Here is a 113079-nt window from a genome sequence, read left to right as displayed (position 1 = left end):
GTTGCCGGCGGCATTGATGATCGCCACCTGGAAACCGATGTCCTTCTCCAGGAAGGCCTGGCGCCGGCTCACTACCTGCGAAAAGTCGTTGTAGCCGCCCTGCCATTCATCCCGCAGTTCCACCAGCGTGAGGTCGATCGAGCTGATGGAAGACTTCACTTCCTCGGCGAAGGCGCGTGCCAGGTTGTCGACCTGGGCGCCGCTCAGGGTGCGCGCCTGGTGGTTGAGCCGATGCAGGTCGAAAAGAAGAAAGGCCCACAGGATGGGCAATGTACAGGCCAGCAGCAGCAGCGTCTGCAGGAACAGGGGAAGACGCTGGAATGATGAAAACTTCATGAATGATCCGCAATCCGGTTCGACACCGCGGCGAGGCTAAGGGCGCCGCGCCGTTATTGTCCACCGTTCTGGTGAGAAATCCGGAATTCTTTACCAATTGCTCACTGATCGAGCGAAGGGATGGGAACAATCGTTTGATTTTCTCTAACCCAATGTTCTATTCAGCAATACGGCGTGGAAAGAAGTTGCGTCAAATCAACCAACTCACCGTCCGCCCATTGCAATATCTTCAACATAAGTACAGGGAGATTGTCATGAAGTCCATTGGGGAACTGGTTTGCATTTCGTTGATCGTGCTGTCGTTTGCCGCGATCCTGTATTCGGTACCGTTCTGACGGCTGCATGGCGGCATTGACCTTTTTGCCGCGTCAGATTCTGGCAATAAGGCTTGCGTCGCGTTGAACTGAGGCGCGGGCAAACATTCCAAGCATCTGTCGCATGTTGAGATTTTTTCAATCTTCTGAAGGATGCAGCCGACCCATGCCCGCCGACTCCCACCTGCATTCCCGTCCCAAATCCATTACCCATACAGCGCCGACCGGCCTGCAGGCGCTGCCCGATGCCAGTGGGCGCGACAGCTATCTGTATGTTCCGCATAGCTACCGGCCCGAGCGTCCCGCCCCGATGGCGCTGCTGCTGCATGGGGCCGGCGGCCATGCGCTGCACGGTTTGGACCTGCTGCGCGAGCATGCCGACGCCGCCGGGCTGATCCTTTTGGCGCCGGCGTCGCGCGACTCGACCTGGGACCTGATTGCCCGCCATTACTACGGCGCCGATGTGGAACTGATCGAACGCAGCCTGGCCATGGTCTTCGCCGACTATGCGATCGACACCGGCCGCCTCGCCGTTGGCGGCTTTTCCGATGGCGCTTCCTATGCGCTGTCGCTGGGCATGGACAACGGCGACCTGTTTTCCCACGTGATCGCCTTTTCGCCGGGTTTCATCCTGCCGCTGGCCAGCCGCGGCCTGCCGCATGTGTTCATTTCCCATGGCGATGCCGATGACGTGCTGCCAGTGGCGATCTGCAGCCGGCGCATCGTGCCGCGCCTGGAACAGGAAGGGTATCCGGTGACATATGTAGAGTTCGCGGGCGGACATGTGGTGCCGCCCGAAATCGCGCAGCGGGCGCTGGGCTGGTTTCTTGAGCAGGAAAGCCCCGGCCTGCCGCGCCGGTTCGCGACGGATTGAATGACAGGCGAAAATCGCGCCTTGCCGTACGCAACGACCGGTGGATCGGTGTAATGCCCCTTCGGGGTATTACACCTTACGCCATTCCAACCGGGTCACCTGCTACAGCGGCGCCAGCTCTTGTAGGGCGGAATACCCGAAGGGCATTCCGCCATGGCGGTTGAATAACGGACGAAGATCATGCCTTGCCGTGTGCGACGACCGGTGGATCGGTGTAATGCCCCTTCGGGGTATTACACCCTACGCCATTTCAACCGGGTCACCTGCTAGAGCGGCGCAAGTTCCAGCCGGGTCGCCGTGCCGCCCGATGATGCTTCGGCTCCACCCAGCGCCACCCGCTGCGCCGGCAGCGCCGCTTCTTCGAGCTGCCGCCGTACCGCGTCGCCGCGCGCCTGGCTCAACCGCGCCAGCGCATCCTGTAGCAGCGGCTGCGCGGCAATCACCTTGTCCAGCAATTGCCCATACCAGGCGTCGGCGGTCTGGTCGGCCGGCGGCTTGGGCAGCGGGCCGGGATAGCGTTCGGCATATAGGGAAGAAATGGCTTTCTGCGCAGCGACGCTGGCGGTGTCGATAGGACCGGGATCCTCACCCGGCGCCAGGCGCACACCCATGCGCGCCAGCAGCAGGCGTCGCGCCTCCACCGACCTCAGCGCTTGCGCATCCTGCCCGGCGTCGACTGCGGGATGCACCAGCAGCCGCACATTGGGCCGTTTCGCCAGGCCTTGTCCCAGCTTGGCCAGCTTCTGCTGCTCGGGCGGCGCCAGTTCCGCGCTGCCCGCCTCGAAGTCGATGGTGTCGAGCTTCTCGCCGCTGCCGCCAAACAGCGAGGCAAGCGCGCGAAACGGCGCGGTGACCACGCTGCGCAGCACATTGCCGATGGCGCGGCGCGCCACCGCGCCAAAGCTGAACTGCGGATTCTGCAGGTCGCCGGTGACAGGCACGCCGATATTGATCACGCCGTTCTCGTCTTCCAGCAGCGACAGCGCCAGCTTCAGCGGCAGGTCCATTGCGGTCGGGCTGTCGACCTTTTCACCCAGCTGCACCTTGTTGAGCACGAAGCGGTTGTCCCCCACCAGCCGGTTCTCCCTGACCTGGTAGCGCAGGTCCATCGACAGCGTGCCGGCGCTGACGCGATAGCCGGCAAAGCGCACCACGTAAGGCGTGAGCGCGGACAGGTCGACATTGCGGAAGTTCATGCGCACATCGGTGGCATAGGCGGGCTTGAACGGATTCATGCTGCCCTCGATGCGGGCATCGCCATAGTCGGCGATGGCGGCATTGAACTGCAGCCGGGCACGGCTGCCCGGCGCGCTGGACAGGCCGGTCATCACGCCCTGCAGATGGTGCATGCGGGTGCTGAACTGCGGCTGCTGGCTGAAGTCGGCAAAGGTGAGCACGCCGCGCTCGACCCGCAGCCGGGCGATGGACACCGGGAAGGCGTCGCCCTCCTGGCCCGGCGCGGCAGGCGCACTCCCGCCTTTGGCCGCGGCGGCCTGTCCGGCGGCTTCCGGCTTTCGCTTCAGCACGCGGGCCAGGTTCACGCTCTGGTCTTCGGCAATGATCAGCTCACCCACCGGGCCGGCGATGCGCAGCTGGCCAATCTCGAGCCGGTTCGGCGAAAGCGTCAGACGCATGTCGCTCGCGGCCACCGCATCCCAGGACATGAAATGCCGGCGCGGCGCGGTTTCCTCGATCGCCACCTTGTCCAGCGATGCGGTGCCGGTGTAGCTCAGCTTCGGGCCCTGCGCGTCGCCAAAGCGCAGCCGGCCGGCGCCGGACAGGGTGCCGCCGGTCAGCGCGAGCCGGGCCGCTTCGGTCAGGTAGGGTTGCAGCATCGCCAGCGGCAGGCCGGCGGCGCGGATGCCGAGGTCGCCGGCGCCGGTGGACAGGCCGATGCTTCCTTCCGCCTGCAGCGTGCCGCCGCCGCTGCGGCCCGATGCCTGCAGCCGCGCCGGGCCGGCAGCGCCGGTATCGAACTCGTTCATGGTGGCGGCGATGTCATCCACCCTGAACGCCAGCGGCGGTTCCTGGCGGGCATCGGCATAGGCCAGACTGAATTCGCGCAGGGCCAGCTTGCTGGCGGTGACCCGCCACGGTGCCGCGGCGGGCGCGTCACCGGGTCGCGTAGGCTTGGCGGACGTGGTTGGCTCGGCAGAGTTGGCTGGTTTAGCAGATTTGGTTGGCTCGGCAGGCTTGGTTGAGTCTGCAGGCTTGGTTGGCTTGGCAGACCTGGTGGGCTTTGCGGACTTGGCTGCGGACTTCCGATCCGGCTGGCGGGTCGTGTCAGTCACAGGTGCGGGCGTTGCCGGTCCGGTCCAGTTCAGGCTGCCATCCTTGTCGAAGCGCACCTGGGCGGCGCCACCGGCCAGCGCCAGGCTGCCGAGATCAAGGCGTCGCTCGGCCAGCCGCACTGTTGCGCCCCGGAGCTGCACATCGTCCGCATGCGCCAGTTCGCCAGCCTGGCGCGACTCGCTGATCACCAGCTTCTTCAGGCTTGCCGACAGGCCGTCGGCGCTGACATCCGGTCCGGACCCGGGCAAGGACAGGGTCAGCGTGTCGGCCGCGCTGCTGCCCTGGGCCAGGCTGTAGCGCGCGCCCGGACGTCCGGCTGCGCCGACGGCAACGCCGGCCGCATCCAGCCTGGCCGCCAGCATCTGCGCCGACAAGCCCGCCCTGTCGCCTTCCTTGCGGCGGGACTGGATCTGGCGCGAAGTCAGGCTGACGGCGCCGGTGCGCACTGTCTGGCCGGCAGCCTGTTGCGCCAGGCTGGCCATTGACAGCGCGGCGCTGTCGGCCTGCGCCTCCATCGAACCGCCTGAGAGGCGCAGCGCAAGCCGTTCCACTTTCAGCGATGGCGCGGTGGCATCGATGCTGCCGCCGGCCTGTTTCCATTGCAAACGGGGCACTGCGAACGCGGCGCCTTCCAGCGTCAGCGCGGTGGCGTCGCCCACGCTGGCCAGGAGTTGGCGCATGCCCAGGCTGGCCTCGGGCAACTGCAGGCGGTCGGCGCCGCTGGACAGGCTGGCCGCGCCCAGCGTCAGCGCGGGCTCGGTCAGGGTCAGTTGCATGCCGTGGGCCGCAGGCGACCACTTTGCCTGCGGCAAGGCCAGCCGGGCCGACGCCAGCGCAATGGCCTGGCGATCCACCATGGCGGCGAAGCCGGCCAGGGTCAGTTCGACCTGGTCCAGCGCCGCATGCAGCGCGCCCTCCCTGATGGCCGCGCTGTACTTGCCCGACAGGCCCAGCGTGCCTGCCACATCCCCCAGCGGCAGCCGGGTATGCAGCGCGCGCGCCAGGGTGCCCGCCTGCAGGCCGGCCAGGTCCAGGTTGCCATTCAGCGAGAACGGCTGCAGCCCGAGCGTGCCGCCGGCGCGCAGCACCTCGCCCGCCTCGCTGCGCGCCGACAGCTGCCAGCTGCCGCTGTCCGGCGACAGCGTGCCGATGTTCGTTGCCTCCAGCGTGATGGGGTTGATGCGGGCGATGAGCTGCTGTTCCAGGCGCTGGTCAGCCACGTCGACCCGGCCGTTCTTCACGCCCAGGCGCCGCACCAGCAGCCGTGCCGGCGCCTGTTCCGGCTTGGCGTCGGGCTGCTTCAGCGCCGCCAGCAGCGGCTGCAGGTTGAGCGTGCCGTCCTTGTCGAATTCGAGGCGCAGGCTGGGCTGCTCGAGCTGGATGTCGGTAAAGGTCCAGGCGCGGCGGAACAGGCTGGAAAATTCAAAGTCGGCGCGCAGCTTGTCGGCGGCCAGCAATGTGCCTTCGCGCACCGTGCGCAGGCTGACATCGCCCATTTCGAGCGTCAGTGTCAGCGGATTGAAATAGACATGCCCCAGGCTCAGCGTGGCGCCCAGCCGGCTCTGCGCCTGCTCGGGCAGCTGCCACTTGAGCAGCGCCGGCACGATGAACAGGCCGCCCGCCAGATAGGTCAGCGCCAGCGCCCCGACCGCCAGCACCGGCTTGCTGCCGGCAATGCTGGCCAGGCGTCCATGCTTGTTTTGCTGGGATTTCATTTTTTATTGTGTGACGAACATGCATCCGGCATCCGCACTCGACGGTGCGCAGAACCGGGATTGTAGACCGAATGGATGGCGGCATGGGGTTGGAAAAAGCCACGACAATCGATCGCAAGTGTCTGGAATCCCGGGCCAGGCCGGGTTAGCCGATGCGGTCTGCCATGGTCGTCACAGCACGCGGCTTGCCGTCCTGGATTGCACATCGAAAATGCGCCTGTCATCTCGATGGATGACGAGCATTTCCAGGCATGCTCCTTCCGCGCCGTCATTGACAGGCGTTGCCTGGATGCTGCCTGCCGCCAGCGAGCTGGCATCGGTGCTGCCACTCCGGCTGGTTTCGCTTCGATCGGCATCAGAACCTGCACTGAGCGCTGGCGCCGCCGGTGGCCGTAGTAGCACGACCCAATGTTAAAAACCCCTGACCGGCTGCGATGCCGGTCAGGGGTTTCAGTCGGACGCCTGCCTGGAAAATCGTTGCTTCAGAACGGAATATCGTCATCCATATCTGAAAAGTTCGGCGCCGGGCGCGGCGCAGGACGGCTGCCGCCGCCACCACCGCCACCGCCACTACCGCCACCGGCGTTCTGGCGTGCCGGCGGCGCGCTGCCATAGCCGCCGTCATCCATGCCGCCGCCGGCGCCTGCGCCGCCGCCCATGCCCTGGCGGCTGCCCAGCATCTGCATGGTGTCGGCGCGGATGTCGGTTGCGTATTTCTCGACGCCATCCTTGTCGGTGTACTTGCGGGTGCGCAGCGAGCCTTCGATATAGACCTGGCTGCCCTTCTTCAGGTACTGGCCGGCGATCTCGGCGAGCTTGCCGAAGAAGCTGATGCGGTGCCACTCGGTCTGTTCCTTCTTTTCACCGGTGGCCTTGTCCTTCCAGGTGTCGGTGGTTGCGACGGTGATCGACGTCATTGCGTCGCCGCTGGGCATGTAGCGGGTCTCCGGGTCGCGCCCGAGATTGCCAACGATGATGACCTTGTTGACCGAAGCCATGGATAACTCTCCTTAACTGTTTAGACGGCGGCTGGCTGCTGTTTCGGGCCGCGCCGCGGCAGGTTTTGCATATTGGACGCAATTATAAGCCACACCACGGTCAGCCCCGAGCCCAGAATGAAGACCGCGGAGCGGCTCGCATGCTGGGTCAGCCAGCCGCCGGCGGCGCCGCCGCAGAACAGGCCCAAAGCCTGCAAGGTGTTATAGACGCCCAGCGCGGCGCCGCGTCCGCCAGGCGGCGCCAGGCGCGATACCAGCGACGGCTGGCTCGCTTCCAGGATGTTGAAGGCGATGAAGAAGGCCAGCAGCAGGCCGACCAGGGCCGGCGCGCCCGGCGTGGCCTGCGACAGCGTGAACCACATGCCGGCCTGCACCACCAGCAGCAGCGCGATGGCGCCGATGAACACCTGCTTCATGCGACCCTGCTTCTCGCCGACGAATACCGGCGGCAGCATCAGCACGAAGGAAGCCAGCACCACCGGCAGATAGATCTTCCAGTGCGCCGACACCGGCAGATCCATGCTCTGCACCAGCGCCGCCGGCACCACCACGAACATCGCCATCTGCGTCAGGTGCAGTGCGAACACGCCGTAGTTGAGCCGCATCAGTTCCCGGTTCCTGAGCACTTCGGCAAAGCGCACCCGGCCCGGCGGCAGCGGCGCGGCGGACGGCACCACGTACAGCACCACCAGGATCGCCGCCACCGACATCAGGCCGATCAGCGCGAACATGCCGCTCATGCCGATGGCGCTGTAGAGCAGCGGTGCGGCCACCAGCGACAGCGCGAATGACAGGCCGATCGAGCCGCCCACCATGGCCATGGCCTTGGTCCGGTGCTCTTCGCGAGTGCTGTCGGCAATCAGCGCGGTGATGGCCGCCGAGATCGCGCCGGCGCCCTGGATCGCGCGGCCGACGATGACCCAGCCGATATGGCTGGCCATGGCCGCAACGAAGGAGCCGACCGCGAACAGCAACAGGCCGATGATGATGATGCGCTTCCTGCCATAACGGTCGGAGGCAATGCCAAACGGGATCTGCCCGAATGATTGCGTCAGGCCATACACGCCCAGCGCCAGGCCGATCAGGGTCGCATTGTCGCCGCCGGGCATGCTGCGGGCATGCACGGAAAACACCGGCAGGATCAGGAACAGGCCCAGCATGCGCAGCGCGAAGATGGCGGCCAGCGAGGCGCTGGCGCGGACTTCGGTGCGGCTCATGCGGCCGTCCTGCAAGGGAGGTTGACTGGATGACATGGATAGGGTTTTAGCGGCAGATACCGGGTAATACAGCGAACTTCAAAACCCGTTATAGTATCAGGTTGACCCGCTTGAACCCCGCTCCTGCCACGATAGATTGCACAACATTTCACAAGCAGCCGGGATACTAACGCTGAAAGTATTCATGGAAGAAATTCGCATTCGAGGCGCCCGTACGCACAACCTCAAGAACATCAACCTTGACCTGCCGCGCAACAAACTGATTGTCATTACCGGCCTGTCCGGTTCCGGAAAATCCTCACTGGCCTTCGACACCCTGTATGCCGAGGGCCAGCGCCGCTATGTGGAGTCGCTGTCGGCCTATGCCCGCCAGTTCCTGCAGCTGATGGAAAAGCCCGACGTCGACCTGATCGAAGGCCTGTCGCCGGCCATCTCCATCGAGCAGAAGGCCACCTCGCACAACCCGCGCTCGACGGTGGGCACCGTCACCGAAATCCACGACTACCTGCGCCTCCTGTATGCCCGCGTCGGCACGCCCTACTGCCCGCGCCATCCGGAGCGGGCGCTGGCGGCGCAGTCGGTGTCGCAGATGGTGGACGCCGTGCTGGCCATGCCGGAAGACACCAGGCTGATGATCCTGGCGCCGGTGGTGGCCAACCGCAAGGGCGAGCATCTCGAGCTGTTCGAGCACATGCAGGCACAGGGATTCGTGCGCTTTCGGGTGCAGTCCGGCACCGGCGGCGCGCATATCCATGACATCGACGACCTGCCCAAGCTGAAGAAAACCGAGAAGCACACCATCGACGTGGTGATCGACCGCATCAAGGTCAAGGCCGAGATCAAGCAGCGCCTGGCGGAAAGCTTCGAGACCGCGCTGCGCCTGGCCGACGGCCGGGCGATGGTGGTGGACATGGACACCGGCATCGAGAGCGTCTATTCCAACAAGTTCGCCTGCACCGACTGCGGCTACTCGCTGCAGGAACTGGAGCCGCGCCTGTTCTCCTTCAACAACCCGATGGGCGCCTGCCAGGAATGCGACGGCCTCGGCCATATCGAGTTCTTCGACCCGCGCCGCATCGTGGCCTTTCCCAACCTGTCGCTGGCCTCCGGCGCGGTCAAGGGCTGGGACCGGCGCAACCAGTTCTATTTCCAGATGCTGTCCAGCCTGGCGTCCCATTTCGAGTTCGACCTCGACGTGCCCTTCGAAGACCTGCCGCAGAAGGCGCAGGACGTGGTGCTGCACGGCTCGGGCCGGCAGACCGTGCCCTTCACCTACATCAACGAGCGCGGCCGCGCCGTGGTGCGCGAGCATACCTTCGAAGGCGTGGTCAACAACCTGCAGCGGCGCTATCGCGAGACCGACTCCATCGCCGTCAAGGAAGAGCTGGCCAAGTTCATCAACAAGAAGGAATGCCCGGCCTGCAACGGCGCCCGGCTGCGCGAGGAGGCGCGCCATGTGAAGGTCGGCAACGGCGCGCAGGAACGCGCCATCTATGAAGTTGCGGCCACGCCCTTGCGCGACACGCTGGCATTCTTTGAAAACCTGAAGCTCAAGGGCTCCAAGCGCGAGATCGCCGACCGCATCATCAAGGAAATCATTGCGCGCCTGACCTTCCTGAACAACGTCGGCCTGGACTACCTGTCGCTCGAACGCAGCGCCGACACCCTGTCGGGCGGCGAGGCGCAGCGCATCCGGCTGGCCTCGCAGATCGGCTCCGGCCTGACCGGCGTGATGTATGTGCTGGACGAGCCCTCGATCGGCCTGCACCAGCGCGACAACGACCGCCTGATCGAAACCCTGAAGCATCTGCGCGACATCGGCAACAGCGTGCTGGTGGTCGAGCATGATGAAGATGCGATCCGCTGCGCCGATTACATCGTCGACATGGGCCTGGGCGCGGGCGTGCATGGCGGCGACGTGATCGCCGAGGGCACGCTGGCGCAGATCCTGAAGAACAAGAAGTCCCTGACCGCGCAGTACCTCAACGGCACTTTCCAGATCAAGGTCCCGGAACAGCGCACCAGGCCCGACCCCAAGCGCCAGTTCATCATCACCGGCGCTACCGGCAACAACCTCAAGAACGTCACCTTCAAGGTGCCGGTGGGCCTGTTGACCTGCGTGACCGGCGTCTCCGGTTCGGGCAAGTCGACCCTGGTCAACGACACCCTGTACCACGCCGCCGCGCGCCACCTGTACGGCTCGCAGGCCGAACCGGCGCCGCACGACTCGATCTCCGGCATGGAGCACTTCGACAAGGTGATCTCGGTCGACCAGGCGCCGATCGGCCGCACGCCGCGCTCCAACCCGGCCACCTATACCGGCGTGTTCACGCCGATCCGCGACCTGTTCGCCACCGTGCCTACCGCCAAGGAGCGCGGCTACTCGGCCGGACGCTTCTCGTTCAACGTCAAGGGCGGGCGCTGCGAGTCCTGCCAGGGCGACGGCGTGCTGAAGGTGGAAATGCACTTCCTGCCGGACGTGTATGTGCCCTGCGATGTCTGCCACGGCAACCGCTACAACCGGGAAACCCTGGAAGTGCAGTACAAGGGCAAGAACATCACCGAGGTGCTGGGCATGACGGTGGAGGAAGCGCATGAATTCTTCAAGCCGGTGCCGGTCATTGCGCGCAAGCTGCAGACCCTGCTGGACGTCGGCCTGGGCTATATCCGCCTCGGCCAGAGCGCGACCACGCTGTCGGGCGGCGAGGCGCAGCGGGTCAAGCTGTCGCTGGAGCTGTCCAAGCGCGACACCGGCCGCACCCTCTACATCCTCGACGAGCCGACCACCGGCCTGCACTTCCATGACATCGACCTGCTCCTGAAGGTGATCCACCGCCTGCGCGACCAGGGCAATACCGTGGTCATCATCGAGCACAACCTCGACGTGATCAAGACCGCCGACTGGATCATCGATCTCGGTCCGGAAGGCGGCGCGGGCGGCGGCCAGATCATCGGCGCCGGCACGCCGGAGGATGTCGCCAAGACGCTGGCCAGCTTCACTGGCAAGTACCTTGCGCCGATGCTGAAGAAAAAGAATTAAGGCAATGGCGCTGCATCTGCGCATCGCCGGCCGGGTACAGGGCGTGGGCTACCGCGCCGCGTTCCTTCGGGAAGCCGGGAAGCGGGGCCTGTCAGGCTGGGTGCGCAACCGGCATGACGGCTCGGTGGAAGCCGTCGTCGACGGCGACGCCGGCGCGCTGGCGCAGATCGAGGCCTGGGCCCGCCAAGGTCCGGCCGGTGCCAGCGTGCAGCAGGTGCTTGCCACCCAATGCGATGCCGGCAGCTTGCGTGCCGGCGTCATGCAGATACGCCCCACCGCCTGAAGCAGGCTGCCCGCTCAGGCCAGTCCCAGCCACAATCCCAGCGGCACGAATCCCAGCGACGCCAGATTCCCCAGCAGCACGATGGATGCCACCTTGTCCGGCTCCTGCCTGTACTGCTCGGCAATCATGAAGCAGAACACCGCCGGCGGCAGCGAGGCGAACAGGTACATCTGGCCGCGCTGCATGTCCGTCAATGGCAGCGCCAGGTCCAGCAGGCCGGCGCTGATCAGGCCCGTCACAGGGCAGGCAATCGCGCCGATCAGGCCGATGTGCCAGCTGCGGAAATTCACATCCATCATGCGTACGCCCAGCGAGAACAGCATCAGCGGAATGCAGGCGTCGCCCAGCATCCTGAGCGCCGACAGCAGCGGCGCCGGCAGACTCAGCCTGAACACGGCGCACAGCATGCCGAAGATCATGGAGAGCATCATCGGGCTGGTCATGAACTTGAAGAAGGAACTGCGGCGGCCATGCCGCCCGGTCTCGATGATCTTGATACCGACCGAGAAGTACACCAGGTTGGCCGCCATGAACAGCGCCACCGCCGCCGACAGGCCGGCCGGCCCGAAAGCCAGCGCCGCCAGCGGCAGGCCCATGTTGCCGCAGTTGTTGTACATCATCGGCGGCACGAAGCTGCGCACGTCGTAGCCCAGGAGGCGCGCCAGCGGCCATGCGAGCAGGCCGGAACCCAGCGAGATCAGCACGCCGGCCAGGATCAGCACCAGGTTATGGCCGACATCGAAATCCTTGGCCGACAGCGCGGTAAACACCAGCAGCGGGCACAGCACTTCCATGCTGACCCGGTTGACCGCGCCCATGTCGGCGCGCACGCTGTCGCCGCGCAGCCGCGCGTAGCCATAGCCCACCGCGATGATCGCGAATACCGGCAGGATGATGCTGAGAATGCGTTGAAACATGTCCACTGTGGCTAATCCTTTTTCGGCATGCGCGCGGACATGGCGCAGGCCGCAGCAATGATGAATTGATTCTGAGAGGGCATACGCTCTTGTTCTTCTGTTGCTATGCCTTGAGCAGGCGCGCTTCTGCCAGCGCAATGGCTTCGGTCGCGCCGCGCAGCACCACGATGTCGCCGCCGTGGAACACCGTATCCGGCGTGACCTCGATGCGGCTCCTGCTGCGCCGGATGGCGGTGACTTCGGCGCCCATCTCGTTGAGCCCGAGCGCGGCCAGCGGCTTGCCGATCGCATGCGCATGCTCGGATAGCGCCACCGAATGCAGCCTCACATTCAGGTGCTCGGGATGGTCGGCCGCATCGTCGGCGCCGTGGAAATAGCCGCGCAGCGCCGCATAGCGCTGGCCGCGCACATCCTGCACCCGGTGCAGCACCCGGCGCAGCGGCACGCCCAGCATCAGGAGCGCATGGGAAGCCAGCATCAGGCTGCCCTCGATCGCTTCCGGCACCACTTCGGCCGCGCCGGCGGCGCGCAGCTTGTCAAGGTCGGTATCGTCATGGCTACGCACGATGACCGGCAGCTGCGGCGCCAGCTCATGCACATGGTGCAGCGTCTTCAATGCCGACGCCGTGCTGGCGTAGGTGATCACCATGGCCTCGGCCCGATGGATGCCGGCCGCCAGCAGGCTCTCGCGGCGCGTCGCATCGCCATACGACACGCTGGCGCCGGCCGCCTGCGCTTCCTGCACCCGCTCCGGATCGAGGTCGAGCGCGTGGTAGGCGATCTTCTCCTCCTCAAGCAGCTTGGCCAGGCTCTGTCCGCTGCGGCCGAAGCCGGCGATGATCACATGCTTCTGGGTCGACATGGTGCGGGTGGCGATGCGGGTCAGCGCCAGCGACTGCAGCATCCAGTCATTGGCCGAGAGCTTCAATACGATGGCGTCCGACTTGGCCAGGATCAGCGGCGTGATCAGCATCGACAGCACCATGGAGGCCAGGATCAGCTGCACCAGGAAGGGGTCGACCAGCTGCAGTCCGCCGGCCTGGTTGAGCAGCACGAAACCGAATTCGCCGGCCTGCGCCAGCGCCAGGCCGGTGCGCAGCGCAACGCCCGGCGAAGCGCCGAACAGCCGCGCCAGCGCCGCGATCAGCGCAAACTTCACCAGCACCGGCACCAGCAGCAGCAACAGCACCAGCCACCAGTTTTCCAGCACCAGCGGCACATTGAGCAGCATGCCAATGGTGATGAAGAACAGCCCCAGCAGCACGTCGCGGAAGGGCGCGATGTCTTCCTCCACCTGGTGCTTGTATTCAGTCTCGGAAATCAGCATGCCGGCAACGAAGGCGCCCAGCGCCAGCGACAGGCCGGCGCGCTCGGTGATCCAGGCAGCGCCCAGCGTGATCAACAGCAGGTTGAGCATGAACAGCTCCTGCGAACGGCGCTTGACCACGATCTGGAACCAGCCGCGCATGAGCTTCTGCCCAATCACCAGAAGCAGCACCAGCACCAGCACCGCCTTCAGCCCGGCCCACACCAGCGTTGGCAGCAGGTCGCGCGGATTGGCCAGCGCGGGCACCAGGATCAGGAGCGGCACCAGCGCCAGGTCCTGGAACAGCAGGATGCCGATGATGCGGCGCCCATGCTCGCTTTCCAGTTCCAGCCTTTCGGTGAGCATCTTGGAGACGATGGCGGTGGACGACATGGCCAGCGCACCGCCCAGCGCAAAGGCGGCCCGCCAGCTGATCTGCAGCAGCGGCGGCAATACCCAGGCCGACAGCCAGCCGAACAGCATGGTCACCGCGATGGTCAGCAGCACCTGCGCCATGCCCAGGCCAAACACCGTCCTGCGCATCGAGGAGAGCTTGGGCAGGGAAAATTCCAGGCCGATCGAAAACATCAGGAAGACCACCCCGAATTCCGCCAGGGTGTGGGTGGTGGCGTTTTCTTCGGCCAGCCCAAGCGCGTGCGGGCCGATCAGGATGCCCACGGCCAGGTAGCCCAGCATGGGAGGAAGATGGAGCATGCGGAAGCCGACCACGCCAAGGACGGCCGAGCCCAGCAGCAGCAAGGTAAGTTCGAGAGCAGAAAACATTGGGCAGGCGGACTTTCCGGTCGATTGATGAAAAACTGAAACGGCACATGAACATGTGCCGATGAGTGACCAATCAAATCACCGGGGTTTTGTTATTTCTGGCAGGTTTTTTGCTTTCGTAATTCGTTTATACTTCGGGCATGAGTGTAACCCATGAAAAAACATTGTCGAAGTCTTTCGACACGGCGCAGGCGGCACGCGCAACCGAAATGGCGCGTGAAACCCTGCAGATCGAAGCCGACGCCATCCTGGCCCTGAAGGACCGCATCACCTCCGACGACGGCAGTTTCGCGCAGGCGGTCGGCCTGCTGCTGGGCTGCAGCGGGCGGGTGGTGGTGTCGGGCATGGGCAAGTCCGGCCATATCGCCCGCAAGATTTCCGCCACGCTGGCCTCGACCGGCACCCCTTCCCTGTTCGTCCATCCGGCCGAGGCGGCGCATGGCGACCTGGGCATGGTGACCGAGAACGATGCCTTCATCGCCATTTCCAATTCCGGCGAAACCGCCGAACTGCTGGCCATCGTGCCCATCATCAAGCGCATGGGCGCCAAGCTCGTCGCCATGACCGGCAATGACGCCTCCAGCCTGGCGTTGCTGTCGAACGTGCACCTGAACACGGCGGTGGCCAAGGAAGCCTGCCCGCTGAATCTCGCGCCTACGGCCAGCACCACAGCCACGCTGGCGCTCGGCGATGCGCTGGCCGTGGCGCTGCTCGATGCGCGCGGCTTCAGGGAAGAGGATTTTGCCCGCTCCCATCCCGGCGGCGCGCTCGGGCGGCGGCTGCTGACCCATGTGCGCGATGTCATGCGCAGCGGCGACGCCGTGCCCAGGGTAACGCCGGAGGTGTCGCTCAACGCGGCGCTGCTGGAAATCAGCCGCAAGGGCATGGCCATGACCGCCGTGGTCGATCCGCAGGGACGGCCGATCGGCGTGTTCACCGACGGCGACCTGCGTCGCCTGATCGAGCAGGTGCAGGACTTCAGCAAGATCGTGATTGCCGACGTGATGCATGCCGGCCCGCGCAGCATCGGGCCCGACCAGCTGGCGGTAGAGGCGGTTGAAATGATGGAGCAGCATCGCATCAACCAGTTGCTCGTCACCGACAGTGACGGCATCCTAGTCGGCGCCCTGCACATCCATGACTTGACCCGCGCAAAGGTGATCTGATGCAGCAGTCAATCGAGGAAAGCATGGCGCGGGCACGCCGCATCCGGCTGATGGTGTTCGATGTCGATGGCGTGCTGACCGACGGCAGCCTGCATTTCGGCGCAGACGGCGAAATGATCAAGACCTTCAACGTGCTCGATGGACACGGCATCAAGCTGCTGCAACAGTCGGGCGTCATCACCGCCATCATCAGCGCGCGCCAGTCGGCGCTGGTGGCGCGGCGTGCGGCCGATCTCGGCATCACCCATGTCCAGCAGGGCGTGCATGACAAGCTGTCGGGCTTTCAGGCGCTGCTGGCCGAATGCGGCGTCGCGGCTGAAGCGAGCGGCTTCATCGGCGACGACGTGATCGACCTGCCGGTGCTGACCCGCGTGGGCTTTGCCGCCAGCGTGCCGAACGGCCACCCCGAAGTGCGCTCGCGGGTGCACTACGTCACCAATGCCGGCGGCGGCCGCGGCGCCGTGCGCGAACTGTGCGACTTCATCCTGCGCGCGCAGGGCAACTACGAGGCGGCGCTGGCGCCGTATCTGAGATGAAGCAGGATCGCCGCCGCTTCAGCATGGCGCCCATGCTGCTGCTGGCCACGCTGCTGGCGCTGGGCAGTTTCTGGCTGCTGCAGATCACGCGCGCGCCGGACAACAGCGCCGGCCCGGCGGCGGCGCGCACCGAACCCGATTACTACGTCGACAATTTCAATTTCGTGCGGCTGTCTGCCACCGGCGAGGCGCAGTACAACATTTCCGGCAAGCGCATGGTGCACAATCCGGCCGACGACACGCATACGATCGATTTGCCCGTCATTAACAGCCTTGCCCGCGAGAGGCCGCCAATGACAGCGCGCTCGGAGCGGGCTATCGTCGAACCGGGCGGCGTCAAGATTCACATGTACGACAATGTCAAGCTGGATCGCCCGAAAACGCCGCAGGCGGAAAATTTCCATCTGGAGTCCGACTACCTGATGGTATTGCCCGACGAAGACATCATGCGCACCGACAAGCCGGTGCGCCTTACCCTGGGCGGCTCGACGCTCAACGGCGCCGGCATGGTAGCCAACAATGCCACCGGCGAACTCAGCCTGGCCAGCCGGGTGCAGGCAACCCTGCCGCCGCGCCAGACCGCCATCCGCTGAAAGCGCGACTGGAAAATCAACAACGCATTACCTTAGAGAAGAGTGATGAAACAACTCCACGCATGGTTCATTCTGCTGATAGGCATGGCCGCGGCAGGCAGCTCGCTGGCTGAAAAGGCCGACATGACCAAGCCCACCAACATCGAGGCCAACCAGATGGCCTACGACGACGTCAAGCAGATCAACACCTTTACCGGCAATGTCGTGCTCACGCGCGGCACCCTGATCCTGAAGGCCGACCGCATGGTCGTCACCCAGGACCCGGCCGGCTACCAGTACGCCACGGTCTACGCCAAGCGCGGCGAGAAGGCCACCTTCCGGCAGAAACGCGATGGCGGCCCCAATCTCTGGATAGAAGGCGAAGCCGCCGACCGCATCGAGTACGACACCAAGACCGAGGTCGCGAAGTTCTACGTCAGCGCCAGGATTCGCCTGCTGGAAGGCGCCAGTCCGACCGACGAGGTCGAAGGCGAATTCATTTCCTACGACAGCAAGCAGGAGTTCTACTCGGTCAACAACACGCCCAGCAGCAACAGCAAGGCCGGCGCCGGCCGCATCAAGGCCATCATCCAGCCACGCAACGACACCAGGGCGCCTTGAGATGGAAAACAGCATCCTCAACGTGCAGGGCCTGCAGAAGAGTTATGGCGCGCGCCAGGTGGTGCGCGACGTCTCCCTGCATGTCGAAAGCGGCCAGGTGGTGGGACTGCTCGGCCCGAATGGCGCCGGCAAGACCACGTCGTTCTACATGATCGTCGGCCTGGTGCCCTCCGACGCCGGCACCATCGACGTGGACGGCGTCGACATCTCGCGCCTGCCTATCCACCGCCGCGCTGTGCTGGGCCTGTCCTACCTGCCGCAGGAAGCCTCGGTATTTCGCAAGCTCACCGTCGAGGAAAACATCCGCGCGGTGCTGGAGCTGCAGCGCTACGAGGGCAAGCCGCTGTCGAAGGAGCAGATCGCGAACCGGCTCAATGCCCTGCTCTCCGAACTGCAGATCGAAAAGCTGCGTGACAACCAGGCGATGTCGCTGTCCGGCGGTGAACGCAGGCGTGTAGAAATCGCGCGCGCCCTGGCCACCAGCCCGCGCTTCATCCTTCTGGACGAGCCCTTTGCCGGCGTCGATCCGATCGCCGTCATCGAAATCCAGCGCATCGTGCGTTTCCTCAAGGAGCGCAATATCGGCGTGCTTATAACGGACCACAATGTCCGCGAGACGCTGGGCATTTGCGACCATGCCTACATCATCAATCAGGGCGTGGTGCTGGCCAGCGGCCGCCCGGACGACATCATTGCCGACGAGTCGGTGCGCCGCGTCTATCTCGGCGAGCACTTCCGGATGTAAGAAAAGGCACAAATGAAACAGACACTTCAACTCCGCGTATCCCAGCATCTTGCGCTGACGCCGCAACTGCAGCAGTCGATCCGGCTGCTGCAGCTCTCAACGCTGGAACTGCATCAGGAACTGGAACAGATCCTGTCGGAGAATCCGCTGCTTGAACGTCTGGATGATCCGCTTGACCATTCGATCAGGCTGCTGGCCGACGGCTCCGTCAGCAGCGCACCCACCTCCACGCCAAGCAGCGACGCACCCGCTTCCGATGCCGCCCCTTCCGCGGAAGGCGAAGGCGGCTTCGAGGCCGGCGAAGGCGGCGGCGAAAGCAGCGATAGCGGCGCCGATGCCGACTGGAGTTTCGACGACGTTGCGCGGACGTCCAAGGCGCCGGAAGACGACGACGCCCGTCCCCAGATGGAAGCGCATGAGCTGACCCTGCGCGAGCATCTGCTGGAACAGATGCGCGTGACCGTCCAGAATCCGCGCGACCGCGCACTGGTTGAACTGGTCATCGATGCGCTGGATGACAACGGTTATCTGACCGAGCCGCTGGAGGAGATCCACGCGCGACTGCCGGAGGAACTGGAAGTCGAGATCGAGGAGCTGTCGATGGCGCTGAAGCTCTTGCAAAGCTTCGACCCGCCCGGCGTCGGCGCGCGCGACGCGTCGGAATGCCTGGCGCTGCAGATCAGGCGCATGCCCCGCGTTCCCATGGTGACGCGCCGCACCGCGCTGCAGATCGTCGAGAAGCACTTGCAGCTGTTTGCCCAGCGCGACTTCAACAAGTTGAAAAAATCCCTGGACTGCGACGAGGAGGACCTGCGCGAGGCCCAGGTAGTGATCCGGCAATGCAATCCGCATCCTGGGGCCATGTTCGCCAGCGACGCATCCGACTATGTCGTGCCCGACGTGATCGTCAAGCGCGGCAAGAACGGCTGGCAGGTGACACTGAATCACGAGGTGATGCCGCGCCTGCGCGTCAATGCGCTGTATGCCAACATCCTCAAGCAGAGCAAGGGCGAAGGCTCGATGAGTTCACAGCTGCAGGAAGCGAAATGGCTGATCAAGAACATGCGCCAGCGTTTCGATACCATCCTGCGCGTGGCCCAGGCGATTGTGGACCGCCAGCGCAATTTTTTCTCTCATGGCGCCGTGGCAATGCGACCTCTTGTGTTACGAGAAATAGCTGATACACTGGGTTTACACGAAAGCACCATCTCGCGTGTGACAACACAGAAATACATGCTCACGCCGCATGGCATGTTCGAGTTGAAGTACTTCTTTGGCAGCCATGTTGCAACCGATGCAGGCGGCGAAGCCTCATCGACTGCAATCCGGGCGTTGATCAAACAACTCATAGGAGCCGAAGACCCGAAGAATCCATTTTCCGATAGTCGCATCGCAGAAATGCTGGCGGAACAGGGTATGGTCGTGGCACGCCGTACCGTCGCAAAATATCGGGAAGCCCTGAAGATCCCTCCAGTCAACCTGCGCAAGTCCTTGTAGTTTTTTGCAGCATGTAACTCGCTGACATGTTTCATCTTCAGTGAAACCTCTGCCGGCCTTTCACAGGAGCGTAGTATGAATCTCACCATCAGTGGACATCATCTCGAAGTGACTCCCGCAATTCGTGAATACGTGCAAGGCAAGCTTGAGCGGATCAAGCGCCATTTCGACCATGTCATTGATATAGCGGTCATCTTGGCCGTTGATAATCTCCCTGAGAAAGAAAGGCGCCAGCGCGCCGAGATCACCCTGAGGCTACGGGGCAAGGATGTGCATGTGGCCAGCATTGCGCAGGACCTGTACGCCGCCATTGATACGCTGATCGACAAGCTCGATCGCCAGGTCTTGAAATACAAGACCAGGATCCAGGACCATCAGCATGCCGGCATCAAGCGCATGATCGAGGAAGATAGTGACGGCACCGCGGCGGCACCGGCTGCCTGAGCCACACAGCGCATTCCCGTAAAATGCATGAACGCAGGGCGCTCCAAGCGCCTTGCATAAAAAACCACAGTTCGAAAATACTGTTTATACATACAGTACTTGTGATACATTAACGCCATGTTCAACGTTTCTGCCCTGGAGAAGACGTCATGGCGCAATTCAATACTACCGCAAGCAATCCCCTTTACCTCGATCAGGCACCAGCCGGCTTCATGCTGCGCGTAGGCCGCCGAGAAATGCGGATCCGCCGCGAAGTGCGGAAAAATCAATACAGCGTCAATCCCATCATTGATTGCCGCCCTGGCGATGATCCCGGCCACCTGCAAATGCTGCTGTTCAATCGCTGGACTGTGGTTCTGGCCAAGGCAAGCGCAGCACATTAAATTTCTGCAGACCGGTATCCGCACGCTCGGAGGCCGGTTCACATCAGGCTGCGTTTCCTGAATGTTGCTAAACTATGCACCTTCATTAACGCGCCTGACAACGAAGCACAAGGGAATTTCCTGGAGACGGCCGGCACAGGTGGTCTGGCTTTAAGGATGGCAAAGGCATTTTTGTCAGGCGCTTTTGACCAGGCCAATATGAGCGGACACCTTACCGGCACAATAAGAAACCATATCGGTTTCATGACCCTTGATCGGGCCAAGGCATTGAATGCCTTATCGCTGGACATGATAAGAGCGCTCACTGCGCTTCTGCGTGAATGGCAAGCCAACGAGGATGTCTTCGCAGTCGTCATACGATCAAGCAGCCAACGGGCTTTCTGTGCGGGTGGCGACATCCGGTTCTTTCATGAAGTCGGCACGGCGGGTCCCGCTGGCGGCAGCGCATTGCTGGAAGATTTCTTCACCGAAGAATACGCACTGAATCACCTGATTCATCATTACAGCAAGCCATACATTGCGCTGATGGACGGGATTGTCATGGGCGGCGGCATGGGAATATCGCAAGGTAGCGCACAGAGCCAGTTACGCATCGTGACTGACAAGACCGCGATGGCGATGCCTGAAGTGCATATCGGTCTGTTCCCGGATGTAGGCGGCGGCTATTTCCTTTCCCGTCTGCCAGGCAAGCTGGGCGTGTGGCTGGGGCTGACTGGACAAACCATCGCCGCCGCCGATGCGCTCTACGCCGGACTGGCCGATCTCTTTCTTCCCTCGGCCGCACTGCCGGAACTGCTGACCATGCTTGAGACGGAGCCAATGGCAAGCGGCAAGCAGATTACGGAAAGAATAAGCCGCTTTGCAGCGCCCTATCGTTCCGAAGCCGATCCCGAGAACAGCATGCTGGCCCGGCAGCGGGCGGAAATCGACCGTCACTTCGCGCATGACAGCATCGCCGCCATCATGACTTCGCTTGCGGGCGATAACAGTGACTTTGCAGACAAGTCATTGAGCGCGATGCATCGCGGTTCTCCTTTGCTGCTGTGCGTGACGCTGGAGCAGTTGCGACGCGGTGCCACGCTGTCAGTGGCCGATTGCCTGCGCATGGAACGCGTGATGATCCGACGCTCGTTCGAAGGCACCGAAGTGCTGGAAGGCATACGGGCGCGGGTGATTGAAAAGGACAATGCGCCGCGCTGGATGCCAGCCAATGTGGCGGAAGTCAGCGCCGAGCAGGTCAGCGCCTATTTCGTGGAGGCCTGGCCTGATTACGCCCATCCGCTACGCGATCTAGCCTGATTGAATTACTTGCCCGCCGTGCCATCGCGCACGGCGGCTTCAGGTTTCCTCGATGGCAAACAGGCGCCTGTGTTCACGCATTGCATAACGGTCGGTCATGCCCGCTATGTAATCCGAGACGCTGCGTGCCTGCAAGGCAGTGTGCTGCGCTTCATCCACGCCAGCATCGCGCGCAAGCTGATAGGAAGGCGGGAGAAGCGCCGGTTCCTGCATGAAGATGCTGAACAGCTCCGTCACGACGCGACGCGCCTTGCTGGTCATGCGGTTGACCTGGTAATGCTGATACAGGTTCTTGCGGAGGAAGCGCTTGAGCAATAGCGCTTCGCTGCGCATGCTTTCTGAAAAGGCAATCAGGGGGCCGGCAATCCGGACTTCCTCGACGCTTTGCACACCGCTGGCGCGTATGCGCTCCCTGGATGTATCGATCAGATCGATGATCAATGCATTGATCATCCGGCGCACCGTTTCATTAATGGCGCGGCGTCCACCGATTCCTGGGAACGCAGCTTCCGCCTCGCGCTTGTGACGAGCGAAGAAATCGATGGTTTCCAGTTGTTCTACCGTCAACAGGCCCGAGCGCAGTCCGTCATCGATATCATGGTTGTTGTAGGCAATTTCGTCGGCCAGGTTGGCCAGTTGCGCTTCCAGCGTTGGCTGCTTCTTTTCCAGAAACCGCTTGCCGATGTCGCCAAGCTCCGCGGCATGCGCGGCAGTGCAATGCTTCAGGATTCCCTCGCGCGTTTCGAACATCAGGTTCAGCCCGTCGAAACCGCCATAACGCTGTTCGAGCATATCCACCACGCGCAGGCTTTGCAGATTGTGCTCGAATCCGCCGTAGTCCTTCATGCAGACATGCAATGCATCCTGGCCGGCATGGCCAAATGGCGTGTGACCAAGGTCGTGCGCCAGCGAGATCGCCTCCACCAGGTCTTCATTCAAACGCAGGTTGCGCGCAATCGAGCGGGCAATCTGCGCGACTTCGATGCTGTGCGTCAGCCGGGTCCGGAACAGGTCGCCCTCATGGTTGACGAAGACCTGGGTCTTGTATTCCAGCCGCCGGAAGGCGCCGCAATGCACGATGCGATCGCGGTCACGCTGGAATTCCGTGCGCGATGTGCTCGCAGGCTCAGCATACCGTCGCCCCTGGGAATGCGATGATGTCGCAGCATATGGGGCGAGGTAGGCTTCAAAGTCCATGATCAGCTTCTGGTACAGGCTTTCAGGGTTTCCAGCAACACTTCCTGCGGCACGGTCGTCATGATGGGCTTGCCGAGTGGCTTGAGCAGAATGAAGCGAATCTGCCCGCCTTCATTCTTCTTGTCGACCTGCATCAGCTCGAGCCAGCGCTCCGCGCCAAGGTCAGGCGCGACATCAGGCAAGCCTGCAGCCCGCACCAGTGCTGCGACCCGGTCCCGCGCGCTGGCATCGATGTAGCCCAGCCGATGGGACAAGTCTGCAGCCATCACCATGCCACAGCCCACCGCCTCGCCATGCAGCCATTCGCCATAACCCATGCCGGATTCGATCGCGTGGCCGAAGGTATGTCCGAAATTCAGGATGGCGCGCAGCCCGCCTTCGCGTTCGTCCTGGCGCACGACGTCCGCCTTGATCTCGCAAGACCGCCTGATTGCATAGGCCAGTGCAGCCGGGTCACGCGCCAGCAAGGCATCGATATGCGCTTCGATCCAGTCAAAAAATGCCGCATCGATGATTGCGCCATGCTTGATCACTTCGGCAAGGCCGGCGGACAGCTCCCTGGCGGGCAGCGTGTTGAGCGTGGACGTGTCGGCAATCACGGCCTGGGGCTGGTAGAACGCCCCTATCATGTTCTTGCCCAGCGGGTGATTGATGCCCGTCTTGCCGCCAACCGAGGAATCCACCTGGGCAAGCAGGGTTGTGGGCACCTGCACGAAAGGCACGCCGCGCATATAGGTTGCCGCCGCAAAGCCCGCCATGTCGCCGATGACGCCGCCGCCCAATGCGATGATGGTGGTCTTACGGTCGCACTGGTCGGCCAGCAAGCCATCGTAGATGCGCTGCAGGTTTTCCCAGGTCTTGTGCTCTTCGCCATCCGGCAGGACGATGCGTGTCACCTGCTTGCCAGCGGCTAGCAGCGACTGTTCGACCACCTCAAGGTAAATGGGAGCGACAACTGTATTGGTGACAACGGCAGCGCGCTTGCCGGCAACGGCATCCACGATACCGCTGCTGTGGGCCAGCAGGGACTGGCCGATCACAATCGGATAACTGCGCTCGCCCAGTTCGACATTCAGGGAAACGCTTTCGGTCGCGGAAACAGCCTGGTTCATGGCATCGGTACGGGACACAGGCGCACTGGCAAGCTCGCGTCTTGCTGCAAGACTATCCAGTTGCGCCACAATGGATTGGACCAGGTATTGTACGTTAGGGCGCCCGGTCTCGATCACGATGTCAGCTACTTCTCTGTAATAGGGTTCGCGCTGGATAGTCAGTTCTTCCAGGCGGCGACGCGGATCGGCTGTCTGCAGCAGCGGCCGATTCTTGTCGTGTCCGGTGCGTTGCAGGATGCTGTTGACACCGGCGCGCAGGTAGATGACCAGACCGCGCGACTTCAGGTATTCGCGACTTTGCGGATTGAGGATGCTGCCACCGCCGGTCGCCAGCACGATGCCATCGCAGGCAGTCAGGTCGCGGATCATGTCCGCTTCCCGCTGACGGAAGGATGCTTCGCCTTCGATTTCAAAAATCAGCGGAATCGACGCGCCGGTACGCGCTTCAATTTCGTGGTCGGAATCAAAGAAGCGTTTATTGAGTTTTTTTGCGAGCGCGCGGCCGACTGTCGTCTTGCCGGAACCCATCAGTCCTACCAGAAAGATGTTGCCCGTGCCCTCTTTCGGGATTACCACGGGCTTCGTGCAGTGCAGGACACTGCCTTCAGGAAATTCAATTCTCTTTTACCTCACGGCCAGTTTATCGCTGAGAACCTTGGGCGTCAGAAAGATCAGCAATTCGGTCTTGTCGGCCTTGCGTGCTGTTTGCCTGAACAGGTTCCCCATGACCGGTATGTCACCAAGCACCGGTACTTTGTTGATTGTATCGCGATCTTCCTGGATATAAATACCGCCGATTACGACCGTGCCGCCATTTTCGATTAACACCTGGGTCTTGACATGCTTGGTATCGATCGCCAAGCCGTTCGTGGTTTGCTGTCCGACGCTGTCCTTGTTGACGTCGACATCGAGAATCACATTGCCGTCAGGCGTGATTTGCGGAATGACTTCCAGCTTCAGGTTTGCCTTGCGGAACGAAAGCGCGGTGGCGCCACTGCTTGTAGCAGTCTGATAAGGCAACTCAGTGCCCTGCTCTATGGTGGCCTTGAGTTGGTCGGCGGTGATGACGCGCGGGCTGGACAGGACCTTGCCCTTGCCATCCGACTCGAGTGCGGACAATTCCAGGCTGATGAAGCGTGTCGCCGCGGAGTTGAACAGCGTCAGTGCGACGGAGCCTGCGGCGGCGCCATTGATGGCGGCTGCTGGCAGATTGACTGAATTCCCCTGTATGGGCGTCGGCACATTGGTGGTCAGTCCCTGCTGGCCGCCAATGTTGGCAGCGTTGTTCTGCACGCCAAAACCGAGCTTTGCACCGAGATTGCGGCTGAAGGTGTCGTTCGCTTCCACGATGCGCGCCTCGATCAGCACCTGCCGGCTGGCGATATCGGTCTTTTGCACCAGCTTGCGGATCTCTTCAACCTTGGAGCCGATATCGGTCACGAAAAGCTGGTTGGTCCTTGGATCGATGACGGCGCTGCCACGCTTGGACAGGATGGTGCGGCCGCTACCTCCGGCATTGTCCAGGATGCCCTTGAACGATTCAGCCTTCTGGTAATTGAGCTGGAAGGTCTCGGTGCGCAGCGGCTCCAGTTCAGCAATCTGCGAGCGCTGTTCCAGTTCCAGCTTTTCCTTGGTCAGCAGTTCATCCTTCGGCGCTATCCACAGCACATTGCCGTTCTTGCGCATGTCCAGGCCCTTGGCCTGCATCACGATGTCCAGCGCCTGGTCCCACGGCACGTCTTTCAGGCGCAATGTCAGGTTGCCGGCCACGGTGTCGCTGGTAATGATGTTCAGGCCCGTGAAATCGGCAATGACCTGCAGCACCGCACGCACTTCCACATTCTGGAAATTGAGCGACAGCTTCTCGCCGCGATATCCCTGATTGCCCTGGCTGAGCTTGTTCGCCTCTTCCTTCAGCGGACGCACCTCGACGACCAGCTGGGAGTCGCTTTGATAAGCGCTGTGTTCCCACAAGCCCTTGGGCTCGATCACCATCCGGACATTTTCGCCCTGGGCCGTTGCCGTCACGGTTTGCACCGGCGTGCCGAAGTCGCCGACATCCATGCGACGCCGCAGTACCTCTGGCAGGCTGGCCTTCATCAGGTCGACGACGATTTTCTGCCCTTGCTGCCGCACGTCCACGCCGACCTGGCTGGCTGGCAGATCGATCACGATCCTGCCCTCGCCCGCCACGCCACGGCGAAAATCGATGTCGCGTATCGCCGGCTTGCCTGCAATGGCGGCGCCCGGCGCAGCGGCCGGCACTGCCTGCACCACCGGCACGCCGGCGGCGTTGACCGCGCGTGCAACGCCGCCCGAGCCGTCGATGGTGACCGTGACGATATTGCCATCCACCGCCGTTGCATAATTCAACGGCCGGTTCAGGTTGAAGACCAGCCTGGAGCGGTCTCCCGCCTGGACGATATTGACGCTGCGTACGTCGCCCACGCCGATTTCCTGCATGGGCGTCTTGATCGTGCTGTTGGTGCCGGCGAAATCCAGCGCAATCCGGGCCGGGCTCGTGATTGAAAATCCGATGGGCGGCTTCTGTACCGGATTCTTCATTGCGACCTTGACGATCACATTGGAACCCTGCTGGTTGGCCGCAATGGACTCGATGGTGTTTTCCTGCGCGTGGCTGATGCCGAAAGCGCCGGCGATACAGACCGCAACACAGCCACGGACAAGGGCACGATAGTTTTGATTGATCATTTTTTGCTCTCCTGCAGCTCCAGCTTGGCTGTGCGCTCGACCCATTCGCCGGACGCGTCCTGTACGACTTCCTTCAGTTCCACTTCGCTGTCGGTAATCCTGGTGATCTGGCCCATGTTCTGGCCGATGTAATTGCCGACCCTGGCCTGGAATACGGTACGGTCTGCCTGTACCAGCACAAAACTCGCTCCTTGTTTCTGCAGCGTGCCTACCATTTTCAGGTTGTCCAGCGGGTAGGATTCCAGCGCTTCGCGCCGGCGATCGAGGTTCGGCTTGAAACCACCGCCCGTCCCGGCGGGCGGCAGCGCATTGATGAACTTGGCCGGGCTGTAGGGATCTGTTGCGGTTCTGCCGGCGTACGTGAAGGGAATGAACTTCTTCGGCTCGGCCAGTTTCGGCACCACCACCCGGGTTTGTCGGCGGGTCTCATCCATCCATTGCCTGACTTCGGCAATGCCCCCGTCGCCGCATGCGGCCAGCATGGAAGGCAGCAGGCAGCAGCAGAGCGCCCGCCCCATACGCAGTAGCGTCATTTCTTCGCTCCCTTCTTGGCATCCGCTTCGGCCTTGCGCTGCGCAGCCAGTTCTTCCTTGTCCAGATAGCGGAAGGTCTTGGCCACCGCTTCCATGCTCAGCAGGTTGTTGTCCTTGCCTGTGGCCAGGCTCAGATTGTTCAGGGTCACAATGCGCGGCAGGTTGGCGATGTCGCTGGTGAAGGCGGCGACATCGTGGTAACTGCCAGTGATCTTGATATCAATCGGCAGCTCGGCGTAGTAGTCCTTCACCACGACCTGCCCCGGCTTGAACAATTCAAACTGCAGGCCGCGTCCCAGGCCCGCCTGGTTGATGTCCGACAGCAGCGCATCCATTTCAGCCTTGCTGGGCAGCTGCTTTTCCAGCGTGGCGACATATTCGCCGACCTGTTCCTTCTGCTTTCTCAGCGCGTCGAGGTTGACCGCCTGCTGCACCTTGCTCTTGTAGGCCTCGCGCAGTTCCTGCTCGCGCCTTTCGCCCTGGCTAAGGTCCTCGAGCTGCGCATCCCAGTAAAAGAACCAGCCCAGCGCCAGTACTGCCAGCAGCACGCCGGCGCCACACAAGGCGCGCGGCAGCAGAGGCCATTGTCCGGGGTGGCGTCCGTTCAGGTTCTGGAACTGGGCCGCAATATCGAAACGTTTCATGGTTGCCATCTAATGTCCCCAGCTTTACGGACGATTGGAAGCAACGGATACCGGCACAACCGCCGGCGTGGCTTCCGTCCTTGGCGAGCGCTTGATCGCCACGTTCACCGTGAATTCGAATACCCGGCGCAGATCCTTGCCCTGCCCCGCCGTTGCGGCCCGGATCTCCACCAGTTCGGGCTGCTCCAGCCAGGGCGACACATTGCCCAGGTTGCGCAGCAGCGTGGAGACATGCTCGTTGGACTGCGCATGGCCATTGAGCGTGACCTTTTGTCCGGCCTGCTTGAATGCGCGCAGATAGATCCCATCCGGCACCTGCCTGACCAGTTCGTCCATCAGATACACCGGCTGGTTGCGGTCGCTCTGCAGGTCTTCCACCGCCTGCTGGCGCGCCTTCAGGGCCGCGATCTCCTGCTTCAGGGTGGCGATTTCCCTGATCTGCACGTCGAGCTTGGTGTTTTCCGCCTGGATGAATTCATTGCGCTCGTTCTGGACGGCGATGCGCGACGAAATCACGCCGCCCACGACGATCACCAGCAGGCTGCCCGCGAACATTGCCGCGACCAGCATGGCAACGAAGGCCGTCTTGCGCTCCTTGCGCCGGGCTTCCCGGTGGGGAAGCAGGTTGATTCTGACCATCAGTCAAACCTCCGCATGGCCAGTCCGCAGGCAACCAGATATGCCGGCGCTTCGGCGCGCAATTGTTTTTCACGAATCGACGAGCCCAGCTGCATGCCCTGGAAGGGGCTGACGACAGCGGTGGACACCTTGGTGCGGCTGGCAACGATATCCACCAGTCCGGGAATGCTCGCGCAGCCGCCAGCCAAATAGATCTGGTCGACGCGGGTATAAGGGGTGGAGGTATAGAAGAACTGAATGGCGCGGGTGACTTCGACCGCGGCGCTTTCCAGGAAAGGCTCCAGCAGTTCGCGCTCGTAGCCTTCCGGCAGTTCACCGGAACGCTTGCTGTGTTCCGCCTGCTCCGGCGTCATGCCGTAAGCGCGCGCGATTTCCTGGGTGAGCTGGTTGCCGCCAAACGGTTGCTCGCGTTCATACAGCGGCTGGCCGTCCAGCAGCACGGAAATATGGGTGACCTGCGCGCCGATCTGGAACAGCGCCACGATCTGTCCCTGTCCACCCTGAGGCAGCTGGCGCATCACGCGCTCCAGCGCTGCCCGCGCCGCGTAGGACTCGATATCCATGATCTTCGGTTTCAGGCCGGCGGCCTCGGCGACTGCTACCCGGTCCTCGACCTTTTCCTTGCGGGATGCCGCCAGCAGCACTTCGACATCTTCCAGGGAATTGGGCAGCGGGCCGATCACATCGAAATCAAGGCTGACTTCCTCGAGCGCGAAAGGAATGTACTGGCTGGCTTCGTTTTCCACCTGAAGCTCGAGCTCGTCTTCCGACAAGCCGCCCGGCAGCACGATTTTCTTGGTAATGACGGCTGCAGGCGGCATGCCCAGCACGGCGAGCTTGGCGCGCGTGCCGCTCTTGGCCCATACCTGCCTGACGGCTTCCGAGACTTGCTCGATGTTGTCGATATTGCCGTCAACGACTGCGCCGCGTGGCAACGGCTCGCTGGCATAACGCTCCAGCCGCAGCACGCCTTTGCCCACATCCGACAACTCCACCAGCTTGATGCTGGACGAACTGATGTCCAGTCCGATCAGGGGTGCGTTTTTCTTTTGCAATAAAGAGGTAAAGTCCATGGCCAGGAGCGTTTCTTTCCGAAAATTTTTCTGAGCGAACGCGAAATCCGTGCGCTTGTCTAACATTCGTTACACCAGCGAACATGTCAAAAAATCCTTTAAATACCGATATTTAGCGCATTCAAAGGGTGTCGGCAGATCGTAGCAACAAGAATCTCTGGATGTAAAGCAATTTCCGTAGGGTAACACTATTTGTCGTTGCCAAAACCCCACGCGAGGCTTGGGTATTGCCGGGAATAGTGATTTGCTGACCCCGATAGCTCCCGGAAGCAAGCTGCCGTTATAATGAGCACTTGCTGTTTCTCTCCGCCCCTTCTTTTCCTCCCCCCGCATGAACCATCCCAACACTTCCGGCTCCCCTTCCCGCAAGGCTCCGCCGCCCAAGCCACGCATGAATCTGTTTGCGCGCCTTGCCCTGGGCACCATGGGGTTGCTTGCAGGCCTTGCTGTTATCGGCGTTTTATTGCTGGGCTTTATGCTCGCGATGGCGTATCCGAATTTGCCTGAACTGAATACCCTCACTGATTACCGGCCCAAGATCCCGCTTCGCATCTTCACCGCCGATAACGTGATGATTGGCGAATTCGGTGAAGAGCGGCGCAATGTTGTCCGCTTCAAGGAAATTCCGGACGTGATGAAGCAGGCTGTGCTGGCAATTGAAGACGATCGTTTCTACGAACATGGCGGCGTCGATTACCTGGGCATCCTGCGCGCGGCGATACACAATTTGTCCGGCGGCGCGCGCCAGGGCGCGTCCACCATCACGCAGCAGGTGGCGCGCAATTTCTTCCTGTCGAGCGAGCAGACCCTCAAGCGCAAGCTGTATGAAGTTCTTCTGGCATGGAAGATCGAGCAGAACCTCAGCAAGGACCAGATCCTCGAGGTCTACATGAACCAGATCTACCTGGGACAGCGCGCCTATGGCTTTGCCTCTGCCGCGCAGGTCTACTTCGGCAAGAAGCTGTCCGACATCACCCTGGCCGAGGCCGCCATGCTGGCCGGCCTGCCCAAGGCGCCATCGGCCAACAACCCGGTGGTCAATCCAAAGCGGGCCAAGGCGCGCCAGCAGTACATCCTGCAGCGCATGCATGACCTGGGTTATATCAGCGACGAAGCCTATGCAGCGGCGAAATCGGAAGAGTTGCGGATCAAGTCGGAAACGACTGAATTCGGCATTCACGCCGAATACGTGGCCGAGATGACGCGCCAGCTGGTCTATGAGCAGTTTCGCGATGAAACCTATACCCGCGGCCTGAATGTGTTCACCACCATCACCAAGGCCGACCAGGATGCCGCCTACATCGCGCTGCGCCGCGGCGTGATGGATTACGAAAAGCGCCATGGCTATCGCGGCCCGGAAGGCTATATGGACATCCCCGCGGCACGCGAGGAAGCGGAAGACGCGATCGAGACCGAACTGGCGGACCACCCGGACAGCGACGACCTGATCGCGGCAGTGGTGCTGGACGCCAATCCCAAGACCCTGCGCGCGGTATTGGCCAATGGCGAGGAGATCACCATCACCGGGCCCGGGCTGGCGTTTGCCAGCAACCTGCTGAGCGACAAGGCGCCGCCCAACCGGCGCGTCAAGCGTGGCGCGATCATCCGCGTGATCCAGGAAGGCAAGGCATGGAGCATTACCCAGATGCCCGAGGTGGAATCGGCGTTCGTATCGGCCAGCACGGAAGATGGCGCGATTCGCGCACTGATCGGGGGCTTCGATTTCAGCCGCAACAAGTTCAATCATGTGACCCAGGCATGGCGCCAGCCAGGCTCGTCCTTCAAGCCCTTCATCTATTCGGCGTCGCTGGAAAAGGGCCTGTCGCCCGCCACCATCATCAATGACTCGCCGCTGACCTTCGATGCCGGCCAGACCGGCGGCCAGGCATGGGAGCCAAAGAACTATGACGGCAAGTATGAAGGCCCGATGACCATGCGCAAGGGCCTGACCAAGTCCAAGAACATGATCTCTATCCGCATCCTCAACCGCATCGGCGCCAAATATGGACAGGAATATGCGACCCGCTTCGGCTTTGACGCCGACAAGAACCCGGCCTATCTGACGCTGGCCCTGGGCGCGGGCGCCGTCACGCCCCTGCAGATGGCAGGCGCCTATGCGGTCTTCGCCAATGGTGGCTACAAGGTCAATCCTTACCTGATCTCCCGCATCACCGATGCCTCCGGCAAGGTGCTGTCGGAAGTGCAGCCGGACCGGGCCGGCGTCGAAGCCAATCGGGTGATCGATGCGCGCAATGCGTATGTGATGGACAGCATGCTGAAGGACGTCGTGAAGTACGGCACCGCCACCAAGGCGCTGGTGCTGAAGCGGCCCGACATCGCCGGCAAGACCGGCACCACCAACGATTCCATCGACGCCTGGTTTGCCGGCTATCAGTCCAAGCTGGTGGGCATTGCATGGATGGGCTTCGACCAGCCGCGTAACCTGGGCAACAAAGAAACCGGCGGCGGACTCGCCCTGCCGATCTGGATCAGCTACATGCAGAAGGCGTTAAAAAGCGTGCCGGTGGATGAGCGCACCATGCCGGATGGCCTGATCGCGGCAGGCGGCGAGTATTACTATGCCGAGTACCCGCCCGGCAGCGGCGTTGGCACGCTGGGCGTGGCCGGGCCAGGTACTGGCGCCGGCGCCGAGCCTGAAAAGACCCGGGACGAAGTCAAGAACGAACTGTTCTAAGCCCGCTCAGCCGGCATCCTTCAATGTCAACGGGATGCCGGCCTGCTCGCTGGCCATGCGCGACAGCGCTTCATAGAATTCGGAGCCGTCGCGGGTATTGATCCAGCGGTCATCGATGCGCCGGTAATGGAAGCCGCCGGAACGCGCCGCGATCCACATTTCCTTCATTGGCGCCTGGCTGTTGACGATGATCTTGGAGCCATTGTCGGCAAACTCGATCTGCAGCACATTGCCGCTGCGGCTGCATTCGATATCGACGTCGGTGTCTTCGGCGACCTGCTCGAATGCGCCTTCAATGTTGTCCAGCGTGGCCTCGGCCAGCGCCAGGAATTCTGAATCCGTCATGCTACACTCCGCTTAGTTTATTCACCCGTGATTCTAATCGTGAACTTCCCGTTTCACTTGCCTGGTTCCTGTGCCATTGCGCTGGCCGTGATGCTGGCCGGCTGCGGCCAGACCGGACCGTTGTACATGCCGGTCAAGCCAGCGCCGCGGCAGACCGGTCCGTCCAATACGGCACCGCCGCTGCCCGACACCGCAACACCGCCACAGCCCGTTACCCCCTGACTCCCTTTCACCATGCCGCATTTTTCCTATCGCGACGGCGAGTTCTGCGCCGAAGCCGTTTCACTGAAATCCATCGCCCAGCGTTTTGGCACGCCGACCTATGTCTACTCCAGGGCGGCACTGGTCGACAACTTTTCCGCCTATGCCCAGGCTTGCCGGCAGCATGCGCGCGGCGCCGACGCCGCCCTGGTCTGCTATTCGGTGAAGTCCAATTCCAATCTCGCGGTGCTCAGCCTGCTGGCATCGCAGGGATCGGGTTTCGATATCGTGTCGGGCGGCGAATTGCTGCGGGTGATCGCCGCAGGCGGCGATCCGCGCAAGGTGATTTTTTCCGGCGTCGGCAAGTCGCGCGAGGAAATGCGCCTGGCGCTGCAGCATGACATCCTCTGCTTCAACGTCGAATCCATTCCCGAACTGCACCGCCTGAACGAAGTCGCCGCCGCGATGGGCAAGAAGGCGCCGGTATCGCTGCGCGTCAATCCCAATGTGGATGCGAAGACCCATCCCTACATCTCGACCGGGCTGAAGGAAAACAAGTTCGGCGTGGCTTATGAGGATACGCTGTCGACCTATCAGGTCGCCGCCGGCCTGGACAACCTGGAGGTAGTTGGCATCGACTGCCATATCGGCTCGCAGCTGCTGGACGATGCGCCGCTGCTGGAGGCGCTGGACAAGGTGATCGAGCTGGCCGACCAGCTCGAGGCGCAGGGCATACCGCTGCATCATCTGGACATCGGCGGCGGCCTGGGCATTACCTATGATGAGGAGCAGCCAGTTGCGGTGGGCGATTACCTGGGCCGGCTGTTTGCGCGCATCAATGCCTGGCGCGACGAGAAGCATCAGGGCAGCCCGATCCAGGTGCTGTTCGAGCCAGGCCGGTCCATCGTTGGCAATGCCGGGGTGCTGGTCACCGAAGTGCAGTATCTGAAGCATGGCGCGAGCAAGAACTTCGCGATCGTCGATGCGGCAATGAACGACCTGATGCGTCCTGCGATGTATGAAGCCTGGCATGGCGTCAAGCAGGTCACGCAGCGCGCCCAGGAAGCAAGGATCTACGACGTGGTAGGCCCGGTGTGCGAATCGGGCGACTGGCTGGCACGTTCACGCTCGCTTGCCATCGAGAGCGGCGACCTGCTGGCCATCATGTCGGCCGGCGCTTATGGCATGACGATGGCATCGAACTACAACACCCGCGGACGCGCCGCCGAGGTCATGGTGGATGGCGACCAGGTGCACCTGGTGCGCAAGCGCGAGAATCCGGCCGACCTGTTCGCGCTGGAATCCCTGCTGCCCTGAGGCTGCGATGCCGGTTGCGCGCTGCAAGCGCGGCGTCAGCCGGCAGCCCGGGCACCCATGCCCTGCCCTTGCATGAACCGCCAGTACAGGCGCAGCAGCAGCAGGGCTGCCACGATCAGCCCGAACAGGATGGGCTGTGAAAAATCATTCTTGCCCGCCTTCATCCACCAGTAATGCAGTATGCCCAGCGGCGCGATCAGATAGACCAGCCGGTGCAGCCACTGCCAGCGCTTGCCGCCAAGGCGCTTGATCATTGCATTGGTGCTGGTTGCCGCCAGCGGGATCAGCAGCAGGAAAGCGCCGAAGCCCACAGTGATGAAGGGCCGCTTGACTACATCCTTGAGCATTTCCGCGATATCGAAGAAATGGTCGAACCAGAGGAAAGTCATGAAATGCAGCGACGCATAAAAGAAGGCGAACAGGCCCAGCATGCGGCGCAGGCGCACCAGCCAGTTCCAGCCGGTTAAGCGCCGCAAGGGCGTGACGGCCAGTGTGATGCAGAGGAAATACAGCGTCCAGTCGCCGGTGTTGCGGGTGATGAACTCGACCGGATTGGCGCCCAGCTGATCGGTCAAGGTGAAGATCACCAGCCGCAGGAACGGCACGCAGGCGGCGATGAACAGCACGCCTTTCAACAGCTTCAGCTGCCTTGCATCCAGGCTGGCAAGCATGGTTGCCATCAGAACTGCTTCTTCAGGTCCATGCCGGTATACAGGCTGGCCACCTCGTTATAGCCATTGAACATCAGCGTCTTGCGCTTCTTGGCAAACAAGCCGTCTTCCCCGATGCGCCGTTCGCTGGCCTGCGACCAGCGCGGATGGTCCACATCCGGATTGACGTTGGAGTAGAAGCCGTACTCCGATGGCGCCGATACATTCCATGCCGTTTTCGGCTGGCTGCTGGTGAAGCGGATCTTGACGATGGACTTGGCGGACTTGAAGCCATACTTCCACGGCACCACGATGCGCACCGGCGCGCCGTTCTGGTTCGGCAGCACTTCGCCATACATCCCCACGGCCAGCAGGGTCAGCGGATGATTGGCTTCATCCATGCGCAGGCCTTCCACGTAGGGCCATTTCAGCACCGGGCTGGACAGGCCGGGCATCTGCGCCTTGTCGGCCAGGGTGACGAACTCGACGAATTTCGCATTGCCGTTCGGCTCGACCCTTTTGATCAGCTCCGACAGGGAAAAGCCAACCCACGGCACGACCATCGACCAGCCTTCCACGCAGCGCAGACGGTAAATCCGCTCTTCCAGCGGGGCCAGCTTCATCAGGCCGTCGATGTCGAGGGTCATCGGCTTGTTGACCTCGCCTTCGATGGCAATGGTCCATGGCCGCGGCTTGAGCGATCCGGCATAGCGGGCCGGATCGCTCTTGTCGGTGCCGAATTCATAGAAGTTGTTGTAGGTCGTGGCGTCCTTATAGCTTGTGGGCTTGTCCATCACCACGAAGGCGGGATTGGGCTTGGCCGCGAGCTTCTGCGCGTTTTGCGCGAAGGCTTCGCGGGTCGCCATTTCCAGAAGGGCGCCGCCGGCGATGGTGCCGAGCGCAAGTTGCTGGACAAAGCGGCGCCGGGATTCGAAGACATGGCGGGGCGTGATTTCGGATGCGTACGGCAGGTCAATGCCGTTGGGGCCGCGTTTGATCAGCATGATGTTGCTCCAGAGTGCATGAATTAACTGGAGAACAGTACACCAAAACCGGCGCACGCGTTGTGCGCCGGCCTGTCTCGATCAGGGCTTACAGCTGGCCGTAGGAATGAAGGCCGGACAGGAACATGTTGACGCCCAGGAAGGCGAATGTGGTCACAAGCAAGCCGACCAATGACCACCAGGCGGCGATCTGTCCGCGCAGGCCTTTCATCAGGCGCATGTGCAGCCAGGCGGCGTAATTGAGCCAGACGATCAATGCCCAGGTTTCCTTCGGGTCCCAGGACCAGTAGCCGCCCCAGGCTTCAGCCGCCCACAGGCCGCCCAGAATGGTGGCGATGGTGAAGAAGGCAAAGCCGACGGCGATCGCCTTGTACATCACGTCGTCCAGCAGTTCCAGCGCCGGCAGGCGGTCGGCCAGGATGCCGTGGGACTTGCACAGATAGGCCGCGCCGACCATGGCCGCCAGCGCGAAGGTGCCGTAGCCGATGAAGTTGGCCGGCACGTGGATCTTCATCCACCAGCTCTGCAGTGCCGGCACCAGCGGCTGGATCTCGGCGGCGTCGCGGCTGACGGTGTACCACAGCAGGAAGCCGACCGCGGCGGAAATGATCAGCAGCACGAATGCGCCCAGCTGCCGCGTCGCATAACGCTGCTCGTAATAGAGATAGAACAGCGCGGTGATCATGCAGAACAGGATAAAGACTTCGTACAGGTTGGATACCGGGATATGGCCGACGTCGGCGCCGACCAGATACGACTCGTACCAGCGCACCAGCATGCCGGTAAAGCCCAGCACCACGGCGGCCCAGCACAGCTTGCTGCCAATGGCGCTGCCGAAATCGGACCGGGCGATCAGGCCGCCCCAGTAGAACAGCGTGGACAGGAAAAACAGCGTGCTCATCCAGAGGATGGCGGACTGACTCGACAGCATGTACTTCAGGAAAAACCGGGTATTGGCCATGTCCAGCGAGCCGGCATACATCCACACCGCCGACAACGACAGCACCGCCAGCAGGGCCATCAGCCACCGCACCGATTTCCATTGCCAGCCCAGCCAGGCGAAGGTAGGCGCGGAAAGGACGAGAATGCCCTTTTCATAGATGTCCATGTAGGCGCCGTAGCGGTTCAGCGCAAACAGCGCGCCGGCCACCAGCGCCAGTGCATACAGCCAGTCGATAGCGCCAAGGCGGCGAAACAGGCCTTGCGGCTGGGTATAGGCGACGCCTTGCGCGGTGCGTTGCTGCGTGAGTTCCATCTTTCTTCTCCGGTTGCGCCGGCTTGCGGCGCCACATTGATGCATTCGTCCTGCAGGCCGTCAGTATAGTGGATTGCTGACCGGACCAAAGCCTGTTAGCGCGCCCCTCGTGAGGGCTGCAGCAGGCGCTAGGCGGCCTGCCCATGCAGCAGGGCAGCCTTCAGCTTGTCGTATTCCCTGTCGAAATCCAGCGTGCGGCGCTGGGTGCTCATCGCCATCAGCGCATGGGCGCGGCCATCGCCTTCCGGTTTGATCCATACCCAGACGCGGCGTTCCCGGATGTAAAGCATCGCAAACACGCCCAATACCAGGAACAAGCAGCCCAGATAGACCACATTCTTGCCCGGCGACCGGGTGACCTGCAGGACCGATGCCTTGACCTCGTCGAACGAGGTCAGATTGAGGTAGACCGGGGAGCCATAGAAGAAGGCATCGGCATAGGCATTGGTTGCCAGCTGCAGGAAGCGGGCATGCTTGTCGTCCGCCTCCACTGCCTTCAGGCCATCCTTTTCACGCGCGGCCTGCCACAGGTCCCACAGGGTGCCGTTGAGGATCTTCATGAAGATGTCGGCCGCTTTTTCCTGGTCCGCCTGCGGAATGCGTTCCAGGAAACGGGCGACGGCGACGTAGCCGGCTTCCTTGTCATTGCCGGCGAAGATGTCCATGCCCTTCTGGGCAGACTCGATCAGTTGCCGGCGCACCGCATCGCTGCCGCCCGGCAAGGCACGTTGCGCATAGCGTTCGGCCGCCTGCAGCCGCATTGCCGGGCTTTGCAGGGCCGCCCGCAAGCGCATCCACTCCTCGACCGAATCATTGTCGTCGGCCGGGATGCGCAGATAGCGGAACTGGTCGTTCGGCGTATCGCGCACGCCGGTCAGGAAGACATAACTGCCGTCCACCAGCACGGGCTGCATGTAGTTGTGGAATTCACGGGCCTGGCCGGTCTTGTCGCGCAGCTTGTACTGCAGGCTGGGGCCGACATTCTTCAGATCCTTGGTATTGGCGCCCTTGCCCGCCGAGCCGAGCTGCTGCTGCAGTTCATCGGCCAGGCTCTTGCCCTTGGTGACGGCGCGCAGGTCCTGGCCGTTCTGCGCCATGTTTTCCACATTGAAGGGCCGGAAGCCGGACCATTCAATCGTGTATTCGGTGCTGCCGCCCTGGCTGCGGTTGGTCAGGGGCGTAGTGCCGCTGACTTCGCCGCTCAGGCTGAAGCTGTCCTTGCCCGCGCCTTTCATCGGGTAGCCAGTCACCTTGAGCTTGGTGCCGCCATCCTCGAAGCTGGACTGGTAGACCGCCAGGCCCTTGTAGATCAGCGGCTGGTTGACCTTGATGGTGGCGGGAAAGCTCTTGCCGGTTTCATTGTCGGTAACCTGGACTTCGCTGGCGAACAGCTTGGGCATGCCGGTGGAGTAGAAATCGATGATGAAGCGTTCCAGCTTGATGGTGAACGGCAGGTCCTGCAGCAGGACGCCGTTCTGGCGCGGGATGATGGCCGTGCTGCTGCTGCTGCCTTCCGGAATCAGGGTGTTGCCGCGGAATGTGGGGTTGGCCAGTCCCAGCCGGTGCTGCGCCGGAATCTCGGAAATCACGCCATTGCCCATGAAGGGCGTCTTGCCATACATCGATTCCTGGAAGCGGATCGGCAGGTCCGAATCGAGCAGGCCACCGACGCAGATGATCACGATGGCGCTGTGCGCAAAGATGTAACCCCATTTGTTGGCTGCGCCCTGCTTGGCAGTGATCAGCGTGGCCTGGTCCTTCTGCACGATCCTGACCTTGTAGCCATGCGCCGCAATGCGCTCGGCGCTCTGCTGCACCAGTTGCGCCTCGCCCTGCTGGCCGCGCCATTCCGCCTTGTGGTGAAAGTTGCGCAGCGACTGCTCGCGCACGTTCTCGCGCCAGCTGCGCATGTCTGCCAGCATGCGCGGCGCATTGCGGATGATGCACAGGGAAGTCGACATGACCAGGAAGGCCAGGATCAGCAAGAACCACCAAGCGGAATAGACGCTGTACAGGCCGAGCTTGCCGAATACATCGAACCAGAACGGGCCGAACTGATTGACGTAATTGGTCATCGGCTCGTTCTGCTTCATGACCGTGCCGATCACGGAAGCAATCGCCAGCACCGACAACAGGCTGATGGCGAAACGCATGGATGACAACAGCTCGACCACGCCTGCCAGCTTCTGGCGCTCGGTTTTCAACTGTATGCCTGCGGTGCTGGTGCTCATGGTTCTATCTCTGTGCGTTGCTGTTTCTACAAGGCTGTTTTACGAAAAAAAAGGGGCAGCCACGGCCGCCCCTTCTTTCGGTCTTGTTGTTCTTCTTGTCTGCTTATTTGAGGCCGGCGATGTAGTCCGAAACTGCTGCTATTTCCGCGTCAGACAGGCGGCTGGCGATCATGGTCATCTGCTGGCTGTTGTTGCGGGTGCCGCCACGGAAGGCGGTCAGCTGCGCGGCCGTGTATTCCTGATGCTGGCCAGCCAGCCTTGCGTAGGGCGCCGGGATGCCAGCGCCGTTGGCGCCATGGCAGCTTGCGCAGGCCGGCACGTTTTTATCGGCAATGCCACCGCGGTAAATCTTCTTGCCCAGGTCGATCGAGGCCTTGTTCTTGGCTGCGCCCGGCTTGCTTTCCTGCTTGTCCAGCCAGGCGGCGACATTGTGCATGTCTTCTTCAGTCAGCGCCTTGGCGATCGGCGTCATGATCGGATTGTTGCGCTCGGGCGTACGGAAATTGGTCAGTTGCTTGTAAGTGTAGGACTCGTGCTGCGCAGCCAGCTTCGGGTTCTGGACGATAGTGGAGTTACCAGCCGCGCCATGGCATGCAACGCATGCCGGGATGTTGCGGGAGGCATCGCCATTGGTGTAAATAGTTTCGCCCTTTGCGGGATCCACTTTCACGGCTTTGGCGCCTTCGGCAGCACCGGCCAGGGAGGATACTGCCAGCATTGCGATAAACAAGGATTTTGCAACTGGTAGAAACGCACGATTCATTCAGACACCCTGAGGCTTGATTTTAGATTCTTAACCGCCGTCCATCTGCCCTGCGCTGAATCTCATTGACTGGCACGACAGCATTTAACCGCCTATTGTACAATAGCTTTCCGGCTTTCGCCTTCCCAGCAGTATATTCTGTACAAACCATGTCCCAACTCTGGCAGGCACGTTTCTTCACCACCGTCAACCATCTGCGCGACCTTCCCGGTACGCAGGTTCCGGAAATTGCCTTCGCGGGCCGCTCCAATGCCGGCAAGTCCACCGCAATCAACGTACTGTGCAACCAGAAGAAGCTGGCATTCGCTTCCAAGACGCCGGGCCGCACGCAGCATATCAATTACTTTTCGATCGGTGGCGCCCATGTGGGCCAGCACCGCAAGGATGAAACCCGGGTCGACGAGATCCGCGGCCTGCTGGTGGACCTGCCTGGTTATGGCTATGCCGAAGTGTCGGGCGATGCCAAGCTGCACTGGCAGCGCCTGCTGGGCGACTATGTGCAGCGGCGCGAGCAGCTGGCTGCGCTGGTGCTGATCGTCGATTCGCGCCGTCCCTTCACCGACCTCGACCTGCAGATGCTGGAATGGTTTGCGCCAACCGGCAAGCCCATCCATTGCATCCTCAGCAAGGCGGACAAGCTCAACCGCAACGACGCCGCCAATGCGCTGCGCCAGGCCCGTACCCTGCTGGGCAGCTATGTGCAGGAAGACGGCAGCCCATGCCCGTTTACGGCCCAGCTGTTTTCCGCATTGAAGCGCACCGGACTGGAAGAAGCGACCGAACGCATCGAAATTCTGCTGGGCCTGAATCTCCCGCGACAGGATGAGAACGCGGATGCGCCGGGCAGCGAGGGTGCGCCCCAGGCTCAGGATGGCGAAAAGGCATAAAAAAACCCTGGAGAAAGGGGAGTATCTCCAGGGTAGTAACGCCTATCGTCAAGAACGAAAGGCCCCGCTCAGGGAGGAGAAGCGGGAGGTACTTGACGCACCTGTCGGTATGAGATGCATATTCCTGAAAAGTTTCAAATTTTTTTCCGCCCCTGATTTCCTTTCCTGAGAGAACAGCCATGGCCCAATTCCCTGCCCCGCCCCAGTTCCCTGCCATTCGCATGCGCCGCATGCGCAAGGATGCCTTTTCGCGGGCAATGATGCGCGAGAACGTGATCACCGCCGCCGACCTGATCTATCCCGTTTTTTTGCTGGACGGCAAGAACCAGTGCGAGAAGGTTTCATCGATGCCCGGCGTGGAGCGCATGTCCATCGATCACCTGCTGGGCGTGGCGGAGGAATGCGTGGCGCTTGGCATCCCGGTGATGGCGCTGTTCCCTGTGATTAATCCGTCCCTGAAGACGCCGGACGGCATCGAGGCGACCAATCCGAAGGGACTGGTGCCGCGCGCGGTGCGTGAGCTGAAGCAGCGCTTCCCGGAACTGGGCCTGCTGACCGACGTCGCGCTCGATCCGTACACCAGCCATGGCCAGGATGGCGTACTCAATGCCGAAGGCTATGTGCTGAACGATGAAACCACCGCCATCCTGGTGCGCCAGGCGCTGACCCAGGCCGAGGCCGGCGTGGATATCGTGGCGCCGTCCGACATGATGGACGGGCGCATCGGCGCCATCCGCAATGCGCTGGAATCGCATCACTACATCCACACCCGCATCATGGCCTACTCGGCCAAGTATGCATCGGCCTTCTATGGCCCGTTCCGCGATGCGGTCGGTTCCTCGGCCACGCTGGGCAAGGCCAACAAGTCCACCTACCAGATGGATCCGGCCAACAGCAACGAGGCGCTGCGCGAAGTGGCGCTGGACCTGGCCGAAGGCGCCGACATGGTGATGGTCAAGCCCGGCATGCCCTATCTGGATATCGTGCGCCGGGTGAAGGATGAATTCCGGGTGCCGACCTTTGCCTACCAGGTCAGCGGCGAATACGCGATGATCAAGGCGGCCGCGCAGAACGGCTGGCTGGACCACGACAAGACCATGATGGAATCCATGATGGCATTCAAGCGGGCCGGCGCGGATGGCATCCTGACCTACTTCGCGCTGGATGTCGCGCGCCGCCTCAAGCACAATCCCTGATCACGCCCGGAGCAGTCTGCCTGCATGGATCTCTTCCTGATTACCCACGCGCAGGTAAGCCGCCTGGACGAATTGCCGTCCATCCTTCCGTCGCAGGCCTTTCTCTGGCTCGATGCCAGCCATGAGGAAGTGGCGGCGGCGCCCGAAGAATGGCGGGCGGCGGTGGAGCGGGCAACCGGCGTTGCCGTCTACGATCCGCATCTGACCGATGCCGTCAATCTGCGGCATCCTTCCTATTTTGACGCAACCCAGGATTACGAAATGGTGGTGTTTCGCAAGCTGGCGCTCAATGGCGAGGCAGGCGGCACCGAAGTAGGCAAAACGCCGGGCGGCAACACCAGGATCGTCACCCGCCCGGTCACCTTCCTGGTGATGGACAATGCGCTGGTGACGGTGCGGGCGGAACATAGCCGCACCATCGAAGCGGCCCGTAGCCGTCTGCTCGAGTACCGGCCCAAGGCCAATGGCAGCAGCCACAGCGGCCGGCCGCCCTCCTCGCCGCGCGAGCTGATGCTGCGTCTGCTCAATGCGATGGTGGACCAGTATCTCGACCTGCGCGCACCGCTGTCGTTGCAGATCGACCGCTGGCAGCGGGCGCTGCTCAATACCCAGCGACCCTTCAATGACTGGATGGCGCTGCTGGATGCACGCATCGAACTGAGAAAGCTCGACCATCTCTGCGAAGAGCAGCATGACGCGCTGCAGGAACTGCGCGACCATTTCGTCGACACCTTCCACGGCCAGGACGACAGCCGGGCCAACGACCTGCTGCTGGTGCGCATCAATGATGTGATGGAGCACATCACCCGCGTGCTCAATCATGCGCGCCGGCTTGAATCATCGATCGAGTCGGCGGTGCAGATCCACTTCGCGGCCATGGCCCACCGCACCAGCGAGATCATGCGCACGCTCACCGTGATCACGGCGCTGTTCATGCCGCTGACGCTGGTCACCGGCATCTTCGGCATGAATTTCGAGGTCATGCCGCTGCTGAAGAACCGGGAAGGTTTCTGGATCACCATGGGCGCCATGGTGGTGATGGTGGGGGTGCTGCTGTTCTTCTTCCGTCGCAAGCGCTATATCGAGGAACGGGTCCGCGACTTCGTCAGGACGGACGTCCGCCCGAAATAAAAAGCGCCTCCGTACGGAGGCGCTTTTTATTGTTGCTTGTTACTTCTTACTTGCTGCTCATTGCTTGTCCGGCTGCGGCGTCAGGCGCAGATAGGGCTTGGGCGCGGTGTAGCCCTTCGGATATTTCTGCTTGATGACCGCCTCGTCCTGGATGCTCAGCGGAATGATGACGTCGTCGCCATCGCGCCAGTTGCCCGGCGTGGCCACCGTGTACTTGTCCGTCAGTTGCAGCGCATCGATGACGCGCAGCACCTCGTCGAAGTTGCGGCCGGTGCTCATCGGGTAGGTGATGATCAGGCGCACTTTCTTTTTCGGATCGATCACGAACAGCGAGCGCACCGTCATGGTTTCCGACTGTTCCGGATGGATCATGTCGTACAGCGTCGCCACGGTCTTGTCGGCGTCGGCGAGAATGGGGAAGCCCACCACGGTCTGCTGGGTTTCCTCGATGTCCTTGATCCAGTCCACATGCTTCTCGGCCGGGTCGACCGACAGTGCGATTGCCTTCACATTGCGCTTGTCGAATTCCGACTTCAGCTTCGCGGTCAGGCCCAGCTCGGTGGTGCAGACCGGCGTGAAGTCTGCCGGGTGGGAGAACAGCACGACCCACGAGTCACCAGCCCACTCATGGAAGCGGATGCGGCCTATCGAGGAATCCTGCTCGAAGTCCGGTGCGGTATCGCCTAAACGTAAGCTCATCTTGCTCTCCTTGCCTTGTTGTAGAAATGAAAACTATAGCGCCTGTACCAGCGCGGCTCCAACGATTTTTACCGATTATGCAAATTACCTGCGGTCAGGTCAGCGGTCGACCATGGCAAGCGAGCGCAGGAAACGGTCGGCATCCTGATAGCCGATGACCCGGCCTTGCGTCGTTTCCACGCCATCCTTGCCAAAGAGGATGATGCCCGGCGGGCCGAACAGCCGGAACCGCTTCAGCAGCGCACGGTCGTCGGCATTGTTGGCGGTAACGTCGGCCTGCAGCAGCACCATGCCTTCGAACTGCTGCCGCACCCGGGCGTCGGTGAAGGTCAGCTTTTCCATCTCCTTGCACGAGACGCACCAGTCGGCATAGAAGTCCAGCATCGCCGGCTTGCCCTGGGCTTTCGCCTGCGCCAATGCGGCGTCGAGTTCCGCAATCGACCTGACGCGCTCAAAGCGAGTGACATGATGGTCGCTCCCCAGATGCGCCAATGGCGCCAGCGGATCGCGCCCACCACTTGCCAGCCCCGCCAGTTGCACCGCGCCCAGCAGCATGAACAGCATGCCGGCAAGCTTGCTGCGCCAGCCCGCGCCGCGCGGGACGATCAGCCAGGCCCCATAGCCGATGCCAAGCGCAGCCCATCCAGCCATCTGCAGCCAGCCCGGCAACACGGGCGCCACCATCCACAACGCCACGGCCAGCATCAGCACGCCGAAGAACCGTTTCACCGCCTCCATCCAGGCGCCGGCACGCGGCAGCAAGGCGCCCGCCGACAGGCCGATGGCCAGCAGCGGAATGCTCATGCCGACCGCCATTGCAAACAGGGCGCTGCCGCCGACCACCACGTCGCGCGTCTGGCTGATGTAGAGCAAGGCTCCGGCCAGCGGCGCCGCCACGCAGGGACCGACGATCAGCGCCGACAGCGCGCCCATGACGAATACGCCGGCCAGCTTGCCTGCCGTCTGCTTCTCGGAAAGCTGGGTCAGGCGCGTCTGCACCATGGCCGGCATCTGCAATTGATAGACGCCGAACATGGACAGCGACAGCATCGCCATCAGCAGCGCGAAGGCAGACAGCACCCAGGGATTTTGCAGCGCGGCGGACAGCCCCTCGCCCAGCAGGCCGGCCGACACGCCCAGCAGGGTGTAGACAATCGCCATGCCCAGGCTGTAGGTCGCCGACAGCACGAAGCCGCGCAGGCGGGTCGCCTTCGCGCCCTCGCCGACGATGATGAAGGACAGGATCGGCACCATGGGCAAGACGCATGGCGTAAACGACAGCCCGAGTCCAAGCAGCAGGAACAGCGGCATGATGGCCAGCAGACGGCCACTGCGCAGCGATGATTCGATACGCCCCATCTCGGAATCCGTGGCTGGCGATGCCGTGGGAGCGGTGCTTGCACCCTGCGCATCCAGCCCGCGCGCCGCAGCCAGCAGGCCGCCGCCTCCGGTAGGCGACAGCCGGGCCTGGGAATCCATGGGTGTATAGCACAGGCCCTTGTCGGCACAGCCCTGGCTGGTGGCAACCAGCAGGAACGGCCCGGCCGCCTGCACCGGGATCGTGATGACCACCGTCTTTCTGTAGGTCTCGACATCCTTCTGGAACGTCTCGTCGAACTTGACCTTGCCTGGCGGGATCACCGGCTCGCCCAGGGTTGCGCCCTCGGCCCGGAAAGCGAAGCGCTCGCGGTACATGTAATAGCCTTCGGCAATCTGGTAGGTGACTTCGACCGTCCCCGGATCGAGCATCCGGCTGGCAAAGCGGAATGCCGCTTCCGGCTCCAGATAATCATCAGCGGCCCGCACAGCAGGCGCGAACAGGCTCAGCAGCATGGCAAGCAGACCGAGCCACACTGGCAGGCGATGGCGTAATACCGTGTCAAGCATGGATGTCTTTCCTGGTTTCCCGCGTGATCCAGTTCAGGTAAGGCTGCAGGCCGGCCTGCACCGGCACGGCAATCACCTCGGGTAGCGTGTAGGGATGCAACTGCCTGATTGCCTGTTCCAGCTCGTCGTAACGGTCGGCGCTGGTCTTGATGAATAGCGTGACTTCCTCTGCCTCCTCGACCTCGCCCTGCCAGCGGTACACCGATTGCACGCCCGGCACTAGATTCACGCAAGCCGCGAGCCGGCGCTCCACCAGTGCCCTGGCGAGACTGCGCGCGCTCGCGGCGTCGGCCATGTTGGTCAGCACGAGCATTGCCTGTTCCATATCGTTCCTCCTTCGGTCAGGCGCTTGCCTACTTCAGCAGGCGCTTGCGGGTCAGCATGGTGGCCAGGTAGAAGCCGCCGATGCAATAGACCAGCAGGATGGCCAGGTCAGCCACGGGCGTTGCCGGCCAGGTGCCCAGGATCAGCGGCCGCACCAGATTCACCGCCGCGCCCAGCGGCAGGAATTGCGATACCAGCTGCAGCCAGCCCGGCAACTGCGCCACCGGGTAATAGACGCCCGACAGAAAGATCATCGGCGTCAGCACCAGCGTGAAATAGTAGGTAAAGAAATCATAGCCCTGCGCAATCGCATTGAATACCAGGCCGAGCGAGGCGAAGGTCATGCCGATCAGGAACAGCAGCGGCAGCGTCAGCAGCGTATGCGGATGCAGGCCTATGCCGAGCAGGAACATCACGCACAGGATGGCAATGCCCGAGAACAGCGACTTGGTGGCGGCCCACAGCATCTCGGCCAGCACCACGTCGTCCAGCGCCAGTGGCGCATTGAGCAGCGCTTCCCAGGTCTTCTGCACATGCATGCGCGAGAAGGCCGAGTAAAGCGACTCGAACGAGGACGCCATCATCACCGACATGCAGATCGAGCCCGATGCCAGGAAGTGGATATAGGGAATGCCATTGATGGTCTGCAGCAGGCTGCCCAGCCCGTAGCCGAAGGCGATCAGGGTAATCAGCGGGTCGGCGATATTGCCCAGCACGCTGGCCACTGCCAGCTTTTTCCAGACCAGGAAATTGCGACGCCAGATCGGCAGGAAGCGCAGCGAGAATGCCGGCAGCGCATACAGTGCGGTGGTGCTCATCTCAGTCCCTCATTTCGCGGCCGGTCAGCTTCAGGAACAGGTCTTCCAGGTTGGCCGGACGATGGATATAGCGCACGCCGCTCACAGTGGCCAGGCTGTCGAGCAGCGGCTGCGCGTTATTGGTGTAGCAGAAAACAGTCTCGCCGCTGATTTCGAAGCGCTCCGACAGCCTGCGGCCCTGCGCGTCGCCCCAGGCGAGCGCATTCTCGCCGTAGGCTTCGATCACCTGGGCCTCGATATGCGCGGCAATCAGCTCGCGCGGACCGCCTTCGGCGATCATCCGGCCGTGGTCGATCACGGCCAGCCGGTCGCACAGGCGCTCCGCTTCATCCATGAAGTGGGTGGTCAGCAGGATGGTCTTGCCGTCGGCCAGCAGCGCCTTCAACCGCTCCCAGATCATGTGGCGGGCTTGCGGATCGAGACCGGTGGTGGGCTCGTCCATGAAGATCAGGTCGGGATCATTTACCAGCGCGCGCGCCAGCGTCAGCCGGCGCCGCATGCCGCCCGACAGCTCGCTGATGCGGGCATCCTTCTTCGCGGTGAGATTGGAAAATTCCAGCAGGCGCGGGATGCGGTCCAGGATCACCGCATCGGCAATGCCGAAGTAGCGGCCGAACACCAGCAGGTTCTCCGCAACGGTGAAATCGGGATCGAGGTTGTCCCCCTGCGGCACAACGCCCACCCGGAGGCGCGCCGCGCGGGCGTCGTCGGGCACCGGCCGGCCGACCAGCGTCACATAACCGCTGTCTGGCTCGGTCAGCCCCAGGCACAGGCGCAGGGTCGTGGTCTTGCCGGCGCCGTTCGGACCAAGCAGGCCATAGCATTCGCCGCGTCGCAGCGAGAAGGACAGGCCATCGATAATGGTATGGCGGGATGCTCCACTGCCATAGGACTTGTGAAGATCTTCAACGGAGAGGATGGCGGATGAACGCATGCAGATCAGATTTCCTTGATGCGGCAAGGTGCCGCTGACGATGTCGTTGCCATGACGGCCCTGCAAGCTCCGTAACGACAAAAGCCAGGCAGGTGCCTGGCTTTCGATTGTACAACGGCTGCGAGAAACGCCTTGCGGCGCTGTTTATTACTCGGCGCTGGTGTCTTCCACTGCTTCAGTGGTTTCGGGACGGTCCAGCAGCTCGATGAAGGCCATCGGCGCATTGTCGCCAACGCGGAAGCCCATCTTCAGGATGCGCAGGTAGCCGCCGTTGCGGTTTGCATAGCGCGGGCCCAGTTCGGCGAACAGCTTGACGACCATCTCGCGGTCGCGCAGGCGGGAAAATGCCAGGCGCTTGTTGGCCAGGGAATCGGTCTTGCCCAGGGTCAGGATAGGCTCGACGACGCGGCGCAGTTCCTTGGCTTTCGGCAGGGTGGTCTTGATGGCTTCATGACGCAGCAGCGAAACAGTCATGTTGCGCAGCATGGCCAGACGGTGGGAAGAGGTACGGTTCAGCTTGCGAAGGCCGTGACGATGACGCATGGTGATTCCTTTCGGTTTTGAGTTTGATTCCAGCTCTTCTATCGGCGCCATCAGGCGTCGCGGGCCGGTAAGCAGGGTTTAAAAATTCAAGAGTGCAGCATGATAGCCGAAGGCACGCAGTGCCTCCAGCTATTTCAGCCTGCGAATTACTTCTCGAGGCCGGCAGGCGGCCAGTTTTCCAGCTTCATGCCCAGGGTCAGGCCGCGCGAAGCAAGGACTTCCTTGATTTCGTTGAGCGACTTGCGGCCCAGGTTAGGCGTTTTCAGCAGTTCGTTCTCGCTGCGCTGGATCAGATCGCCGATGTAGTAAATGTTTTCGGCTTTCAGGCAGTTGGCGGAACGGACCGTCAGCTCCAGGTCGTCGACCGGACGCAGCAGGATCGGGTCGACCGACGGTGCGCGGGACGGCGCCTCGGCGGCGGCTTCGGTGCCTTCCAGGGCGGCGAACACATTGAGCTGATCCACCAGAACGCGGGCCGACTGGCGGATCGCTTCTTCCGGCGAGATCACGCCGTTGGTTTCGATGTTGATCACCAGCTTGTCCAGGTCGGTGCGCTGCTCGACGCGAGCGGACTCGACGGCATACGACACGCGGCGCACCGGCGAGAACGATGCATCCAGAATGATGCGGCCGATGGTCTTGTTGGTGTCTTCGGCCAGACGACGCACATTGCCCGGCACATAGCCGCGGCCCTTTTCGACCTTGATCTGCATGTCCAGCTTGCCACCGGCGGTCAGGTGAGCAATCACGTGATCAGGGTTCACCAGCTCGACGTCATGCGGCAGGTCGATGTCGGAAGCCAGTACGGCGCCTTCGCCTTCCTTCTTCAGGGTCAGGGTGACGTCGTCGCGATTATGCAGCTTGAAGACGACGCCCTTCAGGTTCAGCAGCATGTCGACCACGTCCTCCTGCACGCCATCCAGCGACGAATACTCGTGCACGACACCGGCGATGGTGACTTCGGTTGGCGCATAGCCGATCATCGAAGACAGCAGCACGCGACGCAGCGCATTGCCGAGCGTGTGGCCATAGCCGCGCTCAAACGGTTCCATGACGACTTTCGCATGGCCGGCGCCAAGTGCTTCTACTTCGATAATACGGGGTTTCAACAGGCTGTTTTGCATGGAATGTCCTTTTCAATACCCTCGGCTCATTACACCGATAAGGCTGATGGCATTACGAGAAAGCCCGCCACGAACGTGGCGGGCGCAAGGCTACTGCTACAACAATGATTGCAGTACTGCGCGGATTAACGGCTGTACAGTTCGACGATCAGCGATTCGTTGACGTCGCCAGCGATGTCGCTACGCTCCGGCAGCGACTTGAACGTGCCTTCCATCTTCTTGCTGTCGACCGCAACCCACGACGGCATGCCGATCTGCTCGGCCAGCGACAGGGCTTCGACGATACGGGTCTGCTTCTTGGCCTTCTCACGGACAGCGACGACGTCGCCCGGCTTGACCTGGTAGGAAGCGATGTTGACCACGGTACCGTTCACGGTGAACGCCTTGTGCGACACCAGCTGACGCGCTTCTGCGCGGGTCGAGCCGAAACCCATGCGGTAGACGACGTTGTCCAGGCGAGCTTCCAGCAGCTTCAGCAGGGTCTCACCGGTGTTGCCCTTGCGACGGTCGGCTTCGGCAAAGTAGCGGCGGAACTGACGCTCGAGAATGCCGTACATGCGCTTGACCTTCTGCTTTTCACGCAGCTGGTTGCCGTAGTCGGAGGTGCGAACACCCGAAGTCCGGCCATGCTGGCCAGGCTTGGAGTCCATCTTGCCCTTGGAATCTGCCGAGCGGCGTGCGCTCTTCAGGAACAGGTCGGTGCCTTCACGGCGGGACAGCTTTACTTTTGGTCCGATATAACGTGCCACGAGAATTTCCTTAGTTTTGACGCCCCGGGCTCATGGTTCAGTCCATGCGCCAGGCGCTAGTCCGGTCATGCCGCAACCGAACGGTGGTCTTAAGAAGAAAGCCCGCCTCGAATTTCTGGCGGGCAAACATAGTACTACGAATTGCCTGCTGCTACGAAAAGCGACTTAGATGCGACGACGCTTCGGCGGACGGCAGCCATTGTGCGGAACCGGGGTGACGTCCTGGATCTGGGTGATCTTGATGCCCAGGTTGTTCAGAGCGCGCACGGCGGATTCACGGCCAGGACCCGGGCCCTTGATGCGGACTTCCAGGTTCTTCACACCAAACTCCACTGCCACCTTGCCGGCTGCTTCAGCAGCAACCTGCGCTGCGAACGGGGTCGATTTACGCGAACCCTTGAAGCCTGCGCCGCCCGAGGTTGCCCACGACAATGCATTGCCCTGACGATCAGTGATCGTGATGATGGTGTTGTTGAAGGATGCGTGGATGTGCGCAATGCCTTCGGCAACGTTCTTTTTGACTTTCTTGCGCACGCGTGATGCGGCGGCGTTGTTTGGTGCTTTTGCCATAATGATTTCCTTGAATCCCGATGCTGCTGTGGATTATTTCTTCAGCGATTGTGCTGCCTTGCGCGGACCTTTGCGGGTACGTGCATTGGTACGGGTGCGCTGACCACGAACCGGCAAGCCCTTGCGATGACGCAGGCCGCGGTAGCAGCCCAGGTCCATCAGACGCTTGATGCTCATCGAGACTTCACGGCGCAGATCGCCTTCGACAACAAACTTGCCGATTTCGTCACGCAGCTTTTCCAGCTCGTTGTCATCCAGGTCCTTGACCTTTTTGTTGGTCGCCACGCCGGTTTTTTCGCAGATTTCTTCTGCACGGGGACGGCCGATGCCATAAATCGCAGTCAAGCCGATCACGGTGTGCTGATGGTTGGGGATATTGACCCCTGCAATACGTGCCATTCGTTATTCCTCGATCAATAACGTTAATTAACCTTGGCGCTGCTTGTGACGCGGTTCGATGCAGATAACACGAACAACGCCTTTGCGCTTGATGATCTTACAGTTGCGGCAGATCCGCTTGACTGATGCGAGCACTTTCATTTTTGCCCTCTCTCTTCCAGTTTCTTGGTTCGTTTGAATTACTTGGTACGGAACACGATACGTGCACGACTCAAATCATAAGGCGTCAATTCCACTGTCACCTTGTCACCCGGGAGGATGCGGATATAGTTCATCCGCATCTTTCCGGAAATATGTCCCAACACCACATGCCCGTTTTCCAACTTCACTCTAAACGTGGCATTCGGCAGATTCTCCAGAATCTCGCCCTGCATCTGAATAACGTCGTCTTTTGCCATGCGATCTGTTGTCAGCCTTCGGCGCTTCAGCGCGTCGGGATGCCGCCCTTGAAATTAGCCTTGCGAAGCAACGAATCATACTGCTGCGACATGACGTAGTTCTGTACCTGCGCCATGAAGTCCATCGTCACCACCACGATAATCAGCAGCGACGTTCCACCGAAGTAGAACGGCACCTTCCAGCGCGCTACCAGGAACTCAGGCAACAGGCACACCAGGGTGATGTACACGGCGCCAGCCAGGGTCAAACGCATCAGGATGCGATCGATGTAACGCGCAGTCTGTTCACCTGGACGAATGCCCGGCACGAAAGCGCCGCTCTTCTTCAGGTTGTCCGCGGTCTCCTTGCTGTTGAATACCAGAGCGGTATAGAAGAAGCAGAAGAACACGATCGCAGCTGCATACAGCAGCGCATGAATCGGCTCGCCCGGCGCCAGCGAAGCAGACAGGTCCTTCAGGAAGCGCACGAACGGATTCGTGGTCTCGCCTGTAGTGAACCAGCTGGTCAGCGTTGCCGGAAACAGGATGATCGACGATGCAAAGATCGGCGGAATCACGCCAGCCATATTCAGTTTCAGCGGCAGGTGGCTGCTCTGGCCGCCGTAAATCTTGTTGCCCACCTGGCGCTTGGCATAGTTCACCAGGATCTTGCGCTGACCGCGTTCAATGAACACGACCAGGAAGGTCACTGCGGCAACGATGATGCAGATCAGAATTGCGGAGATCGCGCTCATCGAACCGGTGCGAACCAGTTCAAACAGACCACCCAGCGCGCTCGGCAGACCCGCTGCGATGCCCGCGAAGATGATGATCGAAATACCGTTACCCAGGCCGCGCTCCGTGATCTGCTCGCCGAGCCACATCAGGAACATGGTGCCGGTGATCAGCGTCACAACCGTCGTGAAGCGGAATGCATAGCCGGGATCGATCACCAGGCCCGCCTGCCCTTCCAGCGCAACCGCAATGCCCAGCGCCTGGAAGGTGCCCAGCACCAGGGTGCCGTAACGGGTGTATTGCGTGATCTTGCGCCGTCCGGACTCACCTTCCTTCTTTATGGCTTCCAGTTGCGGAGACACCACGGTGAGCAACTGCATGATGATGGACGCCGAGATGTACGGCATGATCCCGAGCGCGAAAATCGTGAAGCGCGACAGCGCTCCGCCCGAGAACATGTTGAACATCCCCAGAATACCGCCCTGGTTCTGCTTGAAAAGCTGCGCCAACTGGGTCGGGTCGATGCCCGGCACCGGAATGTGCGCGCCAATGCGGTATACCACCAGAGCCGCAAGCAGGAACCACAGACGATTCCACGGAAACCCGCTTGCCGCGCCCTTGGCCAGTTGAGGAGTAGTCGCCAATTGGTACTCCGATCAGGATGCCGATTTAAGCAACGGAGCCGCCAGCGGCTTCGATTGCGGCTTTGGCGCCCTTGGTTGCAATCAGACCCTTCAGGCTGACTTTCTTGGTCAGTTCGCCGGAAGCGATCACGCGAACGACGCGAGCCATTTCGGAAACCACACCAGCTTGCTTGAGTGCCAGCAGGTCGACTTCACCGACCGGCAGCTTTTCCAGATCGGAAAGGCGCACTTCGGCTTTGTACGGGGTTGCCAGCGACTTGAAGCCACGCTTCGGCAGACGACGCTGCAGAGGCATCTGACCGCCTTCGAAGCCGACCTTGTGGAAGCCGCCCGAACGGGACTTCTGACCCTTGTGACCACGACCTGCGGTCTTGCCCAGACCCGAGCCGATGCCGCGGCCGACACGACGCTTTGCGTGCTTGGCGCCATCTGCCGGTTGAATGTTGTTCAGTTCCATGCTTTGCTCCGTGCGCAAGCCCGAGGGCTTACGACACCACTTTCACGAGATACGAAACCTTGTTGATCATGCCGCGCACTGCCGGCGTATCTTCAAGTTCACGAACGGAATTAATACCGCGCAGGCCCAGGCCGCGAACGGTGGCGCGATGCGACTCACGCGTGCCGATCAGACCCTTGACCAGTTGCACTTTGATAGTGTTTGCCATGTCGTTCACCTTAGCCCAGGATTTCTTCGACGGACTTGCCGCGCTTGGCAGCGATTTCCGACGGGGTGTTCATCTTCGACAGACCATTCAGCGTGGCGCGAACCATGTTGTAGGGGTTGGTCGAACCGTTGGACTTGGCCACCACGTTCGTCACGCCCATTACTTCAAAGATTGCGCGCATCGGGCCACCGGCGATCACGCCGGTACCGTCTTTTGCCGGGGACATCAGAACGGAGGAAGCGCCATGCTTGCCGGTCACGGTGTGCTGCAGCGTGCCGTTCTTCAAGGTGACCTTGATCATCTTGCGACGGGCTTCTTCCATTGCCTTCTGCACAGCCACTGGCACTTCCTTCGACTTGCCCTTGCCCATGCCGATACGGCCATCGCCGTCGCCTACCACCGCCAGCGCTGCGAAGCCCATGATACGGCCGCCCTTGACCACTTTGGTCACACGGTTGACCGCGATCATTTTCTCGCGCATGCCGTCATCCGGCTTGTCGCTTTGCATTTTCGATTGCATCTTTGCCATATCGATTCTTCCTTAGAACTTCAGACCGGCTTCGCGAGCGGCTTCTGCCACTGCCTTGACACGGCCGTGATAACGGAAACCGGAGCGGTCGAATGCAACTTCGGCGATACCGGCCTGCAGTGCCTTCTCGGCCACGCGCTTGCCAACCAGAGCCGCAGCAGCGGTGTTGCCGCCCTTGCCCGACTCGCCGGCCAGCTGCTGGCGCACTTCGGCTTCCAGCGTGGAGGCAGATGCCAGGATCTTGGCATCCGGACCAATGACCTGCGCATAGATATGCGAGTTGGTACGGTGCACTGCCAGGCGATTTACTTTCAGCTCGGCGATTTTCGCGCGAGTCTGACGTCCGCGACGCAGACGTGATTGTTTCTTGTCCATCGTCAGCCCCTGTTACTTCTTCTTGGTTTCTTTAATCACTACGCGCTCATCTGCGTAGCGAACGCCCTTGCCTTTGTAAGGCTCGGGAGGACGGTATGCGCGCACTTCGGCAGCGACCTGACCAACGCGCTGCTTGTCAGCGCCCTTGATCACGATTTCGGTCGGTGTCGCAGCGGTTGCAGTCACGCCTTCCGGCATCTGGTGCACGACCGGATGCGAGAAACCCAGCGACAGGTTCAGGCTATTGCCCTGAACTTGAGCACGGTAGCCCACGCCCACCAGGTTCAGCTTGCGCTCGAAACCCTTGGTGACGCCGACAACCATGTTGTTGACCAGCGCGCGCAGCGTGCCGGACATCGCGTTGGCTTCGCGGCTTTCGTTGGCGGCTTCGAAGTTCAGCGTGCCGTTGTCGTTGGTGATGCGAACCAGGTTGCCCTTGAGCTCCTGGGTCAGCGTGCCCAGCGGGCCCTTGACGGTGATTTGATCTGCGGCGATGGTCGCTTCCGCGCCCTGCGGCAGTGCTATGGGCATTTTACCTACACGAGACATGTTTCTTCTCCTTAGGCCACGTAGCAAATGATTTCGCCACCGACACCGGTTGCGCGCGCTTTGCGGTCCGTCATGACGCCCTTGGGGGTCGACACGATGGCCACACCGAGGCCGTTCATGACGCTGGGGATATCGTCCTTGCCCTTGTAGATACGCAGGCCAGGGCGGGATACCCGCTGCAGGCGCTCGATAACCGGGGCGCCGGCGTAATATTTCAAACCGATTTTCAGTTCTGCTTTGCCGTCTGCTTCCGCAACAGCAAAATCCTCAATGTAACCCTCGTCCTTCAGGACGTTGGCAATAGCAACCTTGACTTTGGACGACGGCATTACGACCGTGGTCTTCTTGACGCCTTGCGCATTGCGAATACGGGTCAGCATATCGGCGATAGGATCGCTCATACTCATTGCTTGTTCTCCTATTACCAGCTGGCTTTGGTCATGCCCGGGATTTCGCCACGCATGGCGATTTCACGGAGCTTGGTACGGGCGAGCCCGAACTTACGGAAGGTGCCACGTGGACGACCGGTGAGTGCGCAACGATTACGTTGGCGGGTCGGAGCCGAGTTACGTGGCAGCGCCTGCAATTTCAGGCGCGCTTCGTAGCGCTCTTCTTCCGACTTCGATTGGTCGTCAATGATTGCCTTCAGTTCAGCGCGCTTGCCGGCATATTTTGCCACCAGGTCGGCACGCTTCTTTTCACGGTTAATCAGTGAGAGTTTTGCCATGGCAACCTCAGTTTCTGAACGGGAATTTAAATGCGGCGAGAAGCGCTTTTGCTTCGTCGTCGGTCTTCGCAGTCGTGGTGATGCTGATGTTCATGCCACGCAGTGCGTCAATCTTGTCGTACTCGATCTCGGGGAAGATGATCTGCTCTTTCACACCGATGTTGTAGTTGCCACGACCGTCGAATGCACGACCGGACACGCCACGGAAGTCACGAACGCGCGGCAGCGCGACAGTGATGAAGCGATCCAGGAATTCGTACATGCGGGCGCCGCGCAGGGTCACCATGCAACCTATCGGATAGCCTTCGCGGATCTTGAAACCTGCAATTGCCTTGCGAGCCTTGGTTACCACTGGCTTCTGACCAGCGATCTTGGTCAGGTCGCCGACGGCGTGCTCGATGATCTTCTTGTCAGCCACGGCTTCGGACAGACCCATGTTCAGGGTGATCTTCAGCAAACGCGGCACTTCCATTGGCGACTTGTAACCGAATTTCTCGGTCAGCTCGCCAACGACTCTTTCTTTATATTGCTGTTGGAAACGTGCCATGATCTTTATGCCTTAACGACTTCGCCATTGGACTTGAAGGTACGGACTTTCTTGCCATCCACAACCTTGGAGCCTGCGCGATCTGCCTTGCCCGACGCTGCGTTGAACAACGCGACGTTGGACACGTGAATTGGCATCAGCTTGTCGACGATGCCGCCAGTGGTACCCGCCATCGGGTTCGGCTTGGTCGCCTTCTTGGCAACGTTTACGCCTTCCACAACAACGTAATCTGCGCTGACGCGCTGCGCGACGGTGCCGCGCTTGCCTTTGTCTTTACCGGTCAGGACGATGACTTCGTCGCCTTTTCGAATGTTGCTCATGTCGACTCCTTACAGAACTTCTGGTGCGAGGGAGACGATTTTCATGAAGCGCTCAGTGCGCAGCTCACGTGTAACCGGTCCAAAAATACGCGTACCAATCGGCTCCAGCTTTGCATTCAGCAACACCGCGGCGTTGCCATCGAACTTCACCAACGAGCCGTCCTGACGACGTACGCCTTTGGCGGTACGAACGACGACTGCGTTGTAGATCTCACCCTTTTTGACGCGGCCACGGGGCGTGGCTTCCTTGACGGTGACCTTGATGATGTCGCCGATGCTTGCATAGCGGCGCTTGGAACCACCCAGGACCTTGATGCACAAAACTTCGCGCGCGCCGGTATTGTCGGCTACTTCGAGCCGGCTTTCAGTTTGAATCATGATATTTTCTTTCCCAACTTTACCCGTTCATCCGCACAATGCGGAATTCACGGTCAGTCTTGGTCCCGTCAGCACTCTTTAAGCAAAAGGGCGCCGATTAGGTGGACGATTTCCAAAACTACTTGCTGTTCAATGCTACTGCAGAAAAGCGATTTCCCCGGGTAGAAAATCATTACCCGGGGAAGCCAAGCATTATGTCAGCTTGTCGCTGAATCTGCAATACCCAATTACACGATTTGTGCTGCTTGTACCACGCGGGTGACAGTCCAGGACTTGGTCTTGGAAATCGGACGACCTTCCTGGATTTCAACGACATCACCGGCCTTGACCTGGTTCGATTCGTCGTGCGCGTGATATTTCTTCGAGCGCTCGATGATCTTGCCGTACAGCGGGTGCTTCATCTGGCGCTTGATCAGCACCGTGACGCTCTTGTCCATCTTGTCAGAGACGACTTCGCCGATCAGCGTCCGCTTGGGAGTTTGTTTAACTTGGTCGTTCATTTGGTGGCGCCTTTCTGCTGGTTCAGTACAGTCTTGACACGTGCAATGTCGCGACGCACTTTCTTCAGCTGCGAAGTGTTGCTCAGCTGCTGCGTTGCGATCTGCATGCGCAGGCTGAACTGTGCCTTCAGCAGGTCGGTCAGCTCCTTGTTCAGGGCTGCCGTGTCTTTTCCGAGGAGTTCAGATGCTTTCATGTGTCACTCCGATTATTGGCCAACCTGGCGGACAACGAAAGTCGTCATCAGCGGCAGCTTGGCTGCGGCCAGGCGGAATGCCTCGCGCGCTAGGGATTCATCCACACCGTCCATCTCATACAGGACTTTGCCCGGCTGGATTTCGGCGACGTAGTATTCTGGGTTACCTTTACCGTTACCCATACGAACTTCAGCCGGCTTGTTCGAAATCGGCTTGTCCGGGAAGACACGGATCCAGATCCGGCCGCCACGCTTGATGTGACGGGTCATGGCACGACGCGCTGCTTCGATCTGACGCGCGGTGATGCGGCCACGGCCGACGGCCTTCAGGCCGAATTCACCGAACGACACGGCGGTGCCGCGCTCGTGAGAAATGCCCTTGTTGCGGCCTTTCTGCTCTTTACGATATTTTCTGCGTGCTGGTTGCAGCATGTTTATTCTCCTGCCTTGGTAGCGCGTACACGCTTGGCTGCGCCCGGAGCGCCAGGAGCAGCAGGTGCTGCTGCCTGACCTTCAGGACGGCGGCCGCGTGCCGGAGGACGTCCGGAGCCTGGCTTGCCATCGTCGCGACGCGGACCGCGGCGCTTCTTGTCGTCATCGGCCGGCGTCTCGATGGTCGGAGCTTCGCCGCTTGCGAGACGATCGCCCTTGTAGACCCACACCTTGATACCGATGATGCCGTAGGTGGTTTCCGCTTCGCCGAAGCCGTAGTCGATATCGGCGCGCAGGGTGTGCAGGGGCACACGGCCTTCACGGTACCACTCGGTACGGGCGATCTCGATGCCGTTCAGACGACCGGACGACATGATCTTGATGCCCTGGGCGCCCAGACGCATGGCGTTCTGCATTGCGCGCTTCATTGCACGGCGGAACATGATGCGCTTTTCGAGCTGCTGAGCGATCGAATCGGCGATCAGCTGCGCATCGGTTTCCGGCTTGCGGATTTCCTCGATGTTGACGTGCACGGGCACGCCCATCATCTTGGTCAGCGCCGACTTCAGCACTTCGATGTCTTCACCCTTCTTGCCGATGACAACGCCAGGACGCGAGCTGAAAATCGTGATGCGGGCGTTCTTGGCAGGACGCTCGATGACGATGCGGCCGACGGATGCGTTCTTCAGCTTCTTCTTCAGGTAAGCGCGTACTTTCAGGTCCTCGCCCAGCATGCTGGCGAAGTTGCTGTTGCCGGCATACCAGCGCGAGCCCCAGTTACGGCTCACTGCAAGACGGAAACCGGTTGGATGTATCTTCTGTCCCATCGCGACTCCTTAGTTACCGACAGTCACGAAAATGTGACAGGATTGTTTAGAGATACGATCGCCACGGCCCTTTGCACGTGCGGTGAAGCGCTTCAGTACGGAAGCCTTCTCGACGTAGATGGTCGTAACTTTCAGTTCGTCGATATCCGCGCCATCGTTGTGCTCGGCGTTCGCGATGGCGGACTCCAGAACCTTCTTGATGATCACAGCGCCCTTTTTGGGGCTGAACTGCAGGATATTGAGAGCCTGATCAACTTTTTTGCCGCGGATCAGATCGGCGACGAGGCGGCCTTTTTGGGCCGACAGGCGCACGCCACGGAGGATAGCTTTAGTTTCCATATCGGACCTATTTCTTAGCCTTCTTGTCAGCCGCATGCCCCTTGAACGTACGGGTCAGTGCGAATTCGCCGAGCTTGTGACCAACCATGTTCTCGGAAACGTACACCGGCACGTGCTGCTTGCCGTTGTGAACCGCAATGGTCAGACCGATGAAGTCCGGCATGATGGTCGAACGACGGGACCAGGTCTTGATGGGCTTCTTGTCCTTGGTCGCCTGGGCAGCCTCGACTTTTTTCACCAGGTGGGCGTCGCAAAACGGCCCTTTTTTCAATGAACGTGTCATGGTTTATCCTTATTTCTTGCCGCGGCGAGAGACGATCATCGAAGTCGTGCGCTTGTTGCGACGCGTCTTCTTGCCCTTGGTCTGTTGACCCCATGGCGATACCGGATGACGACCAGCTGCGGTACGGCCTTCACCACCACCGTGCGGGTGATCGATCGGGTTCATGACCACGCCACGAACCGTCGGACGGACACCGCGCCAGCGCATTGCACCGGCCTTGCCGATCTTGCGCAGGTTGTGCTCGCCGTTGCCGACTTCGCCAACCGTCGCGCGGCACTCGATGTGCACGCGACGCACTTCACCGGAACGCAGGCGAACCTGAGCGTAGGTGCCTTCGCGCGCCATCAGCACAACGCCGGCGCCGGCAGTACGCGCCATCTGCGCGCCCTTGCCTGGCAACATTTCGACGCAATGCATCGTGGTGCCGACCGGGATGTTACGCAGCGGCAGGCAGTTGCCCGACTTGATTGGCGCCTCGGCACCGTTCATCACGGTGTCGCCAACGGACATGCCCTTGGTAGCGATGATGTACTTGCGCTCGCCGTCGGCGTAGCACAGCAGTGCGATGTGCGCGCTGCGGTTCGGATCGTATTCAATACGCTCGACCTTCGCCGGGATGCCGTCCTTGTTACGACGGAAATCGACCACGCGATAGTGCTGCTTGTGGCCACCACCGATATGACGGGTGGTGATGTGACCGTTGTTGTTGCGACCAGCGGTCTTGGACTTCTTTTCGACCAGAGCGGCGAACGGACGACCCTTGTACAGGTCGGGCGTTACCACCTTGACCATACCGCGCCGTGCTGGCGAGGTTGGTTTCATTTTAACGAGAGCCATTATTTAGCCTCCTCGGTGAAATTGATTTCCTGACCGGGCTTCAGGCTGACGAAGGCGCGGCGGGTGTGGTTGCGACGGCCCATGAAACGGCCTGCGCGCTTTTGCTTGCCAGCGCGGTTTGCAACCTGAACCGATTCCACTTCGACCTTGAACAGCATCTCGACGGCGGCCTTGATCTCGAGCTTGTTGGCGTCAGGCGTGACCAGGAAAACGACTTGCTCGTTTTTCTCGGCGACGAAGGTGGCCTTCTCGGAAATGACCGGGGCCAGCAGTACCTTCAGCAGGCGCTCTTCGCTGTGTTTAACGTTGTTCATGCCAGCATCTCCTCAATCTTGGCCAGTGCGGCCTTGGTGATCAGGATCTTCTTGTAATGAACCAGCGACACCGGATCGGCGTGGCGCGGCTCGCAAACCAGCACGTGCGGCAGGTTACGCGATGCCAGCAGCAGGTTTTCATCAAGGTTGTCAGTGATCACCAGCACGGAGTCGAGCCCCATGCCCTTCAGCTTCTGCGCCAGCAGCTTGGTCTTGGGCGCATCAACCGACAGGTCTTCAATAATGGACAAACGATCTTCACGGGCCAGCTGGGACAGGATCGAGCAGATACCTGCGCGATACATCTTCTTGTTGACCTTGTGGGTGAAGTTTTCTTCCGGCGAATTCGGGAAGATGCGGCCGCCTCCACGCCACAGCGGCGAGGACGACATACCGGCACGAGCGCGGCCCGTACCCTTTTGACGCCACGGCTTCTTGGTGGTGTGCTTGACTTCTTCGCGATCCTTCTGCTTGCGGTTGCCGCTACGGGCATTGGCTTGGTAAGCCACCACGATCTGATGAATCAGCGCTTCGTTGTAGTCGCGACCGAAAATGGTGTCCGGCGCAGCAACGTTCGATGCAGCCTGGCCCTGGTCGTTCAGGAGCTTGAGTTCCATCGTTTATGCTCCCTTCTTAGCTTTGACTTTGACAGCCGGGAAAACCACGACCTGGCCGTTCTTGGCGCCAGGAACGGCACCCTTGACCAGCAGCAGCTGGCGCTCGGCGTCGATACGTGCGATTTCGAGGTTCTGGGTCGTCACGGTGACGTCGCCCATGTGACCGGTCATGCGCTTACCCGGGAAAACACGGCCCGGATCCTGCGCCATACCGATCGAACCCGGCACATTGTGCGAACGGGAGTTACCGTGGCTTGCACGACCCGACGCGAAGTTGTAGCGCTTGATGGTACCGGCATAGCCCTTACCGATGGAGGTGCCCTGCACGTCCACTTTCTGGCCAACTTCGAACAGGCTGACGGGCATGACATCGCCCACCTTCAGTTCGGCGATACGCTCTGCGCTGACGCGGAATTCCTTCAGGACGGTGCCAGCTTCGACGCCTGCCTTTGCGTAGTGACCGGCGGCTGCCTTGTTCACACGCGAAGCGCGACGCTGACCGAATGCGACTTGAACAGCGGTATAACCGTCTGTTTCAGGCGTTTTGATTTGAGTCACGCGGTTGTTGGACACGTCCAGCACGGTAACGGGAATGGTATCCCCGTCATCCGTGAAGATGCGCATCATGCCAACCTTGCGACCAACCAGGCCTTGGCCTTGATCTTGGTTCATTTTTTCTCCATTCCCACCTGCGATTGGGTGGGGCTGATGTTTGTACTACTTGGCTACCGACGCCGCAAAAAGCGACGCCGGCCTTAAACTAAGCCGGCAATTATAACGCGGGACTTTGCCCCATACAACAGAAAGTTGATGAAGTCAAAGCCCCGCGCGACAAAAAACGACTTATTGCAGCTTGATTTCGACGTCGACGCCAGCCGGCAGGTCGAGTTTCATCAGAGCGTCAACGGTCTTGTCGGTCGGATCGACGATGTCCATCAGACGAACGTGGGTACGGATTTCGAACTGGTCGCGCGAGGTCTTGTTGACGTGCGGCGAGCGCAGGATGTCGTAGCGCTGGATGCGGGTCGGCAGGGGAACCGGGCCCTTGACCACGGCGCCGGTGCGCTTGGCGGTGTCCACGATTTCCAGTGCGGACTGGTCGATCAGGCGATAGTCGAATGCCTTCAGGCGGATACGGATTTTCTGGTTCAGCTTGGTAACTGGGGTCGACATGGGAATTTTCCTTAAAAGAGCGAACCGCGGACGGCCTAACGTCCGCGGTGATGTTTAGTCAGATGACTTTTTGTACAACAATTAGTCCATGATCTTTGCAACAACGCCGGCGCCGACAGTACGGCCGCCTTCGCGGATTGCAAAACGCAGGCCTTCTTCCATCGCGATCGGGTTGATCAGCATCACGGTGATCGACACGTTGTCGCCAGGCATGACCATTTCCTTGTCCTTCGGCAGCTCGATCGAACCGGTCACGTCCGTGGTACGGAAATAGAACTGCGGACGATAGTTGTTGAAGAACGGGGTGTGGCGGCCGCCCTCGTCTTTCGACAGAACGTAGATCTCGCCGGTGAAGTGCTTGTGCGGCTTGATCGAACCCGGCTTGGCCAGCACCTGGCCACGCTCGACGTCTTCACGCTTGGTGCCGCGCAGCAGCACGCCAACGTTGTCGCCGGCCTGACCCTGGTCCAGCAGCTTGCGGAACATTTCCACGCCCGTGCAGGTGGTCTTCTGGGTGTCGCGGATGCCGACGATTTCGATCTCTTCGCCAACCTTGACAACGCCGCGCTCGACGCGACCGGTCACCACCGTGCCACGACCCGAGATCGAGAACACGTCTTCCACCGGCAGCAGGAACGCACCGTCAACGGCACGGTCAGGCGTCGGGATGTAGGTGTCCAGCGCTTCGGCCAGGGCCATGATCGACTGCTCGCCCAGCGGGCCCTTGTCGCCTTCCAGCGCCAGCTTGGCCGAACCCTTGATGATGGGCAGGTCGTCGCCAGGGAACTCGTACTTCGACAGCAGCTCGCGCACTTCCATTTCCACCAGTTCCAGCAGCTCTTCGTCGTCGACCATGTCGCACTTGTTGAGGTAGACGATGATGTACGGAACGCCAACCTGACGCGCCAGCAGGATGTGCTCGCGGGTTTGCGGCATCGGGCCGTCGGCCGCGGAGCAGACCAGGATTGCGCCGTCCATCTGTGCCGCGCCGGTGATCATGTTCTTCACGTAGTCGGCGTGGCCCGGGCAGTCAACGTGCGCGTAGTGGCGGTTGGCGGTTTCGTATTCGACGTGGGCGGTGTTGATGGTGATGCCGCGCGCCTTCTCTTCCGGCGCTGCGTCGATCTCGTCATATTTCTTTGCCTCGCCGCCGAACTTGGCCGACAGAACCGTTGCGATTGCCGCGGTCAGCGTGGTCTTGCCATGGTCGACGTGGCCGATGGTGCCCACGTTCACGTGCGGTTTGGTCCGCTCGAATTTACTCTTTGCCATTTGATTCTTCCTTCAAAAAGAACGATGTCTGTGACTGCAAAATTCCGGCCCCGTTCAGCGGGGCAGGAAAGCTTTTATTACTTGCTCTTGGCGCTGATGATTGCCTCGGTGACGTTCTTCGGCGCTTCGGCGTAGTGCTTGAATTCCATCGTGTAGGTTGCGCGACCCTGGGTTGCGGAACGCAGCGTGGTCGAGTAGCCAAACATTTCCGACAGCGGCACTTCCGCCTTGATGATCTTGCCGCCACCGCCGGCGATTTCATCCATGCCCTGCACCATGCCGCGGCGGGACGACAGGTCGCCCATCACGGTACCGGCGTAGTCTTCCGGCGTTTCCACTTCCACGGCCATCATCGGCTCGAGGATGACCGGGCTGGCCTTGCGGCAGGCTTCCTTGAATGCCATCGAACCGGCCATGCGGAATGCATTTTCGTTCGAGTCGACATCATGGTAGGAACCGAAGGTCAGCGTGACTTTCACGTCAACCACCGGGTAGCCGGCCATCACGCCGTTGTTCAGCGATTCGCGAACACCCTTCTCGACTGCCGGGATGAATTCGCGGGGAATCACGCCGCCCTTGATGGCGTCGATGAATTCGAAGCCCTTGCCCTGCTCCTGCGGCTCGACCGTCACCACTGCGTGGCCGTACTGGCCGCGACCACCGGACTGCTTGACGAACTTGCCTTCCACGTCGGACACCGACTTGCGGATGGTTTCGCGGTAGGCAACCTGCGGCTTGCCGACGGTTGCTTCGACGTTGAACTCACGACGCATACGGTCGACGATGATCTCCAGGTGCAGCTCGCCCATACCACCGATGATGGTCTGGCCCGACTCTTCGTCGGTACGCACGCGGAACGACGGATCTTCCTGCGCCAGGCGGTTCAGCGCCAGGCCCATTTTTTCCTGGTCGGCCTTGGTCTTCGGCTCGACAGCCTGCGAAATCACGGGCTCCGGGAACACCATGCGTTCCAGGGTGATCACGGATGCCGGGTCGCACAGGGTTTCGCCGGTGGTTGCATCCTTCAGGCCGACTGCAGCGGCGATGTCGCCGGCGCGGACTTCCTTGATCTCTTCACGCTGGTTGGCGTGCATCTGCAGAATACGACCCAGGCGCTCTTTCTTGTTCTTCACCGGGTTGAACACGGTGTCGCCCGACTTGATGGTGCCCGAGTAGACGCGGAAGAAGATCAGCTGGCCGACGAACGGGTCGGTCATGATCTTGAATGCCAGCGCCGAGAACTTCTCGTCGTCTTCCGCCTTGCGGGTAACCGGCTCGTCGTTTTCGTCCAGGCCGGAAACCGGCGGAATGTCCACAGGCGACGGCAGGTATTCGATCACGCCGTCCAGCATGGCCTGAACGCCCTTGTTCTTGAACGCGGTGCCGCACATCATCGGCACGATCTCGCCGGCGATGGTGCGCTGGCGCAGCGCGCCCTTGATCTCGGCTTCGGTCAGTTCGCCTTCCTCGAGATACTTGTTCATCAGTTCTTCGGTCGCTTCAGCGGCGGCTTCGACCATCTTTTCACGCCACTCGTTGGCCTGGTCAACCAGTTCGGCCGGGATGTCGCGGTATTCGAACTTCATGCCCTGGGAAGCGTCGTCCCAGTAGATGGCCTTCATCTTGACGAGGTCGACCACGCCCTGGAAGTTCTCTTCCGCGCCGATGGGGATCTGCAGCGGAATCGGGTTTGCCTTCAGGCGAGCGCGCATCTGGTCATAGACCTTGAAGAAGTTCGCGCCGGTACGGTCCATCTTGTTGACGAATGCCAGACGGGGCACCTTGTACTTGTTGGCCTGGCGCCATACGGTTTCAGACTGCGGCTGCACGCCGCCGACTGCGCAGTAGACCATGCAGGCGCCGTCGAGCACGCGCATCGAGCGTTCGACTTCGATGGTGAAGTCAACGTGGCCCGGGGTGTCGATGATGTTGATGTGGTGCTCTGGGAAGTTGTTGCCCATGCCCTTCCAGAAGCAGGTGGTGGCCGCGGAGGTGATGGTGATGCCGCGTTCCTGCTCCTGCTCCATCCAGTCCATGGTCGCTGCGCCGTCATGCACTTCGCCAATCTTGTGATTGACGCCGGTGTAGTACAGCACGCGTTCGGTGGTGGTCGTCTTGCCTGCGTCGATGTGAGCGGAAATGCCGATGTTGCGATAACGCTCAATGGGGGTCTTGCGAGCCATGATTGATCCTAAATCGTTTAATGAACAAAACCGGGCGCCATTAATTCAGTGAAAACTCATTGAAAAATGTGCCCGGCTTCGTACAGATTGCAGAGATGGAAACCCGCTGCGCGCAGCGCGGCTGCGGGCTATCCATATTCTTAGAAGCGGAAGTGCGAGAACGCCTTGTTCGCTTCAGCCATGCGATGGACTTCATCGCGCTTCTTCATCGCACCGCCACGGCCTTCGGCGGCTTCCATCAGTTCGCCACCCAGACGCTGCGGCATGGATTTTTCGCTGCGCTTCTTGGCAGCTTCGCGCAGCCAGCGCATGGACAGCGCGGCGCGACGCACCGGGCGCACTTCAACCGGCACCTGGTAGTTGGCACCGCCAACGCGACGGGACTTGACTTCGACCATCGGCTTGCAGTTGGACAGCGCGGCGGAGAACACTTCCAGCGGGTCCTTGCCCGACTTGCTCTGGATGTATTCGAAGGCGCCATAAATGATGTTTTCGGCAACCGACTTCTTGCCCGACAGCATCAGGGTGTTGACGAACTTGGCGACATCAACATTGCCGAATTTCGGATCCGGCAGGATTTCCCGTTTGGGGACTTCACGACGACGTGGCATTTCAATTCCTTTCGATCTTCAGTTGAGCTGCAGCGCGTTTTTTGCTGCCCGCCCGCGGCCAGCCATTCAGACTGACCACTTACTCGACCCATTGGGGGCCGATACCTGTTCCACCGGCTTGCGGCGGAAATTCGATTACTTCTTGCCAGCCTTGGCGCGCTTGGCGCCGTACTTCGAGCGGGCCTGCTTACGGTCCTTGACGCCCTGGGTATCCAGTGCACCGCGAACCATGTGGTAACGCACACCCGGCAAATCCTTTACACGGCCGCCGCGCAGCAGCACGACACTGTGCTCCTGCAGGTTGTGGCCTTCACCGCCGATGTACGAAATGACTTCGAAACCGTTGGTCAGACGCACCTTGGCAACCTTACGCAGCGCCGAGTTCGGCTTCTTCGGGGTCGTGGTGTACACGCGGGTGCAGACGCCGCGCTTTTGCGGGCTGTTTTCCAGCGCCGGCGATTTGCTCTTCACCGCGGCGGAAACGCGCGGGTGGCGAATCAGTTGATTGATGGTTGGCATCGTTTCAAATCCAACAAAATTACTGCATTAAAGACACAAACCCTGATAAACACCGGGTTCGAGGACGAAAACTTGGGAAACTTGCGCATGGACAGGACGTTCATGACGCGTTCGATTCAGCTGCAGGGCGTAAAGCGTGCCGTGGGCGGGATAGTGCAGACCAAAGAGCGCTTAAGCCAGGAAAGCTTAAATTCGAGAACTCGCGAGTATATGCTTGTCAAGAGGCTGGGTCAACTGTTCTTTGAACGGATGCGGGCCGGAAAACCGGGTTGCTTTACGGGATAATGGCGCACCTTCTTTTCCCGTCGCGTCATGCGCCTGCCTTTTACCCGTTCCGCGCTCTTCATTATTGCCAGTTATCTGCTGCTGTCGGCATTGCCCTTCCTCTCGGTCCTGCTTGGCGGGGCACTGACGACGCCTGCACTGGTTGTGGCGGGGACCTTGCTGAGCTGGCTGGCAATCTGGGCGCTCTTCGGGCGGCCTGCATTTTTCCATCCGCTGCTGCTCCCAGCCTTTCTGGCCTTGCCGGCGGAAGTCTATCTGCAGCTCTATTTTGGCCAGGGCATTTCCAGCCACCATCTTGGCGTGATCGCCGAGACGGGGCCGATGGAGGCGCTGGAGTTCCTGGGCCGTGGCATCTGGCTGCTGGCCGCGGTCTTTATGCTCGTGGTCGTCTGGTTCGCGCTGATCTGGCGGGCTGCGCTGCGGTGCGCCGACCTGGACTGGCGCGGTCCGTCGCGCCTCATCGTACTGGCCGTGCTTGGCTTGGGCGCGGCTGTCTGGCTCTACGGCGGGGCTGCAGTGTCAGTTTCCAGCCCGGCATTGCGCCATGCGTCAGCTGGCAAGCTGCGCGACCTGCCCGATTGGGCGCGGATTTCGGTCAATGTGCCCGTGCTTGCCAGCTCCTGGCCTTACGGGCTGGCGTTTCAGGCCTATGCCTTCTGGCGCGAGAGAGTCTATCTGCGGCAGCTGGCCGAACGCAGCGAGGCATTCCGGTTCCATGCCCGCCAGGATGCGGCTGACAAGGCGCCGCGCATCGTCGTGATGGTGCTGGGCGAGTCGTCGCGGGCCGACCGCTGGAGTCTCAACGGCTATGGCCGCCGCACCAATCCCCTGCTGGAGCAGGAGGGCAATCTGGTCAGCTTCAGCGACCTGGTCACGCCGGTATCGGCCACACGCCTGTCGGTGCCGGTGATCATGTCGCGCAAGCCGGCGACACAAAGCCTGCGCGCCGGGTTTTCGGAAAAATCCTTCCTGTCGGCCTATAAGGAAGCGGGTTACAAGACCTTCTGGCTTTCCAACCAGATGTCCTTCGGCGAATTCGATACGCCGGTGTCAGTCTTTGCCAAGGAGGCAGACGTGACCCGTTTCTTCAATTTGGGCGGATTCAGGAACGACTCCAGCCATGACGAGGTGCTGCTTGCCCCGCTGGGACAGGCGATGCGGGACCCGGCTGGGAAGAAGCTGATCGTGCTGCACACGCTGGGCAGCCATTGGAATTACAGCCAGCGCTATCCGCGCCAGTTCGATCGCTTCCAGCCCTCGCTGTTTGGCGTCGACAAGCCGGCCTATACGGACCTGAAGATCAAGGCCGAGATCGGCAACAGCTATGACAATGCGATTCTCTATACGGACTGGCTGCTCTCCCAAGTGATCGCGCGTCTGAAGGCGGCACAGATCGTCTCGGCATTCATGTATGTCGCCGACCATGGGCAGACACTCTACGATGGCAGTTGCAAGCTGGCTTTTCATGGCCACAATACCCAGTTCGAGTTTCATGTGCCGGGCCTGGTCTGGTATTCGGATGCCTATGGCGACGCGTATCCCGATAAGGTAATGCAGCTGCGGCGCCACCGGGACGCGCCGCTGTCGACCGAAAACGTGTTTCACTCGCTGCTGGACCTGGCCGACATTCGCTATCCGGATGAGAAGCTGGGCATGAGCCTGTTCAGCGGGCAGCTGGCCAGGCATGTGCGCTACGTCGACAGCTATGGCTGGACTGACTATGACGATGCAAATTTCAGAGGTGACTGCAGGGAAGTCGTCGGACGAAAAACGCCATTGCCGCGGGATCGTTAAGATTCTCTGTAGTTTCTAGTTGCTCGACATGCTGAGGCGTTACAAAACGCCAAAGCGAGTGCGGCGCCTGGGACACAGGCTGCGGTATGTCTGGATCGGCGCAATCACAGCTAAGCAAGCCGATCACGCACGCTGCAGCCAAGCGCCACTCCAGAACCGGCTGTTTGCTCGTGGTTACTTTGAATTGGACTGCTGTGAGACGGATACCTGTCTCGGCCATATCCATTCCAAAGGCATCCGTCGGACTAACTTCAGTGCTTGTGAAATCAATGACATTCATCCTGCCCTCACAGGCATAAAAAAACCCCGCATTTCTGCGGGGTTTTGTCCTGAGCGAAAAGCTTTATCAGCCCTGCTCGTCCGTGTTGCCGATGTTGTTGCCGGCAGCAGCCATTTCGGCTTCCGCCTCGGCGATACGGGCCGCCTTCTCGGATTGCAGCAGCGCGGTGCGCTCTTCCGCTTCCCACGACTCCTTCTCCTTGCGGGCGCGGTGGAACGCCAGACCCGTACCAGCCGGGATCAGACGACCAACGATCACGTTTTCCTTCAGGCCGCGCAGACCGTCGCGCTTGCCCATGATCGCGGCTTCCGTCAGCACGCGGGTGGTTTCCTGGAACGATGCGGCCGAGATGAAGGAGTCGGTCGACAGCGATGCCTTGGTAATACCCAGCAGCACGTTCTCGTAAGTCGCAGGGATCTTGTTCTCTGCGGTTACGCGGTCGTTCTCGTCCAGCAGCTCGGAGCGCTCGACCTGCTCGCCCGTGATGTAGCTGGTGTCGCCGGCGTCCAGCACCTGCACGCGGCGCAGCATCTGACGAACAATGACTTCGATGTGCTTGTCATTGATCTTCACACCCTGCAGACGGTACACGTCCTGCACTTCGTCGACGATGTAGCGGGCCAGCGCTTCGATACCCAGCAGGCGCAGGATGTCCTGCGGATCGGCCGGGCCGTCGACAATCATCTCGCCCTTGTTCACCACCTGGCCGTCATGCACCAGCACCTGCTTGTCCTTGGTGATCAGGAACTCATGCTTGTTGCCGTCCATGTCGGTGATCTCGAGACGCTGCTTGCCCTTGGTCTCCTTGCCGAACGCCACGGTACCGGTGACTTCCGCCAGCATGCCGGCGTCCTTCGGCGAACGCGCTTCGAACAGCTCGGCAACGCGCGGCAGACCGCCGGTGATGTCACGGGTCTTCTGCGACTCGGTCGGGATACGTGCCAGCACTTCACCCACCGACACCTGCTGACCATCCTTCACGGTGATCAGCGCGCCGACCTGGAAGCCGATCGTCACGGCGTGTTCGGTGCCGGCGATCTTCACTTCCTGGCCCTGCTCGTTCAACAGCTTGACCTGCGGACGCAGCGACTTGGTCGCCGAACCGCGACGCTTCGCATCGATGACCACCAGGGTCGACAGGCCGGTGACCTCGTCGATCTGGCGGGCCACCGTCACGCCCTCTTCCACGTTCTCGAACTTCACCGTGCCGGTGTATTCGGTAATGATCGGGCGGGTCAGCGGATCCCAGTTTGCCAGCGCGGTGCCGGCCTTGATCGTCATGCCATCCTTGACGATCAGGGTGGCGCCGTACGGCACCTTGTGACGCTCACGCTCGCGGCCGATGTCGTCGGTGATCAGCACTTCGCCGGAACGGGAAATGACGATCTGCTCGCCCTTGCCGTTGGTGACGTAGCGCATGGTCGCCGTGAAGCGCACCGTGCCGTTGGACTTGGCTTCCACCGAGGAAGCCACCGCCGCACGCGACGCCGCACCACCGATGTGGAAGGTACGCATGGTCAACTGGGTGCCCGGCTCGCCGATCGACTGCGCGGCCACCACACCGACGGCTTCGCCGGAATTGACCAGCACGCCACGGCCCAGATCGCGGCCATAGCAATTCGCGCACAGGCCGTAACGGGTGTCGCAGGTCAGCGGCGTGCGGACCTTGACTTCGTCGATGCCCAGGCGCTCGATTTCCTCGACCATGTCCTCGTCCAGCAGCGTGCCGGCGTGGTACAGCGTGGCCTGGCTTTCCGGATTGACGACGTCGGTCGCGGCAACGCGGCCCAGGATACGGTCGCGCAGCGCTTCGATGACTTCACCGCCTTCGACCAGCGCCTTCATCGACGCGCCGTTGGAGGTGCCGCAATCGTCCTCGATCACCACCAGGTCCTGGGTCACGTCCACCAGACGACGGGTCAGGTAACCGGAGTTCGCGGTCTTCAGCGCGGTATCGGCCAGACCCTTACGGGCGCCGTGGGTCGAGATGAAGTACTGCAGAACGTTCAGGCCTTCGCGGAAGTTTGCGGTAATCGGCGTCTCGATGATCGAGCCGTCAGGCTTGGCCATCAGGCCGCGCATACCGGCCAGCTGGCGGATCTGAGCGGCGGAACCACGGGCGCCGGAGTCGGCCATCATGTAAATCGCGTTGAACGATTCCTGGACGCCATGGGTGCCGTCGCGCTTGACGACGTCTTCCACCTTCAGCTGTTCCATCATGGCCTTGCCGACTTCGTCGCCGGCCTTGCCCCAGATGTCCACCACCTTGTTGTAACGCTCGCCGGCCGTCACCAGACCGGAAGCATACTGCTGCTCGATCTGCTTGACTTCCTGCTCGGCGGTTGCGATCAGGGTGACCTTCTGCGGCGGAACCAGCATGTCGTCGACGCAGATCGAGATGCCGGCGCGGGTGGCGAGGCGGAAGCCCGACTGCATCAGCTGGTCGGCAAACACCACGGTGGCGCGCAGGCCGCACTTGCGGAACGAGATGTTGATCAGGCGCGAGATTTCCTTCTTCTTCAGCGCGCGGTTCAGCACCGAGAACGGCAGGCCCTTGGGCAGGATCTCGGACAGGATGGCGCGGCCGACCGTGGTCTCGTAACGGGTCACGGTGCGGTCGAAGCCAGTGCCCTCGGCATTGCGCGGATACTCGACGATACGGACCGTAACGCGGGTGGTCAGCTCGACTTCCTTGTTGTCATAGGCGCGAATCACTTCCGACACGTCCTGGAACAGCATGCCTTCGTTCTTGCCGTTGATCTTCTCGCGGGTCGCGTAGTACAGGCCCAGCACGATATCCTGGGACGGCACGATCGACGGTTCGCCGTTGGACGGGAACAGGATGTTGTTCGACGCCAGCATCAGCGAGCGCGCTTCCATCTGCGCCTCGATCGACAGCGGCACGTGCACAGCCATCTGGTCGCCGTCGAAGTCGGCGTTGAAGGCGGCGCAGACCAGCGGATGCAGCTGGATGGCCTTGCCTTCGATCAGCACCGGCTCGAATGCCTGGATGCCCAGGCGGTGCAGCGTCGGCGCACGGTTCAGCATCACCGGATGTTCGCGGATCACGTCTTCCAGGATGTCCCAGACCACCGGCTCCTGCACTTCCACCAGCTTCTTGGCGGCCTTGATCGTGGTCGCCAGGCCCATCAGTTCGAGCTTGTTGAAGATGAAGGGCTTGAACAGTTCCAGCGCCATCAGTTTCGGCAGGCCGCACTGGTGCAGCTTCAGCTGCGGACCCACCACGATCACGGAACGGCCGGAGTAGTCGACGCGCTTGCCCAGCAGGTTCTGACGGAAACGACCGCCCTTGCCCTTGATCATTTCGGCCAGCGACTTCAGCGGACGCTTGTTGGCGCCGGTCATGGCCTTGCCGCGGCGGCCGTTGTCGAGCAGCGAGTCGACGGCTTCCTGCAGCATCCGCTTTTCATTGCGGGTAATGATTTCCGGCGCGCGCAGCTCCATCAGCCGCTTCAGGCGGTTGTTACGGTTGATCACGCGGCGATACAGGTCGTTCAGGTCGGAAGTCGCGAAGCGGCCGCCGTCCAGCGGGACCAGCGGACGCAGTTCCGGCGGCAGCACCGGCAGCACTTCCATGATCATCCACTCGGGCTTGATGCCCGAACGCTGGAACGCTTCCAGCACCTTCAGGCGCTTGGCGTACTTCTTGATCTTGGCTTCGGACTTGGAGTCCTTCAGTTCCTGGCGCAGGGTGTCGGCGTCGCGGTCGATGTCGATCGAGCGCAGCAGTTCACGGATGCCCTCGGCGCCCATGAAGGCGGTGAAGTCGTCGCCGTACTCTTCGTACTTGGCGGCGTAATCGTCTTCCGACATGATCTGGCACTTCTTCAGCGGGGTCATGCCGGGATCGGTCACGACATAGGCTTCGAAGTACAGCACGCGCTCGATGTCGCGCAGCGTCATGTCGAGCACCATGCCCAGACGCGACGGCAGCGACTTCAGGAACCAGATGTGCGCGGTCGGCGATGCCAGCTCGATATGGCCCATGCGCTCGCGGCGCACCTTGGCCAGCGTGACTTCCACGCCGCATTTCTCGCAGATGACGCCGCGATGCTTCAGGCGCTTGTACTTGCCGCACAGGCACTCGTAGTCCTTGATCGGGCCAAAGATCTTGGCGCAGAACAGGCCGTCGCGCTCGGGCTTGAAGGTACGGTAGTTGATGGTTTCCGGCTTCTTGACTTCGCCGTAGGACCAGGAACGGATTTTGTCGGGCGACGCGAGACCAATCTTGATCGCGTCGAATTGTTCATTTTGCTGAACTTGCTTGAATAGATCGAGCAGTGCTTTCATCTATCACTCCAGGTAGGCGTGAAAAAACTTGTTTGTAAGACCGAGCGGCAACCGGCCATTATCCCCCGGATAGGCATCCCTTGCAGGACGCCGCTCCGGGGGTGGCGGATCAGTCGCGCTCCAGGTCGATATCGATACCCAGCGAGCGGATTTCCTTCACCAGCACGTTGAAGGATTCCGGCATGCCGGCATCGATCACGTGGTCGCCCTTGACCAGGTTCTCGTACACCTTGGTCCGGCCGTTCACGTCGTCCGACTTCACCGTCAGCATTTCCTGCAGCACGTAAGACGCGCCGTAGGCTTCCAGTGCCCACACTTCCATCTCGCCGAAACGCTGGCCGCCGAACTGCGCCTTGCCGCCCAGCGGCTGCTGGGTCACCAGCGAGTACGGGCCGGTCGAGCGGGCATGCATCTTGTCGTCCACCAGATGGTGCAGCTTGAGCATGTGCATGTAGCCGACCGTGACGGTGCGCTCGAAGGCTTCACCGGTGCGGCCGTCGTACATCGTGACCTGGTTCTTCGACGGCGTCATGCCCAGCTTGGCGGCGATGTCGTCCGGATAGGCCAGGTCCAGCATGCGATGGATTTCCTTCTCGTGCGCGCCGTCGAACACCGGCGTGGCGAACGGAACGCCCTTCTTCAGGTTTTCCGCCAGCGTCAGGACTTCCACGTCGGACAGGCTTTCGATGTCTTCCGGCTTGCCCGATTCGTTGTAGATCGTGGTCAGGAAGGTGCGCAGCTCGGCTGCCTTGGCTTGCGCGGCCAGCATTTCGCCGATGCGCAGGCCCAGGCCCTTGGCGGCCCAGCCCAGGTGGACTTCCAGCACCTGGCCGACGTTCATCCGCGACGGCACGCCCAGCGGGTTCAGCACGATGTCGGCCGGAGTACCGTCCGCCATGTAGGGCATGTCCTCGATCGGCACGATGCGGGAAACCACACCCTTGTTACCGTGGCGGCCGGCCATCTTGTCGCCAGGCTGCAGGCGACGCTTCACTGCCAGGTAGACCTTGACCATCTTCTGCACGCCCGGCGGCAGCTCGTCGCCCTGCGTCAGCTTCTTGCGCTTCTCTTCAAACGCCAGGTCGAACTGGTGACGCTTCTCGGCGATGGACTCCTTGATGGCTTCCAGCGCTGCAGCGGCATCGTCGTCGGCCGGACGGATGTCGAACCAGTGGTACTTGTCCAGATCGTCCAGGTAAGCCTTGTCGATCGCGGTGCCCTTGGCAATCTTCTTCGGACCGCCGTTGACCACCTTGCCGATCAACATCTTTTCCAGACGCTGGAAGGCGTCGCCTTCCACGATGCGCAGCTGGTCGTTCAGGTCCAGGCGATAGCGCTTGAGTTCATCGTCGATGATCTGCTGGGCGCGCTTGTCGCGCTGGATGCCTTCCCGGGTGAAGACCTGCACGTCGATCACGGTGCCGACCATGCCGGACGGCACGCGCAGCGAGGTGTCCTTCACGTCCGACGCCTTTTCGCCGAAGATCGCGCGCAGCAGCTTCTCTTCCGGCGTCAGCTGGGTCTCGCCCTTAGGCGTGACCTTGCCGACCAGGGTATCGCCCGCCTCGACTTCAGCGCCGATGTAGACAATGCCCGACTCGTCCAGACGGGCCAGCTGGTTTTCCGCCAGGTTGGAGATATCACGGGTGATTTCTTCCGCGCCCAGCTTGGTGTCACGCGCCACCACCGACAGCTCCTCGATGTGGATCGAAGTGTAGCGGTCGTCGGCAACGACTTTTTCGGAGATCAGGATCGAATCTTCGAAGTTGTAGCCGTTCCACGGCATGAAGGCCACCAGCATGTTCTGGCCCAGAGCCAGCTCGCCCAGGTCGGTCGATGCGCCGTCGGCGATCACGTCGTTGCGGGCAACCCGGTCGCCCACCTGCACGATCGGACGCTGGTTGATGTTGGTGTTCTGGTTGGAACGGGTGTACTTGATTAGGTTGTAGATGTCGACGCCGACTTCGCCAGCCTGCGCTTCATCGTCGTTGACGCGGATCACCACGCGGCCGGCGTCGATGTAGTCGACCACGCCGCCACGCAGCGCCTGCACCGTGGTGCCGGAGTCGACCGCCACCGTGCGCTCGATGCCGGTGCCGACCAGCGCCTTTTCAGGACGCAGGCAGGGCACCGCCTGGCGTTGCATGTTGGCGCCCATCAGCGCGCGGTTCGCGTCGTCGTGCTCGAGGAACGGAATCAGCGATGCCGCGACCGAGACGATCTGGCCAGGCGCCACGTCCATGTACTGCACCCGCTCCGGCGACACCAGGATGGTCTCGCCGGCTTCACGGGCCGATACCAGCTCGTCCGACAGCGTGCCTTCCTCGTTGATGGTCGCATTCGCCTGAGCGATGATGTAGCGGCCTTCCTCGATCGCCGACAGGTAGTCGATCTGGTTGGTGATCTTGCTGCCCTCGACCTTGCGGTACGGGGTTTCCAGGAAGCCGTATTCATTCAGGCGGGCATACAGCGCCAGCGAGTTGATCAGGCCGATGTTCGGGCCTTCAGGCGTTTCGATCGGGCAGACGCGGCCGTAGTGGGTCGGATGCACGTCGCGCACCTCGAAGCCGGCGCGTTCGCGGGTCAGGCCGCCCGGTCCGAGTGCGGAAACGCGGCGCTTGTGGGTGATTTCCGACAGCGGGTTGGTCTGGTCCATGAACTGCGACAGCTGCGACGAACCGAAGAACTCGCGGATGGCTGCCGAGATCGGCTTGGAATTGATCAGGTCGTGCGGCATCAGGTTGTCCGCTTCGGCCTGGCCGAGGCGTTCCTTGACGGCGCGCTCGACGCGCACCAGGCCGGCACGGAACTGGTTTTCCGCCAGTTCGCCCACGCAGCGCACGCGACGGTTGCCGAGGTGATCGATATCGTCGACTTCGCCGCGGCCATTGCGCAGCTCGACCAGGATCTTGATCACGGCCAGCACGTCTTCGTTCGACAGCGTCATCGCGCCGGTGAGTTCGTCGCGGCCGATGCGGCGGTTGAACTTCATGCGGCCCACGGCCGACAGGTCGTAGCGGTCTTCGTTGTAGAACAGGCCGTTGAACAGCGCCTCGACCGAGTCTTCGGTCGGCGGCTCGCCGGGGCGCATCATGCGGTAGATCGCGATGCGGGCGGCTGTCTGATCGGCGGTGTCGTCGGTTCGCAGGGTCTGCGAGATGTAGGCGCCCTGGTCCAGATCGTTGGTATACAGCGTCTGGATGTCGGAGACGTTGGCGTCGCGCAGGCGGCCCAGCAGCTCTTCGGTCAGCTCGTCATTGGCATTGGCCACGACTTCGCCGGTGTCGGCGTCGACGATGTTGGTCGCAAGCACGCGGCCCAGCAGGTAGTCTTCCGGCACGGAAATGTGCTTGATGCCCGACGATTCGATCTCGCGCACGTGACGCGCGTTGATGCGCTTGTCCTTGGCGACGATGACCTTGCCTTCACGGTCGGTGATGTCGAAGCGCGCGACTTCGCCGCGCAGCCGCTCGGACACGAACTCGAGTTCGGCGCCATCGGAACGCAGGGTGAAGTTGTCGAAGACGAAGAAGTTGGCCAGGATCTGCTCGACCGTCATGCCGATGGCCTTCAGCAGGATCGTGACCGGCATCTTGCGGCGGCGGTCGACGCGGAAGAACAGGATGTCCTTCGGATCGAACTCGAAGTCCAGCCAGGAACCGCGGTAGGGAATGATCCGTGCCGAGAACAGCAGCTTGCCCGAGGAATGGGTCTTGCCGCGGTCATGCTCGAAGAACACGCCCGGGGAACGGTGCAGCTGGGACACGATCACGCGCTCGGTGCCATTGATCACGAAGGAACCGGTAGTCGTCATGAGCGGCAGTTCGCCCATGTAGACTTCCTGCTCCTTCATTTCCTTGACGACCGGCTTGGTCGGCGATTCCTTGTCGAGGATCACCAGGCGCACCTTGGCGCGCAGCGGCGAGGCGAAGGTCAGGCCGCGCTGCTGGCATTCCTTGACGTCGAATGGCGGATCGCCCAGCACATAGGAAAGAAACTCGAGACGCGCAAAGCCGTTATGCGAAACGATGGGGAAAATCGAGGTAAAGGCAGACTGCAGGCCTTCGTTCTTGCGCAGCGACGGGGCCTTGTCCGCCTGCAGAAAGCCGGTATAGGATTCGAGCTGGGTTGCAAGCAGGAATGGTACGTGGTGAACGTTGGCGCGCTTCGCGAATGATTTGCGAATGCGTTTCTTCTCAGTAAATGAGTAGTGCATGAACACTCCGTGAGTGACAGGAAGGATAGAGAATTCAGGATTCGACACGGATGGCGCGATATGGCTGCGTTTCCCGGGATCTGCGAAACCTCAAGTCTCGGCCCTTCAAATCTGTGATTTAATAGACCGCCTTTCGGGGCGGGTGTTGCATGGTACCGGTACGATCGTCTTCAAAGTCCGAAAACGACAAAGGAGCCAAAGCCGAGCCCTTCCTTTTTGGAAAGGGCTCTGCGCTTTGACTCATGCGCTGTATGTCGCGCTAGCAGGCCGCAATTACTTGATTTCTGCTTTTGCGCCAGCTTCTTCCAGCTTCTTCTTCGCTGCTTCAGCGTCAGCCTTCGATACACCTTCCTTCAGAGGCTTCGGTGCACCGTCAACCAGGTCCTTGGCTTCTTTCAGGCCCAAACCGGTGATTTCGCGGACTGCCTTAATGACGCCAACCTTGTTTGCGCCGAAGTCGGCCAGGATCACGGTGAACTCGGTCTGCTCTTCAGCAGCGGCTGCACCAGCGCCTGCGCCAGCTGCCGGGCCAGCGACGGCCATTGCTGCTGCGGAAACGCCAAACTTCTCTTCGAATGCCTTCACCAGGTCATTCAGGTCCATCACGGACATCTGACCTACGGCTTCGAGGATGTCTTCTTTGCTAATTGCCATTTGAAACTCCTAAATTGATTCGATAGTTACATCAAGTCGTCATTGACGCGAACGAAACAGGCCTGATCAGCCTGCTTCAGCCGGTGCTGCAGCTTCTTCGGCTGCGGCGCCGCCGCCGTTCTTTTCCGCCAGGGCGGCGAGTGCACGGGCAAATCCGGATACCGGCGCCTGCATGATGCCCATCAGCTGGGACAGCAGAACTTCGCGGGAAGGGATATTAGCCAGCGCTGCAACGCCTGCCTTGTCCAGCGGCTTGCCTGCGTAGTTACCGCCACGGATGACCAGCTTGTCATTGCCCTTGGCAAAGTCCGACAGGACCTTGGCAGCGGCGACAGCATCGTCCGAGATCGCATAGATCAGCGGGCCGGTCATGTCGTTGGCGAGTCCGGAGAACGCGGTACCTTCTACTGCACGGCGAGCCAGCGTGTTTTTCAACACACGCAGGTACACGCCCTGGTCACGCGCCTTGGAACGCAGTTGCGTCATTTGACCGACTTGGATGCCACGGTATTCAGCCAGGGCGATGGTCTGTGCCGATGCGATCTTGGCAGAGATTTCTTCGACTACGGCCTGTTTTTCATTCCGATTGAGACCCACGGTCAAGCTCCAAAAATGATGCTTGGCGACTACACAGCCGGTTGGCTGCTTGCCTTGCATCGGTTCGAACACGGCGTCCGAAGTCAGGAGTTCACTGCTGTTGCGGTACTGCATGCACAGCGGGCAGACTACAAAACTTGTTCGGGCTCGCCATCTGCGTTGGGTGCCTCCAGCTTGCGCCTTCGGCTATTAACATGGTGCACACACTGCATGCACTTCCGCCCAACGGTCTTTGATTGCCCGGGCCTTCATCCAACAACGACTCCGGCCCGGCCCAAAGATGCGCCCCGCGCGCTGTTTCGCGCAGGGTCTTGATTCAGTACTTAAGCAGCCAGGGTGGTCTGGTCCACGCGTACGCCAGCGCCCATGGTGGACGACAGCGAAACCTTGCGCAGATAGATGCCCTTGCTGGTGGCCGGCTTGGCCTTGTTCAGTGCGTCGATCAGGGCAACGAGGTTGCTCTTCAGGTCGGCGTCGGCGAAATCCTTGCGGCCGATGGTCGCGTGGATGATGCCGGCCTTGTCGGTACGATACTGCACCTGACCTGCCTTGGCGTTCTTCACGGCGGTGGCGACGTCCGGCGTCACGGTGCCGACCTTCGGGTTAGGCATCAGGCCGCGCGGTCCCAGGATCTGGCCCAGGGTACCGACGATACGCATGGTGTCCGGCGAAGCGATCACGATGTCGAACGGCATGTCGCCGCCCTTGATGCGTTCTGCCAAGTCTTCCATGCCGACCACGTCGGCGCCGGCAGCCTTGGCTGCCTCAGCCTTGTCGCCGCTGGCGAACACGGCCACGCGCACGCTCTTGCCGGTGCCTGCAGGCAGCACGACCGAGCCGCGGACGACTTGGTCCGATTTCTTGGCATCCACGCCCAGCTGAACGGCGACGTCGATCGACTCGTTGAACTTGGCGGTGGCGCATTCCTTGATCAGCGCGATCGCGTTGTCGAAGGGATAAACCTTGGTGCGATCAACTTTGGCCTTGATTGCCTTGGCGCGCTTGGACAGATTAGCCATTACAGACCCTCCACCGTGATACCGATGGAACGTGCGGAGCCGGCGATCGTGCGCACGGCTGCATCCATATCGGCAGCGGTCAGATCTGGCCGCTTGGTTGTTGCGATTTCTTCAGCTTGTGCGCGGGTGATGCTGCCGACCTTGTCGGTGTGCGGACGAGCCGAACCCTTGGTGATGCCGGCTGCCTTCTTGATCAGCACGGTTGCCGGCGGGGTCTTCATCACGAAAGTGAAGGACTTGTCGGCGAACGCGGTGATGACGACAGGAATAGGCAGACCTGGCTCGACACCCTGGGTCTGGGCGTTGAACGCCTTGCAGAATTCCATGATGTTCAGGCCGCGCTGACCCAGCGCCGGGCCGATCGGGGGAGACGGATTTGCTTTACCAGCTGGCACTTGCAGCTTGATATAGCCTATGATTTTCTTTGCCATGATGCTTCCAGTTTGAGTGAGTGTTAGCGCCGCTGCGAAGTACTAGCCCTCGCAGGGGCTCCTCGTTTGATGCATGCCGGTTTCGCAATGGATGCAGCGCCCGGCACGGGCGCTCTTGCTGCGGTTGCTGCTTAAACTTTTTCGACCTGGCCGAATTCGAGCTCGACCGGCGTTGCGCGCCCGAAGATCGTGACGGAAACGCGAACCTTGGACTTTTCGTAGTTGACTTCCTCGACATTGCCGTTGAAGTCGGTGAACGGGCCATCCTTGATGCGGACCAGCTCGCCCACTTCGTACAGCACTTTCGGACGTGGCTTTTCGATGCCTTCCTGCATCTGGTGCAGGATCTTGTCCACTTCGTGGGGCGGGATCGGCGTCGGCTTGTTCGATTTGCCGCCGATGAAACCGGTGACCTTGCTGGTGTTCTTGACCAGGTGCCAAGTGTCGTCGGTCATTTCCATTTCAACCAGCACATAGCCGGGAAAGAAACGACGTTCGGTCACAGACTTGTGGCCATTCTTGACTTCGATGACTTCCTCGGTCGGCACCAGGATCTGGCCGAACTTATCTTCCATGCCGGCGCGCGCAATGCGCTCGGTCAGTGCACGCTGCACGCTCTTTTCCATTCCGGAATAAGCGTGCACCACGTACCAGCGCTTGTTGCCGGTCGGCGCGGTGACTGCGGCCTCGTTCGGCACGCCGTCTTGCAGATTGTCGCTCATTATCGTTTCCAGCCCAGGATCAAGTCGTACAACAGGAATTCCAGTATCTTGTCCGTACCCCAGAGAAAGATTGCCATCACAAGCACAAAGCCGAATACGACTGCGGTGATCTGCGTGGCTTCCTTGCGGGTAGGCCAGACGACTTTCTTGGTTTCACGGACAGATTCTTTGGCGAATGCCAGAAAGCCCTGGCCGGACAGAGAAGTCCAGAGCAGGCCGATGGCAACCACGAGACCGGCAAGCAATGCACCGGTGCGCACCAGGGTGGACTGGCCTGCCAGCAGATAGAAACCCACTACACCGGCAACAGCAGCGCAAATAGCCAGGCCGACCTTCATCTTGTCGCCTGACGTATTGACGGTCTGCACGGGTTGATTAGCCATACAATTTTACTTTCGGTGCCCTGCACCTGAAACGGTGGCAGGGGCGGAGGGCCTCGAACCCCCGACCTTCGGTTTTGGAGACCGACGCTCTGCCAATTGAGCTACGCCCCTACGTTAAAACGGTAAAACCCGGAACCGTCGACACTGCCGCGCCAGCGAACCGGCGCAGGCAGCAGACTTTTCCTTAGTCCATGATCTTTGCAACAACGCCGGCGCCGACAGTACGGCCGCCTTCGCGGATTGCAAAACGCAGACCTTCTTCCATTGCGATCGGGTTGATCAGCATCACGGTGATCGACACGTTGTCGCCAGGCATGACCATTTCCTTGTCCTTCGGCAGCTCGATCGAACCGGTCACGTCCGTGGTACGGAAATAGAACTGCGGACGATAGTTGTTGAAGAACGGGGTGTGACGGCCACCTTCGTCTTTCGACAGAACGTAGATCTCGCCGGTGAAGTGCTTGTGCGGCTTGATCGAACCCGGCTTGGCCAGAACCTGGCCACGCTCGACGTCTTCACGCTTGGTGCCGCGCAGCAGCACGCCAACGTTGTCGCCTGCCTGACCCTGGTCCAGCAGCTTGCGGAACATTTCCACGCCCGTGCAGGTGGTCTTCTGGGTGTCGCGGATGCCGACGATTTCGATCTCTTCGCCAACCTTGACAACGCCGCGCTCGACGCGACCGGTCACCACCGTGCCACGACCCGAGATCGAGAACACGTCTTCCACCGGCAGCAGGAACGCACCGTCAACGGCACGGTCAGGCGTCGGGATGTAGGTGTCCAGCGCTTCGGCCAGGGCCATGATCGACTGCTCGCCCAACGGGCCCTTGTCGCCTTCCAGCGCCAGCTTGGCCGAACCCTTGATGATGGGCAGGTCGTCGCCAGGGAACTCGTACTTCGACAGCAGCTCGCGCACTTCCATTTCCACCAGTTCCAGCAGCTCTTCGTCGTCGACCATGTCGCACTTGTTGAGGTAGACGATGATGTACGGAACGCCAACCTGACGCGCCAGCAGGATGTGCTCGCGGGTTTGCGGCATCGGGCCGTCGGCCGCGGAGCAGACCAGGATTGCGCCGTCCATCTGTGCCGCGCCGGTGATCATGTTCTTCACGTAGTCGGCGTGGCCCGGGCAGTCAACGTGCGCGTAGTGGCGGTTGGCGGTTTCGTATTCGACGTGGGCGGTGTTGATGGTGATGCCGCGCGCCTTCTCTTCCGGCGCTGCGTCGATCTCGTCATATTTCTTTGCCTCGCCGCCGAACTTGGCCGACAGAACCGTTGCGATTGCCGCGGTCAGCGTGGTCTTGCCATGGTCGACGTGGCCGATGGTGCCCACATTCACGTGCGGTTTGGTCCGCTCAAATTTGCTTTTTGCCATCTTAGACTCCTAACGATTTGATGAGAATGTCCAGGCACTGGCCCGACTATCTTGCTGATGTGCGCATTGCCAAGGGCGCATCGCGCGATGCGATGCGCCCCGTACTGAATTTGGTGCCCTTTACGTGGATTGAACACGTGGCCTCTCCCTTACCAAGGGAGTGCTCTACCACTGAGCTAAAAGGGCAAAACCTTTGACTCCTGACGCCCTGAAGCAACGTCAACAGCCGAAAACTGGAGCGGGTGAAGGGAATCGAACCCTCGTCATAAGCTTGGAAGGCTTCAGCTCTACCATTGAGCTACACCCGCAAGGGTGACCAGACAGCCACTCACAACTAAATCACTATCACCTGCACTGCTCGCCTGTGGTGGAGGGGGCTGGATTCGAACCAGCGTACTCGTAAGAGGGCAGATTTACAGTCTGCTGCCATTAACCACTCGGCCACCCCTCCGCAGGGAACCCCGAACTATATTGGGAAACCCTCGGCCTGTCAACATTGAAGTGTTTTCTTGCCGCACTTCATGTCGAAGGAGCCGAATCATAGCACCAGCCATGCAGGAAATAAAAGTACGTTTTGCCTTGAGGATGCAAAAAGTTTCGTCTGTTCGATTACCGACAGCTTGCCGGCCGGTATTGTGCTGAAAAAACCACGCCGGGCGTTGATAATGCGGCATCGCCCATTCAGCAGGTTGCCATGTCCCGAGTTCTGGTTGTGTATGCCCATGCCGCGCCCAATGCGTCGCGCGTGAACCGGCGGATGATCGCCGCCGCCCGCGCCCTGCCGGACGTGACGGTCAGCGAGCTTTACGAGCTATACCCCGACTTCGTGATCGATGTCGAGCATGAGCAGAACCTGCTGGCCCAGGCGGAACTGATCGTGCTGCAGCATCCGCTGCAATGGTATGGCATGCCCTCGCTGCAGAAGGAATGGCTGGACCAGGTGCTGGAGCATGGCTGGGCGCATGGCCGCAATGGCCGGGCGCTGGCGGGCAAGCACTTCCTGCTTGCGGTGACGACCGGCGGCGATGCCCGGGCCTACAGCGAAAGCGGCGAGCACGGCTATCCCTTCGAGGCATTCCTGCCGCCCTACCGGCAAACCGCCATGCTGTGCGGCATGCGCTGGCTGCCGCCGCTGGTGCTGCACGGCGCCCGACGGGCCGGCGAGGAAGCGGTGGCGGTGCATGTCGAGGCGTACCGCAGCCTGCTGGCCGGCTTTCCCGCTTCCCTGGCGCAACGCACTGACACCGGCGCCCTGCGCACCTAGAAAGGACCAGCCATGGATCACAGCCTGTTGCAAAACACCCTTGTTTACCTGCTGGCCGCTGTGGTGGCGGTGCCGATCGCCAAGCGCCTGGGACTGGGCGCGGTATTGGGCTACCTGCTGGCGGGCATTGCCATCGGCCCCTGGGGGCTGCGCCTGATCAGCGGCGTGGAAAACATCCTCCATTTCTCGGAATTCGGCGTGGTGCTGCTGCTGTTCCTGATCGGGCTGGAGCTGGAACCCAGGCGGCTGTGGGCGATGCGCCGGCCGATCTTTGGCGGCGGCGGCGCGCAGGTGCTGCTGGTGGCCGCCGCCCTGGCCGGAACGGCGATGCTGTTCGGCATCGACTGGAAAGTGGCCTTGATCGCGGCGCTTGGCCTGTCGCTGTCGTCGACGGCGATTGCGCTGGCAACGCTGGAAGAACGCAACCTGATGACCACGCCGGCCGGCGCAGCCGGTTTTTCCATCCTGCTATTCCAGGACATCGCGGCCATTCCGATGATTGCCATCGTCCCGATGCTGGGCGTGTCCGCCGGCCAGGACAGCACCAGCTGGGTGGATGTGGCGCAGATCGTTGCGGTGATCGCGGCGCTGGTGCTGGGCGGGCGTTTCCTGATCCGGCCGGCGCTGCGCATGATTGCCGGAACCGGCATGCGCGAGATATTCACCGCCTTTGCGCTGCTCCTGGTAATCGCGATCGCGATGCTGATGCAATGGGTCGGTCTGTCGATGGCGCTGGGCACCTTCCTCGCCGGCGTGCTGCTGGCCGATTCGGAATACCGGCATGCGCTGGAGTCCGACCTGGAGCCGTTCAAGGGCCTGCTGCTGGGACTGTTCTTCACCGCGGTCGGCATGTCGGTGGATTTCGCCGTGTTCCTGGCCCAGCCATGGCGCATCCTGGGCATGGTTGTGCTGTTTCTTTGTATCAAGGGACTGGTGCTGTACCTGCTGGCGATGAAGCTGGGCATTGCCCGCGGCCAGCGCGCGCTGTTTGCCTTCGTGCTGGCCCAGGGCGGGGAATTCGCCTTCGTGGTGTTCGGCGCCGCCGCCACGGCGCGGGTGTTCAGCGAGGAACAGGCGGCGGTGCTGGTGGTGACGGTCACGCTGTCGATGATGGCCACGCCGCTGTTGCTGCTATGGCATGACAAGGTGATTGCGCCGCGCCACGCCGCCGAGAAAAAACGTCCTGACGACAAGCCGGAAGCCAAGGAAGACCATGTGATCATCGCCGGCTTCGGCCGCTTCGGGCAGATCGTCGGCCGGCTGCTGCATGCCAACGGCGTGTCGCTGACCGTGCTGGACCACGACCCGGACCAGATCGACCTGCTGCGCCGCTTCGGCTTCAAGGTGTTCTACGGCGACGCCACCCGCATCGACCTGCTGCATGCCGCCGGCGCCGCCGATGCGCGGGCGCTGGTGCTGGCGATCGACGATGTGGAAGACAGCCTGAAGCTGGTGGACGCGGCGCGCGAGGTGTTTCCCGACCTGCCCATCCTGGCCCGCGCCCGCAATGTCAGCCACTACTACGATTTGATGGACCGCGGCGTCACCGTGATCGAGCGCGAAACCTTCGAGAGCGCGCTGCTATTGGGCCGGCGCGTGATGCAGCATCTCGGCGCGAGCGCCTGGCAGGCGCGGCAGGCGACGATGAAGTTCCGTGCCCACACCCTGAAGTCGCTGCTCGACGTCTATCCGTATTACCGCGACCAGCAGCAGTATGTGTCGATGGCGCGGCAGGCGCGCGACGAGCTCGAAGCCATGTTCGCCCGCGACGCCGCGGCCCGCGGCGAGAAGCGCCGCGGCGGCTGGGATTGAGGCAATCCCGGGCCATATCGGGACTGATCCAAGGCTAAGGCGTCGCGGCCGCCTGCGGCTCGCGCATGCGCCAGGCGGCCAGCACCGCCAGCGCCGATACCACGGCGATGAACAGGAAGGTCTCGTCGAAAGCGCGCAGCGGGTGCGCGCTCTGGGCCGGGTACAGCGCCAGCCGCCATTCCAGCACGATGCCCACCAGGGACACGCCGATCGCGCCGCCGAGCTGGCGCAGGAAGTTGATGGTGCTGGAGCCCTGCGCAATCAGGTTGTAGTCGACGCCGCGCATCGCGCCCAGGCTGAGCGCCGGCAGCACCAGGCCCAGGCCGATGCGGCCGACGATGGCCCACAGCATCAGCACGACATAGCTGGTGTCGGCCTGCACCATCGCCATCAGGGCGAACGACAGCGCCAGCAGCGACACGCCGACGGCGACCAGCACATGCGGCCGGTAGCGGTCCACCAGACGGCCGCCGAGCCAGATCGTCACCGCCAGCACGCCGCCTGCCGGCAGCAGCACCAGGCCGGCCTGCGACGGCTGGTAGTGCAGCCCGATCTGCATGTAGACCGGCAGCAGATAGGTCGAACCGAACAGGCCCATGCCGTAGATGAAGGCCACCAGCGCGCCCATGGCGAACTGCGGATAGCGAAACAGGCTCATGTTCATCAGCGGATTGGCGGTGCGCAGCTGGTAGGCGATGAAGCCGGCCAGCCCGGCCACGCCGAGCGCCAGCAGCACCAGCGCCAGTGTTCCCTGCTGCCGCACTTCCACCAGGCCGTTCAACAGGCAGATGATGGCCACGCCCGCCAGCAGCAGGCCGCGCCAGTCCAGCGGCTTGCCATTGCCGCCGCTGCCGCCCAGCGGCAGGTAGCGGTTGGCCATGGACAGCACGGTCAGGCAGAACGGCACCATGATGAAGAAGATCGAGCGCCAGCCGAAATGCTCGACCAGGAAGCCGCCGATGCTGGGGCCGATCGCCGGCGCCAGCACCACGCCGAAGCCGAACAGGCCCATCGCCCTGCCCTGCTCTTCCTTGGCGAAGGAACGCAGGATCATGATGGCCGGTATCGGCTGCACCACGCCGCAGGCCAGGCCTTCGGCCACTCGCATGGCAATCAGCATGGCGTAGTTGACGGAGATGCCGCCGAAGATGCCGCCTGCCAGCAGCAGCAGCATCGCGCCGGCATAGGTGCGCAACAGGCCGAAGCGCAGCAGCAGCCAGGGCGTGGTCAGCATGGACAGCGTCATGGCCAGCATGAAGCTGGTCGATACCCACTGGGCACGCTCCTGGCCCAGCGTGAAATGGCGGCTCAGGTCGGGCACCGCGACATTGACGATGGTGGACGACATGATCGCCGCCATCGAGCCGATCATCACGGTCACGAGCACCAGCCATTTGTGGCGCTCGCCGTAGCGCGCCTGCAGTTCTTCCCGGGTCAGGGCCATGTGTCTCTGGTTTTATTGTTTGGCCGGGCAGTATACCCAGTTGCATGGCGGCCCTGCTTGCGCCGGGCGTACGCTTCGTTTCAGAGGAAGCGGGCGACCAGGAAAATCACGGTGGAGAGCAGGATGGTGGAAGCGAAGGGCAGGAAGATTCTCTTGCCGAACAATGAAAAACTGACATCGCCCGGCAGGCGGCCCACGCCCAGCTTTTCCAGCCAGGGCAGCAGCGCGGAAAAGACGATCAGGCCGATGAAGATGGTCAGGACCCAGCGGATCATGCGCGGCTTTCTGTGAGGTGGAACGTTGACGGCGAAAGCCCGATTGTACTCAAAGCCGGTGGCTGCGGTCGTTGCGCGCGAACTGCGGCGGCAATTCGACCCGGGTGCCCAGCGCGATCACCTTGAACAGCTCGCCCATCTCGGCCGGCGAGGTCAGCTTCTGCACCTCGTTGGAACGCGGCAGGTAGCGCAGGCGGTCGCTGGCCGGGGTGCGCTGCAGGATGTCGGCGATGCCGGCGTCGATCAGGAAGGCGGCCTGGCTGGTATAGGTCAGCACGTCCAGGCCGTTGGCGACCGCGGTCTGCGCCACCGCGGTGAAGTCGACATGGGCGGTGATGTCCTGCAGGCCCGGCATGTAGAACGGGTCGGCATGCGCATGATGGCGGTAGTGGCACATCAGCGTGCCTTCGGTGCGCTGCGGCAGGTAGTACTCATGCGCCGGAAAACCATAGTCGATCAGCAGCGCCGCGCCGCCGTGGCCGGTGTAGTCGAAGCCGGCGCGCAGCATGTCGGCCAGCGTGCGCACGAAGCCCAGCGCGATCGGATGCACTTCGGTCAGATACCCTTCCGGCAAGAGCTCGGGATGCGGAATCTGCGCCAGCAGCGACGCATCGCATGGCCGGTCGCGGTAGACAAAACCTCTGGGCGACAGGCCGATGCCATGCTCGCGCCAGCCGTGCGCGGTCTTGGTGACCAGCTGCACCGGCATGGCGTCCAGCACCTCGTTGCCCAGCACGACGCCGGAAAACACCGCCGGAAACTGGTCCAGCCAGGTCACCTGCGGAAAGCCGCGCAGGGTTTCCTGCTGGCGGGCGCGCAGTTCCCCGGACAGCTCGACGATGGAATAGCGATGCACCGCCACGCCCATGGCCGAGAGTTCGTTGAGGATGTCGCGCGCGAGCTTGCCGGTGCCGGCGCCGAATTCCATGATCTGCGGCGTGGTCCGGCCGATCAGGTCGGCCACCACGCGGGCCAGGGTCTGGCCGAACAGGGGCGACATTTCCGGCGCGGTTGTAAAATCACCCTCCCTGCCTAGCTTGGCCGCGCCGCCGCTGTAGTAACCGAGGCCGGGCGCATACAGCGCCAGTTCCATGAATCGGGAGAAAGGAATCCAGCCGGAGTTGTGGCGGATGTCGTTCGCGATGAGGTTTTGCAGCGCGCGCGAGGCCATCAGCGCGTCGAGACCAGGATCAGGCAGTTGCAGTTGCATAGACGGTATTGTAGTCAAATAGGCTTGGAGGTTGTACATGAATCTACGCGGCGCCGGAAGGCTTGCACGCAGACATCAGACCACGAATGCCCGGAAAGTTGCACTCGTGACCGGCGCCGGCAAGCGCCTGGGCCGCGCCATTGCGCTGGCCCTGGCCGACCAGGGCTGGGACATCGTGGTGCACTACCGGCATTCCGAGGACGATGCCGACCTGACGGTGCTGGATATCGAGAGCCGCGGCCGGCGCGCGCTGGCGCTGCAATGCGACCTGTCCGACGAGGCCGCGGTGCGCGCGCTGCTGCCGCGGGCAGCCGCATTCGGCCGGGTGTCCTGCGTGGTGAACAATGCCGCCCTGTTCGAGCAGGACAGCGCCGGCGACTTTTCGATGGCGCGGCTGGATGCGCACATGCATGCCAACCTGGCCGCGCCGGTATTGCTGGCGCAGGCGCTCCATGCGATCACGCCCGATGACGAGCAGGCCGTGGTGATCAACCTGCTGGACCAGAAGCTGCACAACCTGAACCCCGATTTCCTGTCCTATACCCTGTCCAAGGCGGCGCTGGAAACCGCCACCACCATGCTGGCCCAGGCGCTCGCGCCGAAGGTGCGTGTGGTGGGCGTGGCGCCCGGCATTACGCTGCAGTCGGGCGACCAGACGCCGGAAGCCTTTGCGAAAGCCCACCAGGTCACGCCGCTGGGCCGCTCTAGCCTGCCGGAAGATGTCGCCGCCGCGGTCTGCTACCTTGCACAGGCTGGCGCGGTGACGGGCACGACGCTCCTGGTCGACGGCGGCCAGCACCTGATGCCGCTGCCGCGCGACGTGATGTTCCTTGCCACCTGAATGTGGCCTTTTCCATAACCTGTAGAGAAACCCATGCTGCCTACCCTGTCTTACCCAGAACTGTCCGACTGCCGCCGCCTGTTCCTGCGCAACTACGAAGTGCAGATCAATATCGGCGTGCATGAATTTGAAAAGAAGGGCGAGCAGCGGGTGCTGATCAACGTCGACCTCTTCATTCCGCTGGCGCTGTCGACGCCGCAGGCCGACCAGCTCGATGAAGTGGTCGACTACGACTTCATGCGCGACACCATCTCCCGCCGCATGGCCGAAGGCCATATCCATCTGCAGGAAACCCTGTGCGACGACGTCGCGCGCGCAATGCTGGCCCATCCCAAGGTGCGCGCGGTGAGGGTATCGACCGAGAAGCCGGATGTCTATCCGGACTGCGAATCGGTCGGGGTGGAGGTGTTTCAGGTCAAGCAGGGCTGAGGCGGCCGGTACATTCATCAGCCTGCCACAGGTTGCCGGGCCAGCCGCCTCCCGTGCAGCTGACCAATGAAAGAGCCCAGGTCGAGTCCCGGTCTGAACGACATTCACCGACTTTCCGGTTTCCCAAATTGCGAACCTCGTTTCCAGACTGGTTTACGCAAGTAATCCATAGCGAAGCTTTTTGGGGGAACAATGATCGGGACAGGATTTGGCCGGTGGGATCGAGCACCGATACCGCGTGAGGATACGGTGCAAGGTGAGAAGCGCGCGAGCCCCTACTGTCCCATGCATGCGGAAAGCAGGTCGGCTGAAGTCTCACGATCCGCCGATTCCATCCATCTCCCGACCAGCGAGGACTGGGAATGCCTTGGAGGCATAGACGCCGTCAGCGCTGATGAATCCCCTTCGCTGGAAAAGCTGCGAACCGATGCCTACCTGCTGAGTTTCCCGAGCGGGGCACAGCTACGTCTGATCAACACCATTGTCGGGCCGGATGGCGCTGCGCTTCCTGCTCCGGATGTTCCCGTGCTCACTGAAACAGCCAATTTACTGGATCAATACAATGCCCTGGTAAATGAATACAACAATGACAAGGTAAAGCGCCAGTGGCACTGGGACGCCCTCGAGACGAAGTTGCAAGACAAGCTGACACTGCTGGACGAGACGCTGAAAAACGCCGTCGATCAGCCGGCAAGCAGCCGGAGTGGCGCATTCCAGGCCTTGCGCAACGGCTTGCGTGAAGCGGGCATCCTTCGCGGGTTGAGAACTGACTGGCGTTACTGGGAAATGCTGGGCGTGTCGCCAGCAGAATTCGAGCATGCTGCCAAAGACACGACTTACCTCAACGCATGGCGGAAGAAGGGGTTTTCAGCAAGGGAGGCCTTGTCATTCAGGAACGCCGGCTATGCGCCTGAACAGGTGGTTCATTTAAAACATACCGGCATTACAGGGCCAATTGCAAAGCAACTGATACAGCGCGGTTACACCAGGGAATTTTTCGAGGAGACGCTCGGCAAGCGACCAAGCCTGGCCGAGGCAGAGCTTTTTCTGCAGGACCACCATGACGCCTGGGCAGAAAACCAGGGACGGGAATTCGGCAGCGGAGCATGCAATACCGTCTTTGCGAGGTTCTTCATCAGGGAGGGGCAACATCCCAACCCTGCAGTCAGTGCTGTCCGCGTAGCGAAAGCGGAAAGAATATTCAAGCCGGAAAGACTCGTTGCAGCTTCAGCGACATCGAATGGCAACGGCACAGCCAGAACCTGTGACTTGCAAGCCGGCGAGCTGATCGCGGGAGACGGCAATGACTCGGGGCTGCTTACCTTGCATATCTTTGGACTGATAGGACCGGAAACGCTTGCGAATCCGCGCATTATTGGCCGCAATCTTGCGTCCTATCGTCTGGCAAAGGCATTCGGAGCGGACGTCATTGTTGAATCCGAACTTGCGATCTCGACTGTGCCTGTTACAGACACGGAAAAATCCGAATACCAGGCCACTACAGGGCGTCAGGCCACCGATTTCGTCTTCATGCCAGGCGTCATGATGGAAAAGGCGGAGGAAACCTATCGGCTATACCGGGGCGAGAAACTGGCCAAGCCGGATGCCGGTTCCGATGCCGGCGCCGAACTTTGCCGGAACCTGACCTGGCTAATTTCGCTCGACAAGATCACCGGCCAGATAGACCGCAATAAGGACAACATGCGGCTCACTGCTGCAGGAAAGGTCAAGGGCATCGACAACGATCAGTCCTGGCCTGCCGGAATCGGAGAGCCAAAATATTTCGGGTTCCTGTTTGAGGGCTTGGACTGGAGTCTGGTGGATGAGAAAACAGGCTATCCGCGCATCGTCGACGAGAAAATGGTCGCCAGCCTATGCGGCTTTTCCGAGATGGAACTCAGGCAATGGAAAGCCGGGCAACTACGCGCATCCGCGATAGATATAGCGAGGTCAAGAGCGAGGAAAACACTCGCGCAGGCAGTCAGGGGCTGTATTACCAAAGCCGAAATGCAGGCCGGGCAGCAAAGACTGCATGCGCTTCAAGACTACCTGCTCGGGAATACGGTAAAAGTCATTTCCGACTGGCGAACCGAATATCAAGCAGCGACGAGGAACTGAAGCCGGTTTCCGGGGTGAGCGTTTCGGGCCGCTGATCCCGCGCAAGGCGACGTGTCAGCTGTGACAGACAGCAAGCAACGCCTCAAATCATTTTCACCACACCGCCGCCCTGCGCCGGCGCCTCGTCCGGGTCGAACAGCCGGTCGCCTTCCACCGGGGCGCCTTCCTTCAGCGTGAAGGCATGGAAGTCGAACAGGTCGCGGTCCAGCATGTGGGACGGCGTGACATTGCCCATCGCGGTGAACATGCTCTTGACCCATAGCGGGTTCTTCGCTTCCCACTGCCTGGTCATTTCCTTCATGGCCTGGCGCTGCAGGTTGGGCTGCGAGCCGCACAGGTTGCAGGGGATGATGGGGAACTGCATCGCCGCCGCGTACTTCTTGATGTCGGACTCCTTGCAGTAGGCCAGCGGGCGGATCACGACGTTCTCGCCGTCGTCGGCGCGCAGCTTGGGCGGCATGGTCTTGATGGTGCCGCCGTAGAACAGGTTGAGCATGAAGGTGTGCAGGATGTCGTCGCGGTGATGGCCGAGCGCGATCTTGGTGGCGCCGATTTCCCTGGCGGTGCGGTACAGGATGCCGCGCCGCAGCCGCGAGCACAGCGAGCAGGTGGTCTTGCCGGGCGCGATCTTGTCCTTGACGATGCTGTAGGTGTCTTCCTCGACGATCTTGTAGGGCACGCCGATGCCGTCGAGGTAGCGCGGCAGCACGTCTTCCGGGAAGCCGGGCTGCTTCTGGTCGAGGTTGACGGCGAACAGCTCGAAACTGATTGGCGCGACCCGCTGCAGGTAGCGCAGGGTTTCCAGCATGGTGTAGCTGTCGGCGCCGCCGGACAGGCAGACCATCACCCGGTCGCCCTCCTCGATCATGCCGAAGTCGATCACGGCCTTGCCGGTCAGGCGGCGCAGATTCTTTTCCAGGATCTCGAAGCGCCGCGAGCCGGTGTGCATCACGTCCTGGGCGGATGTTGGCTCGCCGGCGGCGTCGATGTCGATGTCAGGCTCGTTGACCGGGTTCACAGCGGTATTCATACGTGATCTCTTTGTTAAGGCATGGACGGCGAAGCGCGCGGCGGCGCCTGCCTGGACTTGCAGATTGCGGGAGACCCTTGCCGGACGGCGTCGGGACTGGATGCAGGCGAAGGCGGTATTTTCTCACACCGGGCCGGCGCCGGCTTGGAACGGCTTCGCCGCCGGCAGGCATGGAGGCGCGGCTGCGGTTTCCCCTGGCGTCCGCGTCAACGCACTGACATGGCAGTGGCTGGAGCGGAAAAGTACACTGTGGCTCGTAGGGTGCAATACCCGAAGGGCATTGCACGGAATGTGCCCCCCTCCGCTTCACGGCTGGAACAACAGCCATATGCGAAGCGTCACCATGATCAACGGCTCGTGGAATGCTCCTTTGGGGTATTCCACCCTTGTATTATTCCGTCAGTTCGGTTGTGTAGTAATTCCGCTGGTCTTGCATGGCAAGACCCGGGATCGTTGTAGCAGTTCTTCAGGGGCACCTGAGGAACGGGCGGCTGGATGCCGATTGCACCCTTAGGACGCGATCCAGTGTCGTAGATTCTTGCAGCAGCCGCCCACCCTCGCAAAAAAGATCGGACAGTATCTTTGGCCCGGCTTGCCGGCAGCCCGCATTGACAAGGTAGATCATGAGAGGACGTTGCATGCACTCGTATCATTTGGGAATCGATGTCGCCAAGGCCAAGCTCGATTGCGCTTTGCGCCTGCCGGATGGCAAACATCGCAACAAGGTCGTCACCAACAACGCCAGCGGCTTTGCGGCCCTGCTCGAGTGGCTGCAAAAGCATGGGGGCGCAGCCGCCCATGTCTGCATGGAAGCCACCGGCGTGTATTGGGAAGAAGTCGCCCTCTATCTGGCGCAGCAGGGCTTGCCGGTAAGCGTGGTCAATCCCGCGCAGATCAAGGCCTTTGGCGCCTCGCACCTGGTGCGCACCAAGACCGATCGGGTCGACGCCCAGTTGATTGCCAGCTTCTGCTTCGAGCGCCGCCCGGCGTTATGGCAGGCGCCTTCAGCGACTGAGCAGGCGTTGCGGGCCATGGTATTGCGCCTGGATGCGCTGCAGAACATGCGCACCCAGGAAAGCAACCGGCTGGACGTGGCGCGCGAAGCGGTCAGGGCCGGCATTGGCAGCCACATCGCCTGGCTGGACAAGGAAATCGACAAGCTGGCCCGGCAGATTCGCCAGCACATGGACAACGACCCGGACCTCAAGGACAAGCAGGAACTGCTCGACAGCATTCCGGGGCTGGGCGAGCGCACGATTGCGTGCCTGCTGGCGTTTTATGGCGATCTGCAGCGCTTTGACCATGCCCGGCAGGCCGTGGCATTCGCCGGGCTGGACCCGCGTCAGCATGAGTCCGGCAGCAGCGTCAGGGGCAAGCCACGGCGATCGAAGGTGGGTCACAGCTTCCTGCGCAAGGCGCTTTACATGCCTGCCATGGTGACCCTGTACAGGACCAAGTGGGGCAAGGTGTTCCGCCAGCGCCTGGCCGCAGCAGGAAAGCCGCCCAAGCTCATCATCGGCGCCATGATGCGCAAGCTCATCCATGTCGCCTTCGGCGTGCTTAAGTCACGGCAAGCCTTTGATTCAACATTGCATGGGGCTTGACGGGCATAACAGTATCTACAAGAGCCGGCGTGGAACGACTTCGCGCAACGCAAGCGTGCAGGCCCGGAATCTTCCGGAGGCGAAGACCTCCAATAACAAAACGACATGCATCGTAGCGGAGGAGCCGATGACCTTTCTGATACTGAGCCGTCAAGGCTATGACGACCTGATGGCGCAGGGCGCGAAGCCGGATGCGATCTGGGTTAATCCGGATGTACTGTCGGAGGACGAGATCGACCGTTTGCGGCAGCAGGGCGTGGAACTGGCGGTGCTGCCGGAACGGGTCGATCCGCATGCGCCGGCACAGCGAGAGGCGGCGGCGCTGCGGCTGGCCGACGATGCGCCGCTGTGGATTGAATATGCGCCGCCGGCCACCACCGGCGCGCCGACCGGGGCTGCGCCCGACATGCCGGCATCACGCCTGCCGCGTGCGCTGCAGCAGGCGCAGGAAAGCGCGGCCCGGCTGGCGCGCCTGGCCAGCCGGCGCTTCAAGCGTTTCACCGCTGCCGACGGCGCGGCCATCGTGATTCCCTATATCGGCTACGGCACGACCGAGCGCCTGCTGCTGCGCGGCCGGGTGCTGAAGGACGAGGGCTTCGTCACGCCGGAACCCGGCCACAGCGGCTGGCGCAACCTGACCGAACTGTACAAGCGGCTGGGCTCGGACGAAGTGCCCGGCGCGCGACTGCGCGCCCGTTTCGCAGGCGCGGAAGGTACGGCGCAGGAAATCGTGACGGACGATAACGGCTACTTCCAGGCCGAGCTGACCCTGCCGCAACCGGTAGCCGCCGGCTGGCATCAGGTGACGCTGGAACTGCTGAACCCGGCGCCGGCCGCCGGCCATGCAAGCGCCACGGCCGACGTGCTGGTGCCGCCGGCCAGCGCACAGTTCGGCATCATCAGCGACATCGACGACACGGTGTTGTGGAGCAACGTGACCAACAAGATCCGCATGCTCAAGATGCTGGCCGTCTCCAACGCCCATACCCGCAAGCCGTTCAAGGGCGTGGCCGCGTTCTACCGGGCGCTGCACGCGGGCGCGGGCGGCAATGACGCCAATCCGCTGTTCTATGTATCGAGCAGCCCGTGGCACCTTTACACGCCGCTGGTCGATTTCCTTCGTTCCCAGAACCTGCCGATCGGCCCGCTGATGTTGAAGGAACTGGGCGTGAAAAGCCTGTTCGGCGCCAGCCGGCACCAGGAGCACAAGCTGTCCAGCATCGAGCGCGTCTTCGAGACCTATCCGCAGTTGCCCTTCGTGCTGATCGGCGACAGCGGACAGGAGGATCCGGAGATCTATCGGGCGCTGGTGCTGCGCCATCCGCAGCGCATCAAGGCAATCTATATCCGCAATGTGAATCCCGACCCGGACCGCATCGAGGCGATCGACCGGCTGGCCGAGGAAGTGCGTGCCAGCGGTGCGCAGCTCGTGCTGGTGCCGGACAGCGAATATGCCGCCACCCATGCGGCCGGCGAAGGCCTGATCGCCGCCGGCGCGGCGGCCGGGGTGCGGGCCGACAAGCGCGGCGATGAAGCCACGGCGGGCGCCGTGCCGAAGGCCTGATCAGCCGGGCAGCACCCGCTGCGGATGGCTGTAGACCAGCTGCCTGTCCTGCCGCACGAACCCGGCCAGCGTCAGGCCGCACTGCTCTGCCAGGCGCACCGCCATCGCGGTGGGCGCGGAGATCGCGGCCAGCAGGCCGATGCCGGCGCAGGCCGCCTTCTGCGCCATCTCGACGCTGGCGCGGCTGGTGACGATGGCAAAGCCTTCCCGCGCGTCCAGGCCGTCATGCGCAATGGCGCCGACCAGCTTGTCCAGCGCATTGTGGCGGCCGACATCCTCGCGCGTCAGCAGCAGTTCGCCATCCCAGCGCGCCCAGCCGGCGGCATGCGCGGCGCCGGTGGACTGGTGCAACGCCTGGCTGTCCGTCAGCGCCCGCATCGCGGCATGGATGGCCGATGCCTGCGCCACGCCGCCTGCGGCCACCGGCGTGACCGGCCGCAGCACCTGGTCCAGGCTTTCGGTGCCGCACAGGCCGCAGCCGGTGCGGCCCGCCAGCGTGCGCCGGCGCAGCTTCAATGCATGCATGGCGGCGCCGGCGATGGTCATGCGCAGTTCGATGCCCTGCCCGCCCGCCACCGCTTCCAGGTCATACAGTTCGGCGCGGCTGGCCAGTATCGCCTCGGACAGGGAAAAGCCGAGCGCGAAGTCCTCCAGGTCGGTGGGCGAGGCCAACAGCACCGCATGGGAAATGCCGTTGTAGACCAGCGCCACCGGCACCTCTTCCACCACGGTGTCGAAGGCCTGCGCCGCCAGGCCATGCCGCCATGCGCCAACCTCGCAGGAAGCAGCCGGCATTGCCAGCGCCTGCATGTCGGCGGCGGCGTTCATGGCGCCTCCATGCGGGTGAGCCGGATCGAGATTGCCTTGGCCGCCGGCACCATGCTTTCCTCGGCATGGTGCCAGAGCGGAATCAGCGGATTGCATTCGGGGAAATAGCCGGCGGCGCAACCCTGGGGGATGTCGTAGGGCGTGATGCGCAGGCCGGCCACGCTGCGCGCCACGCCATCGCTGGCATGGGTGGCAGCGGTCACGCGGTCGCCTTCGGCCAGGCCCAGCCGCGCCATGTCGGCAAGGTTCAGCAGCAGCACCATGCGGGTGCCGTAGACGCCGCGGAAGCGGTCGTCATGGTGATACACCGTGGTGTTGAACTGGCCGTCCGAGCGCAGCGTGAACAGGCGCAGCACATCGGCCGGCTCGGCCATGTCGGGGTTTTCATTCAGGGCTTCGGGCACGATGAAGTTGGCCTTGCCGGTTTTGGTTTTCCATTCGCGCTTCCTGGCAGCGATCGGCCGCGCAAAGCCGCCCGGCCGCCACATGCGCTCGTTGAAGCCATGGAAGATGTCGGGATAGGTCTCGGCGATCGCGTCCCTGATCAGGCTGTAGTCGCCGACCCACTTTTCCCAGTCCAGCTTCGGATTCGGCGGCAGCAGCGCGCGGGCGATGCCGGCCACGATGGCCGGCTCCGACAGCAGGCTGTCGGCCGCCGGCTCGGCCACGCCGCGCGAGCCGTGCATGTGGCCGGTGCTGTCCTCGATCGACACCGACTGCTCGCCGCCGGCCTGGCGGTCGATCTCGATGCGGCCAAGACAGGGCAGGATGAAAGCCACCTCGCCATGCAGCACATGGCTGCGGTTGAGCTTGGTGGCGATCTGCACCGACAGCCGCAACCGCCGCCAGGCCGCTTCCAGCAAGGCGGTTTCCGGCGCGGCCCGCACGAAGTTGCCGCCCAGGCTGACGAAGGCCTTTACCTCGCCCGACAGGATGCCCTCGCAGGCTTCCACCGTGGCCAGGCCCTTTTCGCGCGGCGCCCTGAAGCCGTACTGCTTCTCCAGCCTGTCCAGCGGCGCCAGCTCCGGCTTTTCGGTGATGCCCACGGTGCGCTGGCCCTGCACATTCGAATGGCCGCGCACCGGGCAGATGCCGGCGCCGGGCTTGCCGATATTGCCCTTCAACAGCAGCAGGTTGCACAGCATCTGCACGTTCTGCACGCCCTTCTTGTGCTGGGTCAGGCCCATGCCGTAGATGCCGATCACGGCGCGCGCATTGGCATAGGCGCCGGCCGCCATTTCGAGCGCCTTGCGGGCAAGGCCCGATTCGCGCTCGATGTCTTCCCAGCGCCAGCCGCGCACCGCCTCCAGGAACTCGGCATGGCCATGGGTGTGCTGCGCCAGGAAGCGCTCGTCCAGCACCCGCGCCCTGCCCGCCTGCTGCGCCGCATCGTCCCATTCGACCAGGAACTTGCACAGGCCCATCAGCGCGGCGCTGTCGCCGCCGGCCTTGAGCTGGTGGTACTGGGTGCTGATGCCGGTCTCGTCGGCGGTCAGCATCTGGGCCGGGTCCTGCGGGTTGGTGAAGCTGACCAGGCCGCGCTCGCGCAGGGGATTGAAGGTAATCACCGGCACGCCGCGCTTGCGAGCTTCCTGCAGCTGGTGCAGCATGCGCGGGCTGTTGGTGCCGACATTCTGGCCAAAGAAGAAGACGCAGTCGGTCTGCTCGAAGTCGTCCAGCGCCACGGTGCCGATCGGCACGCCGATGGTTTCGGGCAGCGCCACCGAGGTGCTTTCATGGCACATGTTGGAGCTGTCGGGCAGGTTGTTGCAGCCGTACATGCGGGCCAGCAGCTGGTACATGTAGGAAGTCTCCAGCGATGCCCGGCCGGAGGTGTAGAACACGGCCGACTGCGGCGCCAGCTTCTTCAGTTCGGCGCCGATCTCGTCGAAGGCCTGCTGCCACGATACTTCCAGGTATTTGTCGGTGGCCGCGTCCCAGCGCAGCGGCGACGTCAGCCGGCCCTCCTCTTCCAGCGCATGGTCGCTCCAGCCTTCCAGCTCGGTCGCGGTGTGGCGCAGGAAGAAGTCCGGCGGAACCCGCTTGCTGGTGATTTCCCAGGCGGTGGCCTGGGCGCCGTTGGAGCAGAACTCGAACGGATGCGGATGCGCCGGCTTGGCCCAGGCGCAGCTGACGCAGGCGAAGCCATCGGGCTTGTTCTGGTGCAGCAGGATGCGGCTGCCGTTGATGGCCGCCCCTTCCTTCAGCAGCATGGAGGTCACGGCCTTGACCGAACCCCATCCGCCGGCAGGCTGGTAGGCGGGCTTAAAATGTTCATCCTTGCTCATGGGCGATAGCCTCCTGGTGGGGCAGCAGCGGCGCGCAGTCGGCGCAATCCATTGTTGACCGGCATGCATCGACAAGATTCAGGACAGTGGCGGCTATCTGCGCCGGGCTTGCGCATTCCGTCATGTCGCCCCCGTTTCACCACGCCGGCGCCACAGCCGGTTCATCAGCGGCTTGACGCTGGTGCCGTGGAATACGATGGACAGCGTGATCACCACCAGCGTCAGCTGTATCAGCTCATGCGCCAGCTCGGTGGGCAGGCCATGCTGGATGGCATAGCTCAGGTAATAGATGGAGCCGATGCCGCGCACGCCGAACCAGCCCGACATGGCGCGTATGCGGGTCGAGGTGCCGGTGCCGAGCAGGCCGACGAATACGCTCAGGGGCCGCGCCACCAGGAACAGGAACAGCGCGAAGCCGACCGTCATCCAGTTCCAGTACTGGCTGACCATCATGCCGCCCAGGAGCAGCACCAGCATCAGTTCCGACAGCCGCTCCAGGTGCTCCTTGAACACCAGCGCCTCGACGCTGACGATGTGCGGCGGCTGCGGCTGTCCGTCGCCGACCGGCGCCGAGCCGCCGGATGCCGCATTCTCGCCTTCGAGCTGCTCCTTCTTCACGCCGGCCGAGCCGGCCAGCTTCAGTTCGCCGTGGCGCAGCGCCACGCCGGCGAAGAAGACCGCCAGAAAACCCCAGGTATTGAGGTAGACCGACAGGCCATACACCACGGCAATCAGGCCCAGGCCGACCAGGTCGTCCAGCACGTCATGCTTCTGCTCCATGCCGCGCAGCCGCCAGCCGACCTGCGCAATCAGCAGGCCGCCCAGGGTGCCGATGATAATCGCGCCCAGCGTGGCCCAGATCACGTCGACGGCGATCCAGCGCAGGCCATGGTCGCCCAGTTCATGCAGGCCCAGCATGCCCAGCCCCAGCATCACGAACGGGAAGGCGGTGCCGTCGTTCATGCCGGCCTCGCAGGTCAGGGTGAAGCGCAGCGTGTCCTTGTCGCCCGGATGGCGGGTCTGGACATCGGTGGCGAGCACCGGGTCGGTCGGCGCCAGCACGCCGCCGAGCAGGATGCCGGCGCCCAGCGGCAGGCCGAGAAAGAAATAGGCGCAAGCGGCGATCAGGCCGACCGTGATCGTCATCGACACCCAGGCCAGCCGCACCGGCGCGCGCCAGCGCGGCCACTTCACCGGCACCGGCATTTTCACGCCGGCGGAAAACAGCGAGATCAGCACCGCGATCTCCGTCATCAGTTCCAGCAATGCCGACTGCTTGATCGGATCGAAGTAGAACAGGCCCAGCACGGTGGGGCCGAGCACGATGCCGACGGCCAGATAGATGATCGCCGACGTGAATGGCAGACGCTGCAGCGCGGTCGATGTCAGGCCGCGCGTGAGCATCAGGATGCCTACCAGGAGAAACCATAGTGCATTGGTCATAGGCACGCTTGTGTCAGGTTCAAAACAATGTGACCGGCAGTGGCTTGCGTGGTTGCATTACCGACAGGCAAACGATCAAGGAAAGGCGTGCTTATCGCTACGGCCATTGATCATGCGCATACCGCCGGGTTACAGGGGAGCCGGACTTTCCGACCTGCATCCATGGCGTTGCCGACCAGCTTGATTTCAGTCAAGGAATATCCGGCGAGGGACGGCGATGCTGCAACCGTTGCCGGCACTTCGCACTGGACAGGTAAAGGCGAAATGGAAACCATGGAGCACGGGACAGGCTTGGCGGCAGGCACCCCGCCGTCGGCGGCATGGCATGCCAGCCCGGCCGAGGAAGTGCTGCGGCAGATGGACAGCCAGCATGATGGCCTGGCATTGCAGGAAGCGCAGCGCCGCCTGGAACGGCATGGCCCCAACACCCTGCCGCCAGCCCCCAGGCGCGGCCCGGTGCGGCGCTTCCTGCTGCAGTTTCACAATGCGCTGATCTATGCGCTGCTGGCTTCGGCCGCCATGACCGCCTGGCTTGGCCACTGGGTCGATACGGCGGTGATCGTCGGCGTGGTGCTGATCAATGCGCTGGTCGGCTTCCTGCAGGAAGGCCGGGCCGAGCGGGCGCTGGATGCGATCCGCGGCATGCTCTCGCCCCATGCCCAGGTCATGCGCGGCGGCCAGCGAATGGAAGTGCCTGCGGAAGCGCTGGTGACGGGCGACATGGTGTTCCTGGCCTCGGGCGACAAGGTGCCGGCCGACCTGCGGCTCGTCGACATGAAGAACCTGCGGGTGGATGAATCGGTGCTGACCGGCGAATCGATGCCGGTGCAGAAGCAGGTGGCGCCAGCCAGCGCCGATGCCGGACTGGGCGACCGCTATTGCATGGCGTATTCCGGCACGCTGGTCACCTCTGGCCAGGGCGCCGGCGTGGTGGTGGCGACCGGCGCCGCCACCGAGATCGGCCGCATCGGCGCCCTGCTGGAACAGGTATCGACGCTGTCGACGCCGCTGCTGAGGAAGCTTGCCCATTTCAGCCGCTGGCTGACCGCGGCCATCCTGATTGGCGCCGCCGTGGTGCTGCTGTTCGGCGTGCTGCTGCGCGGTTATGCGCCGCGCGAGATGTTCCTGGCGGCGGTCGGCCTGGCGGTGGCGGCGATACCGGAAGGCCTGCCGGCCATCATGACGATTGCCCTGGCCATCGGCGTGCAGCGCATGGCCCGGCGGCGCGCCATCGTGCGACGCCTGCCGGCGGTCGAGGCGCTCGGCTCGGTCACCGTGATCTGCACCGACAAGACCGGCACCCTGACCAAAAATGAAATGACGGTACAGTCCGTGCTGACAGCAGGCGCGCATCTGACGGTGTCGGGCGCGGGCTATGCGCCACACGGCGGCTTCGCGCTGGACGGGCGCGAGGCCAGCGCCGCGGCGCATCCCGAACTGGCCGGCATCGCGCGCGCCGCCCTGCTGTGCAATGACGCCAGCCTGGTCAACCGCGACGGCGCATGGCAGCTGGCGGGCGATCCGACCGAAGGCGCGCTGCTCACGCTGGCAATGAAGGCGGGGCTGGATGCTGTCCGCGAACGACAGGGCCTGCCGCGCACCGACGCCATTCCGTTCGAGTCGCAACACAGCTTCATGGCCACGCTGCATCACGATCATGCAGGACATGGCTACGTCTTCCTGAAGGGCGCGCCGGAACGGGTGCTGGCGCTCTGCCCGCTGCAGCGACGCAGCCTGCAGGACGAGCCGCTCGACGCCGCGGCCTGGTCGGCACGCATGGAACGGCTGGCGGCGTCGGGCATGCGGCTGCTGGCGGTGGCGATGCGGCGCGAGCCCGACCACCGCACCGAACTCGCATTCGCCGATGTCGGGGCCGGCGGCTTCACGCTGCTGGCGGTGGTGGCCATCGCCGATCCGCCGCGCGAGGAAGCGGTGCGTGCGGTGGCGGCTTGCCGCGCCGCCGGCATCCGCGTCATCATGATCACCGGCGACCATGCCGCCACCGCCAGCGCCATCGGCGAAGAACTGGGGCTGGCCGGCCGGATACGCACGCTCACCGGCGCCGGCATCGATGCGCTGGACGATGCCCAGTTGCGACAGGCGGTGCTTGAGGCCGATGTCTTTGCCCGCGCCAGCCCGGAACACAAGCTGCGGCTGGTGCAGGCGCTGCAGGCCGGCGGCGCCGTCGTGGCCATGACCGGCGACGGCGTCAACGACGCGCCGGCCTTGAAGCGCGCCGACGTCGGCGTGGCCATGGGCTGCAAGGGCACCGAGGCGGCCAAGGAAGCGGCCGAGATCGTGCTGGCCGACGACAACTTCGCCTCCATCGTGGCGGCGGTGGAGGAAGGCCGCACCGCCTACGACAACATCCGCAAGGCGATTGCCTTCACCCTGCCCACCAATGGCGGCGAAGCCGGCATGCTGATCGTGGCGATCCTGCTGGGCATCACCCTGCCGGTCACGGCGGTGCAGATCCTGTGGATCAACATGGTCACCGAAGTCACGCTGTCGCTGGCACTGGTGTTCGAGCAGGCTGAAGGCGACATCATGCGGCGGCCGCCGCGCAGCCCGGCAGAGCCGCTGCTGTCGCGCTGGCTGGCCTGGCGCATCGTGCTGGTCAGCGCCTTGCTGGTGGCCGGCAGCATGGGCCTGTACCTGTGGGAACTGGACCATGGCGCCACGCTGGAAACCGCCCGCACCGCCGCCATCAATACCCTGGTGATCGGCGAGATCGCGTATCTGTTCAACTGCCGCCACCTGGGCGCTTCCATCCTCGGCTGGCGCGGCCTGACCGGCAACCGCTATGCGCTGCTGGCGGTGGCGGCGCTGGCGGTGCTGCAGGCATTGATGACCTACCTGCCGGCGATGCAGGCCGCATTCGGCACCGCGCCGCTGCAAGCCGGCGCCTGGGGCCGGATCCTGCTGTTCGGCGTGGCGCTGATGCTCATCGTGGAAGCGGAAAAATGGCTGCTGCGCCGCGCCGGCATGGCGGCAAGCTGAATCCGGCCGGGCCGTTACTGCCGGGGAGCCTGATGCGCCTGATGGCCGTGGTGATGCGCATGGCCTTCGCGCGCATCGGCGCCATGGTCGGACAGCTGGGCGTCGAACCATTGATGCAAGGCCGGCACCAGCGCCGGATTCGACGTGGCGTAGCGGATCTGGGCGCCATCGCGGACTTCCTTGTAATGGAGCGTGATCTCGCCAGGCCTGGCCTGCTTCAGCTGCGCCAGGCCGGGCATGGCCTCGCCGTGGATCCGGGCGGGCGCGGAAAAATCGCCAGCCTGGAAACGCCCGGCGATTTCCTGCAGATGGCTGCGCACCAGGCGCAACTGTTCCTTGTCCTTCGGATTCCTGACCAGCACCTGCTGCAGGCCGCCGTTGCGGTTCTTGGTGAAGATGTGGCTGGTGGCCGCCAGTTCGAACGGCATCACCTGCGCGCCGCGCGCGGCGACTTCGGCCTGGCGCGCGGGCGGCGCCGGCTCGGCCGAGGCGGTGTGCGCGGCCAGGCCGGCGTACAGGGCAAGCAACAGCGCAGTGAAGAATGGGATTGGCATGGTCGAGAATTGTCCTGACAGGATGAAGGCCTGGCACCGGCCGCCATGTGGCGGCCGGCGCCGGGTCAGTTGACGTTGAAGCGCTGCGCCGGCGCCGGGTCGAGCCGCGACAGGGTCTGGAAGTCGTCGATCCAGCCCTGCAGCGCCTGCGTGAAGTGCTCCTTCTGCGCGGCCGTGGTGACATTGATGATGCCGGCCACCATGCGCATCTGGGCAGCGCGGTATTTTTCGAAATACGCCTGGTATTCCGGATGGCCATAGTGGTCCATGGTGCCGGACACATATTGCCGGATCATGCCCGCCGCCGCCTCGCGGGTCGGCTTTTCGGCTTCGATCCGCTGCAGCATCCTGATCATTTCCGCCTGCCGCTGGATGCGGTCGGCCAGCACCAGCTCATCGTTGAGCGGCCGGGCATCGGACAGTGCGCGGATCTGGCGCTCCTGTTCCCCGGAAAAATTGCCAAACCAGTGTTCGGCCTGCTTCATGGTGCGCTTGAAACGCTGGCGCTGGCGGTCGGCCAGGTCGCCGCGCAGATGCTCCTTGCGGAAAGTCTCGTTGTTGCTGTCGAATTTTTCCTGGATGCGGGCAATCTGCTCGGGACGCAATGCCAGCGCCAGGTCCGCCAGCGATGGCGCAGCGCGGTCGGTGACCGTCAGCACGCGGCGGCGCATGTCTTCGTAGTCACGCGCCAGCTCCGCTTCGGTCACCGGCTTGGCGATGCGTTTTTGGGCCTGGGTCAGCAATCCGATGTAATCAGGCAACTGGGTGCGCCGATGCCAGGCGAAAAGATTGCCAATTTCCTTTTTTACCCAGGGTTTTTGATCGGCATCGAAACCGACATAGCCGTTGAGCCAAAAATAGGAAATGGTTTCCCCATTGTTATATCCTAGCCTCGCCATGTTGCAGGAAGACAATAATGCGACAAGAAACAATAGCGCCGCCCGCCGGAGCCATGCCGCATACCCCCCCATGCTAAAATTTTGCGTCATTTCAACCTATCACTTATGAATATCGTCATTCTCGCAGCAGGAATGGGAAAGCGGATGCAGTCCGCGCTTCCCAAGGTTCTGCATCCGCTGGCAGGCAAGGCACTGTTATCCCACGTTATCGATACCGCCCGCACGCTTTCCCCCACTTCCATTTGCGTGATCTATGGCCACGGCGGCGATATGGTGCCGCAGATGTTGCAGTCTGACAATCTGGCATTTGCCCGCCAGGAGCCGCAGCTCGGCACCGGCCACGCGGTCATGCAGGCGCTGCCGCAGTTGCGCGACGATGTGCCCACCCTGATCCTGTATGGCGACGTGCCACTGACCAGATCGGAATCGCTGCGCCGTCTGTTGGACCAGGCTGGCGCCGACAAGTTGTCCATTCTGACGGTCAACATGGCAGATCCGACCGGTTATGGGCGAATTGTGCGCGACAACGACAGAATCGTGCGTATCGTTGAACAAAAAGATGCAAACGAGCAAGAGCGCACTATTGCCGAAGTCAATACCGGCATCATGGTGGCGCCTACCGCCCGCCTGCGTGCTTGGCTGTCCACCTTGTCCAACGACAATGCGCAGGGCGAATACTATCTGACCGATATCGTCGCCCGGGCCGTTGCCGACGGCGTGCCGGTGGTGTCGGCCCAGCCCGACGCGGTCTGGGAAACCTTGGGCGTGAACAGCAAGGTGCAACTGGCTGAGCTGGAGCGCATCCACCAGCGCAACCTGGCCTACCGGCTGCTGGAACAGGGCGTCACCCTGGCCGACCCGGCGCGCATCGACATCCGCGGCAGCCTGGTCTGCGGCCGCGACGTCAGCATCGATGTGGGCTGCGTGTTCGAAGGCGATGTCGTGCTGGGCGACGGCGTGACGATAGGCGCCAACTGCGTGCTGAAGAATGTCCGGATCGGCGACGGCGTCAACATCAAGCCGTTCTGCCATCTTGAAGAGGCAGCCGTCGGTGCGAAATCGGTGATCGGCCCCTATGCCCGCCTGCGCCCCGGCACTACGCTGGCGGAAGACGTCCATATCGGCAACTTCGTCGAAGTCAAGAACAGCCAGATCGCCGCCGGCAGCAAGGCCAATCACCTGGCCTATGTCGGCGATACCACGGTCGGGTCACGGGTCAACATCGGCGCCGGCACCATCACCTGCAATTACGACGGCGCCAACAAGCTGCGCACCGTGATCGAGGACGATGCCTTCATCGGCAGCGACACCCAGCTGGTGGCGCCGGTGACGGTGGGCCGTGGCGCTACCCTTGGCGCCGGCACCACGCTGACCAAGGATGCGCCGGCCAACAGCCTGACCGTCTCGCGCAGCCGCCAGACCACGATTGAGGGCTGGAAACGCCCCGTCAAACAACCCAAATAGGAAAAACACCATGTGCGGCATTGTCGGCGCAGTTGCGCAACGCAATATTGTTCCCATCCTCCTCGAAGGCCTGCGGCGCCTGGAATACCGCGGCTACGATTCCTGCGGCGTGGCCGTCAACAACCAGGGCTTGAAGCGCGCGCGCAGCGTGGCGCGGGTGGCTGAGCTGCAGGAGCAGGTCGCCGCCAGCGAATTCGAAGGCAACACCGGTATCGCGCATACCCGCTGGGCAACCCACGGCGCGCCGGCCACCAACAACGCCCATCCGCATTTCTCGACCAAGAACGGCGAGCAGCGCATCGGCCTGGTACACAACGGCATCATCGAGAACTACGAGGAAATCCGCACCGAACTGAAGGCGCTGGGTTATGTCTTCGAGTCGCAGACCGATACCGAAGCGGTCGCCCACCTGATCAACCATCACTACGACGGCGACCTGCTGGGCACCGTGCAGCGGGTGGTCAAGCAGCTGCATGGCGCCTTTGCCATTGCGGTGTTTGCCAAGGACGAGCCGCAGCGCATCGTGGGCGCCCGCCTCGGCTGCCCGCTGATCGTGGGCATGGGCAATGGCGAGAATTTCCTGGCGTCCGACGCGATGGCGCTGGCTGGCAGCACCGACCAGATCGTCTACCTGGAAGACGGCGACGTGGTCGACGTGCGCCTGGACAGCGTGCGCATCTATGACAAGCTGGACCTGGCGGTGGAGCGCCGGGTGCAGACGGTGCAGGCCTATTCCGGCGCGATCGAGCTGGGCCCCTACCGCCATTACATGCAGAAGGAAATCTTCGAGCAGCCGCGCGCGATTTCCGACACGCTGGAAGGCGTGCTGGGCTTCACGCCCGAGCTGTTCGGCGCCGGCGCCGAACAGGTGTTCCAGGACATCGACAGCGTGCTGATCCTGGCCTGCGGCACCAGCTACTACTCGGGCATGACCGCCAAGTACTGGCTCGAATCGCTGGCCAATTTGCCGACCAGCGTGGAAATCGCCAGCGAGTACCGCTATCGCAAGCCGGCGGTCAATCCGAGGGCGCTGGTGGTGGTGATTTCCCAGTCCGGCGAAACCGCCGACACCCTGGCTGCGCTGAAGTACGCGCAGGAGCTGGGCCACAGGCATTCGCTGGCGATCTGCAATGTCGGCACCTCGGCCATGGTGCGCGAGACCGAGCTGTCCTACCTGACCCGTGCCGGCGCCGAGATCGGCGTGGCCTCGACCAAGGCCTTCACCACCCAGCTGACCGCGCTGTTCCTGCTGACGGCTACCCTGGCCAAGCTGCGCGGCCGGCTCGACGCCGATGCCGAAGCCTTCCACCTGAAGAACCTGCGCCACCTGCCCAACGCGCTGCAGAGCGTGCTGGCGCTGGAGCCGCACATCATCGCCTGGTCGGAAGCCTTCGCCCGCAAGGAAAACGCGCTGTTCCTCGGACGCGGCCTGCATTATCCGATCGCGCTGGAAGGCGCGCTGAAGCTCAAGGAAATTTCCTACATCCACGCCGAAGCCTATCCGGCCGGCGAACTCAAGCACGGCCCGCTGGCGCTGGTGACCGAGGAAATGCCGGTGGTGACGGTGGCGCCGAACGACACCCTGATCGAAAAGCTCAAGTCCAACATGCAGGAAGTGCGGGCCCGCGGCGGCCAGCTGTATGTGTTCGCCGACGGCGACTCGCAGATGACGTCCAGCGAAGGCATCCACGTGATCCGGCTGCCCGAGCATTACGGCCTGCTCTCGCCCATTCTGCATGTGGTGCCGCTGCAGCTGCTGGCCTACCACACCGCGCTGGCCAGGGGCACCGACGTCGACAAGCCAAGGAATCTGGCGAAGTCGGTCACGGTGGAGTAAGGCGCGCTGGCATGCGCCTGGCGCGGGCCAGCGCTTCAAGCAAAAGTTGACCTTCCGTAGGCTGCGATACCTGCAGGGCACCAGTGCGGCTGGTCGCAAGCCGGCAGCGCCACGCCGGTCATCCTCCCTCATCGAACCACGGTGCAATGCCCCTGCGGGGTATTGCACCCCACGCCGGTGTCGCGGATCTTCGGGAGGGTCCGGGAGTGCCCCTTCCGGGCTCAAGGGGCGACTACCAGACAGTCACCCAGCAATGACGACGACGAGCCGCAACGCCGCAGTTGGCATGTGATCGATAGCGGCTTGCGGCACCGCCCTTCTTGAGATCCTGAACTATCGCTAAACATGCGATGAATGCTGGCTGACCGCATGCGGCACCGGCGCGCCTTCCAGCGGCGGCGCCGGTTCCAGCCCGGTCACCGCCAGGATTTCCATCTCGTCCAGGGTTTCGCGTTCCAGCAGGGCGCGCACCAGCGCATCCAGCGACTTGCGATGCCGGATCAGCAGGCGCGTCGCCTCCGCATGGCTTTCATCGATGATGCGCTGCACTTCCAGGTCGATGATGCGCGCGGTCTCGTCGCTGAACGGCTTCTCGCCGCCGAAGCCGACGCTGCCGCCGAGATAGGGATTCTGGCGTGGCGCCAGCTGCACCATGCCCAGCCTGTCGCTCATGCCCCAGCGGGTGACCATGCTGCGCGCCAGCCCGGTAGCCTGCTCGATATCGTTTTCCGCGCCGGTGGTGCGGCTGGCGTAGATGATTTCCTCGGCCACCCGCCCGCCCAGCATGCCGACGATGCGGGCGCGCAGATAGGCTTCGGGATAGTTGTAGCGGTCGGTCTGCGGCCGCTGGTAGGTCACGCCCAGCGCCTGCCCGCGCGGCACGATGGTGACCCGGTGCACCGGGTCGGCGCCCGGCACCACCAGGCCCAGGATCGCATGGCCGCTCTCGTGATAGGCGATGCGCTCGCGGTCGGCCTGGCTCAGCAGGATGGGCCGCTCCGGTCCCAGCACGATCTTTTCCAGCGCATCGATGAAGTCCTTGTGCCGCACCTCGTTCTGCTCGCGCCGCGCGGCCAGGAGCGCCGCCTCGTTGACCAGGTTGCGCAGGTCCGCGCCCGACAGGCCGGGCGTGGCGGCGGCCAATTCCTGCAGCGCCACGTCCGCGGCCAGCGGCACCTTGCGGGTGTGCACCGACAGGATCGCCTCGCGGCCGCGCTTGTCGGGCAGGTTGACCACCACCCGGCGGTCGAAGCGGCCGGGCCGCAGCAGTGCCTTGTCCAGCACGTCGGGCTGGTTGGTGGCGGCCAGCACGATGATGCCCTCGCGGCTGGAAAAGCCGTCCATTTCGGTCAGGATCTGGTTCAGCGTCTGTTCCTGCTCGCTGGAGCCGCCAAGGGCGACCTGGCCGCGGGCGCGCCCGATCGAGTCGAGCTCGTCGATGAAGATGATGGCCGGCGCATGCTCGCGCGCCTGCTTGAACAGGTCGCGCACCCTGGCCGCCCCGACGCCGACAATCATTTCCACGAACTCGGCCGCGCTCATCGAAAAGAACGGCACGCCGGCCTCGCCGGCGACGGCCCGCGCCAGCAGGGTCTTGCCGGTGCCGGGCGCGCCCACCAGCAGCACGCCCTTGGGCGCGGCGCCGCCCAGCCGGGTGTACTTCTCCGGCGCCTTCAGGAAGTCGACCACTTCCACCAGCTCGTTTTCGGCTTCGTCGATGCCGGCCACATCATTGAAGGTCACCCGGTCGTCCTGTTCCTGGTCGTAGCGGCGCGCCTTGCTCTTGCCGATGCCGAACAGGCCGCCGCCGATGCCGCCGCCCTGCTGCGCGGCGCGCCGGTAGAGCCAGACATAGAAGCCGATCAGGAGCAGCGCCGGGCCGAAGCCGAACAGCAGCGTGCCCAGCGCGCTGCCGCTCTGGATCGGCACCGCGCTGATCTCCACCTTGTTATTGATCAGGAACTGCTCCAGGCCCGGATCGACGAAGGCCGGCAGCGTGGTGGTGAAGGTCGACGCGGTGCGCGGCTTGGGCTCGACCAGCGCGTCCGGCCGCTTGTCCGCCTCGTCGCCGGCCTGCGGCGGCCAGGTGACGGGCGCGCCGAAACGGCCCTCGATGCTGGCGCCCTGGCTGTAGATGGACTTGACGTTGCCCCTGGCGGCCTCTTCCTTGAACACCGTGTAGGGCACCGTCACCGGCGCGTCGGCGTCGGGGAAGAACACCCGCATCACCAAGTAATTGCCGAACAGGACGATCAGAAACAGCAGCCAGGCCCGGCGCGGCGGCAGCTTGCCCTGTCCGGGCTGGCCGGGCTGGCCGGGCTTGCCTGGCATGCCTTTCGGGCTGGCCGGCCTGGCGGCGGAAAAGGGGTGGTCGGGCTTCATGCCTGTTCGTCCGGGATATCCGGACTATAGTTTCCGGTGCGCCGCTTTTGCGTCTTGTCGAAACTCAAAACCTGTTTTCGACACGGCAAACTTCAGCTGAATTTTCCTTCCTGCCTGAATTGCTCCAGCGCCTGTACCAGCCGCACCCGGATGCCGGCCTCGGATGGCGCATGGCCGGCGTCCGGCACGACATGCAGCACGGAACCCGCCCAGGCCCGATGCAGCCGGTAAGCCGCCTGCGGCGGCGTGATCACGTCATGGCCGCCCTGCACCAGCATGGCTGGCAGGTGGGCGATGCGCTCCATGTTGCCGATCAGCTGGTCCTGCTCCAGGAACATGCGATGCCGGAAGTAATGCACATGCAGCCGGGCGGTGCTGTAGACCGCGCCGTGCTGCTTCAATGCCTCCTCGACGACGACCGGATCATGCCGCAACAGCGCGCAGTCCTCGCTGTAGCGGTACCAGCGCCGGGCGATTTCCATGCGCAGCGCCGGCGCGTCGGCGAACAGCCGCTTTCCATAGGCGGCGAGCAGGTCGCCGCGTTCCGCTTCCGGTATCCAGTTGCTGAACCGTTCGTGGGCTTGTGGATAGAACAGCCGCATGCCATGCAGGTACCAGTCGATTTCCTCCACGCTGCCCAGCAGCACGCCGCGCAGCACGAAGCCCAGGCAGGCCTCGGGATGGGCCTGCCCGTAGGCCAGCGCCAGCAGCGAGCCCCAGGAACCGCCGGTGACCAGCCAGCGCTCTATGCCGAGCATGCGGCGCACCGTTTCCAGGTCCTGCACCAATAGCTGGGTGGTGTTGGCGCGGCACTCTCCCAGCGGCGTCGAGCGGAATGCGCCGCGCTGATCGACCAGCACGATGCGGTAATGGGCCGGATTGAACCACTGCCGCTTCTGCGGCGAGGCGCCGCTGCCCGGCCCGCCGTGCAGATAGATCACCGGCAGACCGTCGGGGTTGCCGCTTTCCTCCCAGTACAGCGAGTGCAGTTCATCGACCGGCAGCATGCCGGTGCGGTAAGGCTCAATGGGAGGAAAGAGCTGATGTTCCTGTCTTGCATTCATGCGCTTCAAGCCTCTCTTCGGAAGATTGCAAGGCGCCGGGCGCGACCGGCTTTCGTTGCGACCGACGCCGGCGTGGAAAGCCTGCTGCTCGCCAGCACGGGCGGGGCGACACAAACGGGATGGCGCGGCAACCTGCCCAGGCGCATGGCCCGCATGCCGTGGAACGATGCGGATGAGCCGGTGTACTTCATTGCTGCTGTTCCGCTGATCTCTTCAGTGTCGGGTCAAGGCTAAACCAGCGTGGCCGCTGCGGCGGCGATACCGTGCCGTTCCTGGCGGAGGCAATGCACCCCTGCTCGTCACTGCGCTTGCGCCGGCCATGCCTTTCCATTGGCCAGAACTCATCGCCGTGCATCCGGTTGACGCTTTCGAGCCCGCTTTGTATCGCTGGGCTCTCAATCGGAAGCAAGGGATGTGATGCTTGTTCATGCGCTGCATGCGGTTGGGAGCGCGGGTGCGATTCGCCGCGCTTGACCCATGACCTGGTACAGCCTGCCACCTGATCGCTGATGATGACAATCTACTGAAGACGGCGGGCACGCGTTAGTCGGCGCAATGCCCAAGCCCTTGTAGGAAGTGCAGATGGCGGGCGGCGCACCGGGCATGCGCCTCGGACGCTGCGATTTGCAGCGCCCGCGCGGCATGCCTGCTGCAGCCATTCCCGCAGCCTGTCGCATCGACACCATGCAACCGCGTTTTCGCCTTGCCGTACAGGGCTGAAAACAGATTCCGTGGCATGCCGCAG

General features: G+C 62.3%; 108 protein-coding genes and 4 tRNA genes (1 of these 112 cut by a window edge). 31 read left to right on the top strand and 81 right to left on the bottom strand.

Features of this window, described 5'->3' with window-relative positions:
• Nucleotides 1-336, bottom strand: the start of a protein-coding gene (locus tag KTQ42_RS17180) for a PAS domain-containing protein (protein WP_217346570.1). The gene continues 2202 nt to the left of window position 1, outside the view; only the first 336 of its 2538 coding nucleotides appear in the window; its start codon is at nt 334-336; its stop codon lies beyond the left edge, outside the window.
• 2 nt (nt 337-338) lie between these two features.
• On the opposite strand from KTQ42_RS17180, the gene KTQ42_RS17175 reads away from it, so the two are divergent.
• Nucleotides 339-671, top strand: coding sequence for a hypothetical protein (locus KTQ42_RS17175; RefSeq protein ID WP_217346569.1), 333 nt, complete (start codon nt 339-341; stop codon nt 669-671).
• A 145-nt stretch (nt 672-816) separates the two neighbouring features.
• On the top strand, nt 817-1524 hold the full coding sequence (locus KTQ42_RS17170; protein ID WP_249222802.1) for a phospholipase: 708 nt from the start codon (nt 817-819) through the stop codon (nt 1522-1524).
• Between the two features lie 266 nt (nt 1525-1790).
• Here KTQ42_RS17170 and KTQ42_RS17165 read toward each other — a convergent pair whose 3' ends face one another.
• The 3 genes from KTQ42_RS17165 to KTQ42_RS17155 form a co-directional block, all read right to left on the bottom strand.
• Nucleotides 1791-5531, bottom strand: a complete 3741-nt coding sequence (locus tag KTQ42_RS17165; RefSeq protein ID WP_217346568.1) for a DUF748 domain-containing protein — start codon at nt 5529-5531, stop codon at nt 1791-1793.
• A gap of 482 nt (nt 5532-6013) precedes the next feature.
• Nucleotides 6014-6529 (bottom strand): single-stranded DNA-binding protein, encoded by a 516-nt coding sequence (ssb, locus tag KTQ42_RS17160; RefSeq protein WP_217346567.1) that lies wholly within the window; start codon nt 6527-6529, stop codon nt 6014-6016.
• 20 nt (nt 6530-6549) lie between these two features.
• Complete coding sequence (locus KTQ42_RS17155) at nt 6550-7746, bottom strand: MFS transporter (protein ID WP_217346566.1); 1197 nt, start codon at nt 7744-7746, stop codon at nt 6550-6552.
• A 184-nt stretch (nt 7747-7930) separates the two neighbouring features.
• Between KTQ42_RS17155 and uvrA the strand changes: the two genes are divergently transcribed.
• The gene (gene uvrA / locus KTQ42_RS17150) at nt 7931-10786 is read left to right on the top strand and encodes an excinuclease ABC subunit UvrA (RefSeq protein ID WP_217346565.1); all 2856 of its coding nucleotides are present in this window, start codon (nt 7931-7933) and stop codon (nt 10784-10786) included.
• 4 nt (nt 10787-10790) lie between these two features.
• Complete coding sequence (locus KTQ42_RS17145) at nt 10791-11069, top strand: acylphosphatase (RefSeq protein ID WP_217346564.1); 279 nt, start codon at nt 10791-10793, stop codon at nt 11067-11069.
• 14 nt (nt 11070-11083) lie between these two features.
• Here the strand turns inward: KTQ42_RS17145 and KTQ42_RS17140 are convergent, their stop codons facing one another.
• Both KTQ42_RS17140 and KTQ42_RS17135 read right to left on the bottom strand, forming a co-directional pair.
• Nucleotides 11084-11986: an AEC family transporter gene (locus KTQ42_RS17140; protein WP_217346563.1), complete on the bottom strand. Its 903-nt coding sequence runs from the start codon at nt 11984-11986 to the stop codon at nt 11084-11086.
• A gap of 103 nt (nt 11987-12089) precedes the next feature.
• Nucleotides 12090-14075: a monovalent cation:proton antiporter family protein gene (locus KTQ42_RS17135; protein WP_217346562.1), complete on the bottom strand. Its 1986-nt coding sequence runs from the start codon at nt 14073-14075 to the stop codon at nt 12090-12092.
• A 140-nt stretch (nt 14076-14215) separates the two neighbouring features.
• Here KTQ42_RS17135 and KTQ42_RS17130 point away from each other — a divergent pair, with 140 nt between their 5' ends.
• From KTQ42_RS17130 to KTQ42_RS17090, 9 genes are all read left to right on the top strand, one after another.
• Nucleotides 14216-15241, top strand: a complete 1026-nt coding sequence (locus KTQ42_RS17130) for a KpsF/GutQ family sugar-phosphate isomerase (RefSeq protein WP_217346561.1) — start codon at nt 14216-14218, stop codon at nt 15239-15241.
• Nucleotides 15241-15777: an HAD family hydrolase gene (locus KTQ42_RS17125; RefSeq protein ID WP_217346560.1), complete on the top strand. Its 537-nt coding sequence runs from the start codon at nt 15241-15243 to the stop codon at nt 15775-15777. The genes KTQ42_RS17130 and KTQ42_RS17125 overlap by 1 nt, the downstream gene beginning before the upstream one ends.
• Nucleotides 15774-16370: an LPS export ABC transporter periplasmic protein LptC gene (gene lptC / locus KTQ42_RS17120; protein WP_217346559.1), complete on the top strand. Its 597-nt coding sequence runs from the start codon at nt 15774-15776 to the stop codon at nt 16368-16370. Before KTQ42_RS17125 ends, lptC begins: the two co-directional genes overlap by 4 nt.
• 45 nt (nt 16371-16415) lie before the next feature.
• Nucleotides 16416-16970, top strand: a complete 555-nt coding sequence (lptA, locus tag KTQ42_RS17115) for a lipopolysaccharide transport periplasmic protein LptA (RefSeq protein WP_217346558.1) — start codon at nt 16416-16418, stop codon at nt 16968-16970.
• A 1-nt stretch (nt 16971) separates the two neighbouring features.
• Nucleotides 16972-17715, top strand: coding sequence for an LPS export ABC transporter ATP-binding protein (lptB, locus tag KTQ42_RS17110; protein WP_217346557.1), 744 nt, complete (start codon nt 16972-16974; stop codon nt 17713-17715).
• A gap of 12 nt (nt 17716-17727) precedes the next feature.
• Complete coding sequence (locus tag KTQ42_RS17105; RefSeq protein WP_217346556.1) at nt 17728-19212, top strand: RNA polymerase factor sigma-54; 1485 nt, start codon at nt 17728-17730, stop codon at nt 19210-19212.
• A gap of 75 nt (nt 19213-19287) precedes the next feature.
• A complete protein-coding gene (raiA, locus tag KTQ42_RS17100) occupies nt 19288-19656 on the top strand; it encodes a ribosome-associated translation inhibitor RaiA (protein WP_217346555.1) in 369 nt (122 codons plus the stop codon).
• Nucleotides 19657-19805: 149 nt separating this feature from the next.
• Nucleotides 19806-20039, top strand: coding sequence for a hypothetical protein (locus KTQ42_RS17095; RefSeq protein WP_217346554.1), 234 nt, complete (start codon nt 19806-19808; stop codon nt 20037-20039).
• A gap of 198 nt (nt 20040-20237) precedes the next feature.
• Nucleotides 20238-21338: an enoyl-CoA hydratase/isomerase family protein gene (locus KTQ42_RS17090; RefSeq protein WP_217347022.1), complete on the top strand. Its 1101-nt coding sequence runs from the start codon at nt 20238-20240 to the stop codon at nt 21336-21338.
• Between the two features lie 39 nt (nt 21339-21377).
• Here KTQ42_RS17090 and KTQ42_RS17085 read toward each other — a convergent pair whose 3' ends face one another.
• The 7 genes from KTQ42_RS17085 to KTQ42_RS17055 form a co-directional block, all read right to left on the bottom strand.
• Complete coding sequence (locus tag KTQ42_RS17085; protein ID WP_217346553.1) at nt 21378-22535, bottom strand: deoxyguanosinetriphosphate triphosphohydrolase; 1158 nt, start codon at nt 22533-22535, stop codon at nt 21378-21380.
• Between the two features lie 2 nt (nt 22536-22537).
• On the bottom strand, nt 22538-24175 hold the full coding sequence (gene aroKB / locus KTQ42_RS17080; RefSeq protein WP_217347021.1) for a bifunctional shikimate kinase/3-dehydroquinate synthase AroKB: 1638 nt from the start codon (nt 24173-24175) through the stop codon (nt 22538-22540).
• 96 nt (nt 24176-24271) lie between these two features.
• Nucleotides 24272-26359 carry a type IV pilus secretin PilQ gene (pilQ, locus tag KTQ42_RS17075; protein WP_249222801.1) on the bottom strand — a complete coding sequence of 696 codons (2088 nt, stop codon included), beginning with the start codon at nt 26357-26359 and terminating at the stop codon, nt 24272-24274.
• Entirely contained in the window at nt 26356-26892 is a 537-nt protein-coding gene (locus KTQ42_RS17070; RefSeq protein WP_249222800.1) for a pilus assembly protein PilP, read from the bottom strand. Before KTQ42_RS17070 ends, pilQ begins: the two co-directional genes overlap by 4 nt.
• A complete protein-coding gene (locus KTQ42_RS17065; protein WP_217346551.1) occupies nt 26889-27545 on the bottom strand; it encodes a type 4a pilus biogenesis protein PilO in 657 nt (218 codons plus the stop codon). Before KTQ42_RS17065 ends, KTQ42_RS17070 begins: the two co-directional genes overlap by 4 nt.
• Nucleotides 27546-27560: 15 nt before the next feature.
• On the bottom strand, nt 27561-28175 hold the full coding sequence (locus KTQ42_RS17060; RefSeq protein ID WP_217346550.1) for a PilN domain-containing protein: 615 nt from the start codon (nt 28173-28175) through the stop codon (nt 27561-27563).
• Nucleotides 28175-29248: a pilus assembly protein PilM gene (locus KTQ42_RS17055; RefSeq protein ID WP_217346549.1), complete on the bottom strand. Its 1074-nt coding sequence runs from the start codon at nt 29246-29248 to the stop codon at nt 28175-28177. The genes KTQ42_RS17060 and KTQ42_RS17055 overlap by 1 nt, the downstream gene beginning before the upstream one ends.
• A gap of 391 nt (nt 29249-29639) precedes the next feature.
• Here KTQ42_RS17055 and KTQ42_RS17050 point away from each other — a divergent pair, with 391 nt between their 5' ends.
• Complete coding sequence (locus tag KTQ42_RS17050; RefSeq protein ID WP_249222799.1) at nt 29640-31943, top strand: penicillin-binding protein 1A; 2304 nt, start codon at nt 29640-29642, stop codon at nt 31941-31943.
• 6 nt (nt 31944-31949) lie between these two features.
• Here the strand turns inward: KTQ42_RS17050 and cyaY are convergent, their stop codons facing one another.
• Entirely contained in the window at nt 31950-32288 is a 339-nt protein-coding gene (cyaY, locus tag KTQ42_RS17045) for an iron donor protein CyaY (protein WP_217346547.1), read from the bottom strand.
• Between the two features lie 39 nt (nt 32289-32327).
• On the opposite strand from cyaY, the gene KTQ42_RS17040 reads away from it, so the two are divergent.
• Nucleotides 32328-32510, top strand: coding sequence for a lipoprotein (locus tag KTQ42_RS17040; protein WP_349292158.1), 183 nt, complete (start codon nt 32328-32330; stop codon nt 32508-32510).
• 12 nt (nt 32511-32522) lie between these two features.
• On the top strand, nt 32523-33806 hold the full coding sequence (lysA, locus tag KTQ42_RS17035; RefSeq protein WP_217346546.1) for a diaminopimelate decarboxylase: 1284 nt from the start codon (nt 32523-32525) through the stop codon (nt 33804-33806).
• Between the two features lie 35 nt (nt 33807-33841).
• On the opposite strand, the gene msrQ is transcribed toward lysA, so the two are convergent.
• The 5 genes from msrQ to KTQ42_RS17010 all read right to left on the bottom strand — a co-directional run bounded on the left by msrQ (nt 33842) and on the right by KTQ42_RS17010 (nt 39709).
• The gene (gene msrQ / locus KTQ42_RS17030; protein WP_217347018.1) at nt 33842-34477 is read right to left on the bottom strand and encodes a protein-methionine-sulfoxide reductase heme-binding subunit MsrQ; all 636 of its coding nucleotides are present in this window, start codon (nt 34475-34477) and stop codon (nt 33842-33844) included.
• Between the two features lie 8 nt (nt 34478-34485).
• A complete protein-coding gene (gene msrP, locus KTQ42_RS17025; protein ID WP_217346545.1) occupies nt 34486-35460 on the bottom strand; it encodes a protein-methionine-sulfoxide reductase catalytic subunit MsrP in 975 nt (324 codons plus the stop codon).
• Nucleotides 35461-35548: 88 nt separating this feature from the next.
• A complete protein-coding gene (gene ccsB, locus KTQ42_RS17020) occupies nt 35549-36715 on the bottom strand; it encodes a c-type cytochrome biogenesis protein CcsB (RefSeq protein ID WP_217346544.1) in 1167 nt (388 codons plus the stop codon).
• A 128-nt stretch (nt 36716-36843) separates the two neighbouring features.
• Nucleotides 36844-38946 carry a cytochrome c biogenesis protein ResB gene (locus KTQ42_RS17015; RefSeq protein ID WP_217346543.1) on the bottom strand — a complete coding sequence of 701 codons (2103 nt, stop codon included), beginning with the start codon at nt 38944-38946 and terminating at the stop codon, nt 36844-36846.
• Between the two features lie 103 nt (nt 38947-39049).
• Nucleotides 39050-39709: a c-type cytochrome gene (locus KTQ42_RS17010; protein ID WP_217346542.1), complete on the bottom strand. Its 660-nt coding sequence runs from the start codon at nt 39707-39709 to the stop codon at nt 39050-39052.
• 149 nt (nt 39710-39858) lie between these two features.
• Here KTQ42_RS17010 and yihA point away from each other — a divergent pair, with 149 nt between their 5' ends.
• The 3 genes from yihA to KTQ42_RS16995 all read left to right on the top strand — a co-directional run bounded on the left by yihA (nt 39859) and on the right by KTQ42_RS16995 (nt 42923).
• The gene (gene yihA, locus KTQ42_RS17005; RefSeq protein WP_217346541.1) at nt 39859-40596 is read left to right on the top strand and encodes a ribosome biogenesis GTP-binding protein YihA/YsxC; all 738 of its coding nucleotides are present in this window, start codon (nt 39859-39861) and stop codon (nt 40594-40596) included.
• 179 nt (nt 40597-40775) lie between these two features.
• Nucleotides 40776-41792 carry a porphobilinogen synthase gene (hemB, locus tag KTQ42_RS17000; protein ID WP_217346540.1) on the top strand — a complete coding sequence of 339 codons (1017 nt, stop codon included), beginning with the start codon at nt 40776-40778 and terminating at the stop codon, nt 41790-41792.
• Between the two features lie 24 nt (nt 41793-41816).
• Nucleotides 41817-42923 (top strand): magnesium transporter CorA family protein, encoded by a 1107-nt coding sequence (locus tag KTQ42_RS16995; protein ID WP_217346539.1) that lies wholly within the window; start codon nt 41817-41819, stop codon nt 42921-42923.
• Between the two features lie 57 nt (nt 42924-42980).
• On the opposite strand, the gene KTQ42_RS16990 is transcribed toward KTQ42_RS16995, so the two are convergent.
• From KTQ42_RS16990 to rpsL, 38 genes are all read right to left on the bottom strand, one after another.
• On the bottom strand, nt 42981-43622 hold the full coding sequence (locus KTQ42_RS16990; protein WP_217346538.1) for a peroxiredoxin: 642 nt from the start codon (nt 43620-43622) through the stop codon (nt 42981-42983).
• A 99-nt stretch (nt 43623-43721) separates the two neighbouring features.
• Complete coding sequence (dsbD, locus tag KTQ42_RS16985) at nt 43722-45509, bottom strand: protein-disulfide reductase DsbD (RefSeq protein WP_217346537.1); 1788 nt, start codon at nt 45507-45509, stop codon at nt 43722-43724.
• Entirely contained in the window at nt 45502-45834 is a 333-nt protein-coding gene (gene cutA / locus KTQ42_RS16980; protein WP_217346536.1) for a divalent-cation tolerance protein CutA, read from the bottom strand. The genes dsbD and cutA overlap by 8 nt, the downstream gene beginning before the upstream one ends.
• 28 nt (nt 45835-45862) lie before the next feature.
• Complete coding sequence (locus KTQ42_RS16975) at nt 45863-46651, bottom strand: ABC transporter permease (protein ID WP_217346535.1); 789 nt, start codon at nt 46649-46651, stop codon at nt 45863-45865.
• 1 nt (nt 46652) lies between these two features.
• On the bottom strand, nt 46653-47585 hold the full coding sequence (locus KTQ42_RS16970) for an ATP-binding cassette domain-containing protein (protein ID WP_217346534.1): 933 nt from the start codon (nt 47583-47585) through the stop codon (nt 46653-46655).
• 147 nt (nt 47586-47732) lie between these two features.
• A complete protein-coding gene (gene rplQ / locus KTQ42_RS16965) occupies nt 47733-48128 on the bottom strand; it encodes a 50S ribosomal protein L17 (protein WP_217346533.1) in 396 nt (131 codons plus the stop codon).
• A gap of 146 nt (nt 48129-48274) precedes the next feature.
• Nucleotides 48275-49252 carry a DNA-directed RNA polymerase subunit alpha gene (rpoA, locus tag KTQ42_RS16960; RefSeq protein ID WP_217346532.1) on the bottom strand — a complete coding sequence of 326 codons (978 nt, stop codon included), beginning with the start codon at nt 49250-49252 and terminating at the stop codon, nt 48275-48277.
• 125 nt (nt 49253-49377) lie between these two features.
• Nucleotides 49378-50001, bottom strand: a complete 624-nt coding sequence (rpsD, locus tag KTQ42_RS16955; RefSeq protein WP_217346531.1) for a 30S ribosomal protein S4 — start codon at nt 49999-50001, stop codon at nt 49378-49380.
• A 165-nt stretch (nt 50002-50166) separates the two neighbouring features.
• Complete coding sequence (gene rpsK / locus KTQ42_RS16950; RefSeq protein ID WP_194713628.1) at nt 50167-50571, bottom strand: 30S ribosomal protein S11; 405 nt, start codon at nt 50569-50571, stop codon at nt 50167-50169.
• 33 nt (nt 50572-50604) lie between these two features.
• Nucleotides 50605-50970 carry a 30S ribosomal protein S13 gene (rpsM, locus tag KTQ42_RS16945; RefSeq protein ID WP_194713627.1) on the bottom strand — a complete coding sequence of 122 codons (366 nt, stop codon included), beginning with the start codon at nt 50968-50970 and terminating at the stop codon, nt 50605-50607.
• A 27-nt stretch (nt 50971-50997) separates the two neighbouring features.
• Nucleotides 50998-51111, bottom strand: a complete 114-nt coding sequence (rpmJ, locus tag KTQ42_RS16940) for a 50S ribosomal protein L36 (RefSeq protein WP_012081231.1) — start codon at nt 51109-51111, stop codon at nt 50998-51000.
• Nucleotides 51112-51149: 38 nt separating this feature from the next.
• A complete protein-coding gene (gene infA / locus KTQ42_RS16935) occupies nt 51150-51368 on the bottom strand; it encodes a translation initiation factor IF-1 (protein WP_005663428.1) in 219 nt (72 codons plus the stop codon).
• Between the two features lie 26 nt (nt 51369-51394).
• On the bottom strand, nt 51395-52726 hold the full coding sequence (secY, locus tag KTQ42_RS16930; RefSeq protein ID WP_217346530.1) for a preprotein translocase subunit SecY: 1332 nt from the start codon (nt 52724-52726) through the stop codon (nt 51395-51397).
• A 25-nt stretch (nt 52727-52751) separates the two neighbouring features.
• The gene (gene rplO, locus KTQ42_RS16925) at nt 52752-53183 is read right to left on the bottom strand and encodes a 50S ribosomal protein L15 (protein ID WP_194713625.1); all 432 of its coding nucleotides are present in this window, start codon (nt 53181-53183) and stop codon (nt 52752-52754) included.
• Nucleotides 53184-53211: 28 nt separating this feature from the next.
• Nucleotides 53212-53391: a 50S ribosomal protein L30 gene (gene rpmD, locus KTQ42_RS16920; RefSeq protein WP_217346529.1), complete on the bottom strand. Its 180-nt coding sequence runs from the start codon at nt 53389-53391 to the stop codon at nt 53212-53214.
• A 10-nt stretch (nt 53392-53401) separates the two neighbouring features.
• A complete protein-coding gene (gene rpsE, locus KTQ42_RS16915; protein ID WP_194713623.1) occupies nt 53402-53920 on the bottom strand; it encodes a 30S ribosomal protein S5 in 519 nt (172 codons plus the stop codon).
• 12 nt (nt 53921-53932) lie between these two features.
• On the bottom strand, nt 53933-54295 hold the full coding sequence (gene rplR / locus KTQ42_RS16910; protein ID WP_194713622.1) for a 50S ribosomal protein L18: 363 nt from the start codon (nt 54293-54295) through the stop codon (nt 53933-53935).
• A 12-nt stretch (nt 54296-54307) separates the two neighbouring features.
• On the bottom strand, nt 54308-54844 hold the full coding sequence (rplF, locus tag KTQ42_RS16905) for a 50S ribosomal protein L6 (RefSeq protein ID WP_194713621.1): 537 nt from the start codon (nt 54842-54844) through the stop codon (nt 54308-54310).
• Between the two features lie 11 nt (nt 54845-54855).
• Nucleotides 54856-55251 (bottom strand): 30S ribosomal protein S8, encoded by a 396-nt coding sequence (gene rpsH / locus KTQ42_RS16900; RefSeq protein WP_194713620.1) that lies wholly within the window; start codon nt 55249-55251, stop codon nt 54856-54858.
• A 14-nt stretch (nt 55252-55265) separates the two neighbouring features.
• The gene (gene rpsN / locus KTQ42_RS16895) at nt 55266-55571 is read right to left on the bottom strand and encodes a 30S ribosomal protein S14 (RefSeq protein WP_194713619.1); all 306 of its coding nucleotides are present in this window, start codon (nt 55569-55571) and stop codon (nt 55266-55268) included.
• A gap of 7 nt (nt 55572-55578) precedes the next feature.
• Nucleotides 55579-56118, bottom strand: a complete 540-nt coding sequence (rplE, locus tag KTQ42_RS16890; RefSeq protein WP_194713618.1) for a 50S ribosomal protein L5 — start codon at nt 56116-56118, stop codon at nt 55579-55581.
• A gap of 5 nt (nt 56119-56123) precedes the next feature.
• The gene (gene rplX / locus KTQ42_RS16885; RefSeq protein WP_217346528.1) at nt 56124-56438 is read right to left on the bottom strand and encodes a 50S ribosomal protein L24; all 315 of its coding nucleotides are present in this window, start codon (nt 56436-56438) and stop codon (nt 56124-56126) included.
• 9 nt (nt 56439-56447) lie between these two features.
• Nucleotides 56448-56816 carry a 50S ribosomal protein L14 gene (rplN, locus tag KTQ42_RS16880; RefSeq protein WP_194713616.1) on the bottom strand — a complete coding sequence of 123 codons (369 nt, stop codon included), beginning with the start codon at nt 56814-56816 and terminating at the stop codon, nt 56448-56450.
• A gap of 227 nt (nt 56817-57043) precedes the next feature.
• Nucleotides 57044-57316, bottom strand: coding sequence for a 30S ribosomal protein S17 (rpsQ, locus tag KTQ42_RS16875; RefSeq protein ID WP_194713615.1), 273 nt, complete (start codon nt 57314-57316; stop codon nt 57044-57046).
• Entirely contained in the window at nt 57313-57510 is a 198-nt protein-coding gene (rpmC, locus tag KTQ42_RS16870) for a 50S ribosomal protein L29 (protein WP_217346527.1), read from the bottom strand. Before rpmC ends, rpsQ begins: the two co-directional genes overlap by 4 nt.
• A 12-nt stretch (nt 57511-57522) precedes the next feature.
• Nucleotides 57523-57942: a 50S ribosomal protein L16 gene (gene rplP / locus KTQ42_RS16865; protein WP_194713613.1), complete on the bottom strand. Its 420-nt coding sequence runs from the start codon at nt 57940-57942 to the stop codon at nt 57523-57525.
• Between the two features lie 2 nt (nt 57943-57944).
• Entirely contained in the window at nt 57945-58769 is an 825-nt protein-coding gene (rpsC, locus tag KTQ42_RS16860) for a 30S ribosomal protein S3 (protein ID WP_217346526.1), read from the bottom strand.
• Between the two features lie 9 nt (nt 58770-58778).
• Nucleotides 58779-59108: a 50S ribosomal protein L22 gene (gene rplV, locus KTQ42_RS16855; protein WP_194713611.1), complete on the bottom strand. Its 330-nt coding sequence runs from the start codon at nt 59106-59108 to the stop codon at nt 58779-58781.
• A 7-nt stretch (nt 59109-59115) separates the two neighbouring features.
• Entirely contained in the window at nt 59116-59391 is a 276-nt protein-coding gene (gene rpsS, locus KTQ42_RS16850; RefSeq protein ID WP_007875308.1) for a 30S ribosomal protein S19, read from the bottom strand.
• Nucleotides 59392-59400: 9 nt separating this feature from the next.
• Entirely contained in the window at nt 59401-60228 is an 828-nt protein-coding gene (rplB, locus tag KTQ42_RS16845; RefSeq protein ID WP_217346525.1) for a 50S ribosomal protein L2, read from the bottom strand.
• The gene (gene rplW / locus KTQ42_RS16840) at nt 60228-60542 is read right to left on the bottom strand and encodes a 50S ribosomal protein L23 (RefSeq protein ID WP_194713609.1); all 315 of its coding nucleotides are present in this window, start codon (nt 60540-60542) and stop codon (nt 60228-60230) included. The genes rplB and rplW overlap by 1 nt, the downstream gene beginning before the upstream one ends.
• Entirely contained in the window at nt 60539-61159 is a 621-nt protein-coding gene (gene rplD, locus KTQ42_RS16835; RefSeq protein ID WP_194713608.1) for a 50S ribosomal protein L4, read from the bottom strand. The genes rplW and rplD overlap by 4 nt, the downstream gene beginning before the upstream one ends.
• A 3-nt stretch (nt 61160-61162) precedes the next feature.
• Complete coding sequence (gene rplC / locus KTQ42_RS16830) at nt 61163-61831, bottom strand: 50S ribosomal protein L3 (protein WP_217346524.1); 669 nt, start codon at nt 61829-61831, stop codon at nt 61163-61165.
• A gap of 171 nt (nt 61832-62002) precedes the next feature.
• Nucleotides 62003-62332, bottom strand: a complete 330-nt coding sequence (gene rpsJ / locus KTQ42_RS16825; protein ID WP_217346523.1) for a 30S ribosomal protein S10 — start codon at nt 62330-62332, stop codon at nt 62003-62005.
• 81 nt (nt 62333-62413) lie between these two features.
• The gene (tuf, locus tag KTQ42_RS16820; protein WP_217346515.1) at nt 62414-63604 is read right to left on the bottom strand and encodes an elongation factor Tu; all 1191 of its coding nucleotides are present in this window, start codon (nt 63602-63604) and stop codon (nt 62414-62416) included.
• Between the two features lie 77 nt (nt 63605-63681).
• Entirely contained in the window at nt 63682-65787 is a 2106-nt protein-coding gene (gene fusA, locus KTQ42_RS16815; protein WP_217346522.1) for an elongation factor G, read from the bottom strand.
• Between the two features lie 140 nt (nt 65788-65927).
• Nucleotides 65928-66398 (bottom strand): 30S ribosomal protein S7, encoded by a 471-nt coding sequence (gene rpsG, locus KTQ42_RS16810; RefSeq protein ID WP_194713603.1) that lies wholly within the window; start codon nt 66396-66398, stop codon nt 65928-65930.
• Nucleotides 66399-66533: 135 nt separating this feature from the next.
• Nucleotides 66534-66917, bottom strand: coding sequence for a 30S ribosomal protein S12 (gene rpsL / locus KTQ42_RS16805; RefSeq protein WP_194713602.1), 384 nt, complete (start codon nt 66915-66917; stop codon nt 66534-66536).
• A 312-nt stretch (nt 66918-67229) separates the two neighbouring features.
• On the opposite strand from rpsL, the gene KTQ42_RS16800 reads away from it, so the two are divergent.
• A complete protein-coding gene (locus KTQ42_RS16800; RefSeq protein ID WP_217346521.1) occupies nt 67230-68996 on the top strand; it encodes a phosphoethanolamine transferase in 1767 nt (588 codons plus the stop codon).
• 346 nt (nt 68997-69342) lie between these two features.
• Here KTQ42_RS16800 and rpoC read toward each other — a convergent pair whose 3' ends face one another.
• From rpoC to KTQ42_RS16735, 13 genes are all read right to left on the bottom strand, one after another.
• Nucleotides 69343-73587, bottom strand: a complete 4245-nt coding sequence (rpoC, locus tag KTQ42_RS16795) for a DNA-directed RNA polymerase subunit beta' (RefSeq protein ID WP_217346520.1) — start codon at nt 73585-73587, stop codon at nt 69343-69345.
• 109 nt (nt 73588-73696) lie between these two features.
• Nucleotides 73697-77803, bottom strand: a complete 4107-nt coding sequence (rpoB, locus tag KTQ42_RS16790; RefSeq protein WP_217346519.1) for a DNA-directed RNA polymerase subunit beta — start codon at nt 77801-77803, stop codon at nt 73697-73699.
• Between the two features lie 273 nt (nt 77804-78076).
• Nucleotides 78077-78457, bottom strand: coding sequence for a 50S ribosomal protein L7/L12 (gene rplL, locus KTQ42_RS16785; RefSeq protein ID WP_194713598.1), 381 nt, complete (start codon nt 78455-78457; stop codon nt 78077-78079).
• A gap of 66 nt (nt 78458-78523) precedes the next feature.
• Complete coding sequence (rplJ, locus tag KTQ42_RS16780) at nt 78524-79114, bottom strand: 50S ribosomal protein L10 (RefSeq protein WP_217347017.1); 591 nt, start codon at nt 79112-79114, stop codon at nt 78524-78526.
• 263 nt (nt 79115-79377) lie between these two features.
• Nucleotides 79378-80073, bottom strand: a complete 696-nt coding sequence (gene rplA, locus KTQ42_RS16775) for a 50S ribosomal protein L1 (RefSeq protein ID WP_217346518.1) — start codon at nt 80071-80073, stop codon at nt 79378-79380.
• Entirely contained in the window at nt 80073-80504 is a 432-nt protein-coding gene (gene rplK / locus KTQ42_RS16770) for a 50S ribosomal protein L11 (RefSeq protein WP_194713596.1), read from the bottom strand. Before rplK ends, rplA begins: the two co-directional genes overlap by 1 nt.
• Before the next feature lie 131 nt (nt 80505-80635).
• Entirely contained in the window at nt 80636-81226 is a 591-nt protein-coding gene (nusG, locus tag KTQ42_RS16765; protein WP_217346517.1) for a transcription termination/antitermination protein NusG, read from the bottom strand.
• On the bottom strand, nt 81226-81609 hold the full coding sequence (gene secE / locus KTQ42_RS16760) for a preprotein translocase subunit SecE (RefSeq protein WP_217346516.1): 384 nt from the start codon (nt 81607-81609) through the stop codon (nt 81226-81228). Before secE ends, nusG begins: the two co-directional genes overlap by 1 nt.
• 35 nt (nt 81610-81644) lie before the next feature.
• A tRNA-Trp gene (locus KTQ42_RS16755) sits at nt 81645-81720 on the bottom strand.
• A 73-nt stretch (nt 81721-81793) separates the two neighbouring features.
• A complete protein-coding gene (gene tuf, locus KTQ42_RS16750) occupies nt 81794-82984 on the bottom strand; it encodes an elongation factor Tu (RefSeq protein ID WP_217346515.1) in 1191 nt (396 codons plus the stop codon).
• Nucleotides 82985-83095: 111 nt separating this feature from the next.
• Nucleotides 83096-83170 (bottom strand) — tRNA-Thr (locus KTQ42_RS16745).
• Between the two features lie 48 nt (nt 83171-83218).
• Nucleotides 83219-83292: transfer RNA gene (locus KTQ42_RS16740), tRNA-Gly, on the bottom strand.
• Nucleotides 83293-83349: 57 nt separating this feature from the next.
• Nucleotides 83350-83435: transfer RNA gene (locus KTQ42_RS16735), tRNA-Tyr, on the bottom strand.
• A 243-nt stretch (nt 83436-83678) separates the two neighbouring features.
• Between KTQ42_RS16735 and KTQ42_RS16730 the strand changes: the two genes are divergently transcribed.
• Together KTQ42_RS16730 and kefC are read left to right on the top strand one after the other, a co-directional pair.
• A complete protein-coding gene (locus KTQ42_RS16730; RefSeq protein ID WP_217346514.1) occupies nt 83679-84248 on the top strand; it encodes an NAD(P)H-dependent oxidoreductase in 570 nt (189 codons plus the stop codon).
• A gap of 12 nt (nt 84249-84260) precedes the next feature.
• The gene (kefC, locus tag KTQ42_RS16725) at nt 84261-86060 is read left to right on the top strand and encodes a glutathione-regulated potassium-efflux system protein KefC (RefSeq protein WP_217346513.1); all 1800 of its coding nucleotides are present in this window, start codon (nt 84261-84263) and stop codon (nt 86058-86060) included.
• A 34-nt stretch (nt 86061-86094) separates the two neighbouring features.
• On the opposite strand, the gene KTQ42_RS16720 is transcribed toward kefC, so the two are convergent.
• The 3 genes from KTQ42_RS16720 to KTQ42_RS16710 form a co-directional block, all read right to left on the bottom strand.
• Nucleotides 86095-87504, bottom strand: a complete 1410-nt coding sequence (locus KTQ42_RS16720) for a DHA2 family efflux MFS transporter permease subunit (protein WP_217346512.1) — start codon at nt 87502-87504, stop codon at nt 86095-86097.
• An 80-nt stretch (nt 87505-87584) separates the two neighbouring features.
• Nucleotides 87585-87779 (bottom strand): DUF2905 domain-containing protein, encoded by a 195-nt coding sequence (locus KTQ42_RS16715; RefSeq protein WP_194715111.1) that lies wholly within the window; start codon nt 87777-87779, stop codon nt 87585-87587.
• A 49-nt stretch (nt 87780-87828) separates the two neighbouring features.
• Nucleotides 87829-88989, bottom strand: coding sequence for a class I SAM-dependent methyltransferase (locus tag KTQ42_RS16710; protein ID WP_217346511.1), 1161 nt, complete (start codon nt 88987-88989; stop codon nt 87829-87831).
• A gap of 37 nt (nt 88990-89026) precedes the next feature.
• Here KTQ42_RS16710 and KTQ42_RS16705 point away from each other — a divergent pair, with 37 nt between their 5' ends.
• From KTQ42_RS16705 to KTQ42_RS16695, 3 genes are all read left to right on the top strand, one after another.
• The gene (locus KTQ42_RS16705) at nt 89027-89830 is read left to right on the top strand and encodes an SDR family oxidoreductase (RefSeq protein ID WP_217346510.1); all 804 of its coding nucleotides are present in this window, start codon (nt 89027-89029) and stop codon (nt 89828-89830) included.
• Between the two features lie 33 nt (nt 89831-89863).
• Nucleotides 89864-90259 (top strand): dihydroneopterin aldolase, encoded by a 396-nt coding sequence (locus KTQ42_RS16700; RefSeq protein WP_217346509.1) that lies wholly within the window; start codon nt 89864-89866, stop codon nt 90257-90259.
• A 285-nt stretch (nt 90260-90544) separates the two neighbouring features.
• Complete coding sequence (locus tag KTQ42_RS16695; RefSeq protein WP_217346508.1) at nt 90545-92377, top strand: hypothetical protein; 1833 nt, start codon at nt 90545-90547, stop codon at nt 92375-92377.
• 82 nt (nt 92378-92459) lie between these two features.
• Here the strand turns inward: KTQ42_RS16695 and ttcA are convergent, their stop codons facing one another.
• Entirely contained in the window at nt 92460-93326 is an 867-nt protein-coding gene (ttcA, locus tag KTQ42_RS16690) for a tRNA 2-thiocytidine(32) synthetase TtcA (RefSeq protein WP_249222966.1), read from the bottom strand.
• A 719-nt stretch (nt 93327-94045) separates the two neighbouring features.
• On the opposite strand from ttcA, the gene KTQ42_RS16685 reads away from it, so the two are divergent.
• Both KTQ42_RS16685 and KTQ42_RS16680 read left to right on the top strand, forming a co-directional pair.
• Nucleotides 94046-95011: an IS110 family transposase gene (locus KTQ42_RS16685; RefSeq protein WP_217346506.1), complete on the top strand. Its 966-nt coding sequence runs from the start codon at nt 94046-94048 to the stop codon at nt 95009-95011.
• Nucleotides 95012-95138: 127 nt separating this feature from the next.
• Nucleotides 95139-96575, top strand: a complete 1437-nt coding sequence (locus KTQ42_RS16680; protein WP_217346505.1) for a phosphatase domain-containing protein — start codon at nt 95139-95141, stop codon at nt 96573-96575.
• Here KTQ42_RS16680 and fdhD read toward each other — a convergent pair whose 3' ends face one another.
• The 3 genes from fdhD to KTQ42_RS16665 form a co-directional block, all read right to left on the bottom strand.
• Complete coding sequence (gene fdhD / locus KTQ42_RS16675) at nt 96576-97403, bottom strand: formate dehydrogenase accessory sulfurtransferase FdhD (RefSeq protein ID WP_217346504.1); 828 nt, start codon at nt 97401-97403, stop codon at nt 96576-96578.
• Nucleotides 97400-99691, bottom strand: coding sequence for an FdhF/YdeP family oxidoreductase (locus tag KTQ42_RS16670; RefSeq protein WP_217346503.1), 2292 nt, complete (start codon nt 99689-99691; stop codon nt 97400-97402). Before KTQ42_RS16670 ends, fdhD begins: the two co-directional genes overlap by 4 nt.
• 120 nt (nt 99692-99811) lie before the next feature.
• Nucleotides 99812-101134 (bottom strand): cation:proton antiporter, encoded by a 1323-nt coding sequence (locus tag KTQ42_RS16665; RefSeq protein WP_217346502.1) that lies wholly within the window; start codon nt 101132-101134, stop codon nt 99812-99814.
• Nucleotides 101135-101398: 264 nt separating this feature from the next.
• Between KTQ42_RS16665 and KTQ42_RS16660 the strand changes: the two genes are divergently transcribed.
• Nucleotides 101399-104134, top strand: a complete 2736-nt coding sequence (locus tag KTQ42_RS16660; protein ID WP_249222798.1) for a cation-transporting P-type ATPase — start codon at nt 101399-101401, stop codon at nt 104132-104134.
• 14 nt (nt 104135-104148) lie between these two features.
• Here the strand turns inward: KTQ42_RS16660 and KTQ42_RS16655 are convergent, their stop codons facing one another.
• Together KTQ42_RS16655 and KTQ42_RS16650 are read right to left on the bottom strand one after the other, a co-directional pair.
• The gene (locus tag KTQ42_RS16655) at nt 104149-104688 is read right to left on the bottom strand and encodes an aspartate carbamoyltransferase (protein ID WP_217346501.1); all 540 of its coding nucleotides are present in this window, start codon (nt 104686-104688) and stop codon (nt 104149-104151) included.
• A gap of 65 nt (nt 104689-104753) precedes the next feature.
• Nucleotides 104754-105587, bottom strand: a complete 834-nt coding sequence (locus KTQ42_RS16650; RefSeq protein ID WP_249222797.1) for a DUF6279 family lipoprotein — start codon at nt 105585-105587, stop codon at nt 104754-104756.
• 105 nt (nt 105588-105692) lie between these two features.
• Here KTQ42_RS16650 and glmU point away from each other — a divergent pair, with 105 nt between their 5' ends.
• Together glmU and glmS are read left to right on the top strand one after the other, a co-directional pair.
• The gene (gene glmU / locus KTQ42_RS16645; protein ID WP_217346500.1) at nt 105693-107051 is read left to right on the top strand and encodes a bifunctional UDP-N-acetylglucosamine diphosphorylase/glucosamine-1-phosphate N-acetyltransferase GlmU; all 1359 of its coding nucleotides are present in this window, start codon (nt 105693-105695) and stop codon (nt 107049-107051) included.
• A 10-nt stretch (nt 107052-107061) separates the two neighbouring features.
• Nucleotides 107062-108888 (top strand): glutamine--fructose-6-phosphate transaminase (isomerizing), encoded by a 1827-nt coding sequence (glmS, locus tag KTQ42_RS16640; RefSeq protein ID WP_217346499.1) that lies wholly within the window; start codon nt 107062-107064, stop codon nt 108886-108888.
• A 339-nt stretch (nt 108889-109227) separates the two neighbouring features.
• Here glmS and ftsH read toward each other — a convergent pair whose 3' ends face one another.
• Nucleotides 109228-111270 (bottom strand): ATP-dependent zinc metalloprotease FtsH, encoded by a 2043-nt coding sequence (gene ftsH, locus KTQ42_RS16635; protein ID WP_249222796.1) that lies wholly within the window; start codon nt 111268-111270, stop codon nt 109228-109230.
• A gap of 92 nt (nt 111271-111362) precedes the next feature.
• Nucleotides 111363-112334 (bottom strand): prolyl aminopeptidase, encoded by a 972-nt coding sequence (gene pip / locus KTQ42_RS16630; protein WP_217346498.1) that lies wholly within the window; start codon nt 112332-112334, stop codon nt 111363-111365.
• 72 nt (nt 112335-112406) lie between these two features.
• Here pip and KTQ42_RS16625 point away from each other — a divergent pair, with 72 nt between their 5' ends.
• Entirely contained in the window at nt 112407-112568 is a 162-nt protein-coding gene (locus tag KTQ42_RS16625; RefSeq protein WP_217346497.1) for a hypothetical protein, read from the top strand.
• The last annotated feature ends 511 nt before the right edge of the window (nt 112569-113079 follow it).

This window comes from Noviherbaspirillum sp. L7-7A (assembly GCF_019052805.1).
Lineage (GTDB): Bacteria > Pseudomonadota > Gammaproteobacteria > Burkholderiales > Burkholderiaceae_D > Noviherbaspirillum_A.
This window is presented reverse-complemented; position numbering and strand designations above follow the sequence as displayed.

Excerpts from the sequence above, each read along its gene's own strand:
- KTQ42_RS17175 (WP_217346569.1), top strand. The coding sequence starts at position 339 with ATGATCCGCAATCCGGTTCGACACCGCGGCGAGGCTAAGGGCGCCGCG.
- KTQ42_RS17170 (WP_249222802.1), top strand. The coding sequence starts at position 817 with ATGCCCGCCGACTCCCACCTGCATTCCCGTCCCAAATCCATTACCCAT.
- KTQ42_RS17165 (WP_217346568.1), bottom strand. The coding sequence starts at position 5,531 with ATGAAATCCCAGCAAAACAAGCATGGACGCCTGGCCAGCATTGCCGGC.
- ssb (WP_217346567.1), bottom strand. The coding sequence starts at position 6,529 with ATGGCTTCGGTCAACAAGGTCATCATCGTTGGCAATCTCGGGCGCGAC.
- KTQ42_RS17155 (WP_217346566.1), bottom strand. The coding sequence starts at position 7,746 with ATGAGCCGCACCGAAGTCCGCGCCAGCGCCTCGCTGGCCGCCATCTTC.
- uvrA (WP_217346565.1), top strand. The coding sequence starts at position 7,931 with ATGGAAGAAATTCGCATTCGAGGCGCCCGTACGCACAACCTCAAGAAC.
- KTQ42_RS17145 (WP_217346564.1), top strand. The coding sequence starts at position 10,791 with ATGGCGCTGCATCTGCGCATCGCCGGCCGGGTACAGGGCGTGGGCTAC.
- KTQ42_RS17140 (WP_217346563.1), bottom strand. The coding sequence starts at position 11,986 with ATGTTTCAACGCATTCTCAGCATCATCCTGCCGGTATTCGCGATCATC.
- KTQ42_RS17135 (WP_217346562.1), bottom strand. The coding sequence starts at position 14,075 with ATGTTTTCTGCTCTCGAACTTACCTTGCTGCTGCTGGGCTCGGCCGTC.
- KTQ42_RS17130 (WP_217346561.1), top strand. The coding sequence starts at position 14,216 with ATGAGTGTAACCCATGAAAAAACATTGTCGAAGTCTTTCGACACGGCG.
- KTQ42_RS17125 (WP_217346560.1), top strand. The coding sequence starts at position 15,241 with ATGCAGCAGTCAATCGAGGAAAGCATGGCGCGGGCACGCCGCATCCGG.
- lptC (WP_217346559.1), top strand. The coding sequence starts at position 15,774 with ATGAAGCAGGATCGCCGCCGCTTCAGCATGGCGCCCATGCTGCTGCTG.
- lptA (WP_217346558.1), top strand. The coding sequence starts at position 16,416 with ATGAAACAACTCCACGCATGGTTCATTCTGCTGATAGGCATGGCCGCG.
- lptB (WP_217346557.1), top strand. The coding sequence starts at position 16,972 with ATGGAAAACAGCATCCTCAACGTGCAGGGCCTGCAGAAGAGTTATGGC.
- KTQ42_RS17105 (WP_217346556.1), top strand. The coding sequence starts at position 17,728 with ATGAAACAGACACTTCAACTCCGCGTATCCCAGCATCTTGCGCTGACG.
- raiA (WP_217346555.1), top strand. The coding sequence starts at position 19,288 with ATGAATCTCACCATCAGTGGACATCATCTCGAAGTGACTCCCGCAATT.
- KTQ42_RS17095 (WP_217346554.1), top strand. The coding sequence starts at position 19,806 with ATGGCGCAATTCAATACTACCGCAAGCAATCCCCTTTACCTCGATCAG.
- KTQ42_RS17090 (WP_217347022.1), top strand. The coding sequence starts at position 20,238 with ATGAGCGGACACCTTACCGGCACAATAAGAAACCATATCGGTTTCATG.
- KTQ42_RS17085 (WP_217346553.1), bottom strand. The coding sequence starts at position 22,535 with ATGGACTTTGAAGCCTACCTCGCCCCATATGCTGCGACATCATCGCAT.
- aroKB (WP_217347021.1), bottom strand. The coding sequence starts at position 24,175 with ATGGGTTCCGGCAAGACGACAGTCGGCCGCGCGCTCGCAAAAAAACTC.
- pilQ (WP_249222801.1), bottom strand. The coding sequence starts at position 26,359 with ATGATCAATCAAAACTATCGTGCCCTTGTCCGTGGCTGTGTTGCGGTC.
- KTQ42_RS17070 (WP_249222800.1), bottom strand. The coding sequence starts at position 26,892 with ATGACGCTACTGCGTATGGGGCGGGCGCTCTGCTGCTGCCTGCTGCCT.
- KTQ42_RS17065 (WP_217346551.1), bottom strand. The coding sequence starts at position 27,545 with ATGGCAACCATGAAACGTTTCGATATTGCGGCCCAGTTCCAGAACCTG.
- KTQ42_RS17060 (WP_217346550.1), bottom strand. The coding sequence starts at position 28,175 with ATGGTCAGAATCAACCTGCTTCCCCACCGGGAAGCCCGGCGCAAGGAG.
- KTQ42_RS17055 (WP_217346549.1), bottom strand. The coding sequence starts at position 29,248 with ATGGACTTTACCTCTTTATTGCAAAAGAAAAACGCACCCCTGATCGGA.
- KTQ42_RS17050 (WP_249222799.1), top strand. The coding sequence starts at position 29,640 with ATGAATCTGTTTGCGCGCCTTGCCCTGGGCACCATGGGGTTGCTTGCA.
- cyaY (WP_217346547.1), bottom strand. The coding sequence starts at position 32,288 with ATGACGGATTCAGAATTCCTGGCGCTGGCCGAGGCCACGCTGGACAAC.
- lysA (WP_217346546.1), top strand. The coding sequence starts at position 32,523 with ATGCCGCATTTTTCCTATCGCGACGGCGAGTTCTGCGCCGAAGCCGTT.
- msrQ (WP_217347018.1), bottom strand. The coding sequence starts at position 34,477 with ATGCTTGCCAGCCTGGATGCAAGGCAGCTGAAGCTGTTGAAAGGCGTG.
- msrP (WP_217346545.1), bottom strand. The coding sequence starts at position 35,460 with ATGCTGATCAAACGCGGCCCCAACGGCATTGACCTGCCGTACGCATCC.
- ccsB (WP_217346544.1), bottom strand. The coding sequence starts at position 36,715 with ATGGAACTCACGCAGCAACGCACCGCGCAAGGCGTCGCCTATACCCAG.
- KTQ42_RS17015 (WP_217346543.1), bottom strand. The coding sequence starts at position 38,946 with ATGAGCACCAGCACCGCAGGCATACAGTTGAAAACCGAGCGCCAGAAG.
- KTQ42_RS17010 (WP_217346542.1), bottom strand. The coding sequence starts at position 39,709 with ATGAATCGTGCGTTTCTACCAGTTGCAAAATCCTTGTTTATCGCAATG.
- yihA (WP_217346541.1), top strand. The coding sequence starts at position 39,859 with ATGTCCCAACTCTGGCAGGCACGTTTCTTCACCACCGTCAACCATCTG.
- hemB (WP_217346540.1), top strand. The coding sequence starts at position 40,776 with ATGGCCCAATTCCCTGCCCCGCCCCAGTTCCCTGCCATTCGCATGCGC.
- KTQ42_RS16995 (WP_217346539.1), top strand. The coding sequence starts at position 41,817 with ATGGATCTCTTCCTGATTACCCACGCGCAGGTAAGCCGCCTGGACGAA.
- KTQ42_RS16990 (WP_217346538.1), bottom strand. The coding sequence starts at position 43,622 with ATGAGCTTACGTTTAGGCGATACCGCACCGGACTTCGAGCAGGATTCC.
- dsbD (WP_217346537.1), bottom strand. The coding sequence starts at position 45,509 with ATGCTTGACACGGTATTACGCCATCGCCTGCCAGTGTGGCTCGGTCTG.
- cutA (WP_217346536.1), bottom strand. The coding sequence starts at position 45,834 with ATGGAACAGGCAATGCTCGTGCTGACCAACATGGCCGACGCCGCGAGC.
- KTQ42_RS16975 (WP_217346535.1), bottom strand. The coding sequence starts at position 46,651 with ATGAGCACCACCGCACTGTATGCGCTGCCGGCATTCTCGCTGCGCTTC.
- KTQ42_RS16970 (WP_217346534.1), bottom strand. The coding sequence starts at position 47,585 with ATGCGTTCATCCGCCATCCTCTCCGTTGAAGATCTTCACAAGTCCTAT.
- rplQ (WP_217346533.1), bottom strand. The coding sequence starts at position 48,128 with ATGCGTCATCGTCACGGCCTTCGCAAGCTGAACCGTACCTCTTCCCAC.
- rpoA (WP_217346532.1), bottom strand. The coding sequence starts at position 49,252 with ATGCAAAACAGCCTGTTGAAACCCCGTATTATCGAAGTAGAAGCACTT.
- rpsK (WP_194713628.1), bottom strand. The coding sequence starts at position 50,571 with ATGGCAAAAGCACCAAACAACGCCGCCGCATCACGCGTGCGCAAGAAA.
- rpsM (WP_194713627.1), bottom strand. The coding sequence starts at position 50,970 with ATGGCACGTATTGCAGGGGTCAATATCCCCAACCATCAGCACACCGTG.
- rpmJ (WP_012081231.1), bottom strand. The coding sequence starts at position 51,111 with ATGAAAGTGCTCGCATCAGTCAAGCGGATCTGCCGCAACTGTAAGATC.
- infA (WP_005663428.1), bottom strand. The coding sequence starts at position 51,368 with ATGGCAAAAGACGACGTTATTCAGATGCAGGGCGAGATTCTGGAGAAT.
- rplO (WP_194713625.1), bottom strand. The coding sequence starts at position 53,183 with ATGGAACTGAACAACATTCAACCGGCAGATGGCGCCAAGCACGCAAAG.
- rpmD (WP_217346529.1), bottom strand. The coding sequence starts at position 53,391 with ATGGCAAACACTATCAAAGTGCAACTGGTCAAGGGTCTGATCGGCACG.
- rpsE (WP_194713623.1), bottom strand. The coding sequence starts at position 53,920 with ATGGCAAAGATGCAATCGAAAATGCAAAGCGACAAGCCGGATGACGGC.
- rplR (WP_194713622.1), bottom strand. The coding sequence starts at position 54,295 with ATGGACAAGAAACAATCACGTCTGCGTCGCGGACGTCAGACTCGCGCG.
- rplF (WP_194713621.1), bottom strand. The coding sequence starts at position 54,844 with ATGTCTCGTGTAGGTAAAATGCCCATAGCACTGCCGCAGGGCGCGGAA.
- rpsH (WP_194713620.1), bottom strand. The coding sequence starts at position 55,251 with ATGAGTATGAGCGATCCTATCGCCGATATGCTGACCCGTATTCGCAAT.
- rpsN (WP_194713619.1), bottom strand. The coding sequence starts at position 55,571 with ATGGCAAAACTCTCACTGATTAACCGTGAAAAGAAGCGTGCCGACCTG.
- rplE (WP_194713618.1), bottom strand. The coding sequence starts at position 56,118 with ATGGCACGTTTCCAACAGCAATATAAAGAAAGAGTCGTTGGCGAGCTG.
- rplX (WP_217346528.1), bottom strand. The coding sequence starts at position 56,438 with ATGAGCAACATTCGAAAAGGCGACGAAGTCATCGTCCTGACCGGTAAA.
- rplN (WP_194713616.1), bottom strand. The coding sequence starts at position 56,816 with ATGATTCAAACTGAAAGCCGGCTCGAAGTAGCCGACAATACCGGCGCG.
- rpsQ (WP_194713615.1), bottom strand. The coding sequence starts at position 57,316 with ATGAACGACCAAGTTAAACAAACTCCCAAGCGGACGCTGATCGGCGAA.
- rpmC (WP_217346527.1), bottom strand. The coding sequence starts at position 57,510 with ATGAAAGCATCTGAACTCCTCGGAAAAGACACGGCAGCCCTGAACAAG.
- rplP (WP_194713613.1), bottom strand. The coding sequence starts at position 57,942 with ATGCTGCAACCAGCACGCAGAAAATATCGTAAAGAGCAGAAAGGCCGC.
- rpsC (WP_217346526.1), bottom strand. The coding sequence starts at position 58,769 with ATGGGACAGAAGATACATCCAACCGGTTTCCGTCTTGCAGTGAGCCGT.
- rplV (WP_194713611.1), bottom strand. The coding sequence starts at position 59,108 with ATGGAAACTAAAGCTATCCTCCGTGGCGTGCGCCTGTCGGCCCAAAAA.
- rpsS (WP_007875308.1), bottom strand. The coding sequence starts at position 59,391 with ATGACACGTTCATTGAAAAAAGGGCCGTTTTGCGACGCCCACCTGGTG.
- rplB (WP_217346525.1), bottom strand. The coding sequence starts at position 60,228 with ATGGCTCTCGTTAAAATGAAACCAACCTCGCCAGCACGGCGCGGTATG.
- rplW (WP_194713609.1), bottom strand. The coding sequence starts at position 60,542 with ATGAACAACGTTAAACACAGCGAAGAGCGCCTGCTGAAGGTACTGCTG.
- rplD (WP_194713608.1), bottom strand. The coding sequence starts at position 61,159 with ATGGAACTCAAGCTCCTGAACGACCAGGGCCAGGCTGCATCGAACGTT.
- rplC (WP_217346524.1), bottom strand. The coding sequence starts at position 61,831 with ATGAACCAAGATCAAGGCCAAGGCCTGGTTGGTCGCAAGGTTGGCATG.
- rpsJ (WP_217346523.1), bottom strand. The coding sequence starts at position 62,332 with ATGTCGACCCCAGTTACCAAGCTGAACCAGAAAATCCGTATCCGCCTG.
- tuf (WP_217346515.1), bottom strand. The coding sequence starts at position 63,604 with ATGGCAAAGAGTAAATTCGAGCGGACCAAACCGCACGTGAACGTGGGC.
- fusA (WP_217346522.1), bottom strand. The coding sequence starts at position 65,787 with ATGGCTCGCAAGACCCCCATTGAGCGTTATCGCAACATCGGCATTTCC.
- rpsG (WP_194713603.1), bottom strand. The coding sequence starts at position 66,398 with ATGCCACGTCGTCGTGAAGTCCCCAAACGGGAAATCCTGCCGGATCCG.
- rpsL (WP_194713602.1), bottom strand. The coding sequence starts at position 66,917 with ATGCCAACCATCAATCAACTGATTCGCCACCCGCGCGTTTCCGCCGCG.
- KTQ42_RS16800 (WP_217346521.1), top strand. The coding sequence starts at position 67,230 with ATGCGCCTGCCTTTTACCCGTTCCGCGCTCTTCATTATTGCCAGTTAT.
- rpoC (WP_217346520.1), bottom strand. The coding sequence starts at position 73,587 with ATGAAAGCACTGCTCGATCTATTCAAGCAAGTTCAGCAAAATGAACAA.
- rpoB (WP_217346519.1), bottom strand. The coding sequence starts at position 77,803 with ATGCACTACTCATTTACTGAGAAGAAACGCATTCGCAAATCATTCGCG.
- rplL (WP_194713598.1), bottom strand. The coding sequence starts at position 78,457 with ATGGCAATTAGCAAAGAAGACATCCTCGAAGCCGTAGGTCAGATGTCC.
- rplJ (WP_217347017.1), bottom strand. The coding sequence starts at position 79,114 with ATGCAAGGCAAGCAGCCAACCGGCTGTGTAGTCGCCAAGCATCATTTT.
- rplA (WP_217346518.1), bottom strand. The coding sequence starts at position 80,073 with ATGGCTAATCTGTCCAAGCGCGCCAAGGCAATCAAGGCCAAAGTTGAT.
- rplK (WP_194713596.1), bottom strand. The coding sequence starts at position 80,504 with ATGGCAAAGAAAATCATAGGCTATATCAAGCTGCAAGTGCCAGCTGGT.
- nusG (WP_217346517.1), bottom strand. The coding sequence starts at position 81,226 with ATGAGCGACAATCTGCAAGACGGCGTGCCGAACGAGGCCGCAGTCACC.
- secE (WP_217346516.1), bottom strand. The coding sequence starts at position 81,609 with ATGGCTAATCAACCCGTGCAGACCGTCAATACGTCAGGCGACAAGATG.
- tuf (WP_217346515.1), bottom strand. The coding sequence starts at position 82,984 with ATGGCAAAAAGCAAATTTGAGCGGACCAAACCGCACGTGAATGTGGGC.
- KTQ42_RS16730 (WP_217346514.1), top strand. The coding sequence starts at position 83,679 with ATGTCCCGAGTTCTGGTTGTGTATGCCCATGCCGCGCCCAATGCGTCG.
- kefC (WP_217346513.1), top strand. The coding sequence starts at position 84,261 with ATGGATCACAGCCTGTTGCAAAACACCCTTGTTTACCTGCTGGCCGCT.
- KTQ42_RS16720 (WP_217346512.1), bottom strand. The coding sequence starts at position 87,504 with ATGGCCCTGACCCGGGAAGAACTGCAGGCGCGCTACGGCGAGCGCCAC.
- KTQ42_RS16715 (WP_194715111.1), bottom strand. The coding sequence starts at position 87,779 with ATGATCCGCTGGGTCCTGACCATCTTCATCGGCCTGATCGTCTTTTCC.
- KTQ42_RS16710 (WP_217346511.1), bottom strand. The coding sequence starts at position 88,989 with ATGCAACTGCAACTGCCTGATCCTGGTCTCGACGCGCTGATGGCCTCG.
- KTQ42_RS16705 (WP_217346510.1), top strand. The coding sequence starts at position 89,027 with ATGAATCTACGCGGCGCCGGAAGGCTTGCACGCAGACATCAGACCACG.
- KTQ42_RS16700 (WP_217346509.1), top strand. The coding sequence starts at position 89,864 with ATGCTGCCTACCCTGTCTTACCCAGAACTGTCCGACTGCCGCCGCCTG.
- KTQ42_RS16695 (WP_217346508.1), top strand. The coding sequence starts at position 90,545 with ATGCATGCGGAAAGCAGGTCGGCTGAAGTCTCACGATCCGCCGATTCC.
- ttcA (WP_249222966.1), bottom strand. The coding sequence starts at position 93,326 with ATGCACACCGGCTCGCGGCGCTTCGAGATCCTGGAAAAGAATCTGCGC.
- KTQ42_RS16685 (WP_217346506.1), top strand. The coding sequence starts at position 94,046 with ATGCACTCGTATCATTTGGGAATCGATGTCGCCAAGGCCAAGCTCGAT.
- KTQ42_RS16680 (WP_217346505.1), top strand. The coding sequence starts at position 95,139 with ATGACCTTTCTGATACTGAGCCGTCAAGGCTATGACGACCTGATGGCG.
- fdhD (WP_217346504.1), bottom strand. The coding sequence starts at position 97,403 with ATGAACGCCGCCGCCGACATGCAGGCGCTGGCAATGCCGGCTGCTTCC.
- KTQ42_RS16670 (WP_217346503.1), bottom strand. The coding sequence starts at position 99,691 with ATGAGCAAGGATGAACATTTTAAGCCCGCCTACCAGCCTGCCGGCGGA.
- KTQ42_RS16665 (WP_217346502.1), bottom strand. The coding sequence starts at position 101,134 with ATGACCAATGCACTATGGTTTCTCCTGGTAGGCATCCTGATGCTCACG.
- KTQ42_RS16660 (WP_249222798.1), top strand. The coding sequence starts at position 101,399 with ATGGAAACCATGGAGCACGGGACAGGCTTGGCGGCAGGCACCCCGCCG.
- KTQ42_RS16655 (WP_217346501.1), bottom strand. The coding sequence starts at position 104,688 with ATGCCAATCCCATTCTTCACTGCGCTGTTGCTTGCCCTGTACGCCGGC.
- KTQ42_RS16650 (WP_249222797.1), bottom strand. The coding sequence starts at position 105,587 with ATGGCGAGGCTAGGATATAACAATGGGGAAACCATTTCCTATTTTTGG.
- glmU (WP_217346500.1), top strand. The coding sequence starts at position 105,693 with ATGAATATCGTCATTCTCGCAGCAGGAATGGGAAAGCGGATGCAGTCC.
- glmS (WP_217346499.1), top strand. The coding sequence starts at position 107,062 with ATGTGCGGCATTGTCGGCGCAGTTGCGCAACGCAATATTGTTCCCATC.
- ftsH (WP_249222796.1), bottom strand. The coding sequence starts at position 111,270 with ATGAAGCCCGACCACCCCTTTTCCGCCGCCAGGCCGGCCAGCCCGAAA.
- pip (WP_217346498.1), bottom strand. The coding sequence starts at position 112,334 with ATGAATGCAAGACAGGAACATCAGCTCTTTCCTCCCATTGAGCCTTAC.